Origin of the sequence: Ochrobactrum sp. AP1BH01-1 (assembly GCF_018066705.1) — a bacterium.
Lineage (GTDB): Bacteria > Pseudomonadota > Alphaproteobacteria > Rhizobiales > Rhizobiaceae > Brucella.
This window is the reverse complement of record NZ_JAGPOU010000004.1, coordinates 345,778-461,120: the sequence shown is the minus strand read 5'-3', so window position 1 is coordinate 461,120 and position 115,343 is coordinate 345,778. Positions and strand designations below refer to the sequence as shown.

Genomic DNA, 115,343 nt, shown 5'->3' with positions numbered 1-115,343 from the left:
TGTCATCGACATCCGCGATTTCACGAAGGACGGATATGAGGCGCGCCGCGTCTTCATTGAAAACCTCGCCGCAAGTTTCAACCAGCTCCATGGCGAAGGCACGGTCCGCGTGGACTACAAGGCCGTATACCGCAACGCAGCCGAGAGCCTGCAAGGCGAAAATCGTTATCCGGTCGCACTTGCGCTTGAGGCCATGAAGGCAATAGGCGTGGAACCGGCACCGCTGCCGATGCGCGGCGGTTATGACGGCGCGGTGCTGTCCGAAAAGGGACTACCGTGCCCCAACCTGTTCTGCGGCGCGCACAACTTCCACTCGATCTACGAGTTCCTGCCGGTCGGTTCGCTCAACAAGGCATCCAAAATGGTCATCGAAATACTGAAAAGGGCACGGATCAACGGCAAAAGCTGATCCGGCACAGCCTCAAATCCTGAGGAGACGTGAAATATCTCGTCTCCTCGTTCGAGCGATCAGGCGCCGGAGCGGTCCACGCTCTAATAGCCGATGGCGGCACCAGCGACGGCGCGGCTGTCGATAGCGCCGTAATAGCGGTTGTCGCCGCCCTTTTCGATTGCCGCCATGTTCTTGCCGCCGACAAGAATGCCTGCGGCCTCGCCCCAGACCGGCCAGTTATGGTCCTCGCCGACCGTGTAGCCCATGCCGGTCAGGAGCCGGATCGTATCGGGCGAGAGCGCGTTTGCTTCCATATAGACCCGATCGGGCAGCCACTGGTGATGGATGCGCGGAGCGTCGATCGCCTCCTGAATATCCATGCCATGGTCGATGATATTCATGATCGCCTCCAGCGTGATCGTGATGATGCGCGAACCGCCGGGGCTGCCAATGACCATGAACGGCTTGCCGTCCTTCGACACGATGGTCGGGCTCATCGAGGAAAGCGGCGACTTGCGCGGCTCGATCGCATTGGCTTCACCCTGTATGAGGCCATAGAGATTGGCCACGCCCGGCTTGATGGTAAAGTCATCCATCTCGTTGTTGAGCAGAATGCCAGTGCCTTCGGCCACCTTGGCCGTGCCGAACGAGCCATTCAGCGTATAGGTCACCGCAACCGCATTGCCGTCCTTGTCCACGATGGAATAATGCGTGGTTTCATTGGACTCCTTGAATTCGGCGGGCTTCAGCGCCTCGCTGACGCCAGCGCGATAAGGGTCGATGCGGGCGCGGATTTCCGCGGCATAGTCCTTGCTGGTGAGCTTCTCGACCGGATTATCGACGAAATCCGGGTCGCCCAGCGCCGTGTTGCGGTCCACATAGGCATGGCGCATCGCTTCCACCATCAAACGCGTGGTCTCTGCCGAGCCGTAGCCCAGATAGGAAATCGGATAGCCCTCAAGCACGTTGAGGATTTCGCAGATGATCAGTCCGCCCGAAGAAGGCGGCGGCGAGGACACGATATCATAGCCGCGATAGCTGCACTTGACCGGTTCCAGCTCACGGACCTTGTATTGCTCGAAATCCTCCTTGGCGAGAATGCCGCCGTTTTCCTTGCTCGACCTGACGATCAGATCGGCGATGTCGCCCTGATAGAAAGCCGAAGGCCCCTTTTCCGAAATGGCCGAAAGCGACTTTGCAAGATCAGGTTGGACAAGCTTCTCCCCCAGACCGAGCGGCTTTCCGTCCTTCAGGAAGATTTTTGCAGCTGCGGGGTCCTTCGCCAGTCTTTCGTTGCCATCCGCGAAGGAAAGAATGTCGCCCAGCTCCAGCGTAAAGCCGTCCTTGGCGAGCTTCAGCGCGGGGTCGATCAGCTCCTCACGCTTGCGGGTGCCGTATTTCTCGCGTGCTTCCTCTAGGCCGGCGACCGTGCCCGGCACACCGATGGCGAGATAGGTTTCAGTGCTGGCGCCATCGACCGGCTTGCCGTCCTTGTCGAGATACATCGTCTTTGTGGCGGCAAGCGGCGCGCGCTCGCGAAAATCAAGAAAGGTGCTCTTGCCGTCCTTGAAGCGGATCGTCATGAAACCACCCCCGCCCAGATTCCCAGCCGTCGGATAAACCACCGCCAGCGCATAGCCAACCGCGACAGCCGCATCGACGGCATTGCCGCCATTCTTGAGCACATCGACCCCGACCTGCGAGGCCAGATGCTGTGCTGTTACCACCATGCCGTTCTGTCCTTCAGCCGGGGCTGGCGATGCCGCGTCAGCCGACGGCGGATGGCACGCAAAGGCAATGACGGCGGCAAGGGAAAGCAATTTCAGTCTGTAATGCTGCATGTCTTTCCTCCCAATGTTCTCCCGGATGGGAGTTAAGACACAGCCTCCGCAAAATCTTTCCCAAAAGCAAGTATAAGAAATTATCCCCCGACCCAGCTTGCAGTCGGGGCGCAGAGCGATGATAATTAGCAGTATTCGGTAGGGATGCTGCCAGATTTGCAGCCAAAACCGAAGCCCTCGCCAGCCCTCGTTCCAAACCACTCTGGCCGTTCGGGCTGTATTCCCATTCCATTTCAGACGATGCGGTCTCGCCTTGCCGGAGAAATCCATGACCTATGCTCAATGTGCTTGCGGTAATCTCAAAGTAACGCCTCACGAACCTCCGCTACTGACGGCCCTGTGTCACTGCTTGGCCTGCCAGCGAAGGACGGGCTCGCCGTTCAGTGCAAACGCTTTCTATTCGATAGACTGTATTGAAATTTCAGGCGCATCGACGGAATTCATCCGGACAGCCGAGAGTGGCCGCAAGGTCCGGATGCATTTCTGCCCAAGTTGCGGCTCAACCGTCTATTGGCGGCCCGAAGGCGCCCCATCCATGATCGGGGTGGCGGTGGGTTCTTTTGCCGACCCGACGTTTCCGCCACCTGCCCTATCCATATTCGAGCAATCGAAGCACGCATGGGTGCCGCTCGACAGGAAAATGAGACATTTTTTGCATATGCCTGATAGAGAGTGACCGGCGCGCACCGCTGTCTTTGGACAGACATCGGCTCTTATCACAACAGCCTGCGACGGAAGCGCTCGTTCGCTTGCGCTGTCACGTATCGAACATGGCCAGTGTTCGCAAAAGATTAGAGAAAGTGATGGAGCCGTTCAGATCGGTCTGGCTGTCGCCGACGCCATCGTTTCGCGACAGCGACTTGCGACATTGCTCGGGCTGTAGCCGAAATGCTGCGTGAATGCCCGCGTGAAATTGGCAGCGGTCTCGAAGCCCAGCAACTGAGCAATATCCGACACCTTGCGGTTCTCCGATGCATCGGCAAGCATTTCATGGGCGGCGAGCAAACGCTTCTGGCGGATATAGCTGAGCACCCCGCCCGAGCCTTCGAACAGCTGATAGAGGTGCGTGCGCGAGATCGCCAGTTCCCTGCTGAGCGCATCGGGCGTGAGATCGCGTGACATGAGGTTCTTCTGGATAAAACGTCTGGCCCGGGTCATCAGCCCGAGCGAAGCGTTGTACTCGTTCGCATCGTTCTCATTGACCAGGGGCACGATCGTGTCGAAGACGAGCTGGCGCAACGCGTTGCGCAATTCCGGCAGATCTTCGGCGGTTATGCGGTCGAGTCCCGTCTGGATGGTCGATAAGAAATCGATCAGCAGCTTGGCGCGATAGCCCCCGAGCGTCGCATTGTTGCAGGCTTCCGGCATGCCGCCGAGACCCGCGAACTGGTCCACCGGAATGATGAGCAGCACGGCTTCCGTCGCCAGCGCTCGGCCGCGAAACGGATAGCCAAACGAACGGATATTGACCATGCCGGGCTCGTTTTCCGCCACATGGCCATCAACGGAGGTCCATGTGTGGCCACTACGCAGAAAGCTTATCTGCCAGTGGTCGATCGGGCTGAAACGAACTTTTTCAGAGGTGCGCTCATAGCTGAACGGCGGAACGGTCTGCTCTATGAGCAGCATTCCACGCAGGTTCCAGACTTTCTGGGTAACCGCAAAGCCATCTGCGGCACTCCCGCCATCGGGCAAACGCACATCATAGAGCGGAGCTACATGCTGTTGCCATGCAGCGAACTGCGCGGATGGCTCAAGCTGTTCGGTTGTGAATAGCAGCGGAGCCAGAATATTGGCGCTGCGGGCTTCTTCACCAAGCCTTGCAAGCGGCACCCGCGCTGACTGGCGGCGCTCCACAAATTCCGGCTTCAGATCATTCCTGGCCCTGTCCTTCGGGGATGTCACGGCAACTCCCAAAACCAAACCGGGGACCAAGGTGCGGAGCCCGCATCCGAAGTCCCTGAAATAATATTAGCATTTGCCCGTATAAAATCAAAATAAGCCGGAACATTGTCTGTCAGCTATCCGTTCGGACCGGCAGCCGCTATTTTCTTGCAAGGCGAAAGCGCCGCTTCGGCACGGCCTGCAGACGAAGTTAATTGCATCCCATTTGATGAAAATTTTCAGGAAAATCCGGCCAGAATATTAAAACGCATCCGATAGAAAGCACGGTAATAACAACCGGAGGCAATCGCATGAACAATGTATTTGCATATACTGCGCGCCGCGAAAGCTTGAAATGGGCTGTCGCAATCGTCGTGGGACTGTCCGCGTCACTGTGCCTGACGGCAGGTGCCGAAGCCAAGGATGCCCGCAAGCAGAAAGGCGAGACGGTTTCCGTTTATCTTGCCAAGGTCCGGACTGACGGCCAGGTTCGCTACAACAAGCCGGGATCGGCAAAGGTCATCAGGGTTTCCGCCTCGCAATATGCGAGCGGCACCTCCCTTGTGTGCACGCCGAGCGGCTTCGGGCAGAAATCCCGCTGCTTCAACCGCAACTAGGGTGAAGCGCGAAAAGCGCCAGTCACACCGGCTCGCCGCAACTCCATACAGATCGGCGAGCCGGCATGCTTGCCCCGCGATCAGCTCGCGTTGGCTTTCATGCGCGCCAGTCCCTTGCTTATCAGGTCGCCGCGCAGGAGCTTGGCGGCCTCGTCGGTCGGGCGCGGCGGATTGCTGCGGAACACGTACCATGTGCCGCCCAGCGAACGTTTCTGGTAGATGACGCCGTTCTTCTGGCGATGGAGGAAGCAGGTCGTGTCGCTGCCGCCGCCCGTCTTGCTGGTCCAATAGGCCTGCAGGCAGAGCTTGCCGCTATCTGTGGCATACCAGCGCCCCTGTCCATAAGACCACGCCCTGCCCTTCTGCGACCAGGCGATGAAACGATGCCTGTCGGCGGAAAAATAGCCGCCGCCATCCTTCCATTTCCACGTCCTGCCGGAATAAAGCGCTTCAAGCGCGCCGGCTGACAAGGGCGATGCCGCCGCGGCCTTGAGGGCGACTGCATCGTCGGCCTTCTGCTTCGGCGCCGCTTCCGCAGCGCCTGCCAGAAGAAGTACGGCCAGCGCCGCGCTGACGGTTCTCAAACGGATCGAAAACATTGTCGTAATCCTGTTCAGATGTTGGAGCGCAAATTGACCCGCCTTTGAGATCAATCGAGCGGATGGTTTGCAACCCGCCAATCGGGCCGTCCTACGCCGCGTGGCCACGGATAGACTTCGCGGTCATTGAAGTAGACGGTCGCCGTCAGCGCCGGAAATTCGGGTTGCGGCTTGTTGGTCTCCTGCGCCCAGGCGCGGACATAGGCGTCGCTTCCTTCGTAACCGAGTTCGGCAATGACAATCGGCTTCCCGAAACCCACCACCCGGTCATAGCCCGGCTTTGCGCGTTCCACGAAGGAAGAGGCATGTCCCAGTTCAAGCATATCGTAGGGCTCGTAACCGAACACCGACAGGCCGATCACGTCGACAAAGCCATCGCCCGGATAATAGGCCTCAAGCCCCTCTTCTCCCTTGGGCGACCACATATATTTGGCGTGCGGCAGCGATTTGCGGCAGACGTTGACGACATGCTGATAAGCGCGGATATAGCCCTGCGCGGGCCAGTAGGACCAGGTGAACTGCCCGGTCTTGTCGTCCATTTCCTGCGCCCAGCGAATGGTGACCGGGCTCTTCAGCTTGGAAGCGGCGGAACAGACGGCAGCCATGTTTGAATCATAACGGCCACTGACGATGCCGCTCAGGAGATTGTCCGGCGCAACGCGCCAGTCGCGGGCCCATGACCACGGTTCCACGGTGATCAGCAGCTCCCGGCCCCGTTCCTGCGCATAGGCATCCGCCGCCGAAAGGCTCGTCAGGTCCACATCCTCCCACGGAAGGAACAGATGCTCGATGCGCGAATTGGGATCGTTGGTGAAATCCCCATGCGGATCGTAGGCTCCGAATGTGATGGATTGCGGGGTTATGACCGGGCGCTTGTCGTGGAACATGTTGCGGGTATCGACATTGGCGCCAGAAACACCGCTCGCCGCATAAACGACCGTTGAAAGCAGCCCTCCGCATAGAACGGCCATTGCTATTTTGTAAGAGGTTTTCATCGCCGCCTCCTTATTGCGTCGGTGATTGGGCGACGGGCAGCGCCAGATTCAGCGCTTCCGTGTCTGATGTTGTTGTTTCGTTGGAAACGAGCTTGCGCGCCTCGTCATCCTTGTTTCCGCCAGCATGGCGAAAGACATACCAGACGCCATCGGGCTCGCGTTTCTGATAGATGGTCCCATCGGCGATGCGGTGGGAGAAACAGGTCTTGTTGGGGAAAACGCCCTCATCCATATGCCACTTCGCATCGAAGCACATCTGCCCGGACCATGTGATGCGCCAGCGACCCTCGGCCCAGACCTTGCCCTTCTCGCCATCGACCCGCGCGGTGAACCGGCGGTTCTGGCTTTCCATGCGCCCGGAACCGTCGGCCCATTGCCAGCTCTTGTCATGATAGAGCATGTAAAGCTCGGCAGGTGTCATCGCGCGGGCACCGTCAGGCAAGACATCCTTGGCGGACGGTGCTGCACTGGCTGGCGCGCTCAGTCCGGCAAGCACGGCGAAGAATGGCAGAACGCCTCTTCCCCGCAACGATAGGGTCTGTCGGCCCTCAAACATCGAATGTTTCATTTGAACCTCCCACGACCTTGAGGTTGCGCGCACCCGCCAAAGGTTCTTGCGATTGACGGATGCGCGCCTGCGGCAGAACGTTTGTTGCTCTTCTTTCCTGCCGCTGTTGAACAGGATGGCCGATTGTCGAAATCCGGAAGTCCAGATTCCCGGCAATCGCCGGTGAAAAGACATTGCGCAGGTCGATGATTACGGCGTCCCGCATGATCTGCTTCACCCGGACGAGATCGAGCTTGCGAATACTGTCCCATTCGGTCACGACGACGGCGGCGTCGGCCATGTGCAGGCAGTCATAAGGATCGTCATGGAACTCGACGTCGCTGAGCAGGCGGCGGGCGTTATCCATTCCGGCCGGATCATAGGCGCGAATGCTGGCGCCGAAGCGCTGCAGGGTTTCGATGAGCGGAATCGACGGTGCGTCCCGCATATCGTCCGTATCGGGTTTGAAGGTAAGGCCGAGAATGGCGATCGCCCGTCCCTCGACGCTGCCGCCAAGCGCATCCAGCACCTTCAGCGCCATGCGGCGCTTGCGCGCTTCATTGACCGTGACCGTTTCCTCGACCAGCCGCAGGGCAACCCCGTGATCCTGGGCGGTGCGCAGCAGCGCAATCGTATCCTTCGGGAAGCAGGAGCCGCCATAACCCGGCCCTGCATTGAGAAATCCCGTCCCGATACGCTTGTCGAGGCCCATGCCAAGCGCCAGTTCGTTGACATCGCTCCCCACCTCCTCACACAGATCCGCCAGCTCGTTGATGAAGGTGATCTTGGTGGCGAGAAAGGCATTGGCGGCATATTTGATGAGTTCCGCCGTCCGCCGCCGCGTGATCAGGATCGGCGTCTTCCGGGTTTCGAGCGGCTGGGCGTAAAGGGCGACCAGCATGGAACGCGCGCGTTCATCCTCGACGCCGATGACCACGCGGTCCGGCTCCAGAAAGTCGCTGATGGCGACGCCCTCGCGCAGAAACTCCGGGTTGGATGCGACGGAAAAGCTTCCCGGCCGTCTGACCGAGCCGATGATCTTCTGCACCACATCGCCGGTGCCAACGGGAACGGTGGACTTGATCACCACGACACTGTGATCGTCGATCAGCGGCGCCAGTTCGCGGGCGGCCATATAGACGAAGGACAGGTCTGCATCGCCATGGCCAGCGCGCGCCGGCGTTCCCACAGCGATGAAAACGAGCGCCGCTCCCTTGACGGCTTCCGCCAGATCGGTGGTGAAGCCAAGCCGTCCGAAAGCGAAATTGCGTTCCACCAGCTCGTCCAGTCCCGGCTCATAAATCGGGACGATGCCGCGCTCCAGCCGGGCGATCTTCTGGGCATCCTTGTCGACGCAGACGACCTCGTGTCCCCAACCTGCGAAACACGCGCCGCTGACCAGTCCGACATATCCTGTACCGATGACAGCGATCTTCATAATCGTCGCGCCTTTCGCCTAGTTTGCTGTGCCGGCAGCGCTCGCGCGCCAGCGTGGATTGAAGATTGTCCTGTGGACGTCCCGCCCGCCTCTGCCGGCCCCGGCTACCGAGAAGCGGTCATCGAAGATCGTGAAGCTTTTCGTGCCCCAGCTGAGAGCCTCAATGCCGTCGCGTCCGCGTTCCGCGGTCGTGAAGCCGGTCAGCGCCACGAGCGCCGTAAAACTGCATGCCATGGCGGGCCGATAGAGACGGCTCGTCATCCGCACCTGATTTTCACGCGTGTGCTGGATGACGATCATCGCCATCAGGAACAGGTAGAAACACGCGTTGATGATGGCGAAGATGAAGAAGCCGCGCGTCTGGTCGGCATCGTTGACGAAGAGGACCGGCAGGATGGACAGGCCAGAGATCAGCGCATAGGGAGCGATCACCCGCAGCGGCACCGGATCGACCTCGGATGAACCTTTCGGCGTGACGCGAAAATCGACAAAGGAACCGGTCAGCCAGTCGCGGAAAGCGGCGAAGGTTCCAGCCAGGACCCACGGCCAGCGCGCCAGCAGGAACAGCATCGCCTCCCAGCTGAAAATCCTGCCGTCCACCGGGCGGAACGTTTTGCTCGACCGCCACCAGAATGCCAGCACCAGAATTACGAGCGATTGCGGCATGAAGTGCATCAGGAAGGCCGGGTAGGTGACGCTCACGAAATTATCGCCATAGATCAGGATGGCTATCGGCAGAACGAATGTCAGCGCCAGAAAGAATGCGTAGAGCGGATACCAGAGTTGCGAGAACAGGAACTGGATCTTGAGGCGCAGCGGCAACCGCCCGATCAGCTTTGGCGTATATTGCAGCAGGATCATCACAAGGCTGCGCGACCACTGGAATTCCTGCGTCACAAGATCGGCGAAGGTGCGCGGACCGTCGCCGTGAGCGATGGCGTCCAGCGCATGAATGCCCCGCCAGCCATGCGCATTCATGAACAGGGTCGTGGAATGATCCTCGGCCAGTTCCGGTCCGAGTCCGCCGATTTCCTTCAGCGCTGCCGTGCGCACCGCATAATGGGAACCGATGCAGACTGGGGCGAACCCGCCATTGTAACCGGCCTGCAGCGAGCCATGCATGCTGGCTTCCACATAAAGGCGTCCGCGCGCCGACCAGCTTTCACGCGCATTGCGATCACAAATGCTCGGTGCCGAAACATAACCGACCGCAGGATCGGCGAAGGGCCGCAATATGTTGAAGAGATAGCCCGGCTCCGGCACATGATCGGCATCGAGCTGCGAGACGAAATCATAGCGCTCATAGCCATAATGGTCGTAGAAGAAGGCCAGATTGCCTTCCTTGCACCGGGTGCGGCGGGGCCAGCTCTGCCGATGATAGTCGGCACGCCCCTTGCGCGTAGACACGAACACGCCATGCTCGCGGCACCAGGCGAGCGTTGCAGGCGAAGGGTCCTCATCGGCAAGCCATGTATCGTGCGGCACATCCTGCGCCAGCATGGCGCGCAATGTTTCAGCCACCACTTCGAACGGCTCCGACGGTGCCTTGGTGACGACCATGGCGACGCGGCTTCCGGCGGGGATGCGAAGCGGCCCGGTCGGTCGCGCCGCGTGGAAGAAAATCGTGATGAAGTAAAGCGGAAGGATCGTGATCCATGCCAGAAGTGCCGTCACCAGAATGGAACCCAGCAGGTGATTGTGCTTGGCGCTGATGAACCACCATTGCCAGAAATAGGCGATGGCAACAGCCCAGAGGATGATGCCCACCACATATTCCACCCGCTTGCGTCCCGTAAAGATCGGCGCCAGCAAGGGTTCCGGTTCGTCCGTATCAATGGCCGGATGAAGATAGCGCCGTGTCATGGCCGCATCTCCAGCCCAAAGAAGGGCGCAGCCGTGCGGATGATCGTGTCGAGGTCGGAATGGAGCGTGCGGAAGCCGAGCTTTGCCGCAGCCTCCGACGGATCAGCATAAAGCACCGGCGGGTCGCCCGCCCGGCGCGGGCGCATTTCGACAGGCACCGTGCGTCCGGTAAGCCGGTCTATCGCATCCACGATTTCCCGGATCGACGTTCCGCGCCCGGTTCCCAGATTAAGGACTAGGTTTCCGCCGCCATTCAGGAGATGCTCGACCGCAAGCACATGCGCCCGCGCCAGATCGACTACATGAATATAGTCGCGGATGCAGGTGCCATCCGGCGTTTCGTAATCGTCGCCATAAACTTCGAGGCAATCCGCCTTTCCCGCCGCTGCCAGCATGGCGCGCGGTATCAGATGCGTTTCGGGTTCGTGCTTTTCGCCAAGCTCGCCATCCAGATCGGCCCCGCAGGCATTGAAATAGCGCAGCGCCGCATAGGGCATGCCATAGGCTGCGGAATAGTCGGCCAGCATATGTTCCGCGATCAGCTTCGTGCGGCCATATGGATTGATCGGGCGCTGCGTTTCGCCTTCGCGGATGGGCAGGACATCCGGGATGCCATAGGTGGCGCAACTGGACGAGAAAATGATGGGGCGTCCGCCCGTCAGGCGGCTCGCCTCCAGAACGGACTGGATGCCGCCGACATTGTTGCGATAATATTTCGCCGGGTCCGTGACGGATTCCCCCACATAGGCCGAGGCCGCAAAGTGGATGATGGCTGCTGGCTCGAAGCTCCTGATTGCGGCGACAAGCTGATCTTGAGAAAGCGTGTCGCCCTCGACAAACTCGCCCCAGCGCACGGAGGACCGGTGACCCGTCGACAGATTGTCGTAAACGACCGGCGAAAATCCGCTCTCGTGCAGAAGCTTTGCCGTATGGCTGCCGATGAAACCAGCGCCGCCGGTGACGAGGATAGTCCGCCGTGTCATCTCGCCACCTCGAAAAGCTCGCCCGTTGGCCTGACAAGCTGGCGTTCGAAATAGGCGATCGTCTGCTTCAGGCCTTCGGCAAGCGCAATCTGCGGCTCCCAGCCAAGCTCGCGCTTGGCGAGCATGATGTCGGGGCGGCGCTGGCGCGGATCGTCGGTCGGCAGCGGACGATAGACGATGCGCGAGGACGAACCTGTCAGCGCAATGATCTGCTCGGCCAGTTCACGCACGGTGAACTCCCCCGGATTGCCAAGATTGACGGGCTTCTGGATCTGGCTGTTCATCAGCCGGCTGAAGCCTTCGATCAGGTCGTCGACATAGCAGAAGGAACGGGTCTGCGAGCCATCGCCATAGATGGTGATGTCTTCGCGCTTGAGCGCCTGGACGATGAAGTTCGACACGACGCGCCCATCATCGGGCCGCATGCGCGGGCCATAGGTGTTGAAGATGCGCACGATGCGGATATCGACGCCATACTGCTTGTGAAAATCGTAGAACAGCGTTTCGGCCGAGCGCTTGCCTTCGTCATAGCAGGACCGGGGACCGAAGGAATTGACATTGCCCCAATAGGCTTCCGGCTGCGGATGCGTCTGCGGGTCGCCATAGACTTCCGAAGTCGATGCCTGGAAAATCCGGGCCTGGTAATGCGCTGCCAGCTCAAGCAGGTTGAGCGATCCGATAACGTTTGTCTTCATCGTATGCACCGGATCGGCCTGATAATGCGGCGGCGAAGCCGGGCATGCCAGATTGTAGATCTCGTCCACCGGCAGATCGATCGGGTTGACGATATCGTGGCGCACGAAGCTGAACGTGTCGTAACGCAGGAGATTGCGCAGGTTCTCAAGCCGTCCCGTCGAAAAATTATCGACGCAGATGACGAAGTTTCCTTCGTTCAGAAGACGCTCGCAAAGATGGGAACCGAGAAATCCTGCTCCGCCTGCGACAAGAATGCGCCGTGTCGACATGCGCGCAGCAGATATACCCGACGATCTGAAGTTTATATTCACGAGAACCTCCAACGCCAATTCTTCAATTGCGCCATCCAGTAAAACGCAAAGCAGCTCCATCAACGCGCTTGAATAGAAGCGTGCTGTTCGGTGGTTTATGCTTGCTCTATCGGATGATTGAAGATAGCGGCGCTGGAGACCGGAGTCGTTAGCATAGAATCCGGAAACTTATCCTTGCGTCCATTTTTTAAGCGGACAGTTTATTGATAGGCATATTTTAGCGCAGAATATCGGAAAGGCGTTTCTGCTCTTTTTCGACACGCTCCAGATTGAGCCCTGCCAGCAGATCGAGGATATGGGTTTTCATCAACGCCGCGGCCTCCTCGCTTCTGTGCTTTTCAATCGCGTCGACCAGCGCGTGATGCGCATCGCTCTGGCAGGTCGTTTCGCGCCGTTCCCAATAGAGCGAGATGATGAGCGACGAACGCGGCAACAGATCGCCCACAAAACCCGCCAGGATCGAATGGCCCGAAATCGCAGCCAGATGCGTGTGAAAGAGCGCCGACAGCATGATCGCCTCGCTGTCGCGTCCGGCATGAAGCGCCTCATGCTCGTCGTGGAGATGCTGGCGCAGCTGCTTGACCTGCCGGGGCTTGACGACCTTTGCCGCCAGCGCAGCCACCTCCGGCTCGATCAGAAGGCGTGCCTCGAACACCTCGCGCGCTTCCTCGCGTGACGGCTCGGCCACGAAGGCACCGCGATTGGGTTCCAGACGCACGAGCCTGTCATGCGCCAGCGCCTGCAAGGCAGAACGCACGAAGGCGCGGCTGACGGAATATATCGTCGCCAGTTCGTCCTCCGGCAGCTTGGTGCCGGGAAGCAGACGATGGCTCACAACCGCTTCGCGCAGGCCGTTATAGACCGGAAGCCAGCGCGCATTTCCGCTGCCGTTTAGGTCTGTCATGTTCGTCTCAGCCAGATTCATTGTCTTCCAGTAGAAGCTGCCCCCCGGTCGATGCGGTCAGGCGCTACAGCTTATATATGCCCAAATATTTGCCCTCGCTTACATATCGGACAGAGGTCCCGCGAGTGTCAACAATCCCGCTAATTTTGATCCACAAACCCCGGTAAAATCATTCAGAAAAACGGCATATCGGTTCCATCCCGCCGCCATGCCTCAATGTCGCGGCGAAAAGGGTTCAAAAATGCCCTGAAAACCCTTCAATCGCGGCAGCTGATAGCCGCCCAGCTTCGATGTTTTAAGACCGAGGCCCACGAGGCTTTCGCACAGTTTCACCGCACAGGTCACCCCGTCGATGACCGGCAGTCCATGCTCCCTCGAAAGGGACGCCGCAAGGTCGGCCATGCCTGCGCAACCAAGCACGATCGCTTCGGCATGATCTTCCCGAACAGCCCTGGCGATCTCGCTGGAAACCTTGTTGCGTGCATCCGATCCCGGAATTTCGAGATCGAGCACAGCCACGTCGCTGGCCCGAACCCGGGCGCAACGCGAGATAAGGCCATAGCGCGCAAGATTATGCTCGATGGCGGGTACCGAACGCGACAATGTGGTGACGACGCTGAACTTTCCGGCAATCAGGCTCGCCATATGGAATGCGGCCTCACCGATACCGATCACCGGCATGGTTCCGGCGCAGCGCGCCGCATCGAGGCCGGTATCGTCGAAGCAGGCAATCACGCAGGCATCCGCGGTCGGATGTTTCTGCATTTCCCCGATCATGCCGGGAATGGCGAAGACCTCGTCGAAATATCCTTCGATGCTGGGCGGGCCATCGGCCGGGTTGATCGCCATGATTGTCGTGCCGGCACCAGCCACGCTGCGCGCCGCCTCGCCGATCTTGTGCGTCATCGATGCAGTCGTATTGGGGTTGATGACAAGTATTTCCATTTTCCTCGAACCATCGAAATATTTGTTGTCGTTGTGGATGGTCCAGAGCGCCGGGAACGGCGCTCTGCCTAGTCGCAGCCCAGGCGGTCAGATTTCGCCGCCGAGATAGAGTTTCTTGACCCGGTCGTCCGTCGCCAGTTCTTCCGAATTGCCGGAAAGCACGATCTTGCCGGTCGTCAGGGCATAGGCGCGTTGCGAGATGCGCAGCGCCATGCGCGAATTCTGCTCGACCAGAAGAACGCTCACCTTCTCGTCGCGGTTGATGGCGACGATGGAGCGGGCAATGTCCTGCACCAGCTTCGGCGCGACCCCAAGCGAGGGCTCGTCCAGCAGCAGAAGCTTCGGCTTGGCCATGAGCGCGCGCCTGCTGCTCGCCGCCGCTCATCGTGCCTGCGGCTTGCGAATAGCGCTCCTTCAGGCGCGGAAACCGCCCCAGAACCATCTCCAGCGTGTTGGCGATATCCGCCTTGCTGGAGCGGGTGAACGCACCCATCATGAGGTTGTCGCGCACGCTCATATAGGGAAAGACGCGACGGCCTTCCGGCACCATCGCAATCCCCATCCTGACAATCTCGTCAGACCGCGTGCCGTCGATCCGGCGTCCCTCATAATGGATTTCGCCCTTGCGGATCTTCTTCAGCCCCGTGATCGCCCGCAGGATGGAGGATTTGCCCGCGCCATTGGCGCCAATCAGCGCGACAGTCTCTCCTTCCTGAACGCTCAGCGAAACGCCCTTCAGCGCATAGACATGATCGTAATAGAGTTCGGCATCGGATACTTTGAGAAGCTCTGCCATGATCAATATCCAATCGTTTCGTCTTCTGCGCCGAGATAGGCTTCAATCACCTTCTCGTTTTCCTGAATCTGCTTCGGCGTTCCTTCCGCGATCTTCTGCCCGAAATTGATGACCACGATCCGGTCGGAAATATTCATCACGGCCGGCATGTCATGTTCCACCAGCAGCACCGTGACGCCCCGGTCGCGGACCGCGCGCACCATTTCCACCGCCTTGACGGTTTCGTCGTGGTTCATCCCGGCAAAAGGTTCGTCCAGAAGCAGGATCTTCGGATCAGTGGCGAGACCGATGGCAATGCCAAGCGCCCGCAAATGGCCGTGCGGCAGGTTCTGCGCCACCTCGTCCCGCTGCTTCCAAAGGCCGAGGAATTGCAGGATTTCATCCGCCGAGCGTCCGAACTCCTCCTGATCGCGACGCGCGAGGCTCGACCCTATATAACAACCGAGGAAACTCGCCTTGGCGCGCAGGTGGTGGCCGACGATCACATTGTCGCGCACCGTCATGCCCTTGAAGATCGTCGTTTCCTGAAAGGTGCGCACCACGCCCTTGCGCGCCACGATATGCGGCGCCAGACCCGATATGCGTTCGCCATTGAAGCGAACCTCGCCAGTCGTGGGATTGAGGAACGACGCAATCAGCTTGAACAGCGTGGACTTGCCCGCGCCATTCGGCCCGATGACCGACAGGATTTCCTTTTCCCGCACTGAAAAGGAGACATCATTGACCGCCACCAGTCCGCCGAAGCGTTTCGTGAGGTTCCTGACTTCCAGAAGATCGCTCATGACCCCGCTCCCTTTTTGCCGGACAGTCTGAGGCTGAGAAGCCCGTTAGGCAGGAACAGCATCAGGATGATGAGAACGCTGGAGAAGATGAGAAGCTGGAACTTGCCGGTCTGAAACAGGAAATCCCAGCCGAAGTAGAGAACGAAAGTCCCGATGATCGGCCCGAACACATAGCCAAGCCCGCCCAGGAAGCAGTTGAGCATGAAATTGACCGAATCCGTGACGGTGAAGCTCGACGGGTAGATCGACTGCGAAATCGCGACGAACATCGCGCCGCCAAGCCCGCCGAGGAAAGACGAGATCGCATAGGCCAGCACGCGCAGATTGGTGATATTGACGCCGATCGACGAGGCAAGTTCCTCATTCTGCTGCAATGACTGGCATAAACCGCCAATGCGCGAATTGACGAGGCGGTATAGCCCGGCAAAACAAAGCACCATCAGCACGATGGACACGAAATAGAAGGCCGCACGCGGGTTCTGCAAGGTTGCGAAATCCGGCAGGATCGTCAGGCCGAACAGCGATATGCCGCCCGGCATGGGAATGCTGACCATTCCCTTGGCGCCGTTGGTGATCGGCAGCGCCATGGCGAGCAGGCGGGCGACTTCCGTCAGTACCAGCGTGACCATGGCGAAATAGACCCCGCGCAACCGCAGGATCGGCAGCCCGATCAGGATGCTGGCCAACGCGCAGAACAGCCCCGCAATGGGCAGCGTCAGCCAGAAGGAGACGCCATATTTCACCATCAGGATCGCCGACACATAGCCGCCCATGAGAGCATAGGCGCCCTGGCCGATATTGATGCGGCCGATATAGAAGGTAAGCCACACCCCGCCGCTGACGATGGAGAGAAGCGCGACCGAAGTCAGTGTATAATAAAGGTCGTGCCGTCCCGTTACTTCGATCAGCACCGGAATGCCGATGAAGATCAGGGCAAGAAAGGCAGCAATGCCGATAAGCTTTGTCGTCCTGGTCATGATTGCCTCCTCAACCCCACGGCTTGCCCATGAGCCCGTTCGGACGGATGCTCAGGAACACCATCAATGCGGCGAAGATGACCAGATAGGTGATGTCGCCATAGGAACGCAGCACCGTCAGTCCGACGGATTCCATCATGCCGAGGATGAAGCCGCCGGCAATCGCCCCGCTGACCACGCCGGCGCCGCCGATCATCACCATCATGAAGGCCTTGATGGATACGGCGCCGCCAATGCCGGAATTGACACCGGTAATGGCGACCAGCAGTCCACCGACAAGCCCCGCAAGCATGGCCCCCAGCGCGAAACCGATCATGGAATAGCGGTCGACGTTCACGCCCATCAACTGTGCAGCCACGCGGTCCTGTGCAAGCGCGCGCATGGCGCGGCCGGGTTTTGTGTACTGCATGAAAAGAACGAAGGCTGCGATGAAAACCACGGCAAGCACACCGATCAGAATGCGGTCATATGGCATTATCAGCCAGTCGGACACGAAGACGCCGTTGACGATCTTCGGTACGCCGCGCTGTTTTTCGCCGAACAGAAGCAGGATCACCGCATCAAGGAAAAAAGCGACGGCAGCGGCGAGCAGCATCGTGCTTTCCTCGCGCAGACTGCGTTTGATGACCGGTCGGAAGAGAAGCTTTTCGATCAGCGCGCCCACGATCATCAAGGTGACGGCAGAGGCCACGAGAGCAACGACAAACGGCAGACCGAGCTGCCCATAAACCGTGTAGGTGACGAAACCGCCCAGCACATACATCTGGCCGTGCGCGAAATTGAGGACGTTCATGAGCGCGAAGATCAGCGTCAGACCCAACGCGATCAGTGCATATTGCGCACCCAGATATAGCCCGTTGGCTATCACTTGTTCCATGAAGGCAAACTCCCTCGGCGGAGCTCCGGACAGGCCAAAGCTCCCTGACAGTTCCTGACGATTGGGAGGCCCGAAGCGGAAGTACCCCCTCCTCCGCTTCGGGCTTTTCAGGCCGATCGGTTAATCGACCTGACCGACGAACAGCGTTTCGAACTTGCCGTCCTTGTATTCGGTGACGACCATCGGAATGCCAATCTGCCGCTTCTGGCTGAAAGACGAGGTGCCGACATAGGTCAGCTTGGAACCGTCGCCATCGCCCTTGACGAAAGGATTGGGCGCGGAGAACGTGTCCATGGTCTTCTTGAATTCCTCGACATTGTCGACTGCCGCCGGATTGGCCTTCAGTGTCCCCACGATGTATTCCAGCGCATAGACCTTGGTGTTGGACTCGTCATTATATTCGCCATAGGCCTTGGTATAGCGATCGACGAATTCCTTCATCACATCCGATGCTATTTCCGGCGTGGAGGCGCCGCCTACTGAGATAAAGCCGTTTGCCAGCTCGCCCGCGCCTTCTTCAAGGACCTTGGCGTCCTGCGCGGTTTCGGTGGAAATGAAGCCCTGATAGCCCAGCTCGCGCGCGGCGCGGATCAAGAGCGGCGCATTGCCCGGGGCAACACCCGACAGAACCAGCAGGTCCGGCTTCTGCATCACGATCGGCGTCAGGACGGGCGTGAAATCGCGCGTGTCGTTCTGATAGGCATCGTTGGCCGACACCACTTCCAGACCGAGCGCCTTGGCCGCCTCGATACCGCTGTCGCGCTGGCTGAGCGGATCGGATTCATTGGCGGCCACGAAGGCAACCGTCTTGATGCCATTGTTTTCCTTCAGATATTTGTAAATCGCCGGACCGGACTGATAGTTGGCGATCATGCCGAGAACGGCGTTTGACGCCGGTGGCGTATAAAGTTCCTTCGGGAAGGAATAAGGGAAATAGATGATGCCCTTGGCTTCCGCCACCGGGCGGACTGCGGCGGCACCGTCATCCACGTTCGGACCAACCACGTAATGGACGCCTTCCTGCGCCATCTTTTCCATGCCGGCGATGGCGCGCTTCGGGTCCTTCTGGTCGTCGAAGGTGACGATCCTGATCTTGTAATTATCGTCGCCGATCTTCACGCCGCCCTGCTCATTGAGCCAATCGGCGCGAACCTGCATCGAGCGAACATTGGATGTGCCCCAGGCCGCCGCCGGGCCACTGGTAACACCGACGAAACCGATTTTGAGCTCCTTGTCCGCCGCCTGGGAGGTCGACGCGGACATGAGCGCAAATATAGAAACGGCGCCAAGCGCCGCAGTCTTAACAACTGCGCGTCTAGTAATCATTTTAGTTCCCCTTGCTTAGCTTACCTTTCTCTCATTTGGCGGAGAAAGGATTTCTTAAGCTAAACACGCAACCGAAATATTGTCAACAATCCGGATATTTTTAATAAACGATCTGGAAATGATGCGTCATCAATTTTGGATTGGCCACTGAATGAAAAAAGGCGCGCCGGCAGGCCGGCGCACCTTTTGAAACGGCAATCTGAAATGAGGCGGGCGAGGTCAGTTCCGCGCCTGCAGCTGCGCGAAATGGGCAAGCATCCGGTCCGGATCGGCTTTCATGCCGCTGAAGAGTTCGAACGCGCCAACCGCCTGAAACACGGCCATGCCGCCGCCGTCGAGCACGCGGCATCCGCGCTCTTTCGCAAGCCGGACCAGCGGCGTCTGCAAGGGGAAATAGACGATATCCGAAACCCAGAGGTGAGGCTGCACCAGCGCGGGCGCAAGCGGCAGTCCGGGATGCGCATCCATGCCTGTCGGCGTGGCGTGGACCAGACCGGACGCGCCCGCCAGCGTTCCCTCCAGATCGGAACCCGCGATGAAACTGCATTCCGGCTGCACCGCAACAAGCTTGCTGATGACCGCATCGACCTTCGCGGCATCGAGGTCGAAGATGTGCACTTCCCGCGTACCCATTTCGGCGAGCGCATAGGCGACGGCAACGCCTGCCCCGCCCGCGCCGAGCAGCACGACACGCGCCAGCGACGCGTCCGGCAGGCCGCGGCGAAACCCTTCCGCATAGCCCCACCAGTCCGTGTTGTGACCGATGCGCCTGCCATCGGAAAACACCACCGTATTGATCGATTGCAAGGCGGACGCATGCGGCGAAAGCTCGTCGACCAGCGCCACCGCAGCCTGCTTGCAGGGATGGGTGATGTTGAGCCCGGAAAAACCCGCAGCCTCGGCCTCCGCGACAAGGGCCGGCAGATCGTGCGCCGAACGCCCGTTGCCGGCAATATCGATGATATCGTAGCGATAGTCGAGACCGGCTGCCTCGCCTTCCCGCATATGCATCGCCGGCGAAAGCGAGCGCTGGATATTCGCGCCGATCAGACCCACATGCACACGGCGTTTCGTCACTTCACTTCTCAATTCCATTCTCCACAGGATCGGACGGCGCGCCGACCCCCGTTATTCCGGGCTTTTCAAAAGGGCGATGATCGTGTCGCTGATCAGGCGGCGATGCCGCGCCTTCACGTCGGACGCCATCAGGTCGGTGCCGAAGATCGCGCCGAACGTATGCCTGTTGGACACGCGGAAAAAGCACTGCGCGCTGATCAGCATGTGAAGGTCGAGCGCGGAAATGCGGCGCTGGAAGACGCCCTGCTCGCGCCCGCGCTCCAGGATTTTCTCGATCGTCTCCAGAATGGTGACATTCTGGCGCGACAGGACGTCGGAACGTTCCATATGTTCGGCGCGGTGAATATTTTCCACCGCGACCAGGCGCACGAAATCAGGATTGGCATCGTCATGGTCGAAAGTGCTTTCCACCAGGCTGCGCATGGCGGATTCCGGGTCCTGATCGTCGAGCGACAGCGAGCTTTCGAGCGCGCGTATCTTTCCGTAGGCGCGTTCCAGCACGGCGAGATAAAGCCCCTCCTTGCTGCCGAAATAATAATAGATCATGCGCTTGGACGTGCGGGTCTGCGCTGCAATTTCATCGACGCGCGCGCCGGAAAACCCCGATGCCACGAACTCGCGCGCCGCAATGTCGAGAATATTCTCGCGCGTTGCGTCGGGGTCGTTCTTGCGCGGCTGCGCCTTGGCGAGCGCCTTTGCCATAGTCTTCTCCTCAGCGTTCAAAGTGCCGCTGCACTTTTCGGCATGCCCGCCGGGCGCATGTAGCGCCGCAGCGCCGCAATGCGGAAGATCGCATTGGCCGCGCCGTAACCCTTGTAGCCTTGCCTTTGCACGACTTCGAAAAAGAAGCCTTGATCGTCGGTCGGGCTATAGAGCTGGAAATACTCTCCGCTCTCGTCCCTGTCATAAAGCACGTTCGCGGCCTTGAGCCGGTCGGTGAATTCCGGGTCGAGACCGAGGCGCGCTTCCAGATCGTCGTAATAATTCGGCGAGATTTCCAGCGTGTGGAAGCCATTGTCGCGCAAGGCCGCAGCGGTGGCAAAGATATCGTCCGTTGCAAAGGCCAGATGCTGGATGCCCGAGCCGAAGGTTTCGGCGATGAAGCGACCGGCCAGCGTGCGGCGGTTTTCCGCGCCGTTCAGCGTGATGCGCAGCGTTCCCTCGTCGTTTTCCACCACCTGACTGCGCACGACACCGCCCGGATCGACAATATCGACCATGGGCGACTTCCGCGATTCCGTGAGCGAGGTATAGAAAAGCAGCCAGGTCAGAAGTTCGTCGAACTTCATCGTCTGGGCAACGTGATCGATATGGGTGAGGCCGACACCTGCCGCCGTCTCATCTGTTGCGACGGTCTCGAACTCGATGTCGAAAATGCGGGCCAGATCGGTCTTCTCGTCAAGGAAATAGACCAGCCCGCCGCCCACGCCGCGGATGGCGGGCATGGCGATTTCGCCCGGATCGAGGGGCTGTTCAAAATTCTCCGCCCCCATCGCAACGGCGCGCGCATGAGCTTCCGCCGCATCGTCCACCACAAGCCCCATTGCATAGGCTGCGGTGCCATGGACGGCATAGGCCGAGCTTGCAAAGCCGCGCGTATCCGTGTTGATGACAAGGTTGATGCCGCCTTGCCGGTAGAGCGCGACGTCCTTGGTGCGATGCTTGCCGGCGAGCCTGAAACCCAGCGCACCGACAGCCGAAACCAGCCGTTCGGCATCGTCGGCATGGGTAGCAAACTCGACAAAGCCGACACGGTGCACCTTTGCGCGGGGCGGCATGGCCGCAACCGTCAGCCTGTTGTCGGGCTCGACCCGGCGAACCTGATCGCCCAGATAGATGAGCGAGCGGCGCCCGTCGGCGGCGATGGTGGCGGGCGATCCGCCACGGAACTGATCGTTGAAGATTTCGAGCGAGAAATAGCCGTCATAGCCGGTCGCAGCCACCGCCCGCATGAAATCCAGCACCGGCAGGTCGCCCTCGCCCGGCATATTGCGATAATGGCGGCTCCAGTAGAGCAGATCCATGTCGATCAGCGGCGCATCGGCCATCTGGATGATGAAAAGCTTGTCCTTCGGAATGGAGCGGATCGAATTCACGTCGATCTTGCGCGCCAGCGTGTGAAAACTGTCGAGGATCAGCCCGACATTGGGATGATCGGCACGGCGCACGATCTCCCAGGCATCGCGGTGGTCGCTGATATGGCGCCCCCAGGCAAGTGCCTCATATCCGACGCGCAGATTGCGCCGCGCCGCCCGCTCGCCAAGCTCGCGGAAATCATCCGCAGCGCGGTCAATGCCGCCAATGGCGGCGGGCGACACGTTGGAGCAGACCAGAACGAGGTCCGTGCCCAGCTCCTGCATCAGATCGAACTTGCGCTCCGCCCGGTCGAAAGTACGGCTGCGCAGGGGTTCGGGCATGCCTTCAAAATCGCGGAAAGGCTGGAAAAGCGTGATCTCAAGCCCCAGGTCGCGCGCCATCTGGCCCACCTGACGCGGGCTTTCGTCAAAGGTGAGAAAATCATTCTCGAAAATTTCCACCCCGTCGAAACCGGCCTTGGCGATGGCTCCCAGTTTCTGCTGGAGATCGCCGCTAATGGAGACGGTTGCTATCGAAGTCTTCATGTCACGCTCCTGTCTCCGGCCGGACCGGAGTTTTCCGCCAGTCCCGGGCAAACCCGCCCGGAACCGTCTTGTTTGTTATCACCTGGATACAGAGCCGTACTGGTTTAGTTACCGCCGCGCACTTTCTTCAATTCGGCAAAGAGCTCATCGACCGTTTCCGCGCCGATTTCGGCGGTGAACTTGTCGATGACCGGCTTCACCGCTTCGCGCAGGCGCGCGGTTTCCTCGGGCGTCAGTTCGGTCACCTGCATGCCGGTCTTCTTGATTTCATCGAGCGCCGTCGCATCCTGCTCGCGTGAAACCTTGCGCTGATAATCCCGCGCCTCGACCGCCGCCTGCTGGATCACCGTCTTTTCCTCATCGTTGAGGCGATCCCAGAACTTCTTGCTGATCATCACGATCTGCGGATTATACTGGTGGCGGGTCAGCGTCAGATATTTCTGCACTTCATAGAACTTGGCATTGATGATGTTGGCATTGGGATTTTCCTGCCCATCGACCGTGCCGGTTTCAAGCGCCGTGTAAAGCTCGGTATAGGGCAGCGGCACCGCATTGGCGCCAAGCGTATTGAACAGGGCAACCGGCACCGGCGATTGCAGGGTGCGGATCTTCAACCCGGCAATATCCTCCAGTTTTGCGACGGCGTGGCGATTATTGGTCAGGTTGCGGAAACCGAGTTCCCAATAGGCAAGCCCGACCAGCCCCGTATCGGGAAGGCGTTTCATCAGGTTGGTGCCGAACGGCCCATCCATCACCTTGTCGGCTTCCTCGCCGCTGTTGAACAGGAATGGCAGATCGACAGCCTCGAATGCCTTGACGGTGCTGGACAGGATGCCCGCATTCATCACCGTCATTTCCACGACGCCGCCCTGCAAGCCGGAAAGCGTCTGCGGATCGCTGCCCAGCACGCCGCCCGGAAACAGTTTCACATTGATCTGCCCGCCGCTCTTTTCCTTCACCAGCTCGGCAAACTTCTCCATGCCCGTGACCTGCGGGTGGCCCTTGCTGTTGGCGGCAGCAAACTTGATCGTCTGCGAACGGATTTCGGCCATGGCCGTTGTCGTCATCAGGGCCAGTGGCAGCACCATGCCCAGTGCCATTGTCTTCAGTATTTTCTTCATGTTTTCCTCCCACTCAAAAATTCTGTCTTTGTTTTCACGCAAAACCGCTTCGTACTTTTCGGGATGCGCTCTAGTGGAACCAGCCCATCGGCACCGTCACCAGTTGCGGGAACAGCACCATCAGGAAAAGCACCACCAGCTGCGCGATCAGGAACGGCAGAACGCCCGTCATCACCTTTTCAAACGGCAGGCGCGCGACGCCGCACACCACATTCAGCACCGTGCCGACCGGCGGTGTGATGAGGCCGATGGAATTGTTGATGATGAACAGCACGCCGAAATAGACCGGATCGATACCCGCTTCCTTGATGATAGGCATCAGCACCGGCGTCAGGATCAGGATCGTCGGCGTCATGTCCATCGCCATGCCGATGAGAACAACCAGCAGCATGATGGCAAGCAGCAGCAGCGTCTGATTGTCCATCAAGGGCCGTACCAGTTCGGCCAGCTCGCCCGGCACATCGGCGACCGTAATCATCCAGGCCGAAACGCTGGCGCTGGCAACGAGGAACATCACCACGGCGGTTGTCTTCGCCGCGTCCACCATCGCCGGATAGAGCCTTGAAAGCGGCAGTTCCCGATAGACCACGGTGGCGACGAACAGCGAATAGACAGCGGCGACCACACCCGCTTCCGTCGGCGTGAACACACCGAAGCGAAGGCCGACAATGATGATAACCGGCAGCATCAGCGCCCATATGCTGTCGAGGAAAGCCCGCATCCGCGCGCCGGGTTCGGCCTTCTTCGGCAGTTCGAACTGTTCGCGGCGTGCAAGAATGAACCATGTCAGGCACAGCGCGACGGCGATCATCAGGCCGGGGACAATACCCGCCAGGAAAAGCTTGGTGATCGAAACGCCGCCGACCACGCCAAACAGGATGAAACCGATGGATGGCGGAATGACAGGCGCGATGATCGAGGCCGAGGCGATCAGTCCGGCAGCGCGGCCCGGTTCGTGTCCGGCGTTGCGCATCATCGGAAACAGCAGCGCGCCGAGCGCTGCCGCATCCGCAACCGCCGACCCCGAAAGACTGGCAATGATACAAGCTGCGAAGATGGCGACGAAGCCGAGACCGCCGCGCACATGGCCCACCATGACCAGCGCCAGATTGACGATGCGGCGCGACAGGCCGCCCGCATTCATGATTTCTCCGGCAAGCAGGAAAAAGGGAACCGCCATCAGCGGAAAACTGTCGGCGCCGTTCAGCACGTTCTGCGCCACGATCTGGGCGTCGAACATATCCATATACATCATCAGCGCCGCGCCGCTGATGATGAGTGCAAAGGCAACCGGGACGCCGAGCGCCATCGGAACCAGAAGCGCGGCAAGAAAGATAAGCAAGGTCATGATCGGCGCGCCCTATTTGCGATCTTCATCGGTCGAGACGGGCGTGACATGCTCCTCGCTATCCGTCACGAAATGCGTTTTGGCGACGTCGATCCGCCCGGCTGCGATGCCGAAACCGTTCCACGCAATGATGAGGAGCGCGGGCACGGCAAAGGCCAGCCCTGCACCATAAAACCAGCCCATGGACATGCCCGTCGCCGGGGCCAGCGTCGGGATATTGATGAGCGTCTGCGTCCAGCTTCCCGCAAGAACGAGCCATGTCGCGCCGAACATCAAGATATGACCTGCGACCAGCGCAATGCGTGCGCCTGCCGGCGACAGGCGGCGCACCAGCGAATCCACGCCCAGATGCGCATGGTCGCGCATGGCGACAACCGCGCCCAAAAAGGTTAGCCAGACGAAGAAGATGCGCGACAGTTCTTCCGAAACCGTGATGCCCTGATTGAAGGCGTAGCGCAGCACCACATTGCCGAACACAAGCACGACCATGCAGCCCAGAAGGCAGGCAATGGCGAACCGCGCCGCGGTAAAATAGAAATCGACTAAAGCTTTCACGTTCCTCCTCCGGCCTCCTCCTGGCCTCCTCCGGCGTATTGCTTGCAGACTGCGGCCCCTTTTCGGGTTTCAGGTGAAAGCGACGCGACATCACCGGCAAGATGCCTCATGCATCCGAAGTGAAACTTCGCTTTCCCCACAGTCCTTGACCGTTCCCGGGCCAGCCAGCGCCACGAAAGTCCCGTCAGAATGCCCTTCCGGCTTCCGGCAGCGCCCTATCGCGAGTGCAATCCAATCCTCAGTCGCTCCCACTGAGGAACGGAATCGCATCGGTCAGCTCCATCCCTTCCTTAAAATGTACTAACTGGTTAGGAAGTCAATGCATTCTGTTTGAACAAATGCGCAAGGCCCGACATTCCATAAAAATATGGAATGTTCCGTCTGGTTCAAAATAGCGGATTTCGATGCGGATCGCGGGCTGTTGGAGAAAGTTCAGCCGCCGTTCACCAGCGCCAGAATGAGCTGGTGGACATTGCCGCCATTGCCCATCTCCACGCGGTCGAAGGCGCGGCCCTGAGCGCGCTGCATGTCGACCATATCGGTGATTTCCTTGATCAGCACCTTGCGGATCTTCTGGCATTTCGGATCGTCTGGAACGGACAGGCCCACGGTCCGGCGCACGATCTCGCGCGTCATGTCCTTGGCGTGGTCGCCATGCACAAGCTCATGCTTGCGAATGCCTTCATAGAAGGTTTCCCAATGTTCCTTCACCGGTGAGGCCAGCTTCTGCGCGGGCTTGGGGAGCGTATAGGTGATCTTCAGCTTCGGCGTGGCCGACAGGATCGTGCAGGCATTGTTGGAGCGGTCGAACTGCCGGTCCCAGGTCAGCACATAGCTGGTATGGGCGATGACGCGGGTTTTGCCGCCGCCGATCTTCGGGCCGCGCTCGCCGATCGATTCATAAAGTTCCGGGCCGGTCTTTCCCGCGATGGCGTAGAACTTGATTTCCTCGACGGGCTTCCAGTTGTCTTCGGCAAGCGCAGGGGCCGTCACCAGAATTCCAGATAATGCGAATGCTGCCGCTTTTCTCAACGCTTGCCCCGATCCATCGATTTGCCGGATGATTTGCGCGCAAGCTACAATATCGGCAGGCAATGCGTAAGCGGCTGCACAACAAAAAGCCCGCCCCGGTTTCCCGAAGCGGGCTTTCTCCGATCATGGTGCTGATCTTACTTTTCGATGGTGCGGTTCCAACGGCTGTTGAGCTGCTGGCGTCCTTCATTGACGGCATCCCAATCGAGCGTCTTGGCCGTTTTCATATAGCCGTTGAAGGCGTCGAGCTTGGCCTGTGCTTCCGGCGAACCGGCCTTGGCCTTCTGGTTCGACGGGATGACGTTGCCATGGTCGAGCGCCTTGCTCTGCGCATCGGCGGAAAGCAGGTAATGCGCGAGCTTCTGGCTCAGTTCGGGCTCGCTGTTGCCTGCCAGCACGCATTCGGTCACGGCGAGGACGACGGAGCCTTCCTTCGGCTGCGCATATTCAACCGGAATGCCCTTGTCCTTGAGGTTGTTGACGCCCGTCGGCGTCAGCGGGAAGATCGCCGCTTCGCCGGTCTGCACCATTTCCGAAATCTTGGCCGAAGACGGAATGAATTCCAGAACGTTCTTGCCGATCATGTCGGGGAACTTCTCGAAGCCCGGCTCGAGGTTCTTGTCGTCGCCACCCTGAATACGGTTGAACATCAGGAAGGCATGCAGGCCGAAAGTCGAGGCGGAAGCCGACTGGAAGACAACGGCATTCGCATATTTTTCGTCGGCGAAATCCAACCACGAAGTCGGGGCGGCCCAGCCCTTTTCGTCGAAAAGCTTCTTATTATAGGCAATGCCGGTCATGCCCATATCGACACCGATTGCCATGTCGTCCTTGAGGCGCGCGGCAGGCTGAATGTCGGCCAGAACCGGATCGTCGGAGATTTTCTGGCACAGGCCCGCATTGATCGCGCGCACCATGACGCCGTCGTCGAGCAGCATGACATGCATCTGCGGCTTGTCTTTCTGCGCGGTTGCCTTGGCGAGAATATCCGCCGAGGTGCCCGGCACGACAACGACCTTGACGTCATTGGCCTTTTCAAATTCCGGCAGGACGTGCTCGGTATAGGCCTTCTCCATATTGCCGCCATTCATGCCGATATAGAGCGTCTTGGTTTCAGCCGATGCGGCGGAAGCAAAAGCTGCCGACAGGCCGAGCGCCAACAGGGCGGTTTTGGTGATGTACTTCATGCTACTCCCCTTTGTGGTTTGAGTTCATATCGAACCGGTCGATGCGGAAGGCATCGATCGGCGTTTCCGTCTCGCCGCGCACGGCGAGATCGCAAAGAATGGCGCCGACAGCCGGGCCGGTCTGGAAACCGGCGCCGCAAAAGCCGAAGGCGTGAAAGAGATTGTTGACCCGGCTGCTTGGCCCGATGACCGGATTGTCGTCCGGCATTTCCGATTCAGTGCCAGACCAGAAGCGGATAACCTGGGCATTTTTCAGATGCGGGAAAAGTTCGATGGCGCGCAGCATCACGGATGAGGCGGCATTGACCGAAGGCCGCGAAAAATCCGGGTTTTCAAGCGGCGCGCCGCGCCCGCCGCCCATGACATAATTGCCGCGCGTGACCTGACGGCCATAGAAACCGCCGCCCTCTTCGCCAAGGCTCATCGGCAGGCGAAACGGCATCGGCTCGGTCACGACCATCGACGGATAGATGCGCTGGAGCGGCACCGGCTCGCCGAACGAGGCCGCGAACCGGTCCGACCAGGCACCGGCGCAGTTGAACAGGAGGCGCGAGCGGATTTCGATACCCTCGCCTGCCAGAATGGCAAAACCGTCGCCGGTCTCCCGCGCTTCGATGACCGGCGTATTTTCCAGCACCGTTGCGCCCGCAGCCAGCGCCGCACGGGCAAAGGCAGGCGCGACCAGCCGCGGATTGGCATGGCCATCTTCCGCGCAGAGCGAACCGCCCGCCACATCGCCCGGCAGCCATGGGAAACGCTCGCGGATCGCATTGCCGCCGATCAGCTCCACATCGAGCCCGAGAGGCTGCACTGTCGCCGCATAGGCTTCAAGCTTCGCAAAATGCGCTTCCGTGCGGGCAAGCTTCAAATGGCCGCTGCGGACATATTCGCCGTCGATGCCGATGAGTTCCGGCAGACGCGCCCACAACGCATGTGAACGCTGTGCAAGCGGCAACTGTTCCGGCGCGCGGCCCTGCCTGCGGACGCCGCCATAATTGACGCCGCTCGCCTGCGCGCCGCAAAAGCCCTTGTCGAGCAGGATGACCGACAGGCCGGCCCGGCGCATGAAAAGCGCTGCCGAACCGCCGACGATCCCGCCACCAATAATCACCGCATCAGCCTGAAGACGCCTTGTCATGACGAAGCGCCCTCCCTGGCCGGAGCGCCAAACCCGAGCGGGATCGGCTTGACCGGCGCCTGAGCGCGGATGCGGCCTGCTTCGGCAGGAGTCTTGTCCTGCATCGACGCCAGGAGTTCGGCCGCCGCCGCCGTGCACATGCGGCCCTGACAGCGCCCCATGCCGACGCGGGTAAGCGCCTTGAGCCGGTTGATCTCCCGCACGTCACCGTTACTGATGGCCGCCAGCGCATCGCGCACCGCGATTTCCTCGCAGCGGCAAAGCGTGACATCGCCAGCAATCGTGTCGAACCAGTCGCGCGGGAACGGAAAGGCTTTTTCGACGATCAGGCGCTCGCGATAGATATGATCGAGCTTCGCGAGAAGACCTCGTTCCGCGCCCTCGTCAAACGGCAGGCCCCTGTCGCGCAGCAAGGCAATCGCGGCCAATGCCCCACGAATTTCGGCGGCATCCGCACCGGCAATGCCCGCGCCGTCGCCTGCCACATAGACACCGATACGGCTGGTGCGACCAAGCCTGTCGGCAGCGGGAAGCCATGCGCGGTCGCGTTCTTCAAAGCGGAAATCGCAACCGGCGAGATCGGCAAGCTGGGTTTCGGGACGCAGCGCAAAACCATAAGCCAGCGCATCGCATTCAACCTCACGCTCGCGCTTGCCGACGCGATAGCGAATGGCTTCGACATGGCCCTCGCCCAGAACCTCGTCGGGACGCACATTATAATGGATCGGCACGCCGCCAAGCTTCAGGCGCAGGCCGTAATAAGCGCCGAGCGCCACGATGCGCGGGGCATGAAGCGCCAGATGCGCCAGATGGAATTTTGAAGCGAAGGGCGCCGTGTCCAGAACGGCTGCAACCTTGGCACCGGCATGATGATATTGCCAGGCCACCAGATAGAGCAGCGGCCCCGAACCCATGAACACCACGCGTTCGCCGATCGTGCAGCCTTGTGCTTTCAGCGCCGTCTGCGATGCGCCGAGTGTGTAAACGCCGGGCTTGGTCCAGCCCTTGAACGGCAGAACCCGGTCGGTCGCGCCCGTCGCCAGAATGAGATGGCTGTAGGGCAACTGGCCGTGAACGCCACCGGTCAAAAGGTCGAGCCGGTCGGTTTCCCCGCGCGAAATGTTCCACACCAGCGTTTCCGGGCGATAGTCGATCGCGCCGCGCAAGGCGTCGAAGCTCTTGTGCAGCGCTTCGGCCTTGTGCGCTTCCGAACCATAGCGGCTGCGATAGCTGCGCCCGTCATCGAGCGGCGGGCGGCGATAGATCTGCCCACCGGAACGGAACCCCTCGTCGAGCACGACGGGCCGGAGACCCGCCCTGACCAGCGTTTCGGCGGCGCGAACACCCGCCGGACCAGCGCCAACGATAACCGGATTGAGCACCGCACTCATTTCGCAGGCTCCGTCACAAAGGCCATGCCCTCTTCCAGAAGCGTGGTGCAGGCGCGAAGCCTGTAACCTTCGTCCGTCATGACGTGGCAGTCCTGACATGCTCCGATCAGGCAGAAGCCCGCGCGCGGCTCGCCGGTAAACTCGGTATGACGCAACTTGCCCTGCACCGACAGAATGGCGGTCAGCACGGTATCGCCGCGACGACCTTCGAAGCGCACGCCGTCGAGCGAGAAGCTGACCGGCTGTTCGGCCAGCCGATACCGTCTGCGGAACTGAGCCGCCGAAGAAGAAACCGGGATCGTCATGATCTGCCTGCTCAGCCCTTGCCCACCAGCAGCCGGTCGAGACCGAACATGCGATCGATGATAATCATGGTCACGGTGGCGACGAGGATCATCAGGGCTGAAACCGCCGCCATCATCGGATCGATGGATTCGCTCGCATACATATACATGCGCACAGGCAGCGTGACCGTGGACGGCGAGGTGACGAAGATGGACATGGTGAGTTCGTCGAACGAATTGATGAAGGCAAGCAGCCATCCGCCCGATAGACCCGGCAGCAGCAATGGCAGGGTGATGCGGCGGAAAACGGTCCATTCACCAGCGCCAAGCGTGCGGGCCGCGTTTTCCGCATTGCGGTCCATGCTGCCGAGCGAAGCGAGGATGAGGCGCAGCGCATAGGGCGTGACGACAATCGAATGCGCCGCGACCAGCCAGACGAAGGAGCCGGTAAAGCCCATCAGCGAGAACAGGCGTAGAAACGCCACGCCCAGCACCAGATGCGGGATGATGAGCGGCGACAGGAAAAGCGCGTTCAGCGCATCGCGGCCACGGAAATTATACTGCGCAATCGCCAGTCCCGAGGGCACGGCGAGAAGCGTGGAAATCGTTGCCGAGAAGAATGCCAGTTGCACGCTGTTATAGAACGACGCCATGAAATCATTATGCGCGAACACGGCCTCGAACCAGCGCAGCGACAGGCCCGCATTCGGGCCGCTCCACGGCATGGTCAGCGTGTTTTCCGGCGTGAAGGCCACAAGGCACACCACGACCATCGGCGCCAGCATGAAGATGACGATCAGCGTGTGGAAGAAAAGGGCGAAGGGACCGTTCTTGACCATGGCTTATCCCAGCTTCTTCTTGGCCTGCCCTTCGAGCAGACGGTTATAGGCAATCATGATCACGAGATTGGCGACCAGAACGATGATGGCGATGGCAGCGCCCAGCGGCCAGTTCAGCTCGATCAGGAACTCGTCATAGACGACGGTTGCCGCCATCTTGAGACGACGCCCGCCAAGCAGGCCCGGAATGGCAAAGGAGCTCGCCGAAAGCGCAAACACGATGAGGCTGCCCGACAGGATGCCAAGCACCGCCTGCGGAAACACCACGCGGCGCAATGCCGTCAGGCGCGATGCGCCGAGCGTCAGCGCCGCGGCTTCCACCGACGGGTCGAGCTTTTGCAGTACGGTCCAGACGGGGATCACCATGAATGGCAGCATGATATGCACCAGGCCGATGACAATCGCCGTTTCGCTGTAGAGGATTTGCGTCGTCGGCAGACCCACCATGTCGAGCGCGCTGTTCACGAGGCCGTTGCGGCCCAGCAGCATGCTCCAGCCGAATGTGCGCACCACGACCGAAACCAGAAGCGGGCCGATGATGACCAGCAGGAAGATCGAGCGCCATGGCTTGCGCATGTTGGAGAGAATATAGGCTTCCGGCACGCCGACGAGCACCGTGATGACGGTGGTGATCAGCGCCAGCTTCAGCGTGCGCCAGAAGATCGAGAGATAGTAGGGGTCTTTGAGGACCTGCACATAATTGGCAAGCGTGTAGACGTTTTCGATGCCCTTGTCATAGCTGTAGCTGTTGAAGGACAGAAGCACGGTAAGGCCGAGCGGCAGCAGCACCAGCGCGAAGAACAGAAGCGTTGAAGGCCCTACCAGAAAGAGCGGCGTCAGATCGCGCCTTTGCTTTGGCGTGAGGGTTGTGTCCTGTGGGGTGACGGCCGACATGCTCAGTTCACCCCTGCGGTGAGGATGCGGCAATCCTCATGGTTCCAGCTGAGGCCGACCGATGTGCCTTCGGATGGCGGCGGGTTGCCGAGATTGGGAAGCGCCACCGAAAGCTGGCCCGCAGGCGTCGTCACGCCGAGCAGCCACTGCGCGCCCATGAAGTAGCGCGTCGTCACTTCACCGGCGATATGCCCCTCGCCCGCTGCCATGAGCTGCACTTTTTCTGGGCGGATGAAGACGGAAAGCTCGCCCGAGACCTGCTTGCCATTGGCGGGGAAGCGGATCGCGGTTTCGGCCAGCGCGATCATGTCGCCCTCGGCGCGCGCCTTGAGGAAGTTCGACTTGCCGACGAAATTGGAAATGAAGTGGTTATGCGGGTGCTCATAGAGCTTGTAGGGCGCATCGACCTGCGTGATGACGCCCTTTTCCATGACCACGATGCGGTCGCTGATCGACAGCGCTTCGGCCTGGTCATGCGTCACCATGATGGTGGTGATACCGACCGTGCGCTGGATGCGGCGCAGCTCAAACTGCATTTCCTCGCGCAGCTGCGCATCGAGATTGGAAAGCGGCTCGTCGAGCAGCAGGACCGGCGGGTTGATGACCAGCGCGCGCGCAATCGCCACGCGCTGGCGCTGACCGCCCGACATTTCACGCGGATAACGGTCGGCAAGTGCGCCCAGATGCACCAGTTCCAGCACGTCGCGCACGCGCTTTTCGCGCTCCGCCTTCGGCACATTGCGCATTTCAAGGCCGAAACTCACATTCTGCGCCACCGTCATATGCGGAAACAGCGCATAGCTCTGGAAGACGACGCCCAGCTCGCGCTTGGCCGGCGCAAGCCGCGTGATCTCGCGCCCGTCGAGCGTGATCGTGCCCGCCGTCGGCGTCACCAGACCGGCGATCATCTGCAAGGTCGTGGTCTTGCCGCAGCCGGATGGGCCCAGAAGCGAAATGAACTCGCCCTTTTCAATCGCCAAGTTGAAATTGTCGACAGCCGCGAACTTGCCGTAGTGGCGCGAAATTCCGGACAGGGTCAAAAAGCTCATTGCATCTCCCTCTCGGCTTGACTTCCGCGGAATAGAGCGGGGGAGCGGAAGCGCCGTGATGTTGTCTCACGTCGCCTCTTCGTCGGGCTGGCTGGCGGGAGCGGCTTGACCGCGCTTGAAGCGCCGATCCGACTTGTCCGTTTGAACGCATGACTGTCCAGCCGCTTACGCAGCCGCAGCGTTCCCCTTGATTACAAGTAAAACCGCCGATCCGCTTGCGGGCACTTCTCCAATGCCGTGCCGGACCTTCCCATTGGCGACGGTTTTAGATGGCGGAAAAATCTGCTGGAATGCAAATTATAATTTTCAAATCCGGAAGAAATTATATATTTCTTTCAAAATGCAGAATTTGGAAGCAATTTTATGGATGATATATCTGAGAATCCGAAATCCGGCGCCGCGCTTAACTCAAGTCTGGTGAAGGCAATCCATATCTTGAAGGGTCTGGCCGCCAGCACGGATGACGGCGTGCGGCTGATCGATCTGGCGCGCGATCTCGAACTCAGCCAGCCATCAGCGCATCGCCTGCTGAAGACGCTGATTGCCGAAAACCTTGTCGAGCAGCTTCCCGACAAGAAGGCCTATCGCCTGTCGCTGGAGTTTTTTGCGATGGCGGCGCAGGCGCGCCAGCGCGACGGCATATTGAGCATCGCCCGCCCCTCGCTGCTGCGCCTTTCGACCACGTTCAACGATACGGTCTTCCTGCTGGTGCGCAGCAATTTCGATGCGGTCTGCCTCGACCGCGTGGAGGGGCCGTTTCCGATCCGCTCATTTACCGGCGATATTGGCGGCAAGGTGCCGCTCGGCATCGGCCAGGGCAGCCTTGCCATCCTCGCCTTCCTGCCGGAAGAAGAGCGCGAGGCGATCATCCGCTTCAACATGCCCCGCATCCTCGATAAATCCGCGGTGGACGAAGTGGACCTGCGCATCATGATCGCGGAAGTGCGCAACACAGGTGCTGCGACCTTCAATTTCAACATGATCGACGGCATGGCGGGCCTCGGCGTTCCCATCCTCAACCGCGACGGTGAAGCTGTGGCAGCACTCAGCATCGGCACGCTTGCCGCGCGCCTTACCGAAAAGCGCCAGCAGACGGTGACCGAACTTCTGCGCAAGGAAGCGGCGATCATCTCGCAGCGGCTCAACCCGTTCGACCCGACGCTGCGGCACCCAAATCAGGCTTTGTTGAAATAAACGAAAGCTTTATGAGCATTTCCAGCAAAAGTGTGAAACGGTTTTGCGTTGGATAATGCGATGAAACAAATAGTTGTGCGCAACAGACCGGCTTTGTCCACAGCGGGCAAAAAGTTTGGCGATTGACTCGCACCCGCCGTCAGCGTTTGATCGCTGGCAGGTGTGGAGGTTCTGTGGGCGGAGGGCAAATTATCCAAAGCAGAAAATCCATCTCCATAACGCTACAATATTGGAGTTCTGTTGTGATCAAATCCACCAGACGGGGAATAATCCACCTGGCCTTCGCCCTTGCCGCATCGACGGCGATGGGCACCTTCGCCACCACGGCGGCCGAGGCTCAGGACAAGATCCTGCTCATCATCAATGGCGCGCTCGGCGACAAGTCGTTCTTCGACAGCGCCGCCAAGGGCATGAAGATGATCAAGGACAAGTATGGCGACGACGTCGAGACCAAGATTCTCGAAATCGGCGACGATCCGACCAAGTGGGAACCGGTGTTCCTCGATGCCTCCGAACAGGACTGGGACCTCATCATCGGCGGCACCTACCAGATGTCGGAAACCGTCGGTTCGGTCGCCCAGCAATATCCGGACAAGAAATACATCCTCTACGATGCAAGCGTGCCTTATGAAGAAGGCGGCTACGACAATGTCTATTCCATCCAGTACAAGCAGAATGAAGGTTCCTATCTCGGCGGCATGCTGGCGGCTTCGCTCCTGAAGGAAGGCAAGCTCGGCGACGCGGGCAAGAACCTCGGCTTCCTCGGCGGGATGGACATTCCGGTCATCAACGACTTCCTCGTGGGCTACATCGCCGGTGCGCAGGCAGTCATGCCCGACGCCAAGATCGCCATTTCCTATGCCGGTTCCTTCATGGATGCCGCCAAGGGGAAGGAACTTGGGCTCGCGCAGTATCGCTCCGATGTCGCGCTCGGCTTCGTCGTCGCCTCGCAGACCGGCCTCGGCCAGCTTTCGGCAGCGAAGGAAACCGGCAAATATGTTCTGGGCGTCGATTCCGATCAGGAAGCGATCTTCAAGGACAGCGACCCGGCCATTGCCAAGCAGGTTGTCAGCTCCGTTCTGAAGAATGTCGATGTCAGCCTCCTGCAAGCCTACGAGCGCTTCAAGGCAGGCGACCTGCCGTTCGGCAAGGCCGAAGCGCTCGGCCTCAAGGAAGGCGCTGTCGGCATCGTGCAGGACGGCAACATGGCTTCCATGGCCACGCAGGAAATGAAGGACGCCATCAAGAAGGCTTCCGACGAGATTTCCGAGGGCAAGATCACGGTTCCGACCGCATTCGGCATGAGCACCGAGGATCTCAACGCGACCCGCAACAAGGTTCGTCCCTGATCGTGGAAAATCCAGCTGAAAATATTGAAGGCGGCGATGCTATCGTCGCCTTCCGCCCAATCGTCGCCTTCCGAGATGTGAGCAAGGTCTATCCGAACGGCACGCAAGCGCTTCGCGACGTGTCGTTTTCGATCCGCCCCGGTTCGATCCACGCCATTTGCGGCGAGAACGGTGCCGGCAAATCCACGCTGATGAAAATCCTGTTCGGCATTGAAAACGCCACGGCGGGCGAAATCGTTGTCGATGGCAAGCATATCGCCGCATGGTCGCCCGAAGATGCCGCCGCCCAAGGCATCGGCATGGTGCACCAGCATTTCTCGCTCGTGCCGACCCTGACGGTCACCGAAAACATCATTCTGGGCCATGAGCCGGTGAAGGCCGGGCTGATCGACCGTGCGGGCGCGCGCAAGATGGTCGAAGCGCTGATGCAGCAATATGATCTGCACGCCGACCCGGATGCGATCACGGGCGCGCTTTCCGTCGCCGCCCAGCAGAAGGTCGAAATTCTGAAAGCGCTGGCGCGCCGCACGCGGCTCCTGATCCTCGACGAGCCGACCGCCGTTCTCTCTCCGCCGGAGATCGAGGAACTGATGCGCAAGCTGAAATCGCTACGCGATGAAGGCATTACCATCCTCTTCATTTCCCACAAGCTGAACGAAGTGCGCGAACTGGCCGAAAGCGTGACAGTACTGCGCGCCGGTACAGTCGCGGGCACGGAAAAACTGGCCGACGTGCCGGATGACGCCATCATGCAGATGGTGATGGGTCACGCGGTCGACATTCCGCAACGCGCCCATAAGCATGGCGCGATGAAAACCGTTCTGGACATGAGGGGCGTCACGACGACAGCCGCTGATCCGGCAGACCGCATCAAGGATGTGAATCTCACTGTCGGGGCGGGCGAAATCGTCGGCGTTGCCGGTGTGGATGGCAGCGGCCAGCGCGGCCTCGTATCCGTGCTTTCCGGCCTTGCTGATGCGGCAAGCGGGACGATCAGCCTCAATGGCGTGGACATGCTGCGCGCCGACACGGCTAGCTGGCGCAGGCAAGGGCTTGCTCATCTGCCAGCCGACCGCTTTTCGCAAGGCGGCGCGCCCGGCCTGTCTCTCGCCGAAAACGCGATAGCGGGGGCCGGCTCGATAACCGCCGACAGGCAGATATTCCGGGGGCCATTCCTGCGCTGGAACGCCATCAAGGCCCGCGTCAGCGGCATGATCAGGCAATATTCGGTGCGAGCAGGCGCAATCACCGAAAGGCTCGATTCCCTTTCCGGCGGCAATGCGCAAAAACTCATCGCCGCGCGCGAACTTGCCACCAACCCCAAATTCCTGATCGCCGACCAGCCGACCCGCGGCATTGACGTGTCGGCGGCAGCGTTCCTGCACCGCCGCATCGACGAAGTGGCGCAGGGTGGCTGCGCCGTGCTGCTGATCAGCGCCGATCTGGATGAATTGCTGCGCCTCAGCGACCGCATCGTCGTGCTCTTCAACGGGCGCATCGTCGCTGTTCTGGAAAACGGGCCAGACATCACACCGGCTGTCCTTGGACCTTACATGCTCGGAACGCGAGCATGATCCCAAAAAGTGTAAAACGGTTTTTGGATAAGATCATGCTCAAGCAGAGAGTTGTTGCCTGATGCGCAGATTTATCTCCTATCTCATTCCATTCTTCCTGACCGTGCTGGTGATCGGCGTCATCATGGCGGTTCTGCTGGTGCCGCTGGCATTGATGCAAGATAACCCGGCTGCGATCCTGAAAACCTTCTTCCTCGGACCGTTCGGCAGCATTCGCCATATGGGCAATGTGGTCGAAGCGGCAACGCCGATCATGCTGACCGGGCTTGCGATCACCATCATGTTCCGCTCCGGCCTGTTCAATCTGGGGGCGGAAAGCGGCTTCTTCCTCGGCGCGCTCGGCGCGGTGGCGGGTGCCGTGCTGCTCCCCTCGCTCGGCTGGTTCTCGCTGCCGGTCGCGATCCTTTGCGGCGCGGTGGCGGGCAGTTTCGCCTGCACCATTCCGGCGGCGCTGCGCCTTCGCTTCGGCGCGTCGGAAATGGTGACCTCGCTCGTCCTCAACTATGCCTTTCTCTTCCTCGGCCTGTTCGTGCTCAATTATGTCATCCGCGATCCGGCAGCGGGCGGGATGATGTCGCTCAAGATTCCGCCGGATGCCAAGCTTGATCGCCTGCTGGCGGGCACGCGCCTCAACAGCGGCTCGATCATAGCCATTCTGGCCTGCGTCGCTGGCGGCATCTGGCTCTACTGGACGCGCTCCGGCCTCAATATCCGTATTGCGGGCTCAAGCCCCGGTTTTGCCAATCACCTCGGCCTGCCGCTGAAAAGCATCATCATGCGCGCCCAGATTGTCGGCGGACTGGTGGCTGGCATGGCGGGCGCGCTGGAAGTGCTGGGCCTTCATGCCCGCTTTGCCTGGCTCGATCTGCCCGGCTATGGCTGGACCGGCCTCGTCGTCGCTATTCTGGCGCGCGAAAACCCGTTCCTGCTCATTCCCTCCGCGCTTTTCCTCGGCTTCGTGCAGGTGGGTGGCGATCTTCTCGCCCGCAACATGAACATTCCGACCGAAGTCGTGGGGCTGGTGACGGCGGCGATCATGGTGGGCGCGACGGCAAGCGTCATCCACAATCACCCGACCGTCTTGCGGCTGATCCGCAACCTTCGCAATCGCGATGGAGAACAGGCCGAAGCGCAGCCGGGAGTACAGGCATGAACACCGTTCTCGCACAAATCCTCGACCCGCATTTCATCGGCACGATCCTGCGCGTGGCAACGCCGCTTCTGCTGGCAGCACTCGGCGTCATGATTTCCGACCGGGCGGGCGTGCTCAATATCGGCATGGAAGGCATGATGTTGGTCGCGGCCCTCATCGCCGTTCTGGCGAGCGCCGCAACGGGAAGCCCCGCCATCGGCCTATTGGCGGCGCTTGTCGTGGGCGCGCTTCTGGGTTGGCTCATGTCGCTTTCTGTCAACCGGCTCGGCACCGATCTCATCATGACCGGCATCGCGCTCAACATTGCCGCTGCGGCGGCAACCACGCTCGGGCTTTATCTGGCGACGGGCGACAAGGGCATGTCGGGCGCGCTCAAAAGCGGCGCGCTGCCAAGCCTTGCCGTGCCTTTCATCGGCAATATCCATGTGCTCACCTTCGCGGCCCTTCTCGCTGTTCCTGCGGTCAGCCTCCTGATGATGCGCACGCGCTTCGGCCTGCATCTGCGCGCCACCGGCGTCGATCCGAAATCGGCGCGCGCCGCAGGCATCCAGACCGGTCGCGTGCAGATGATGGCGCTCGTCCTCTCCGGCCTCTTCGGCGGTGCGGGGGGTGCCTATCTTTCGCTCGGCTATGTCACATGGTTTGCCCAGAACATGACCGCCGGTCGCGGCTTCATCGCCATTGCGGCGGAAGTGATGGGACAGGGAACCGCATGGGGAACGCTCGTGGCGAGCCTTGTTCTTGCTGCGGCGGAAGGCTTCGCCATCACGCTGCAAAGCCTCGGCCTGCCTTTCGAGCTGATGCAGATGATCCCTTATCTCGTCCCGGTCGTCGTGCTGACGATCCACGCGGCGCGGCGCCAGCGGCGCGCCCGGCTTTTGAAGAAATCCTGATAATGAACACTGAAATGAGAATGAAATGAAAGCTTGGGAACTGACCCGGGACCTGCTGCGCGACACAAAACCTGTCGTACGCACGGCGGAGGAACAGACCTGGGACGCAAGCGCCGTCATGAAGGCGCAGGACGATCTCATGGCCATGTTCTGGAAAAGCAACGTGCCGGGATCGGCAGCGCCCGAATGCCTGATGGCCGGTGCGCTGCAATCGCTGGAAAACAAGGGCTTTGTCCTCGCGCCTTATGAAGAACTGCTTCGCGACGGGCTGACAGCCCTTGAGCGCGGCGATTTTGAAACGCTTTACCGCATCGACATGCGCCTGCGCGTCCTGATGCGAGCGGCTCGCCCCGACCCGGATCATCCGTCGCAAAAGACCGTGCGCTATGGCTCGTGGGACGAGTTCGACGCTGCCGTTCAATGGCCCGACGATGTGCTCTATGCCATCCAGTCCGATGATTTCCGCGACCGCACAGCCGCCGCATGGATGGCGCAGCTCGTGGGAGCCGCAGCTGGCACGGCGCTCGAAGGCTATACGGCTGAAAACATCATGGAGGTCTTCGGCCCGATCCGCGATTATGTGCGCGAGCCCAACACCTATAATGACGACATCACCTTCGAGATCGCCTTTCTGGAAGCCTTCGGCGACAAGGGATCTGCCGTGACCAGCGCCGACATTGCCGAGCGCTGGACCTCGCTGATCCCGCTTGGCTGGTCGGCGGAAGCAATCGCGCTTTCCAATATGCGGCGCGGCCTTACCGCGCCTGAAACCGGCACATCCGACAATCCCTTCGATGAATGGATCGGCGCGCAGATGCGCGGCACGATCTGCGGCATGGTGGTGCCGGGCCGCGCCCGCGAAGCGGCCCGCCTTGCATGGATGGATGCGGAAATCTCCCACGCCGGAAACGGCATATTGGGCGAGGTGTTCAATGCCGTCATGGCGGCGCGCGCCTTTGCGGTTCAAGATACGCGCGAACTGGTCGTCTCGACGGCAGCACTTTTCCCCGTCGAGACCGAATATGGCGCGGTTCTGGCTTTCGCGCTCGATGCCTGCCGCTCCGCCGGCAACTGGCAGGATGCATGGGCGAAATGCGATGCGGAATATGCCGAATATAACTGGATTCACGTCTATCCGAATGCAGCCGCACAGGTGATTGCGCTGTGGTTCGGCGAAGGCGACTTCGACCGCACGCTCGAAATCGTCTGCGGCATCGGCCACGACGTCGACTGCAATGCCGCGCAGATACTCAGCATGATCGCCATCCAGCGCGGTTCCGGCATCATCGCCGAACGGTGGTCGAAGCCGCTTCTGGCCGACGACATCGTCACCTATATGCGCCGCCCGGCGAAAATCTCCTTCGACGCGCTTGTCGACCAGACGGTCAGCGCGGCGCGAAACGCAGTTTAAATCTCTTTCACGCTTTTCCGAACGCAAAACCGCTTCACACCTTTGCTGGAAAAGCTCTAACGCAGGAAACCATCATGGCCCGTAAAATCATTATCGATACCGATCCCGGTCAGGACGATGCCGTCGCCATTCTTCTGGCTCTGGCAAGCCCGGAACTCGACATTCTCGGCATCACCGCCGTTGCCGGCAACGGCCCGCTTGCCCGCACCGAGATCAACGCCCGCACAATCTGCGAAGTGGCCAAAAAGCCGGAAACAAAGGTGTTCGCAGGCTCCATCCGTCCTCTGGTGCGCCCGCTCGTGACGGCTGAAAACGTCCATGGCAAGACCGGTCTCGACGGTTACGACCTCCCCGCCCCGACCATGCCGCTGCAAGCGCAGCATGGCGTTGATTTCATCATTGAAACGCTGATGAAGGAAGAGCCGGGCACCGTCACGCTCTGCCCGCTCGGCCCCTTGACCAACATCGCCTCCGCTCTGATCCGCGAGCCGAAGATTGCCGGACGCGTCAAGGAAATCGTGCTGATGGGCGGCGGCTATTTCGAGGGCGGCAACATCACCCCATCGGCGGAATTCAACATCTATGTCGATCCGCACGCGGCAGCGGTCGTGTTCAAATCCGGCATCAAGATCACCATGCTGCCGCTCGATGTGACCCACAAGGTACTGACCACAGAGAAGCGCATCGCCGCCATTCGCGGCCTCGGCACCCATGTCGGCGAAGTGGTCGCGGCATGGCTTGAGTTCTTCGAGCGCTATGACGAAGCCAAGTACGGCACCGATGGCGGCCCGCTGCATGACCCGAATGTCATTGCCTATCTCATCAAGCCGGAACTTTATTCCGGACGCGAATGCAATGTCGAAATCGAGATCAATTCGGAACTGACCATCGGCGAAACAGTCGTCGACTGGTGGGAAGTGACCGACCGTCCGAAGAATGCGCTCTTCATCAAGGATGTGGATGCAGACGGCTTCTTCAGCCTGCTGACCGAACGTCTCGCTACGCTTTGATTTTATCTGGGCATGATCTTATCCGAAAATCGGAAGTCCACTTTTCGGGATCATGCTCTAAATCACACTTTCGCCACAAAAAAGCCGCGAGCGCCTTATTCTCGCGGCTTCTTCGCCGTATTTGACCGGGCGTTTTTGAGCAGTTTTTCGCTCAAATCGCATGAAATCGGCGCAAACTGGCGCCAATCTTCACTTTGTCACAATTTGCGAAGGCCGGTTCAGCCCTGACTTTGCAGAAGCGCTGCCACTTCCGCCGCCGTCGGCGCAGCCGCGCCAGCACCCGCTCTCGTGACCGCAATCGCTCCCGCCGCCGAACCATAGCGCACGCAATCGTGCAGGGACTGGCCCTGCGAGAAGGCAACCGCGAAACCGCCATTGAAACTGTCGCCAGCGGCGACCGTATCCACCACATTGACCTTGAACGGCGCAAAGTGTTTCACCTCGTCCGCCGTCACCAGCAGCGCGCCGCGACTGCCAAGCTTGACGATGACCGTCTTCGGCCCGCGCTCCAGCAGGTTTCGGGCGGCAGCTTCCGCCGAAACGAGATCGGTCGGCTCGATACCGGTGATTTCGGCGGCTTCCGTTTCGTTCGGAGAAATAATGTCGCTCAAGGCGATGAGGTCCGCCATGCGGCTTGCATCGCCGACCGGGGCCGGATCGAGCAGAACGCTGCCGCCCGCCGCACGCGCTGCTTTCGCCACCGCCAGATTGGCCTCATGCGGAACTTCGCGCTGCAACAGCGTAATCTTCGCCCTGGCAATATCGGCGGCATAGGCATCGATATCGGCAACCGACCAGCGCGCATTGGCCCCGGCACAGACCGCAATCGTGTTCTGTCCCGCTTCCTCGACCTGAATGATCGCCATGCCGGTATCGACGCGATCGATCACGCGTACGCTTCCGGTATCAAGGCCAAATTCCTGCATCTGCTTCACGGCCAGCTCGCCAAAGGCATCATTGCCCACCGCGCCGACGAAGCGAATATCACCGCCAAGCTTGGCGACCGCAACGGCCTGATTGGCACCCTTGCCGCCGAGGCCAATGCCATAGCCGGTGGCGTTTACGGTCTGCCCCGGACGCGGCAAGGCGGGCATTCTGGCGCTGACGTCGACATTCACACTGCCGAAAACGAAAATCTTCAATGGTCTCTCCATCGCTTAACCGGCGCACCATAACCGCGCCGAAGCGAAACTTCCACGGTGGGCTTTCACCATGCACAGAGAGAACAGCCACATCGTCAATCCGGCTCCACCCTGAAGTGCAGCTCCCGCTTCAAAAGCTTTTCAAGCCAATCGGCAAAGACCTGAAGACGGCGGGAAAGATGCTGGCGGTGGGGATATAGAAACGTCATCCGCATCGGCTCGGCGCGCATATCGGCCATTACCTCAACCAGTTCGCCCGCATCCAGCTGGCGTTTGACATCATAGGCCGGAATCTGGATGAGGCCGAGGCCGGCGAGACAACAGGCGATATAGGCTTCGGCATTGTTGACGGTGACACGCCCGCGCACCGGTATGGAGCGCATTACGCCGCCTTCGACCCATTCCCAAGGCTCGACGCGCCCGCTCGACGGCGAGGCATAGTTGATGGCCCAATGGGCGGAAAGGTCATAAGGCGTTTCGGGAATACCGTACCGCTCCAGATAGGCCGGGCTCGCGACGTTGATCAGCGGAAGCTCTCCGAGCGGCCGGGCGATCAGCCCGGAATCCGTCAATGGCCCGACGCGCAGGACGCAATCGACACTTTCTTCGACAAGATTGACGGCGCGATCCGTCACCCCGAGATGTATGTCGATTTCCGGGTAGGCATCCAGAAATTCGGGCAAGGCAGGCGCGATGATCAGGCGCCCGATGCGACCGGGAACGTCGATCCGCAACGTGCCGGACGGCGTCGCGGTATTGCGGAACAGGTTTTCCGCTTCCTCCACATCGGCAATCAGGCTCAGGCATCGTTCATAGAAGGCAGCGCCGTCCTGCGTTGTCGACACGCTTCTGGTGGTCCGGTGAAGGAGCCGCGCGCCCAGACGCCCCTCCAGTTCGAGAACCGCCGCTGAAACCGAGGAGCGCGGCACGCCCAGCGTATCGGCGGCGCGGGTAAAGCTCGAACATTCGACAACGCGGGCAAAAACACGGAAAAGGTCGATGCGATCCAAGGTGTTCTGCCTCCATTGTCCATCATTTCTGACAGGTGTTGTCAGAATGACCGTCTTTATAAGGCTATTGTAGACGATACTCTCCCGGACTGAAAGCGGCTGCGTGGCGCGGCCGCATCGGAAAAGGAAGGTTGAAGCCATGACAGACCACAGCATCAAAGGCAAAACCGTTATCATCGCCGGTGGCGCCAAGAACCTCGGCGGATTGATCGCCCGCGATCTTGCGGAACACGGGGCAAAGGCGGTCGCAATCCATTACAACAGCGCATCGACCAAAGCGGATGCCGACGCCACTGTCGCCGCCGTGAAGGCTGCCGGCGCAGAAGCGGTTTCCTTTCAGGCCGATCTCACCACTGCGGGAGCGATGGAGAAACTGTTCGCGGACACGATTGCCGCCATCGGGCGGCCCGATATCGCCATCAATACTGTCGGCAAGGTTTTGAAGAAGCCGATCGTCGAAGTTTCGGAAGCCGAATATGACGAGATGACCGCCGTCAATTCCAAGTCGGCCTTCTTCTTCCTTAAGGAAGCCGGCAAACACGTCAACGACAATGGCAAGATCTGCACACTGGTAACATCGCTGCTCGGCGCCTACACGCCATTTTATGCAGCCTATGCAGGCACCAAGGCCCCGGTCGAGCATTTCACGCGCGCAGCTTCCAAGGAATTCGGAGAACGCGGCATATCGGTAACCGCAATCGGCCCCGGCCCGATGGATACGCCGTTCTTCTATCCGGCTGAAGGTGCGGACGCAGTCGCCTATCACATGGGCGCGGCGGCACTCTCAAAATTCTCCAAGACCGGCCTGACCGATATCGAGGACATCGTTCCCTATATCCGCTTCATGGTTTCGGACGGCTGGTGGATGACCGGGCAGACCATCCTCGTCAATGGCGGCTATACGACCAAGTAGAGCATTTCCAACGACTCAATCCAAACTGGAAATGCTCTAAGATCAATGGCGGGCCGCCGGTGCAAGGGCAGGCCGCCATACGGCTTCGGAAAATCGAGGAAAGCCTACTCGGCCTTCAGGAACTCGCCCACTTCCAGCAGGACGAACTCATTGTCATCCACCTTGTCGAGCGCGCGGCCTGCCGAGAACGGCAGATTGTTGTCATTGCCGACGATAATATGCGTGTCGTCCACCCGATCCACATTCTCGATGGTCAGGAACGGCATGTCGTAAATGCCCTCGCGCCCGCCCTGGCGGCGCTTGTTTTCCGGGTCCGCGATGGCGAGCAGGTCGATATAGCCGATCTTGCGCACGTCCTTGCCGACATTGCTGTCGTCAAACGCGATCTTGTAGATGCGCTTCACCTTCGACGGAACATCGAAGCAATCGGCCTGCGGCTTCTTCGGATCGGCACAGGCCTTGTCCGCCGTGCCGACGCCGTTGTCGCGTTCGATGACCAGCGCCGTGGTTTCATCCAGCATGTTGAAATCGCCGATGGCTTCGCCGCCTTCCGCCAGCGGATAGAGCCACGACCGGCCCGTCCACTTCTTGTCCGCAACATTGAACTCGATGACGCGCAGGCCGGTCTTGCCGCTCTCGGTCTTTTCCGGTGCGCCGTCGACAAACAACGGGCCTTCCAGAAGACCATAAAGCTTGGAACCGTCCTTGGACATGGCAAGCCCCTCGAAGCCGCCGGAGCGCTTCAGATTATATGCCGGGAGCTTGAGGCTCGGATTGGCGGGCAGAGCGAGCTTCGGATTATCCGGCGAGACAACTTTCGTCTCGCCGACGAAAGTCGGGAACACATCGGTCAGCTTGCCGTCCGTGTCGAATTTCAAAAGGAACGGCCCGAATTCTTCGCCGACCCAAAAACCGTCCGCCACCGGCTGGATGGATTCCACGTCGAAATCCGCGCCAGTCAGATAGCGCTTTTCAGCGCCTTCCATGACGATGGGGAATGGAGCCTTCTTGTCGGGATCGCTGAGGAACACAGTCTTCACGCGATCCACCGTTCCCTTGTCCCAGTCGAACTCGAGATTGTGCAGCATCAGCATGGCGTCGGGCGAATTGAGCTTCGAGCCGAAGCCATTGTCGGACAGGGACCAGAAGCTGCCGTCTTCCATGGTCTTGATGCCGGAAAAACCCTGCACCGGCTGGCCGTCGAACGGCACGGAAAGGCCGGTCTTGCGCACGCCGTCCTTGCCCTCGACAGTGCCGATGCCTTCAGCGCGCTTGCGGTCGGCGGTGGTGAACTTGCCCGACGTCTTCAGGTGTTCCGCCGCATCATCCGGCGCGGCGATGATCGTGTTCGCGGGCAGGATGGCATGGGCCTTGAGCGTTGCGGGAAAAGCTTTTTCTTCAGCGGAGGCCGGAAATGCCAAGGCGACAGCACCGGCAAGCATGGTAGAGGCGACAAGACGCGATATCATGATAAGTCCCCGTTGGTTAGGGCGCATCCCGAAAAGTGTGAAGCGGTTTCCGATAGGATGCGCGACAAAACGAATATTCTGAGCGCCGATCTGACTGGGCCGGATCGAAACGCTCTGGAAATACAGGGACGGAATTAGGCTGGCTTTGTATCGGTGGCTTGACGCTTCCATGAAGCTTTGGCGAAGTTCCGATTTTGCGGGAAATGCCGTGATTTTCAATTGCTCATGAGAATGATTTTGCGGGCGCACCGGCTTTCGGATAAAACCGTTCCGATTTTCCGGAGAGAAGGGTAAATGATGACCGACATGGCGGCCGCACGGCGCAATATTGTGGTGCTGACGATTGCACAGGCACTGGGCGCTTCAAGCCCGCCCATCGTGATTTCGCTCGGCGGTCTGGTTGGCCAGAAACTTTCATCCGACCCGGCACTCGTCACCCTTCCCGTCAGCCTGTTCAATCTCGGCCTTGCGCTCGGCACGCTGCCCGCAGCCTTCTTCATGCGCCAGTTCGGGCGGCGCAACGCCTATATGCTGGGCGCTCTTGTCGGCGTTTCGGCAGGCTTGATTGCCGCCGCAGGCATTTTTGCCGCCTCCTTCCTCGTCTTCTGTCTCGGGACGCTGGCCGCCGGTTTCTATGCCGCCTATGTGCAGAGCTACCGTTTTGCCGCAACCGACGCGGCAACGGGCGACATGAAGGCACGCGCCATCTCATGGGTCATGGTCGGCGGGCTTGTTGCGGCAATCGTCGGGCCGCAGCTTGTGATCTGGACGCGCGACACCATTCCCGACGCGATGTTTGCGGGCAGTTTTCTCAGCCAGGCCGTTCTGGGGCTTCTGGCCCTCCCCGTCCTGTTCATGCTGCGCGCACCGAAGGTCCGCAAAGACCCGAACGTCATCCATGATACAGGCCGTCCTCTCAGCGAAATTCTCCGTTCGCCGCGCTTCATGCTTTCCGTGGCAGCCGGTGTCTGTTCCTATGCGCTGATGACATTCGTGATGACGGCAGCGCCCATCGCCATGGTCGGCCACGGCCATTCCGTCGATCACGCGGCCCTTGGCATCCAATGGCACGTGCTGGCCATGTTCGCGCCGAGCTTCTTCACCGGAAAGCTCATCACCCGTTTCGGCAAGGAAAAGATCACCGCGCTCGGGCTGGTGCTGATTGCCTTTTCCGCCATCATTGCGCTCGGCGGCTTCGATGTCGGCCATTTCTGGGGGGCGCTGATCTTCCTCGGCATCGGCTGGAACTTCGGTTTCATCGGGGCGACCGCCATGGTGACGGACTGCCATACCCCCGCCGAACGCGGCAAGGCACAAGGCGCGAACGATTTCATCATGTTCGGCACCGTGGCCTGCGCTTCCTTCTTTGCGGGTTCGCTGCTGCATTCTTCGGGTTGGGAAACCATCAACTGGCTCGTTTTCCCGATCGTCGCCCTCGTTCTGGTGCCGCTCATCCTGCGCCTGAAGCCGAAAGGGGCAGCCGCAGAAGCCTGATCGTTCAGAAAACCTGCTCTTTCATCCAGAGCCTGCCGCCTTCGGATACAGCGTCATAAACAGCGCCACCGAGGGCGGCACCGATAGGCGTATGCAAGCCTGCATATAATGCCTTTTCGGCATCCTGCCCGCATGGCGCGGAGACGGCGATGCAGTCCGTTCCGGTGCCGGTTGCGGCTCTGCCGCCCACTTCGAGCCCAAGTTCCATAATGGCGGCGGTGCGGGCCTCGGCAGCTATCGACATCGCCTCTATATGGGCCGCGACAGACAGGGGCCTGTCGATATGAACCAGCAGGTTGATCGTCCCGGCGGGCATCTTCATCTGCGCAAGCTCCCCTACCCTGCCCGCATTCGACAGGCCGACAGTGGCAAGACATGCAGCGCGCGCATCGCCGGAGCGCCGCATGGCAATGTGATGCTTCTTCACGCTGCGCGAGGTCATCATCTGCACCGCTTCGCCAAAACCGGCCTCGGCCAATCTTTCCTGCAGCAAAAGCGCAGGGTCCACATCCAGCGTCAGATCGTCATTGCGCACTTCCAGCCAGGCGACGGACCGCGCACGGACGAAACCTGGACGCGTGAGCGACCAGCTCAAAATGTTTTGCGGGTCTTGAAACTCGGCCGCAAGCACCGGGCCGGAACAATGGATCGTGAAAGGCAGCATGAGCGATCTATCGCAGATCGGCACGGAAACCGCGACCAGCGCCTTCCCGCCATCCACAGAACAGCCGGGCTGGCGGCCTGGCGCGGCGATAAAGCACGCCTTCGTGACTTGGCCGCGGTTAAGCAAGGCGATATTGATCCTTGGAAATTGTTTCGCGCGTCACGGAAACGGACAAGCGGTTTGCTCTGGATGGCGTCATGATCAACGATCTCACCGATGAGATATTCTGGATATTCACCATCGGGTGCTGCATCCTTTTCATCATGCGCCTTCTTTCGCCTCCCCCGCGCCAGAAGACCGATCAGGCGCAGGACCTCAACACATTGCGCCCTCGCCGCCGTTCACGCCGCCGCCGCTTTCAGGCTCAGGATTGACGTTACAGCCGCTATTCATAGACAGCTTCACGATAGCTGACCGATCCCAGCTGTATCAGTTCCGGCAATCCTTGCCCGATTGAACCGACAACAATTCGCGTGGCATTTTTCAGTGTCATCCTTCATGAGGGTTCGTTACCAGCCGGTGTCGGCATCTTTTGAGGCAAGTTCTGCTTGTGTCGTGGAAACCATGGACGCTCGTTGAACATCAACAGCATTCCGGCAGGCTTCATTTGGTCCTTCTCGGTCGACAGCTTCCCGACAGGCCATCCAGATGAACAGCTTAAGTCGAAAGAAAGGAACTGTTTCGATCCCCGTTCGGGTGGCTTTATGCCGGTTGAGGCACAGACATATTCCAGGAGCAGAATGCTCAAAAACGCCTTCCCAAGCGATTTTTGGCGCCGAACAGGACCGCTTGGTCTCCTTAAGGTTTATGAACGACATGAAACCTATTCCGATATTTGGTTTAGTCGCTCTGACAAGGGTTTTCTGAAGGTCTGGGGTCCCGGCAAATCTCGCTAACAACGGTTCTGCGCGTTCAAGGCGGCCATAAGCATTGGTCTGATCGAGAAAGAGCCACCGGCGGCCTTTTCCGTCAGAATTCGCAGATATCCTCCAGCGGACTGAATCTGCTCATAACGCTGCAGAATATAGGCGATCACGATAGACGCATTGTGGGTTCCAAGAACCTTTTTTGCGAGATCATAAAGCTTTCCATCGATCCCGAGGAAGGAACGGACTTTCTCAGCCGTATTGGCCAGATCGTGCCAATGCCGAATGGATGAGACCGCATAGGCCGTGATCTCCGGACAGGATCGAAGCACCATGTCGAGCGAAACCATGGGTTCTGCCGGAGCGCTGGTGATTTCATTTACGCGCTGGTCGATAAATTCAGGCGTTGCTCTTTCAAGATGGGAATCTGGATTCGATTCAATTTGCTGCCGCTCATTTTGAGATTCATTGGCGCGCAAATTTTCAACATTCTCATGAATTTTCAATGCGTTATCGATTTCCGCACGGATATCCTGCAAGGAATTGACCAGAGCAGCCAGTTCTTCATGCTCTGCGCGGCGCGGAATGCTGTCGACAATCAGCCGGAAACGTTGACCGATGTTCTGCCAGTCACCGGCGAGTTTTTCCTCTGCTGCGAATTCAACAAGCTTGGTGATATCGCGGCGCAGCAATGTCAGGCGTTCGCGCATTTCACGCAATGCAGTCTTTTCCGCCCTCACCTGTTCGGCAGCGGTCTCCAGTTCGCAGGCGCGGGCCAGAAGCGGCGCCAGTGAAAAGCCGAACGCGATCTGAACATCCCCGCCTTTGGCACGGCGCGCGTAGCGTTTTCCGTTCGGGCTGTCCTGGCGGAGAATAAAACCGCCGTCGACCAGCGCAGCCAGATGACGGCGCAAGGTGGCATCAGCCATGCCATGGGCGCGCAATGCCAGTTGCTTGTTGGACGGAAACACGATCAGGCTGCTCTGTTCGTTCAGCTCCGTTTCCGGATAGAACGACAGCAGCGCCGAAAGTACCGCCAGAGAACGATCATTCAGGCCGAACAGGGTCTTTGCCTCACACAGCCAGCGATGCAGCTGCCACTTGTCGGCGACCGTTCCCGGCGCGATTTGCCGTGTGTTCTGCTGACTTGCCAGCAAGGCAAGCGTCATCCTTCGACTGCCAAACGGCGTCGAGGCCAGTTGAATCTCCATTTTCTTTCACCTTCCACAAGGCAAAAGAAATCCACCCGCCGAAATGACGCTAATTACACTTGACAGTGATTCGTGGATTTGCGATTCTCTAGCTGCTAAACCAATGAGAAGGGCTTCCACACGGCGACGTTTGGGGGCCTTTTTCTTTTGCTGTCTCGTTCCTCTTCCTGAACAGTTTCGACGCAAACACGCTTACGAGTTGAACTAAGCTTGTCGTGATCCCGAAACCGGCTCCGGTTTCCAGAAGACATGCTCTACACAATCAGACCGCGGCAACCGCTCTGGCCTGTACGCTACTTACTTTTCCTCGCTCCGGAACGACGCATAGAGCTCATCCAGATTGCGAGAAAGCCAATCGGCAAAACGCGGCCCGTTGGCTGCACTGAGCGCCAATGTAGCCGATTTGCCATTCTGTTTGATAACTGCGCTGACGGACTTGTCCGAAGCCGTCCAGCTGGTTCCGGGGCGCAGAGCCGCCTTGGTGACGGGCTTCTTCTGCTTCCCGCCTTTCAGATAGCCATAGAGCTGCTCGAAACGATCGACAGACGACGCTTTTTCAAAGGCCGGGGCCATCAGAATCTCTTCCGCAGCGTCCTTCTTGCCCGGAATTTCAATCAGCTTGCGCAATTCCAGCCAGCGATCACGACCGATGCCCTTTGCCGGGCCGATAGCCATAAGAATATGCTCCGGAACGGCTTTCGGAATGGTCAGCATCTTCGACAAGGTCTGATAATCGACTGTCAGTGCTGCCTGTATGGCTTCGCGTTCAAAGCCAAGCGCTTCCAGACGCGCTGCGAAGAAAACACGCTCGATGAAGCTCAGATTGGCACGGGCAGAGTTTTCCTGACCCTGGCTCAGAATATGTTCCAGATCGGCGAGGGGCTTGATGACCGCCTTGACCTTGATGCCAAGTTCCCGGGCAACCCGCGCGCGACGATGCCCGAAAACGATCATATAGCGGGCGCTGGTCTCTGGATGCGGCCGAACCAGAATAGGGCTGTCCTGCCCGCGCTCGCGAATGGCTTCCAGAAGCTCGCGATATTCTTCGTCATCCGTTTGGGGCAGGCGATCCGCGACGAAGGAGACATCCAGCTGCGCGGGATCCAGCTCGACAATGGTTTCACCATCGAGCTTCTGGGCAGCCTGCTTTGCCAGTTCGTCAATCGATGCGGAGAGCGATTTGGCGGCACCGAACCGGCGCGATACGTTTTCGACCGGCTGAGAGGCCTGTTCAGCCGCCGGTTCGTCCCGCATGACGCTTTCGAAGATGTTCTTTCGTGCCATTCCTAGATCCTCAAACCGGTCAGAGACCTGATTTTATTCAATATTCGCCGCTTTAGACGGCAGTCTAACGCCCCCATGCCTCATGAACGAGGCCGCGAATTTCCGAATTGACCGCTTCCATGGCTTCCATGGCGCGATCATAGGTGCCGCGATTCATCGATGAACGCTCAACCTCGTAAAGCGTCTGCTTGGTAAGACCGGCATCGGAGATCGCCGTCGATTTCAGCATCTGGTGCTTGAGCATATGCGAGGCGAGCATGCTTTGCATGAAGCCGACCATCTGCGCCTGCGGGACATCGGTCGGTTCATAACGCGTGATCAGATAGCGGAACCAGTCAAGCTGTACAGCGCCACCGGCTTGGCGAACCGTCTTCAGAATATCGCCGAGCATCAGCAGAAACTGCGACATGGACATCAGGTCAAGCATCTGCGGATGAACGGTGATAAGCACCGAGGTCGCAGCGGAAAGCGCCGTCAGCGTCAGATAACCGAGCTGGGGAGGGCAATCGATGACCACGACATCATAGTCGCTGTCGACATCGGCGAGGGCCTGTGCGATGCGATTCCAGAATGTCTTGCCCTCGCCGCCATTCTGCATGGCGAGCGGCGTGTCATATTCATATTCCTGCAGCTCGAGCATGGCCGGAATAATGTCGAGGCCGGGGAAGTTCGTCTGCCGGATAACCTCGCGAATAGACTTCCTTTCGGCGTCGTAACGAATGGCTTCGTAAAGCGACGGAAATTCGTCGAGCTCCGGCTGGATGCCATGCAGGGCCGAAAGCGAAGCCTGCGGATCGAGATCGATGGCGAGCACACGATGACCGGTCAGGGCCATATGTTGCGCCAGATGCGCGGCAGTGGTTGTTTTGCCGGAGCCGCCCTTGAAGTTGACGACACCGATAACCTGCAGCTTCTCATTTCCCCGGCGATGCGGAACGTAGCGTTTTACTTCGGCGCGGCCATTTTGATCGAGCCACTGGCGCAGTTCCTGAATCTGCTCGACAGAATAAGCACGGCGGCCGCCTGTCAGAATAGTCGGCTCGACACCCTTGCCTTCCAGATGTAGCTTCTTGAGATTGCTGGGGGAAACGCCAAGGAAATAGGCAGCCTCGGCCATCGAAAACTGGCGCAACATGTTCTTGCGCGCATCCGGCGGAAAGTTTTCGTGGCGCAGCAGATTGAGCTTGCGAGAAATCTCGCGCCCTTGCGATAATATCATGTCGTCAAACGACAAGGCTGCTGCCGGATTTGCGATATTCATTGCTTGGTGTCCCTAGTGACGGCATTGGAACTGATACCGCCTAAATACCGTCATTATGTCCGATTCTCATTCTATCGCAAGAGCCAGCCGAATTAACAAAGAGTTAGCGCCGGCATTAAAATTAAGCGAAATTTTATCGATTCGCCGCCAAGCATCCTATCTCTTTGTTTTTATAAGCTTTTAGGCATTTTAGACTGCGGTCTATAGTTCCGGGTTCCTAAACCTTGAGGGAATTCAATCGGAAAGAGTCCGTTTCCACACGGGAATGAGGTCGATTTTCGGTGGAAGGAGTGTCCATGACTGATTCTCTGGAAGGGCGGTCTTGTCGACTTCATTCCGAGCCGAAATGACGTAATTGGGTGTGTCGATCGGATGCCGCTCAAGATACCTGAACTTGATCGCAAGACCGAAGTCCTTCAGATATCTGCCTGGTGAAACGAACGCACCCATCGCACTCGTCTCTGCAGCCTTGTGCGAATTGCAGTGCCGGGGCCGGCTGTGCCGGATAGTGGGACGCGCTGCTTCGACAATAGGCCCCGAGAGGTGAGGGCTATACACTCAATGCCTGTAGCTCAACTCAAAACGCGGGTAACAAATCGCTTGGAGGAAAAAATGCAGCTGGTGTTCAAACCAGCATGGGTTGGGGGAAGGGTCAAAGCGGAGTTTCTCTTGTCAAAGAAGGGGTGGGGTCTCATCCGCTCATGTCTCATTTGACTGCGAAGCTCTGTCGATTTCTCAAACGATGGCTTCCTTTCATCACGGGGCAGATGCGCGGCCTCCCATTTATTGTTTATCCTCACTTCCTCGTTCCCAGGGGTGGATTTCTTAACCAAATCAGGGTAGCTTTGGAAACGTCGAAAGGGCGCCCTCTGTCATTTGTAGACCGGATTGAGTATTGCGCCAAATAGCTTCCCGAAAAGTGAAAAATCATAGTCCGACTGACGAAACTTAAAGTCTATTTGACTTTATTTAGCGTACAAAAAGATATGGTTTTCAATGTGATGTGAGGCTCGTTACGCCCATCCTCTAATGAAGGACGGCCTACGTCATGATTACGTTTAGACACGTTTTCTCCTCCTTTATACCCCCTCCACAGGGCGTTACAGGAAAAAGCTTATCGACTTGACGATTGATTGGAACGGCTGAATTATCTAAACGGGATGTTTGTGTCCAAAGCGCCTTTTTAGCTTCTCCGCCGTGCTCCGACATCGGTCCGGAGTGCTTCTCTAATCTGGTCTGAGGCGGATTCCAACCCGGTCCGAGGAGACTTTACGCCCGTCAGAGCATCGTGAATTTTTACCCCTAGTATCGCTTCTATTCTGGAGTATTGTGGCAGGTTCGGCTGCTGCGATCGTCTATGACGTCGATTTCCCCTGACGCTTCCGTTTGCCATGTCGGTCACAAGCGGTATGAATGCCATCGCACATGCGCTGGAGGGCGCTTTACGCTCGCGAGACGAATCCGGTAATTTCGCTGAGGGCGGAAGAGGGGATCGCCGCGATTGCAAGGGCGCTACCGGAACAGAAAAGCAACGCGACCGGTATTCGGGCGCGCAGCGATGCATTTTATGGCGCTTGGCTATGTGGCGTCTGCCTCAGGTCGGGCGGTATGTTCGACCTATCGCATGCGCAGTTGCACGCCGCTGTGCTGCCGCATGTCGTTGCCTACAACCAAGCGGCCGCGCCGCGGGCGACGACGAAAATCAATCAGGTGATCGGTTTTACCGACGCCCCATGGCCTCTTCGATCTGGCCAAGGGACTGGGCGCGACTACGGCGCTGCGCGATCTCGGGATGAACGAGGAGGGTGTCGTCCTCGCTCTGGATCAGGCGCTCTCCAACCCCTACTGGAACCCGCGGCCGCTAGGCTCCAGACTCGGTTGATCCACCACGTTACGATTGCGGCGATGTAGCAGGTCGCCGCGAAGGTAATCATGAGCTTGTCATATCGTGTCGCGACACGCCTCCAATCCGTGAGGCGGAAGAAGGTGCGTTCGATTATATTTTGCCGTCGGTAGGCGATTGGGTCGAACGGCCTGACCCGCTTCCGGGATGGATTATTGGGAATGACCGGTTGCGTGCCACGCATTGCAAGGAAGTCGCGCAAAGCGTCGCTGTCGTAAGCAGTGTCTGCTGCAAAGAGGCGTGTCCAAGGCAAAGGCTTGAGCAGTGGAATGGCAACGGGGGCGTCGCCGCGTTGCCCTGGCGTTATTTGCAACGCGACTGGACGGCCACAACCATCGACAACAGCATGGATTTTTGTCGATCTGTCGCCTCGCGAGCGACCGATTGCTTCGGCCTCGGCCCCCCTTTTCCGCCAGTGGCAGAGCGGTGTGCTTTTGCGGTGGTGCTGTCGATCATATGGATGTCCTGATCGGTCGATTGCACCAAAGCTTCAAACAGCCGCCGCCATATTCCTTTGGCTGACCAGCGATGGAAGCGATTGTAGATGGTTGTCGGAGGTCCGTAGCAGGCTGGACAATCCTGCCATCGGCAACCCGATCGCAGGACGTGGATGATCCGACTGATAACCCGGCGATCGTCGGTGCGATGAGCACCAGGCTGGTTGGTCGGAAGCAATGGCGCAATCACTGCCCGCTGCCGGTCATCAAGCCAGAATTCTCCTGCCATGGTCCAAAACTCCTGCTGCAGAAGGCAGTGAATCACGCAGTGCCAATATGATCAACAGTCTGATTGGGTTTTGACCCTAGCGCCAGCCGCTCGAGGCGCTGCTTCGCAAAAGCGGCGACTGAAAACGCAGATGGGACGTTCACACCGACCGACTGGCACGAACACCATGAAAGGACCGATGATATCTTGCTTGTAGACCGCCCGAGCGTGCCGCCTGTCCTTGTACGTTTGGATGGTGTGAAATGGGTAGCGTGACGGAGGCGCGTATCATCTTCTCCGTCGCATCCTTTTCTGCTCGAACGGTTGGCTGGGCTTAGGGCTGGCGTTGCAAGGAGGAGCACCCATGGATGTCTCACAGGATGTTATGATCGAGATAGACGTCTCCAAGGCCGATCTTGACATCGCGCTCGGCCATTATCCCTTCAAATCACGCAGGCTCAAATTGTAAGCCAGATACCATAGCGCACATAGAAGAATAACGCATGTATCGAAATGGCGGTCTTTGAACATCGGAAATTCTCTGCCCATGAAAAGCCGAAATGCTACATCCGCCAACCCTGACGAAAATTTTGCAAAACCCCCAATTTCAATCGATCCTCCCTGCGTGGGCCAAACACAAATACTGTGCCAGTAAACGGATACCTGCGCAAAACCAATGACACCAGTGCAGCCAGCCCGTCATGCCCCTTGCGGAAGTCTATGGGCTTCATCGCAACCATGATCTGCACCCGGTTGGAAGGGAACATCATGCAAGTAGCCAAAGCGTGTACGACACGACCGACGTGCTCCGATCAAGTGCCGGCTTCTGGCCGAATGGTCGCTGCACCTGCCGCGATTTCAGGACAGGTGTGACGCTCGACGCTTTCTCAGCGGGGTAGCCGTTCCTGTTGTGCAAGCGTCCGCCAGGACGACACATGGTTCGAAAGCAAACCAAGTTGGCAGGTAACTTGATCTACTGTCACGCCGGTATCAGCGTATCGGCCACGGTCCGCGCTTTCAATTCATCTGGCTACTTCCGGTTCTGGCGGCTTTGTCCTTCAACCGGAAGAACCTCCAATGTACACTCCATGGAGAAATTCCAAACTGATCATCATAACACTTCATTGAGATAATCAGCCCTCTTTCCGGAAGGTGTGTGCAAAATACGCCTACCCCATCAAGGCTTGTGGGCAGTCAATGTGCTGCGTCATAATAAGTCCGCGGGCTGACAGCTGCAGAACAGCCTCCTCCCCGCATGAATACGGGGAGGGTTCACAATTCAGCCTACGCGTTCGGGCACCCGTAAGTTGCAATAAGGTTACTCCCGATGTAAAGAGTTAATGTTTCATAATTATAAGCAGTTGGCCTGCCCGTTAAATACCTTATTGGGATAACTACCTTACCGTTACCATCGGTTTGATAATCTTTATATGTCGGCACCAGGTTACCTACATGATTTTCAAACCATATTTGAGGTATGTTTGCGACTATACAATTCGCTGTAAGATATGCATCGACCCATGCATAGGATGCCGGACCGTTTCTCCCATTGTCCATCACTCTAAAAGTAAGATCATATCCCCATGTAACATAACTTTTAGTTGGACTCGAAGTCGAGTACTTTTCTACAAATTCAATGGAGGTCGATACCGATACCGAAGGAACATCTTTCACATATGCTGTCGATCTTATCGTAGTCGCATAACTAGAGTAATAACTTGCGGATACCCTCCCAGTCGAAGTTGTTTTTTGAGTTACATTATACGGTGAACTGAATGTAACATCAACATCTCCAACAACTGTTCCATTATCTCTAACTTCCACTGTAGCAACCCCAGTGTTTCCAACTGTAAACTTTGCGGGTGTATTCACCTGAGTTATTGTATACTTGCGCCAATAGAGAACGACCTCTTTATACACTGAGGTGTTGTCCTCCACGGAAACTTTAAGAGTATCCTGGAACGAACCCAATCCTACCATGCTGATAATGGCTTCACCACTTGAGTTCGTTGTGACCTCGGATGTATACTGATGATTACTCGAAAAAACAGCTTTTTTGTTCAACATTGTGCAGTAAAGCTTCTTTCCGGCTACCAAATTATTGTTGTTTGTCAATAAAACTTTGACGCTATTTTCATCCTTCTCGTCACCGTTTGCGTTATTCTTTACCTGCAGCACCGTAAGCGCGTAAGCTCCAAACGCGCTATTCACGCTGGAGTATATTGTATTATGTCGGTTTAAAGCGACAACTACTGGATAGGTTTCCGAGGAATTTGAAACGATACCGACCGATGCAGTACCGTTGCTAGCTGTTGTTTTGTATGTCGTACGCGTTTTCGAATCAACGAAACTAGATTTCGACCGATCATCAATCTTGAATACCAGCTCTTCTGAGGGGACAAGCACACCATCGTTTTTTAAGGTAGCTGTAATGATATTTTGAGCAATGCCATCCGGAAGACTATTATTGGGGTTCACCACGAGCTGTATGTCGTATTTCTGCCATTCCAGATCCGCAGTTTTGGACTTACTTGGCTGTAGCACAACATATGCTTCCATAGTGACTTTTTCAACTTTTGTATCATTGATATCTACTTCCAGATATCCAGATTTATCCGTCTTTCCAGTATAGTGCTTCTCACCATTCTTGACAAAAGTAGCGCCACTCGCCGCCGGCAAGGTGCAGGCGATATCAAATCCTGACGCAACCTGATTGTTATTAAGTAACTTTATTCTTACAGTGTTGGGCGATGTACCAGGGGTGTTGAAATTGGATAGCACCTCTGTGGTAATGTCAAAATTATAAGCATCGGAAAATGGAACGACAGCGGTGGCCTGTAGCCACTGAGCCAGTTCGTAATAAGCAGTGAAATTTACATTTTCTTGTAAATTATTCCCGTCAATCAGGTAAAACCGGGCTGTACCTCTACTATCGGTCGTGGCTTGGGTCTCATTTTCATCGTCGGGAACGAATAAAGCCTTCCCATCAACCCGGGCATGGACTGTAGCATAAGCCAATGGCTGGCCGGAGTCCGTCAATGTGACCGCAACGATGTTCTGTTCGATACCGTCAGCCTTGGCCCCCGATTTTTCAATCGCGACTGCAATACCCAACGCAGGATCTCTAATAAACTCATACTCAGCGGTTTTTGACCCTGATAGCGGTTGACCTGTCTTGTCGACGATGGTTATCGTGACCGTTCCTTTGTCCAGGTCATTGGACATAACGTGAACAGTAACCGTTCCTGACGAATCGGTTGTGCCGATGATCTTCTGATTGGCGAGCTCTCGGAATCTGGCGTGGGAGCCGCCGAGGCTAAACAGTACGCTCTGGCCGCTGAGCAGCGCTCCCCCGTCACCTTTGACGATCACCTGTATTGTAATAAAGTCCTTGTAATTGGCCTTCGCCTGCGATTTATCCTGATACACTTCAAAGGTCTGGTTGGAAACTTCTACTATATCTTTCATTTCTTTGCCTTTAATGGATCAACGAAGTTAACGTTTAATCTAAGCGGATACGCTGAATTATCTATGTTTACAGTAATTGTATTTTGTTCTATAGAATTGTTATAAACAAAAAATTGAGCAGTATAATCGACGTGAACTATGTCTGTATCATTTGAGAAATGATTTATTTTTGCATTCTTGTCGACTGTTACGTGAATTGAATTTGAAACTACGTTTCTGTTTAATATAACCAAAACCTGGATCGGCGTTTCATCATCATTATAAGCCTTACTATTGTAAGAATACTGCCTGATCGGGCCGTCATGAGAAAGATAATTACCAAACGAAATGTTTTGGGTGATCATGTCATCACGGGCATCGACATAAGAAATGCCATACATCAGTATCGATTCCTCCTCGGTATCGATACTGCCTGGATGGAAAGGCGGTATTTCCTCATTGAGGAACAGCCTGAACATCTTTCTGCCGGTACTATCAAATTTAAAAGGCCATTCGTCGACACCATTATACACGTCGATCAACATGCCTTGGCTTGTTTCGATGATAGCATCCGTTCCGGGCTTGCCAACAACAGTAACGAAATTGTATGGTTGCAGGTGCGGATAATTCGGATTTGTTCTTGCGATTCCGGATGTATAGTAGGAATGCAGTCTTCCGTCGTTCCAATTCTCCTCAACGATATTTATTTTTGCCGTTGATGAAAATGCCGTTATAAGAGGGTCTTTAACCATGTAATAACATTGGCCAATGCCGATGTCCTTGGCAGGAGAGATATAAATGACAGGTATCGTGATCCCCTTATAACCGTTTTGGACGTCTGTGTCGTTGACGGTTATCTCCGGTGAAATGTATTCGGTTCCGGCTATGACGGTATTGGTACCAATATAAACTGCGTGCCAATAAAATTGTATTTTTTGTCCTGCCTCTATGTACTTGTAGTCGGTTATTGTGCGCAATCCACCGTTGGTCGATACGGTTACTATATCGATGACGTTTTCGCGTGCATCAGGAAATAGAGGCTCTCCAAGCTTAAACCGCTCATCAATATTAATGAAGTAGTAAACTTTACTTTCCGAGTGATTTATGTTATCACTCGAATCTGTTATAGTGTAATTTATATTGTAATCTTGCTTTCTTATTTTATCTTTGGGAATGTCTACAATCATATTCCCGACGAGCGAGTTAACAATGTATGTGTAGTAAAGTGAATCATCGAAATATATGTTTATTGTATCGTAAAGCGATCTATTGTTGTAATTAGGAATAGTTAGCAATACAATATTGGTTGTCTTTAGATCAACAGTATCGTTGGCGTTGGCAGCATTAACTATTATTGGTCTTAATGGATCCAAATCAATCATAACGCACCTATATCAATAAAATCTATATCAACGCTCAGTGGTGTGGTTAATGGAAGATTCTTAACGTGAAAGTAAACTTTCTTGGCACCTGGATAAATGCTGGTTATTGCAATCTCTACCTGGCCACTGGGTGGGATGGGGACTTCGCCCGTGGATTGGTCGTTACAATTCACGATGTTCGCGTTGTTCGTCACGGCGACCTGAACACGGTCGCTGTCTGCGGAATTCAGCTGGCTGGAAATATATAAGTATACCTTTGCGGTACTCTTGCCGTCACTCGGCACCCCGGTAGTGCTGCTGTATAGATCGATGTAATCGCTGCCTTGTTTCGGTTCGAGGAACACCGAAGTTGCGAGCGCATTGCGATTGCCGTCCAGCGGGCTATATGCGTAGACGACCTCCGGCCCGCTAACGACGCTGCTGATGTCGAGCGATTCATATCCAGATTTGCCAATCGTGATTTCCCGGGCGTTGCTCGAATAACCGACGAAGCTTCCTCCCGCCCCGACAGACACGATGACGCTCTCTCCCGGGTCTCCAAAAACATAAGCCGTATTGCAGGGGGTGAATCCACGATACTCATTTTTATTGGGGCAAGCCCCATCTGACGCGTAAATATTCAATGGCCTTTTTGCCATATTAACCTCTTGATGAAAAGTTAAAATCAATTACAATTGAGCACCTCGAAAAATACATACCGTATTATTTGTGCCGGTGCTCAATCTAAGGAAAGAAGTTTTTATTTTAATTATTAATTAGTGAGTTGGATTTATCGATTTTTTGACACGAATTTATTTTAGATAAATTACCACCGCCAACTCAGATAAAGGAATTGAAGCTATATTAACAATTACATCGCGTTCACTTGAGCAGTTTTTTTCCGTGGGGAGGGACTGTATCTATACGACAACTATCGAGGCGCGAGTATATTTTAGTACCATCCGGTTTAGAAACGAAATATTCGATCTGTGCGAGGCCGGTGTTGCCATTTCTATCAGAATCAAAGCCTTTGAGGCTTTTCTCGGCAATATTGATAATAAAATCTGCGGGGTCGTCGATTGAGGTTTGGTCTACGGTGTGCTCGCCAGAAAAAACGCCATGCTTTGGCGTATTTGTTCCATCCTCAAAGGCATTTACAAAAATTCTTGCTGTAATATTGTCGCCGGCCGCGGCTATTAATTGACCTTTTTCATCTTTCTTTGTAGCAAATATTAATAAACCACCTTGTATGAGATCAGCGTTTATAGTTCTACTGTGATTTATCAGAAATGGCGCAGGCAAGATCCTGTCTACATCCTCCGGTTCCGCAGGGCCAGGATTGCCGGTCGCCTTGAACCAAGTCTGCCGGGATGTTCGAACGGTGCCATGTTGGGCAACGGCATAGAACAATTTGTTTTCTCTTTTACTGTCGATCTCAGGGTAGGTGGTGCTTTTTAGATTATATCGGGAAATTGAATCAGAGATAGTGGCACCGCTGGAACCTACTGTGGTCACGGAGTTTAGAAAACCATTCAGATAAATGTAAACTGCATCTCCCATTGTGCTTCCATAGTCTACGAGTACTTGAAAGTTTCTCACATTTGTATCATTGAGATTTATCACCGGATTTGGCCAGTTTAAATCTGGAGCGGAAAGTTCGAGTGTTGCGTTTTCTGGATTTAAATCAATCGATGCAATACTGCCAAATTTCTTATTTTGAAGCCGGGTTGTATAACAAGAAATTATTTCACTTGCCATTTTTTTCGACGATACGATGTATAATTCCGCTATTCCGTTCGTATTAGTTGCTGTGCGGTAATAAATAGTTTGACCGAGCCGGTATGACGCAAGCGCCTCAGTTGCAGTGGCACTTCCATACACATTGAAACGATCACTAAAATCAGAATTAACTATCGTATTCCATTCAACGACGTAGTTTTTGTAAGGAAGTAAACTTCCGTCGTTGGCGGTATAATAAATTGCAACTTTGAAAATCTTCGTATACTTGCCGTCTGTATCCTCGGAGGGCGTCATATGTTCCCTCGGGGCGGTTTCCATCGTCGGGGTCAGTGGTGGTATGGGATCGTCTTGAATGTCATCTGAAGAACCGACTGGAACGTCAGTGGTGTTGAGGATGCCCTGAACGGTATCGGAATTCGCGGATCCGGTGAGAGTTATATTTGTAGCGTCCCCTGGAGCAGTGCCGAAGACCTCGCCAATCCACTGGCCTTCGTTATCTGGGTCTGGAACGAGTGGCACTGTGAAATGTTCGTATTGTTCCGGTTCCGGGACGTCCAGTTTGTTCAAATTCAGTGAGTCGATTTGCACATATGGATTTTCCGGGGTCGGATCTGTCGGATCGACGGATCCCGTGAAAAGGACACGGATGACTGTATTTCTATAAACTACAATATTATTTCCGATTAATGCGTTTACTGTGAAGGCCATTTGCATACCTCTTGAATGATGATTAATACACAAAGATATTACATCCTTTTTTTCTAAAAAGCCCCTGTTCGTCCATACAGCCACGTTGTCCGTCGTGTTGCGCAGTTTCCGAATAAAAGCGGGTTATCAGACGCGCTCTATGCAGCTGGCGGTGGACGAATGCGCGGTGTATTAAGTTTTACAAGAGGGCACCCGCATGACGGGGGCATTCCGTCGAGCGATACAGCATAGTCCAGAGGGCTTGAGGGTTCTGGCGCAACCTTGCGGTATCAACGTGCAAACGGTCGCGAAGTGGAAGCCACGTAAGCGGTGAAAGGCTTCTTGCCAACCAATCACCAGGACGTGCAGCCAGCTCCGGGCGCGCCACATAGCCAGGCGCAACGACGACATTCCGTTGATTCGTGTTGCATGATCGGCCACACTACGCGGCTTTTGACACCATGAGCTTGCTCATTGCCCCTCCTTGAGGGCCGGTTCAGTCGGTAGCATATCTGCTTTTCGCTAACGCCCACTTTTCGGCAGCGGTTCTCTCGGGCTCGCATCAAAAGCTTGAATTATAACAAGCAAACCCGATCTCCATTCTTTAATTATTTATAATATAATGCGCTATTACCCAATATTTATTGTTAATGATTAAGAGGGTGTGATGAGTACTTTAACTAATGCAAAGGTAAATTCTGGATTATCGATGCCGAAGATGATATGGAAAGTTCATACATGCAATTTGTGTTGCCAATTTAATATTAGTGTACTCTTATATAGGCTAGAAGAGCAATTATGGCTAAACTATATCACCCTAATCGTCCCCCCGCGCTGATCTGTTCTGTATCACTTCTGGCGATCATGAGCGTTGTGAGTTTTCCTGCTTTGAGCCAGACCTCCGGCGGCAATGGAGGTGTCACGACTCATACATCTCCAACAACGACGCCAGGTTCCGGCGGCGGCTTCGAGCAGAATGGTGGGGCGGCAACCCATGGCAATTTTATCGATCTCGGAGGTGCTGGAGGCGGAGGGGGAGGAGCAGGTGGCGGAATCGGCGGAAAAGGCGGCGATGCTACCGATAATAGTGGTGCGGAGGTTAAAAATGGTGGGGCTGCCGGAAAGGATGGTGGGAGGTCTACGAATTATGGCATTGGAGGCGGAGGCGGAGGCGGAGGCAACGGTGGAAATCATGGAAAAACCATAACAGAGGATTTTACCAATCAGAACGACCTGGTTGGTGAAAACGGCGGCAAGGGCGGCAACGGAGGCGACAACACCGGCGATAGACCACAGCCGGGCAATGTGGCCGGCGCCGGCGGCGGCGGCGGCGGCGGCGCGGGTGGTTATGGCATGGTGGCGACACAAATCGTTAGGCTGACAAATGTTTCCAACATCACTGGCGGCGATGGCGGCAACGGCGGTAATGGTGGAGTTTATCAACAGCCACCTTTTGGCTTGGACGGCCAGGGTGGCAGCGGCGGCGATGGCGGCCTCGCCGTTTATCTGGAAGCCGGAGGAAACATCGATAATTCGGGGACATTGCAAGGCGGCAAGGGGGGGGACGGTGGCACCAGCGGCGACAACAGTCACGGTAGTAGCACTGGCGGCAACGGCGGCCATGGGGTTGGCGCTTCGAATGCGACCATTAACAATACCGGCATTATTGCCGGCGGTGATGGCGGCGCTTCCGGCGGTGGCGGCAAACTGGCCGAGGGCGATGGTGGTAATGGCGGTAACGGTATCGTCGGCTCTGATCTGATTGTTGTGAACAGTGGCTCCATTCGCGGTGGAAAAGGCGGTGCGCCGGGAAACGGCGTCGCTGGTAAAGATGGATATGCCATAGAATTCACTGGTGGGACGAACAGGCTGGAGCTTCGCGCCGGCTCGGATATCACTGGCTTTGTTGTTGGAGAGAGCGGGACGACGAATACATTAATTCTTGGCGGCGATGACGATGCCACGTTTAATGGCAATATAACATTGCAATTAGGCCCCAAAAGCTCAGATTGGCAATATTACAATTTTGGGAACGACGAAAAAACAGGTGCGAGTACGTGGTCGCTGACCGGCAGTTCAGCAAACTGGACGATCAAGCAGGGCGTGCTACAAATCGGCGATGGCGGTACGGAGGGCACCATCAGGGGGACGGTGAGTACCGGACTTGATGCCGTCGCGAAGGGTACGTTGGCTTTCAACCGCTCCGATTTGATGACCCATGGTGGTGTCATTTCCGGCACCGGCGATGTTGTGCAAAAGGGAAGCGGCACGACCGTTCTGACCGGCACCAACACCTATTCGGGCGGCACCACTCTGGATGATGGTACATTGTCTGTGAGCAAGGATGCCAATCTCGGCGATGCATCGGGCGGGCTGCGTTTTGACGGCGGCACGCTGCAAATCACGGATACGATGAACTCTGCACGAGCGGTTGCATTGGCTTCCGGCGGCGGCACGATTTCCGTTGATTACCCGAAGGCGGCGACTTTCAGCGGGGTTTTCGCGGATGCAGGAAGCGGCAAGGGCAGTTTCACCAAAGCTGGCGGCGGTATGCTGATTTTGACCGGGAACAATAGCTATACGGGCGGAACGACGATCACGGCGGGTACGCTGCAGATCGGCAATGGTGGGGCCAGTGGCTGGATTGAGGGCGATGTGGCCAATGAGGGTGCCCTGATTTTCGATCGCAACGACGCGGTGGAGTTTTCCGGCGCGATCAGCGGCACGGGGAGTGTCGCGCAGAACGGGGTTGGCACGCTGGTGCTTTCGGGCCATAATTCCTATGGCGAAACCCATTTCAATGGTGGTGTGATTTCGGTCCGGCAGAAAGAGAACCTCGGCACGGGTGACCTGACCTTCTTAGGCGGCACGCTACGGGTGACGGGTACGGATTTCAAGGGCACCACCAATGCGATCAACTGGGGCTCCATTGGCGGCGGCTTCGATATTGCCGACGCCAATAATGTGTTCACGCTGTCGAATGTCTTCACCGGTGCGGGCGGCCTGACCAAGCGTGGCGACGGCACGCTGGCCTTGTCGGGCGACAGCAGCATCTTTACGGGCAACACCAATGTCAATGCCGGGACGCTGCGCCTTGATGGCGGCAATCTTGGCACCGGCACGGTCGATGTTGCGTCGGGCGCTTCGCTCGGCGGTCACGGCACGATCGGCGGCAACACCACGATTGCCGATAACGGCAAGCTGTTCGGCCAGACCGGCTCGCGGCTCGATTTCCTGAAGGATCTGACGCTCAATGCCACCAGCAATGTCGATGTGACGCTGAATGGCGCGTCCTCGACGAACGAACTCTTCCACGTTACCGGCAATCTGACCGTCGATGGCACACTGACGGTCAATCAGAACAGCCAGTTCGGTCCGGGCCTTTATCGCATCTTCCAGTCGGACAATCCGCTGACCGATAATGGCATGCATATGGCCCAGGGCAGCAACCCGAATTACGAGCTGCAGGTGGTCAAGACCGACGGCGAGGTCAACCTGATCAACAGCGGTGGCCTGACCCTCAATTTCTGGGACGGTGCAGGCCCGGGCAATGACGGGTCCATTGAGGGCGGCGATGGTGTGTGGAATGGCACCAACACCAACTGGACCGACAAGGACGGCCTTGTCAACGGCAACTGGGGCAACGATAATTTTGCCGTGTTCCAGGGCACGGGCGGCACGGTCACGGTTGAGAACGGCTTCACGCCGGTGGTCAGCGGCATGCAGTTCTTCGTCGACGGTTACCGGATCGAGGACGGCACGATCACGCTTGGCGGGACGGAGAACTGGATCATCGTCGGCAATGGCGATCCGACCGAGAGCCACGCCATGACGGCGACCATCGCCTCGGTGCTCGACGGCGAAGATGGGCTGATCAAGTCGGGCTATGGCACGCTCAACCTGACGGGTGAGAACACCTATAGCGGCACGACGACGGTCAAGGAGGGCACGCTGGAACTGAGCGGCAATGGCAGCATTGCCCATAGTGATGAGATCGTGCTGGCCGGCACGCAGTTCGACCATGGCGACCTCCTGATCAACAAGGACGACCCTTTCACGCTCACCAACAAGGTCAGCGGCGCGGGCGCGGTGGTCAAGGACGGCGCCGGCACGACGGTGTTTTCAGGCGACAACACATTCTCCGGCGGGCTGACGGTCAAGGCTGGCACCGCTCAGGCTGGCATTGCCGATCATGCCTTTGGTTCCGGCAATGTGACGGTCAATGGCGGCGCAACACTCGATCTGGCCAATTTCAACGAAACGGTCGGCAACCTGATCGGGGAGACGGCGGGCGATGGCAACATCGATCTCGGCTCCGGCACGCTGACGCTGAATCAGGACCAGCACGGCAACTTCTCCGGTGTGATCTCCGGCACCGGCGGCCTCACCAAGAACGGTGATCGCGATCTGGTGCTTTACGGCGCCAACGACTATTCCGGCCAAACAGCGGTCAATCAGGGCACTCTGGCGCAAGGGGCAGCCGGCGGCTTCTCGTCTGCTTCCAGCTATACGGTTGCCAATGGCGCTTCGATTGAGCTTGGCGGCTTCGATACGACGATGGCCGGGCTTGCCAATTCCGGCACGGTCAGTTTCGGTGGCACGGGTGGCACCACACTGAACGTTGACGGCGATTATGCCGGCAATGGCGGCATGCTGTCTATGTCGGCAGTGCTTGGGGGGGATGATTCAGTCGCCGACCGGATGATTGTCAGTGGCAATACCTCGGGCGACAGCCAGGTCGACATCACCAATCGCAAGGGCTTTGGCGAGAAGACGAACAACGGCATCGAGATCATCGCGGTCGGCGGCAATTCGGATGGCTTGTTCACGCTCAAGGGTGATTACAAGACCAGGGACGGCCAGCAGGCGATCATGACCGATTCTGCCTATGCCTATACGTTGCAGAAGGGCGGCAGCAACACGCCCGATGACGGCAACTGGTATCTGGTCAGCCAATATGAGAAGCCGGGTCCCAATCCGGATTGCCATGAGACCGACAGCTGCCCCCCTCGCTTCAGTGCGGCCGCGCCGGTCTATGAATCCTATACGGCGACGCTGCAGGCCTTGAACAAACTGCCGACGCTGCAGCAGCGCGTGGGCGAGCGTTATCTGGGCGGGCTGCCAGCTGACCAGAACATGGGCCACACCACGGGCCAGAACGGTGCACAGGCGGACGGGAGCGGCGGCAATACGGTCTGGGGCCGCATCGAAGGCGCGCATAACCGTCTGGAGAATGGCTCGACGGCAGGCGTCCTGCATAACGACATCGATACGTTCATCCTGCAGGCGGGTGTCGATGGCCAGCTCTATGAGAGCGACAGCGGCCGCCTGATTGCCGGGATCACCGGGCAATATGGCAATGCGCATTCCAGCATCGACAACCGCACCGGCGACGGTTCGGGTAGCATCGACACGCAGGGCTGGGGTCTTGGTGCAACGGCGACCTGGTATGGCAATTCGGGCTTCTATCTCGATGCGCAGGCGCAGGCCAACTGGTATGACAGCAATCTGGGGGTCGATGCGCTCAATCCGACGCTGACCGACAGCAACAAGGGCTTTGGCTATGCGCTCAGCCTTGAGGCTGGCCAGCGCTTTGCCCTCGACCAGAACTGGTCGCTGACCCCGCAGGCGCAGCTGATGTTCTCATCGGTCGACTTCGACACCTTCGCCGACACCTATGATGCCCGCATCTCCAACCGCAACGGCGACAGCCTGACGGGACGGCTTGGCCTTGCCGCCAACTATGCCAACAGCTGGAAGGGTGAAGACGGCCTGATGGTCAACACATCGGTCTATGGCATTGCCAATCTCTATCAGGAGATGCTGGGCAATGCGCGGATGAACTATGCGGGCACGCATATGGCAACCGACGCTGACGGCACCTGGGGCGGCATCGGCGCTGGCGGCACCTATGCCTGGGCCGACAACAAATATACCATCTATGGCGAAGGCTCGGTCAACACCTCACTCAACCACTTCGCCGACAGCTACACCATCAAGGGCAATCTTGGCTTCAAGGTAAAGTGGTAGGGAAGGGTATAGTAAGCCCCAACCTCCAACCAAAACATCAGGCCCCGGTTAAATGCCGGGGTCCGACTTTGGACCGATACCGAGTAAGCTGGCAGATGCTGCATTTGTTCCCAGACGAGACATTCCACAATCTCGTCTGGTCGCTTCCGTTGGCAGAACTGGCTGAACGGCTTCGGGTTCCAGCCTGAAGCATCAGCGATCTGTGCCGATGGCACGTCATCCCGATGCCCGGAGAACGCCACCAGGCAAGGCTTGCCACGGCACGCCGTTGGCTGCGATGACCTTCTTGAAAAACCTGGATGCGACTTCGAGATTCGATGTTCAGGCAACATGAATTTAAGGTCTCCAAGAGTTTGTCGACGAAGTCTATGGAGAGTAGGCAGAAGAATATAGCCAGCCCTTCGGTCCTCAGGCACAGGGGTCATCGACTGCCCCAAGCCCCTGCATCAGCCGGGCAGACTCCCTTTCCGGCCAGCCATAGGCATCCCGGGCATAGCGTTCCAGCTCGTGGCGATTGCGAATAAAGACGATTCCCCGCTCCGACTTGATCAGGCCCAATCCTTCAAGAATGTGAAGGGAAGTCGTGACACTGGGACGCCTAACGGCAAGCATGACCGACATGAATTCGTGGGTAAGAGCGATCTCGTGGCCTGATAATCGGTCATCGCACATCAGCAGCCAGCGTGCCAATCGTTGCGTGACGTCGTGAATGGCGTTCGAGACCGCTGTATAAGCAAGCTGAATGGAAAAGGCCTCGATGGATCGGATCATGATCCTGGAAAAATTGCGACTGCTTTCCATCCACCGCCGAAATTCCGCGTAAGGCATCGCATAGCCTTGGGCCGCAACCTGCACGAAGACATCATAGGAGCTGGTTTCGACGCCGGCGATGGCAGAAGTTGGAATATATCCATCGAAGCCGAAGATTCCCGCTTCTGCACGGTGTCCTTTCGTGGTGGTAACAACGATCGAACCGATACCTGCCGTAAGAAAATAGACCTTCTCGATCGGGTTTCCCATCTTTGCTAATAAGACGCCCCGCGGAAGTTCCACATAGGACGTTTCGCGAATGACGGCGTCGTAGTCAGTGGGAGGAAGCAAAGCCAAGAGTTTGTTGGCCCTGGCATCTCGCGGCAGCAATGACATCTGGTACACCTCGATCATTCGTCGTCAGGAGGAACCTGCGGAACAATGATTGGTTCCAGAACGCACTTCGCCGCAGTCTCGTTCCGAACTGTCAGCAGGGCTCGCCCACCCTGCTATTGTTCTGGAACGCTTTTTCCAGCCGGGGACAAGTTACTTTCGAGCCGTGCTCTCGCCCTGTTAAGCCTGCTCTTGATAGTCCCGACCGTGCAGCCGGTTGCCATGGCAGCATGTTCGTAACTTAGCCCGCTAAATATAACCAGATCGAGCACCTTTTGATGGGCGGGCGACAATTTACTGTATGCCTGCCCGACATCCTGCAATTCCAGCGCCAGATCCTGGGGCGGGCTGACGGTCGGCTCCTCCCACTCCTCCATTGCAGCTTCGCGGCGCGCTCTCTTGATCCTGGTGCAGAACGTGTTTTTCATGATGGTGAACAGCCACGACTTGAGCGAGCCGTAAGGGGCGAAACGATCACGATGGCGCAGGGCTTTCAGAAGCGTTTCCTGCACCAGATCATCCACGTCGGAACTCTGATGGCACATCGTTCTGGCGAACTGATGCAATGCAGGCACCAGCGCCAACACCTCTTTTTCGAAATCCGATTTTGACGGCATGACGTCTTCCTCCTTCACCGGTGAAGTAAGGCTGTGCCAGCCAGTTGGTTCCCTGCGGAGTGATCGTTCGTACGGTATCGTACATTTTTTTCACTTCGCCACCTCCTTCCTGGGTGCGAGTAACGTTAATCGGGAACGAAAGCCATCCTGATGAGTTCGGCAAGTCCAACAGGAGTTTGGCAGATGATGATGGCAACGCAGGTCGTTTCGGTGGAAGACGATGAAGCCTATTCGGTTCAGTTCTTTGACGATTGCGGTAACACCGTGTCCGTTTACTTTCAGAACCCTCAGAATTTTCAGCTGTCGCCGGCTGATGCGGTGAACGAAGCACTGGCGCGGATGCTGCATATGATCGAGGGAGCCGGCGGCCAGAGCGCCGTGGAAAGAATCGAAGGATAACATGCCTCTGAAGACCGGGCTTTTACGCGGCGACCTGCGGGGCGGCTGCATGCATCTTTGTATCGACATGCAGAATCTTTTCGGACCCGCGTCGCCCTGGCATGTGCCTTGGGTGCAGGTCATCTTGCCCAATATCGTAGATATTTGTTCGCGACACAGCGAGAATACAGTTTTCACCCGTTTCATACCCCCCAGGACACCTGACGCCGCGGTGGGAGCATGGCGAGGTTATTTTCGCAAATGGGAAGCCCTTACGCTTGATCGTGTCGATCCGTCGCTGATCGAGCTGGTCGCTCCGCTGCGGGCCTTTTCACCACCCGCCGCATTACTCGACAAGACTGTATATTCACCCTGGACCGAAGGCTTTCTCCAGCGATATCTGCACAAAAGGCGCGTTCATACTCTGATCGTCAGCGGAGCTGAAACAGACCTTTGCGTTCTTGCAACGCTATTGGGCGCTGTGGATCGTGGTTATCGGGTGATCGTAGTCACCGACGCGGTGTGCAGTGTTTCCGACCAGACGCACGACGCGATCATTTCCCTCTGCCACGAGCGGTTTAGCGAGCAGCTCGAACTGGTTTGCACAGAGGAGCTGATCGATAACTGGCGTTAAATTCCTTACACGGGACAAAATTTTGGAGCCGGTTTCCTGACCACGCGTGATCTGATTCTGAGCAGTCGCCGGGGAAAATGGCATGCGTCGGTCGTTACGTCCCATGTCGCGACAGAAATCTGTTCATTTCTCTCTGTTCCGGTGGCTGGCCTGTGAATGTCTCCACGTAATACGGGATGCGCGCGAAGCGCACATCGGTTTCTTCCCGCGTCCGCATGGAAAAGTAGCCAATTTGCACCAGATAGAGCGTGCGGGCGCGGACATCTGAAACGGGTGCGTCAAATCCGAAACGTTCAAACATCTGCGACAGGCTCTCGAGACGTATGGCGTCAGCGTTCCTCACTTCCTCTTCAACTTCGGTGGATTGAAGCGCCCAGCTGCGGACTGCAAATTCAAAAGCGGAATCAAACAGATTGTGGTCCAGCCAGCAGTCGAACACGTTCAGCACCGCTTCCTGTATGGTCTCCGCATAGGCCTCAGCCTGATGCAGGAGGGCGCCTGTGTTTTTGTCGCGCCAGCGCGCGATAAGGGCGTCGAGCAGTTCTTCGCGGTCCTTGAAAAACCAGTAAAAACTCGTGCGCGAAATATAGAGCCTCTTGGCAAGCGGCATGATGCGAACGGCGTCAACGCCGCTTTCGATCAGCGCGTCATAGGCTGCCTGAAGCCATAAATCGGGCGAGCCGCGCCATCCCGCATCGCTCGTGAGGTTTTGTTCCATGCCGGAATTTTATCCAGTCGCATAAGTTTGGCAAGGGCAATGTACACGTATGAATATTAAATTGACACTTATGTACATTTATAATTAGCTCATAACAAACAATCAACGGGAACTCTCGCCATGTCGGTCGATCCGCTGCTGCAGCCGCTTCAGATCAAGCATCTGACACTTCGCAACCGCATCATGCTTACCTCTCATGAACCTGCCTATGCTGAAGATGGCATGCCGAAGGAACGCTATCGCGCCTACCATGTCGAACGTGCCAAAGCCGGTATCGCCCTGACGATGACAGCGGGCTCGGCAGCGGTTTCGAGGGACAGCCCGCCGGCATTCAACAATGTGCTTGCCTATAAGGATGAAGTGGTTCCGTGGCTGCGCGACCTGACCGACGAGTGCCACGAACATGGTGCGGCAGTCATGATCCAGCTCACGCATCTCGGCCGTCGCACGCGCTGGGATAAAGGCGACTGGCTGCCGTCACTGTCCTCGACGGGCAAGCACGAGCCAGCCCATCGCGCCTATCCCAAGAAAGCAGAGGATTGGGACATTGAGCGCATTATCGTGGATTATGCGGATGCAGCGGAACGCATGCAGGCAGCCGGTCTCGACGGGCTGGAGCTGGAAGCCTACGGGCATTTGCTGGACCAGTTCTGGTCCCCGCTTACCAACGAACTCGACGGAGTTTACGGTGGCTCTCTCGATAATCGTATGCGGTTCTCGTTGCAGGTTCTGGCTGCAATTCGTGAGCGTGTTGGGTCTGACTTCCTGATCGGAATTCGCTACGTCGCCGATGAAGTTCTCAAGGGTGGTTTGACGAAAAGCGATGGGCTCGAGATTTCGCGCAAGCTCAAGGAAAGCGGTCTTGTCGATTTTCTCAACGTCATACGCGGTCACATCGAGACCGATGCCGGGCTCGTCGATGTCATCCCCATCCAGGGTATGCCGAGCGCGCCACATCTGGATTTTGCAGGTGAAATCCGTTCCAGCACAGGCATGGCCACCTTTCATGCCTCCAGAATTCAGGATGTCGCGACGGCGCGCCATGCGATAGCATCGGGCAAGCTCGATATGGTTGGCATGACGCGGGCGCATATGACCGATCCGCATATCGTGCGCAAAATCATCGAAAAGCGGGAAGAGGACATTCGCCCCTGCGTCGGCGCCAATTATTGCCTGGATCGCATCTATCAGGGAGGCGCGGCCTATTGCATCCACAATCCTTCGACGGGGCGCGAGCTGACCATGCCGCATCTGGTGCGCAAGGCCGAGAAAAGTCGAAGGGTTGTTGTTGTCGGGGCAGGGCCTGCCGGACTGGAAGCTGCCCGTGTGAGTGCCGAGCGCGGGCATGAGGTTACAGTTTTTGAAGCCGCAAACCATGCGGGCGGTCAGGTTCGGCTGACGGCGCAAAGTCCGCGTCGCCGGGAAATGATGGGCATTATCGAATGGCGCATGGCGCAATGCGAAAAACTTGGCGTCGATTTTCGCTTCAATACATGGGCGGAGGCTGACGCCGTACTTGTTGAAGCGCCCGATGTGGCGATTATCGCTACCGGTGGCCTTCCCGACATGCAAATCCTCCGCGAAGGCAACGACCTCGCGGTTTCGGCCTGGGACATAATATCGGGTGATGTACAGCCAGGTGCAAATGTACTTGTTTTCGACGAGGCGGGCGATCATGCCGGCCTTCAGGCTGCGGAATTCATTGCTGGCTCCGGCGGTAAGGTCGAAATCATGACAGCCGATCGTACTTTTGCGCCCGAGGTAATGGGGATGAATCTCGTGCCCTATATGCGCAGCCTGCAAAAGAGGGATGTGACCTTTACCGTGTCCTATCGGCTGGAAGCGATCCGCCGCGACAATAACCGTCTGATCGCGCAGATCGGCAGCGATTATGGCGGCATCGGTATCGAGCGCGACTATGACCAGATTGTCGTCAATGACGGGACTCGACCGATGGACGATCTCTATTTTGAATTGAAGCCCCTGTCTCGGAATCTCGGGGTCGTGGACTACGATGCGCTCATCGATGGCCGTCCCCAGAATCTGGTCAGAAATACAGGCAGTTCATTTGAACTTTACCGGATTGGCGATGCGGTTTCGGCGCGCAACACACATGCAGCGATTTATGATGGTTTGCGCCTCGGGCGACTGCTGTAACTTTGTCGCCGCTGTCATTACTTCAGGTTATGAAGGCGCGGATATTTTTTGCGTTTGTAATCTGTTGGCCGGGAACTATCGTGTTTAACCAAGGGAACACTGGCGGCATAAAATATCAACCAGCCGCCGAACAGGCGATCCAGCGTCTGTTGCAGGAAATCGAAATCTGCATGCCGCGGAGATGATGGGATAATCGTGATGAACGAGAAGAATGGGGAGTCCGCCCGTTGAACGCAATGCGACCGACACTGGTGTCCGACAAGGCCGATATTCCCGTTTCCACCCCCAAGATCATTCGGCTTGAAGGGCTCAGCAAACATTTTGGTGCGCATCGCGTTCTCGAGAATATCGATCTTGATGTAGCGCAGGGGGAGGTTCTGGCGATCATTGGTCCGAGCGGCTCCGGTAAAAGCACGCTGTTGCGTTGCATTAACTATCTGGAGAAACCCGATGGCGGGATGATTACGGTCGGCAAGCTCAAGCTTGATGCTACCCAGGAGCCGCGCAAAGCGCAGTTGAAAGAACTGCGTAATACGGTCGGCATGGTGTTCCAGTCGTTCAATCTGTTTCCGCATATGAGCGTTCTGCGCAATGTCAGCCTGCCGCAAGAGCGCGTTCTTGGCCGCAGCCGCGCGGAGGCCGAGGAAAGGGCGCTTCAACTGCTGGAGCGTGTCGGACTTGCTGATAAAGCCACCCAATTTCCGGGCCGGTGCTCCGGCGGCCAGCAACAGCGCATCGCGATTGCGCGCTCGCTGGCGCTCGACCCGCAGGTCATGCTTTTCGATGAACCAACCTCTGCGCTCGATCCCGAGTTGGGCCTCGAAGTTCTGGCGGTGATGCGGGAACTGGCGGAAAGCGGTATGACCATGCTGGTCGTCACGCATGAGATGGGGTTTGCGGAAAATGTCTCCGACACCGTGATGATCATGGCTGATGGCAGGATCATCGAGAAAGGCGGATCGAAAAAGGTTATGCGCAATCCGCAAGAGGAGCGCACGAAGCGGTTTCTTCGTGCGGTGCACGACAGATGACAGCGGACAATGTGTTTCTCATCCTCAGTGGTTTGCCGTGGACGATTGCCTTGACGCTGGGTTCATTCGTAATCGGCTGCATTCTTGGCGTCCCGCTTCTCGCCGCGCGTCAGGCGCGTCTAGCGCCGATACGGTGGATTGCCGCGGTGCTTATTCAGGTCGTGCGCGCGTTGCCGCCGATCCTGTGGCTGTTCATCATATTCTTCGGCATTGGTATGGGCATCATGCCTATCAATCCATTTGTCGCGGCACTGATCGGTCTCGGTTTGATAGCGTCTGCCAATATGGCCGAAATCTATCGCGGGGCGCTGGCGTCGCTGCATCATGGGCAATGGGAAGCGGCGACCGCTCTCAATTTCGGTACCGGATATACGCTGATCGATGTGGTTGCCCCACAGGCGTTTCGTGTCGCGCTTCCGTCGGCTGCGAGTTACCTCATCGGGCTCATGAAGGAAACTGCTGTCGCATCGACCATCGGCGTGGCCGATCTGGCATTTCGCGGCAATCAGGTGTCGCAGCTTACCTTCAAGGGTATCGAGGTCTTTGCGCTGGTCGGCCTGTTCTACATATTCCTTAGTCTGCCCGTCGCATGGCTGTCGCGCACTGCGGACAGTTATTTGAGAGCAAAGGTGGCGCGCTGATGTTTCCCACCATTGATGAATTCTACGAGTGGATGCCAGCACTTCTCGGCGGGCTTACAATCAGCCTGCAAGTCGCTGCCTTAAGCCTTGCGATCGGTATTCCGCTCGGGCTTCTCCTCGCGCTCGGGGTTGGTGCGAAGTCGCGTGCCCCACGTATCCTATGCCTGTTTCTGGTCGAAATCGGGCGTGGTGCTCCGGCCCTGGTTCTGTTGCAGTTCATGTATTTCGGCCTGCCGTCGACAGGTCTGACCATGACTTCATTCGCGGCGGCGGTCGTAGCGCTGGCCTGGAACACGGGTGCATATACAAGCGAAATCATTCGCGCCAGCCTGCAGTCGATCCATCATGGTCAACGCGAAGCGGCAGAAGCCCTGGGCTTCAGTGTTCTGGACGAATTACGCTTTGTGCTGCTGCCGCAGGCTCTGCGCGTTGCGCTGCCCGCGCTGCTAGGCTTCGCAATCCTTATCTTTCAGGGCACGTCGCTCTGCTTCACCATCGCGCTGCCGGAGTTGGTCAGCAATGCCTATGAAATAGGGTCCAACACCTTTCGTTACATGCCCGCGCTGCTGCTGGCTGGTCTGCTTTATGCAACCATCTGCATCCCGGCGGCATGGATCGTTTCCTACGTGGAGAAGCGGTCATCCGCTTACGCCACCCGATAACTCAAAATAACAAAGGGGAGTAGCACATGAATAACGGGATCATCCGCAAGAGCATTGTGGGCGTGGCCATTCTTATGGGCCTGTCTGCGACAGCATTGGCACAGGATTGCAAGCCGAAGCACGAATTCAAGACCATCACGCCCGGCACGCTGACAGTCGCCGTCACGACCTATGCGCCGCATTCCTTCATGGATGAAAGCGGTAAGATGAGCGGCCTTGATGGCGAGATCGCATCGGAATTCGCCAAACGCGAATGCCTGACCGTGAAGCCTGTTGCCGTCGATCCAGCGGCGGCCATTCAATATGTTCTTTCAGGCCAGGCCGATATCACCACCGGGGACTGGTATCGCACGGCGGAGCGCGCCAAGGTGATGAACCTTTCCTATCCGCTTTATAAGGACCAGATGGGCTTATATTCCAAGGAGGGAATAAAGACTGTTGAGGAACTCGTTGGCAAGAATGTCGGCACAGTGCAGGGGTATCTCTGGGTGACCGATGCCAAGAAGCTGCTGGGTGCCAATCTGCGTCTTTATCCGAACTCCGTGAACATGCATCAGGATCTTGCATCGGGCCGTATCGATGTTGGCATCGACGGTTATTCGACGGGTGCCTATGCGGCCAAGAACGGCACACTGAAGGACATCAAGGTCGAGATCGCGCAGCCTGACGACCGTATTCGCGCGACCAGGGAAGCCGCGCAGGCAAGTCTGCCTTATGCCAAAAGCGCGACGGATTTCGGCGCCGCGCTCGACGCGAATATTGAAGAAATGCACAAGGATGGCACCATTGCCAAGATCCTGAAATCCTATGGCCTTGATGAGAGCGCTGGAGACACAGGTGCGCCAAAGCTCATCGAATAGAACTATCGGTTGACGCGGCGCGAAGCGCCGCATTCCATTCAGCTGAATTTCAAATTGGAGACTGCAACGATGACTGTTTACGCGGTCAGCCGGAACAGCCAGTCGTGGTATGGGGAACAGATCGGCATTCTTATTCTGGATGCCGCTTATCCCTGTGTGCCCGGCAATGTCGGCAATGCGACGACTTATAAATATCCCGTTCGTTATCAGGAGGTGCGCGGCGCCTCCATCCACCGGCTTTTGAACCAGCGCGATCCGGCACTGCGGGAGGCGTTTGTCGAGGCGGCGCGCGAACTACAGGGGCGTGGCGTGAAAGCCATCACTGGGGCGTGCGGTTTCATGGCCTATTTTCAGGAAGAGGTTGCGGAAGCGGTCGATATTCCAGTCTTCCTGTCGAGCCTGATGCAAATACCGTTCATGCATGCAGTGGCGCGCGGCACCGTAGGCGTGATCACCGCCAATGCAGAGCGCCTGACGCCACGCCATTTTGCGGCAAGCGGCATACCGGACACCATCCCGATCGTATTGGGCGGAATGGAAGATCAGGTCGAGTTTCGCGAGGCGATACTTGAAGAGAAGGGCACGCTCGATTCCGCCGCTATTGAGCGCGAAGTTTGCGAGGTGGCCAAAAAGCTGGTGCGTGACCATCCTGACGTTCGTTCCATTCTACTCGAATGCAGCGACCTTCCACCCTATGCGCATGCGGTACAAAAAGCGACGGGACGGCCCGTTTTCGATTTCATCTCAATGATCAATTATGTCCAGCAGACGGTTGCATGCCGCCCGTATCAAGGCTTCATGTGACTTCAAGACCGGAGTTCCCTATGTCGCTCGATCACTATTTTCTCCTCGGACGCTCTGGTCTGCGTGTGAGCCGTCTCGCGCTTGGCACAATGACGTTTGGCAATGCGGGGATCAGAGGGATCGGCGGCTCGTGGGGCACGGACGAAGCCAATGCCCGCGCCATCTTCGGCCGCTATCTGGAGGCGGGCGGCAATTTCATCGACACGGCGGATTCCTACGGCGCTGGTTTGAGCGAAACGCTGGTCGGCAAGTTTGTCGGGGAAGCCGGCGCTCGTGATCGGGTCGTGATTGCGACTAAATATTCGAACAATCTTCAGCCGGGCAATCCCAATGCCGGTGGCAATGGCCGTAAGAATATGATGCGTGCGGTCGATCAGTCGCTGAAGCGTTTGAAGACCGATTATATTGACCTCTATATGGTACATACCTGGGATGGCATGACACCCGTGGAAGAGGTGATGCGGGCCTTCGATGATCTGATCCGCGCCGGTAAAATCCGCTATTGCGGCCTTTCCGATGTGCCTGCCTGGTATGCGGCCCGCGCGCAGACCTGGGCGGAAGCGCATGCATTGTCGCAACCGATCAGCCTGCAATTGCCCTATTCGCTGGTGGAACGCAGCATCGAGCAGGAATTTGTGCCGCTTGGGCAAAATCTGGGACTGGGCATCACCGCATGGAGCCCGCTTGCCATGGGACTCCTATCCGGGAAGTATCGCACGGGCGCCGAGGGGCGCCTCAACCGTGACAATGCCGATGGTCTTGGGCTTTTCACTGAACGCAACACGCGTATCGTTTCAGCGCTTGCGGAAGTTTCCGACGCTCTTGGCAAATCCATGGCACAAGTGGCGCTGAATTGGGTCGTGACACAGCCAGGCATCGGCGCAGCCATTATCGGCGCAAGCAAGCTTACCCAGCTCGACGACAATCTGGGAGCGCTCGATTTTGCGATTCCAGATGAGTTGCGTGCCAGGCTGGAGGCCGCAAGCGCCCTTCAGCCCACCTATCCATATTCGCTTTTCGCGCCGGATTATCAGGCGGGCATTCTCAATACCGGCACTTCGGTCGGCGACAAGCCTGTCGGCTACCAGCGCCCGCATTTCGTGCCGAAAGTTGGTGAATACGCTTTCGGAAAGCCCTCAAAGAACGTCTGATCAGCCTTAAGGAAATGCCATGAACGACATGCCAGCGAAGGTGCGGCCCGTCGCCACCGTCGAACCGCCCCTTTTTGTTCTCACACTCGATTGCGATGACAAGCCCGGCATCGTGGCCGCCATCACCACGGAACTGGCGGCAATGGGCGGCAACATCGTGGAAAGCAATCAGTTTCGCGACAGACTGACCAATCGCTTTTTCATGCGCATCGCTTTCAGTGCGCCGCCGGGTATGTCGCGGGATGCAGTGGAACATACCTTGAGACCGGCGGGCGAACGCTTCGGCATGAAATTCACTGTCGCCGATGCCAGCCGCAAGCCGAAGATCGTGCTCATGGTTTCCAAATTCGATCACCCCATGCTGCATCTTCTATATCAGATACGGGTCGGCTGGTTGAATGCCGAGGTTGCAGCCATCGTTTCCAACCATGAGGATAGCCGAGCAACGGCGGAAAACGCAGGAATTCCCTATCATTGCTGGAGCGTGAACAAAGAAAACAAGGCGGAGCAGGAAGCACGTCTGCTCGATCTGGTGCGCGAGACTCAAGCCGATCTGGTAGTTCTCGCACGCTATATGCAAGTGCTGTCAGATAACCTTTCAAATCGTCTGTTCGGCAAGATCATCAACATTCACCATTCTTTCCTGCCATCCTTCAAGGGCGCGAAACCCTATCATCAGGCCTTTGAGCGTGGGGTGAAACTGATTGGTGCGACCGCGCATTATGTGACGCCGGACCTCGATGAAGGCCCGATCATCGAGCAGGAAACCGAGCGCGTCACGCATTCCATGAGCGCGGAAGATTTTGTGGCGACGGGGCGCGATATCGAAAGCCGGGTTCTGGCGCGTGCGGTGAAGATGCACCTGGAAAATCGCGTCATGCTCAATGGACACAAGACCGTGGTTTTCGCCCAATAGGACGATGTTTTAAAGCTTCAGTTCCGCGTCTGCGCCCTGTTCTAACAGCCAGTCGCGGAACAGTTCTGCGCCTCGCTTCGGCGGACGCTGAGCGGGCATGACGAGATGGATCGTATCGCCGGACCGATGAAAAATACGCGCAGCGGGAACCAGACGTCCGGCCCCGACATGATCGTGGACGAGGTGTTTCCAGCCAAGCGCCACGCCTTGTCCCTGCACCGCGGCCTCAATGGAGCTGAGCGCATCCGTAAAGACGAAATCCTGTTCGATGCGCGGGTTCGGTACGCCGGAGCGTTCCAGCCATTCACGCCAGCCGAGCCGTGAGCGGTGACGCTCCTCGAAATGCAACAGCGTATGATCAAGCAGGTCGCCGGCTTCCGCGATCGGTCCATGCTCCTTCAGATAAGCAGGGCTGCATACCGGCCAGACTTCCTCCGTCACGAAAGGCCAGGCGAGGATGCCCGGCCATTCGCCTCTTCCCAGACGCGCTGAAACGTCGATATCCTCTTCGAGCAAGTCCTGATCATCGCGGCTGCTTTCTTCTATGCGCAGCGCCACATCCGGATATTTTTCCTTGAATTTCTTGAGGCGCGGCAAGAGCCATAATTGCACAAAGGATGCTGAGAACGACACGCGGATGATATCGCGGGAGTGTTTCTTGCGCATGGAGGAAATGACCATGTGCAGATGATCGAATGCTTCCTGCGTCTCGCGATAAAGCCTCTGGCCCTCCGCCGTCAGCTCCAGACGGCTGCGCTCGCGCCGGAAAAGCTTCAATCCGGTGGCTTCTTCCAGAAGCTTGATCGTCTTGCTCACCGCTGGCTGGCTGACATTCAGCTCTTCCGCTGCCGCCGTAAAGCTCAGGCGACGGGCGGCCGCCTCGAACACGAAGAGATAATTGGCCGAGGGGATGAGCGAGCGGAGCCTATGCATAATCTGAAGTTATATCTTCCCGGATTTTTTATCAAGCTCACAGCATCACGAACCCTCTGTAATGTAACGCACAAATTGGGACTATCCGGCCGTTTCTTTTGAGCGCTGGCCGTCTCCACAAAACATGACATGGAAGGGAACTTGGAATGCAGACGCATGCGCGCGCGGTTGTCATTGGTGGAGGATGCGTCGGCGCCTCCATTCTTTACGGTCTGGCGAAGAGAGGCTGGTCGGATGTCGTTTTGCTCGAACGTACGCAGCTCACTGCGGGTTCCACATGGCACGCCGCCGGTCTGATCCCTTCCTATGCGCGCAGCATCAATATTGGCCGCATGATCAACAAGTCCATCGAGATTTATGAAGGTTTGGAAGCCGAGACCGGCCAGCACGTCGGCTGGCATAAATGCGGCCAGTTGCGCATTGCCAACACCCGCGACCGACTGGACGAATATAAGAGCTATATGAGCGTCGCCGAAGTGCAGAACGTGCGCGCCGAACTGGTTTCTCCGGCCCGTGCCCGCGAATTGTGGCCGCTGCTCGAAAACAATCACAACATGCTGGGCGCGCTCTATCATCCCGATGACGGCCATATCGCGCCAGCCGATGTTACCATGGCGCTTGCGAAGGGCGCGCGTGACAAGGGCGCCAAGATCTATCTCAACACCCACGTCAACGGTTTTGAGCGCCTGCCCAGCGGCGAGTGGAAGGTGAAAACCAATAATGGCGATATCATCTGCGAGCACGTCATTTCGGCGACCGGCAATTATGCGCGCCAGACCGGCGCAATGCTGGGGCTTGATATTCCGGCAATCCCGATCGTTCATCAATATTGGATCACCGATGCCGTACCGGAAGTAATCGCACGCAAGCGTCAGGGGCTTCCGGAAATGCCGATCCTCCGCGACGAAGGTTTTGAAGGCTATCTGCGCGAGGAAGGCGACGGTCTGATGTTCGGCCCTTACGAGAAGACGGAACATCTCAAGCTTTTTGCCGAAAACGGCGTGCCGGAATGGTTCGGTGCCGATCTTCTGGAAGAGGATTTCGACTCTGTTTCATGGAATTGGGAACAGGCCATGGAGCTGGTTCCGGCGCTCGGCCGCGTCGGCATCAAGGCCAATGTGCGCGGGCCATTCCAGATGACTGCCGATGAATTGCCGCTGGTCGGTCCAGCCTGGGGGCTGGAAAATGTCTGGCTTGCCGAAGGCGTGCCGGGCGGCATCCTGTGGGGCGGAGCCATTGGGTATTATCTGTCCGAGCGTATTGTTGAGGGCGGCAACAGCATTGATACCTCCGAACTCGATCCGCGTCGTTTCGGCGATTACGCCAACAAGAACTGGACGCGTGAGAAGGTTCGCGAAGCATGGGGTACCCATGCCGAGCAACATTATCCGGGCCAGGATATGCCCGCAGCTCGCCCGCAGAAAACGGCACCGTCCTATGATCGGCTGACGGAACGCGGCGCTGTCTGGGGCTGTCTCAACGGTTGGGAAATGCCGAACTGGTTTGCGCCAAAGGGCGTAGAGGCCAAGGATCAATATAGCTGGTGCTGGACAGAAAAGGGCAAATATGTCGGCGAGGAAGTCGAAGCCGTGCGCAATGCGGTCGGTCTTGTCGAAATGACGCCGATGACCAAATTCGAGGTCAGCGGCCCCGGCGCGGAAGCCTGGCTCGACGGTATTCTGGCCAACCGTCTACCGAAAGTGGGGCGGGTCAATCTTGCCCATCATCTGACCAAAAAGGGCGGCGTGCAGGCGGAATATGTCGTGGGGCGCATGGATGATGACAATTTCTATATGATATCAACACCACGCGCCGAACGCTGGAATTTCGACGACCTGTCGAAGCTGTTGCCGAAGGATGGCAGCGTTACCCTGCGCAACGTGACCAATGATCGTGGCTGTTTCACCATCGTTGGTCCGAAAGCGCGTGAGGTGTTGCAGACGCTGACCGAAATCGATCTTTCGAACGAAGCGTTTCCGTGGTTTGGCATCAAGTCGGGCACGGTTGGCCTTGCAAGCGATGTGCGTCTGCTGCGCGTCAACTATGAAGGCGAACTGGGCTGGGAGCTTTACCATCCGCTGGCCTATCAGCGTCACCTGCTGGAAGCGTTGCTCGCGGCGGGCAAGGAGCATGGCTTACGCCTCATCGGCCTGCACGCGCTGGAATCGCTGCGTCTCGACAAGTCCTATCGCGCCATGTACCGCGACATGAACACCGAGCTTAGTGCTTGGGAAAGTGGCCTCGATCGCTTTATTCGTCTCGAAAAGGGTGACTTCATCGGCAAGCAGGCGCTGGTGGAGGAAAAGGAACGCGGCATCAAGCGCCGTTCCGTCACGCTTGCAGTGGAAACCGATGGCGCCAGCACATTGACCAGCGAAGGCGTCTATCGCGGTGGCAAGCTGGTGGGGCGCGTCACTTCGGGCAGCTATTCCTATACTTTCAAACACGATATTGCGCTGGCCTTGCTGCCGGTCGAGCTTGGTGTGCCCGGCACGGAACTGGAAATCCCGGTTCTTGGTGAAATGCGAAAAGCCCGCGTGATTGAAGAATCTCCCTATGATCCTGAAGCCAAGCGTGCCCGCGTTTAACAGGCAGATCATGCAAAGCCGCGTTTCTATTCGAATGAAAGGTTAACCTCATGAAGGCCGTTGTCGCAGTGAAACGGGTTGTCGATTACAACGTGAAGATCCGTGTGAAGGGTGATGGTTCGGGGGTTGAGCTTTCGAACGTGAAGATGTCGATGAACCCTTTTGACGAGATCGCGGTTGAAGAGGCGATCCGTTTGAAGGAAGCGGGCAAGGTGACGGAAATCGTCGCGGTTTCGGTTGGCCCGGCACAGGCGCAGGAAACCCTGCGCACCGCACTCGCCATGGGTGCGGACCGCGCCATTCTGGTCAAGACGGATGAAACGGTGGAGCCGCTTGGCGTCGCCAAGGTTTTGAAGGGTGTGGTCGAGGCGGAAAAGCCGGATCTCGTCTTCCTCGGCAAGCAGGCGATTGACGATGATGCCAATCAGACCGGCCAGATGCTGTCGGCGCTGCTTGGCTGGAGCCAGGCGACCTTTGCTTCCAAGGTGGAACTGGGTGACGGTTCGGCCAAGGTCACGCGTGAAGTCGATGGCGGTCTTCAGACCATCGATGTGAAGCTTCCGGCGATTGTCACGGTCGATCTTCGTTTGAACCAGCCGCGCTATGCATCGCTGCCCAATATCATGAAGGCCAAGAAGAAGCCGCTCGACGAGAAGTCGCCTGCCGATTTCGGCGCTGATATTGCGCCGCGTCTGAAAGTGCTGAAGACCGAGGAGCCGGGTGGCCGCAAGGCTGGCGTCAAGGTCGGCTCCGTCGCAGAGCTGGTTGAGAAGCTCAAGGCTGACGGCATCATCTAAGAAATCGGAAGGGACAAGACAAATGGCTATTCTTCTTATTGCCGAACATGACAATGCAACCCTTTCGGACCAGACGGCAAAGGCGCTGACGGCAGCGACCCAGATCGGCGGCGATGTCGATATTCTGGTGGCTGGCAAGGGTGCAAAGGCTGCAGCCGATGCTGCCGCCAAGCTGAAAGGCGTGCGCAAGGTTCTGCTTGCTGAAAGCGATGCGCTGGAAAACCGTCTGGCGGAGCCGACGGCAGCACTGATCGTGGAACTCGCCGCCAATTACGACACGATCATTGCACCAGCCACGACCTCGGCCAAGAACATCCTGCCGCGCGTGGCAGCGCTTCTCGATGTGATGCAGCTCTCCGAAATCATGGAAGTGGTGTCGGCTGATACGTTCAAGCGTCCGATCTATGCAGGCAATGCGATCCAGACGGTGCAGTCTACCGACGCCAAGAAGGTCATCACGGTGCGCACCGCCTCCTTCTCCGCAACGGGCGAAGGCGGTTCGGCTGCGGTTGAAAGCGTCAATGCGGCTGCCGATCCGGCCCTGTCGAGCTTTGTCGGCAATGCACTGTCGGCTTCGGACCGTCCGGAACTGACGTCGGCCAAGATCATCATCTCGGGCGGTCGCGCACTCGGTTCGGCTGAAAAGTTCCAGGAAGTGATCCTGCCGGTTGCCGACAAGCTGGGTGCAGCAGTCGGCGCCAGCCGTGCGGCGGTCGATGCCGGCTATGCGCCGAACGACTGGCAGGTTGGCCAGACGGGCAAGGTGGTTGCGCCGGAGCTTTACATCGCTGTCGGCATCTCGGGCGCGATCCAGCATCTGGCTGGCATGAAGGACTCACGCGTCATCGTCGCCATCAACAAGGATGAGGAAGCGCCGATCTTCCAGGTTGCCGATTATGGCCTCGTTGGCGATCTCTTTACTGTCCTGCCGGAACTGCAGAAAACCTTCTGACATTTTGAATTGCGTCGCGGCGGGCTGCATTATTTGCACCCTCAATGTTGGTGGAATGTCATCAGCGCATGGAAGAAAGCCAACCCGACGCTCTCCGACGGCATTCGCTGCCGAAGGTAAAGCAACAACGACGCCAGGACGAGCACTCGCAAGAACACCACCTGCATGGCGAACGGCGATGGGTGATAACACGCGAGGCTATCTGGGTGGTTGCGCCAGCCACCGATGACACCGTTGCGAGGCCGGTGGAATGTTCCCGAAAGCGGGAGCCAGCTTTCATGGAGTGATTATTTGCGGAGAAGCAGTATCGCGCCGCCGATGCTGATCCAACGAACAACAACCGTGTCACCAGTCAGTTCCGGGAAAAAATGCCCTGCCCTCCGGCAGGGCGCCGTCAGCATCGTGCCCGATGTCATTGGATGTGCACATTGCCTTCAACTCCGCGCGGGCAATCTTGTTTCACGTTATGCAAAAGGGTCGTATTCTGCGGTGTGAGCAGGAGCCCTAGGCGCAATGCCGTTACTGTTTGCGGCCTGATGCGGCTCGATATCATGGCGTTTGAGATACCGTTGATGAGCCAGACGAGCGGATAGTTCGCTGAGATACGCATGGTCTCTCAATCCGCTTTCGTAGAGCATGATGATGCAAGACGCCAGTTCGGATGCGGAGTAGTCCTGGTCGCTTTCTTCAAGCATAATTGCAGCGTTGCCAAAGCAGCTGCGCATGAAGTTGACTTCAAGCGGATTGTAAATGCGACTTGCTTCATTAAAAAACGGCATGTCGGCCTCCCTTCTCGGGCAAAATTTGCCTGAAACGAAGCCCCCAACAACCACGAAGAAAGAGGACAATGGGCGCAATTCACTGTAAAGACAAGTCACAAAGGACGGTTCGTCCAAATTAATACTCAGCCGGGCGGCTGGCGAAACGAGCGAGGCCGCGATTGCATTTACCAACCGACCAGGACGCACTTCTTGTCGCCGCTGCGGCGTTGCTCTTGAAAATCGGACCGTTAGCCTTCCCGCTATCCGCGATAATTCTACATCATAGGCTGTGGGCAGGCATCTAGACAGTCTCGGTGAGGCTATCCCGCATGGCCCGTAGAATGATGATTGCCGAAGCCGCTCCGGGATCGACATGTCCAAGCGAGCGCTCGCCCAAGCGGGCAGCACGGCCCCTTGCAGCCACCATCGAGCGGGTTGAATCCGCGCCCTTCTCCGCTGCTTCGAGAATTCCGTTCCACATTTCCAGACCGCTCAGACCGTGCGCTCGTGCGTCGACCGCCGTTTCCATCGCCGGTATCCATGCATCCAGCATGGTTTTATCGCCGCGTTGTCCTTTCCCACGGTCCTGAATGCCTCGTGTCATCGCCTCGACGATGGCGACTTGGCCCTCGGCGTCGAGGCTTTCGCGCGGTTTCAATGCTTTGGAGGCGTGACGGAATGCTGTTGCATAGAGAGGCCCCGTCGAAGCGCCTACGGCATCGAGAAAAGCGGAGGCGGCTGTAGCGAAAATCTCCGAAGGAAGTGTTTGCTCCAGATCAACTTTGGCAAGCGCGCTGTTGATCGCCGAAAAGCCCAACACCATGGTGATGCCGTGATCCGCATCGCCAATTGCTCCGTCGAGATCGGAAAGCCATTCTTTTTCCTCCTTTATCGAAAAGGCGATGAGCTGGAACATTCGACTTAGACGACGCGCTGCAGTTTCCTGCATTTGTACCTCCCAGATAATCTGGAATTCATGAAACCGCCGGAGGCGGCATTAATCAGTTGACCCGAAGAAAAGCCGTATCGCAAGGATGCGACAAGAGATCGGACAATTCCTGGTCGAGATGCATGACGGATATGGATGCCCCGTTCATGTCCAGCGATGTGCAGTAGTGCCCGACCCAATTGGCTTCGATTGTTATTTGCTTGGCGCTCAGGCGCTGTTCGACGCGTCTAAACAGGATGTAGAGTTCCATCAGGGGCGTTGAACCGAACGAGTTCACGAGCACCGCGACCCGGTCTCCGGGCGATGCGTTCATTTCACTGAAAATCCGGTCCATGATGTGATCGACGATCGCATCGGCTGGCATCATCTTCTCGCGAACGACTCCGCGTTCGCCATGAATACCCATGCCGATTTCCATTTCTTCCGCGCCGATTTCGAAATTGTGGCGCCGTGTCTGGGGCAGCGAACAGGGTTCCAGCGCGACGCCCATCGTAAAGGTCCGCCGATTGGCTTTGCGTGTCACCGCCTCGCATGCCTCAAGCGACATGCCGCGATCACAGGCTGCGCCGGCCGCCTTGAAAATGAAGAAGTTTCCCGCGACACCGCGCCGACCGTCGCGATCCTCTATGGGGGAAGACGATATGTCGTCCGTCGTCAGAACGGTACGTGTGGGGATGTCGGCTTCCTGTGCCATTTCCGCCGCCATTTCGAAATTCATGACATCGCCGACATAGTTGCCGTAAACGAAGAGGACTCCTTCGCCGCCGGAAACGGCTTTCGCACATTCGAGGATGGGAACAGGGGGAGGCGAGGAAAAGACATTGCCGATAGCCACGGCATCGGCAAGCCCCTTGCCAACATAGCCCAGAAAGCACGGTTCATGCCCCGATCCACCGCCAATCACCAGCCCCACTTTTCCCGGTCGAGGGCCGTTGCGCGCAACGAGCGCGCGCTTCGATCCGTTGATCGGGGCGAGATAGGATCGGTGTGCTCTGGTGGCACCATCAAGCATCTCCTCGACGACATCGTCGGGACTGTTCAGAAATTTCTTGATGTGGGTGCGATAATGGCTGGGCACGTTGGCTGCCGGTTCCGCACGAAGTTTCTGGGAAAGCTTGCTGTCGATCTCAGTCACGCCGTCCGCGTTGAGAATACCGCGCCCTGTCGCGGCATCGGTAATCAGGACGTTGATATAACCGCCGCGCAAAGCCGCAAGAATCGCCGGCACCTTGTCAAAACCACCCGCAACGGCGATACGCATGTCGATGTCTCGCAGCCTGTCGAGCGTGATGCCGATGGTCCTGTCGTCAAGCGGGCCGGACACGGGATGTCCATAAGAATCGATGAAGCGCCCGGCTACGACGCCGACGGCATTCTTGGCCAGATATTCCTGTATCGAGACGTTCTCAAAAAAGCCGCTGGTATGAATTGTGGAATTGGGTCGCAGCGAAGAAATGCCGAACAGCGCTTTATTCGCATTATCAAGAGCCTGGAACTGCTCTACGATAATCGGCTCCCCGATCAGCGCCGTTTTTACATCCGGGCTGGATACGATGGCTGGCGCGGTGATATTGACGAGGTGCGCATTCGTTGCCCGTGCCATGGCTGCCGCACACAGTTCGGGAGTGTAAGTGAAACTGGCGCGCGTTCCGCCTGTCGCCTGTACGACCGTGACATCCTGCAAATTGGATATGCGGGTATTTTCGGCAATGGCGAGGACTGTTCGTCCCCAGGCGACGGCGAGCGTGTCTCCAGATTTCAGGAGCTTGGCTACTGCCTGTGCCGCCGCCGTTCCGAGCCGATCGATAAGTGTCTGCGCGCCGTCATCATTGGGCACGACAAGACAGTCGCTCAATCCGAAATGACGTTTGAGTTCCTGTGCGATGGCAAGGGAACCGAGGCGGGCAGGTTCGATCGAGATGTTGACGATGCCGCGACTGCGGGCATCTGCGAGATAGCTGTTTACAGTAGCTCGCGAAATCCCCATGATTTCCGCGATCTCGCCCTGTGTGCGTCCGTCTTCATAGTACAGCCAACAAGCCCATACGTAAGGATCGTCGCCGTAGCGCAGCGGAATGCCGTCGGTCGGTTCCACCTGTCCAGTCTTGCTTGCGGTTGCTTTTCCGTTTGACGCCATCTTGTCTGCACTGACCCCTGTGTTTCCTTCTAGAGCATTTCCAGCAAAAGTGCGAAGCGGTTTTGCGTTGGATAATGCGTAAAAACAAAAAATAGAGCGGTTCTACTGGTTCCATTTTAACTGGAACCGCTCTATCTGCCGGTTGTCTTGCAATACAATGTTTTTGTTGGCGTTCTGTCACGAAGCTGGCAGACCCGGTTTCTGACGATGCGCCGGGGCTGCCTGTTTGTCGAGGATCCCTACTGTAACCGTGCCCGCGCGCCGTCGGAAAACTCCTTGAGAATAATGGCGCAGGATGTCGCCCCCGCATCCAGAACCCCCAGCGATCTTTCGCCAAGACGGCTGGCGCGACCGATCTTCGCCACCAGATCAATCGTGGAGTCACGGCCTTTCTCAGCGGCCGCGACCAGAGCTTCGAGAGCCTCGGCAAAGCTCTTTCCGGCAGCGGTGGCTTCATCGAATGCCTCGACGGCGGGCACGAGCGCGTCCAGCAAGGTTTTGTCACCGACTTTGGCAGAGCCGATTGACTGAATGCCTTCAAGCCCCGCGTGAAGCATGCGGCTGAACGCAGCCGCGTCTATATTGTCGATGCCGTCGATTTTTTCGGCGAATTCGGTGAACATCACGCCATAAAGCGGCCCCATCGAGCCGCCGATCTCGGTCATGAGTACGGTGCCGAGCGTGTCAAGTGAAGCGGCCAGAGACTCGTTCTTTCCCTTCAGGCGTTCGGCGGCCATATTGAAACCCTTGGCCATGTTGACGCCGTGGTCACCGTCACCGATTTTCCCGTCGATTTCGCTGAGATAGGCGCGGTTTTCGACAATCCTGTCGGCCATTGCCAGCACGATGTCTCCGGCTGTTGCGTTATTGAGTGTTTGCACAGGTCTCTTCCTTACAGAATGGCGGTGCACTGCACTTCGACGTCGAGCAGTTCTTTCAACTCGCTGTCCAGCGCCATGACCGTCAGCGTTGCACCGACCATTTCGAGCGAGGTGAAGTAATTGCCGATATAAGTGCGATGGATTGTCAACCCGCGTGCACGGATTTCGGATTCGATCGTGTCGTTGAGAATATAAAGCTCGTTAAGCGGCGTTGCGCCAAGACCCGAAATAAGGACGGCAACTTCGGTTCCTTCCGCCAGCCCATGATCGTCCAGCACGATCTGGCACATATCTTTTGCGACTTCGGCTGCGGGCTTGAGCGGTTCCACGCGCACGCCGGGCTCGCCGTGATGGCCGATGCCGACTTCCATCGTTCCCGGTGCGATTTCGAAATTCGGGTGGCCGACTGCGGGCAGGGTACATGGTCCAAGCCCAACGCCAATCGAGCGACAGTTATCGATCGCCCGCTGCGCCGTGGCGCGAACTTCCTCAAGCGTGGCTCCGGTTGCCGCTTTTGCGCCGCCAACTTTCCACATGAAAATCTCGCCGGCGACGCCGCGCCGTTTTTCGCGCTCATCGGCTGGAGCTGAGCAAACATCGTCATTTGCAACAACCGTCGCAACGTCGATTCCGTCCTTGGCGGCCAGCTTGGTCGCCATCTTCACATTCATGTTGTCGCCAGCGTAATTGCCATAGAGGACGACCACGCCCTTGCCGCCGTTCGCTTCACGTATGGCGTCGTGAAAGCTCTTGGCGGTTGGCGAGGAAAACAGTTCGCCAACGGCTACCGCGTCGAGCATGTTCTTGCCCGTATAGCCGATGAAGGCCGGTTCATGCCCTGAACCGCCACCCGTAACGACACCGACCTTGCCGGTGATGGGGGCGTTTTTCGCGACGATCACACGTGGATTGTCCGCAAGTCGAACGATGTCGGAATGAGCTTTGACAAAGCCCTTCACGGTGTCTTCGACGACCTCGTCCGGATTGTTGATGAAGCGCTGCATGGTATCTCCTGTAAGATGAATGAGCGCTGGGCTCAAAGAATAGTGTAGCCGCCATCGATCAGAAGATCGGCGCCTGTGATCATGTCGGCTCCGGCAGATGCGAGGAAGACGGCTGCTGCGGCGATCTCTTCGGGATAGGCAAAACGGCCTGCTGGAATGCGCTTCTTTGCGGCTTCGCCCTTTTCACCGGCCCAGGCCTTCTTGCCGAGCTCGGTGAGCACGATGGTCGGGGAAAGCGTGTTGACGCATATGCCATGTTTGCCCCACTCGGCTGCAAATGTCTTCGACATGCCGATGACGCCGAACTTGGACGCGCAATAGGCGACGTGTTCTTCAATAGCGACAGTTCCCGCCTGAGAGGCGAGATTGATGATCTTGCCACCTTTGCCGGCGGCGATCATGGCGCGGCCCACAGCCTGGGTGACGAGAAAGCTTCCCTTCAGATTGATGGCGATCGTCTTGTCCCAGTCATCAAGCGAAATATCTTCGGCAGGAGCCAGATAGACGACACCGGCGCTGTTGACCGCAATGTCGATCGCACCGAACTGGTCCTTGACCGCCGCGATTGCGTCATTGACCGACTGCTGGCTGGAGACGTCACAAACGAACGGTTTTGCGTTTTCGCCGAGTTCTTCGGCCTTGGCTTTGGCGATGTCGGCGCTGATGTCGAGCACTGCGACTTTGGCGCCTTTGGCGATGAAAGCTCTGGATATTGCCGCACCGATGCCGGAGGCACCTCCAGTCACGATGGCGACTTTTCCGGTGAGCGGGAAGTTCAGGTCAATTTGGGGAGCTTGTTCGGACATTTTTGCCTCGGGAGTCTGGATTGTGAGCCTGACGGCCCGCCACCCTTTATGATTTTCATCAAGGGTGGCGGGCCGCCAAGACAGCTTTACTTGCGGCTTTCCAGGAGCTTGTCGACGTTTTGAGCGGTCACCGGCGTCCATGGAACATTGTAGTTCTTGTCCTTGCCGTCATTGAACGGCATATCCGGATATTGGGCCCAGATATCGGACTGAGGCTTGTAGTCGCCCTTCTTGGCGTGGAAGATCGCAAGATCGAGCGCGCCTTGCGCCTGCGCATTGGCATCCTGCAGAATGGAGGTCATCGTACCTTCCTTGACGGCATGGAGCGCATCGGTAATGCCATCGATGCCAGCGATTGCGAAATCACCGACCTTGAGGTTGGCGGCCTTGATCGCTTCGATGGCTCCGAGCGCCATCTCATCGTTCTGGCCGATCACGCCATTGATCTGGCCGGGATGCGCCGTCAGCCAGTTCTCCATAAGGGTCTGGGCTTCCGCGCGGGACCAGTTCGCAGTCTGGTCTTCAAGAACCTTCACGTCGGGGCATTCGGCCAGCGCCTTCTTGTTGCCTTCCAGACGGGAAATCTGCGCGGACTGGCCGATTGGACCTTCAAGAATGACGACATTGCCCTTGCAGCCGATCTTGTCGAGCACGTCCTTGGCTTCCATATAACCCGAAACCGTATCGTCGGAGCCGACATAGGCCGCGAGCAGATCGGAGTTGACGCGGGTGTTCGATCCCACGACCGGAATGTCGGCGTCACTGGCAGCCTGAACGGCGGTCGCGCCCGCCTCGATATCGATCGGAACGAAGATGATCGCATCGAATTTCTGCGTAATCATCGTGTTGAACTGTTCCTGCTGAACCAGCGCATCATAACGGCCGTCGAATACGGTCAGTTCAACCTCGCCGTTCTTGACTGCCGGATGCTTCTTCAGGGCTTCCGACCAGACCTGCATGAACTCGGCGTTCAATCCGTAAGGGGCGGCCCCGATCTTCAGCTTCTTGTCCTGCGCGAGCGATGGGGTGGCGATCAGTGCAGACGCCGTAGCGAGCGCGATCAATAGTTTTTTCATTGCAATCTCCTCCGTGTTGATTTGGCTACCGATCGGTAAGCCGTTCCTATAAAAATTGAGGTCTGGGGCTCTCAGACGCTCTGGTTGCGTTTCTGGTCGAGCATGACCGCGCCTACGATGAGCGCTCCCTTCAAAACCTGCTGGTAGTAGGATTGGATGCCCATCAGATCGAGACCGTTGTTCATGACGCCGATGATAAGCGCGCCGATGAGCGTTCCGGTGATGCGGCCGACGCCGCCGGACAGGCTGGTGCCGCCAATGACGACCGCCGCGATGGCATCGAGTTCATAACTGATACCCGCTTGCGGAAGGGCAGAGCCGGTGCGGGCGGACAGGATCATGCCCGCGAGGCCAGCCAGTCCACCGGATATGACATAGACCGAGAAGCGCACCCGTGAGATGTTGATCCCAGAGGTATTTGCGGCGTGGGGGTTACCGCCAACGGCGTAAATATAGCGTCCGAACCGCGAGCGGTTCAGAATCCACCATGAGACTAGAAACACGATTGCGAGGAGAATGACCGGCACGGGAATGCCCAATATGTTGCCGGTTCCGATCCAGCGGAAATCCGGAACAAGAGCGGGCACGGGCTTGCCGCCGCCATAGATGAGCGTCAGGCCGCGCGCCGCGGAAAGCATACCCAGCGTTGCTACGAAGGCGGGAACCGCAAACCGCGAGACGATCGTGCCGACAAGCGCGCCGCAACCGATACCCACCAGCAGGCCGATGGGAATGGCTATGAACGGCGAATATGGAGCGCCAGCAATGCCAGCCGTCGCCGACGTGGTTGCTAGGCTGGCGCTGACAATACCGGCCAATGCGACCACAGAGCCAACGGACAGATCGATGCCGCGCGTCAGAATGACGAAGGTCATGCCGATGGCGAGAATGCCGTTGATGGAGGTCTGGAGCAGAACGTTGGAAATATTGCCCGCTGTCAGGAAATATTCGTTGGAGAACGAAAGGATCGTGGCCAGAAGCAGGAAGGCGATGAATATGCCGTATTCCTGAATGACCAGCCTGCGGCGTTCGGAGCCAAACCAGCTTGCTGATGAATTGTTCTTTGTGGTGGACACTGTTCTACCTCTCCAGAACCGGCCGCAACGGCTGTCGCAGGCGACGGTTCCCTCTCCTTGCTCTTAAACGAAACGCGGTGCTTTCCCGGTCAGTCTTCATGTCGAAAGATGCACCAGCGACTGCGCGTCCGTTTCCGCCCTGCGATAAATGCCGACCGATTGTCCGCCGCGCATGACCATGATGCGGTCGGACATGCCGAGAACTTCATCGATCTCGGAAGAGACCATCACGACGGTTCCACCTTCGGCGGCAAATTCGCAGATGACGCGGTAAATTTCCTGTTTTGCACCAACATCGACGCCGCGCGTTGGTTCATCGAGCAGCAGAACGCGCGGCTTTCGCAGGAACCATTTTCCCAGTACGACCTTCTGCTGGTTGCCGCCGGAAAGACCGGAAACGGCCATCGTGTCATGCGCGACCTTGATCCTGAAGCGCTCGATCATTTCCCTGCTGGCGGATGATTCCTCGCGTCGGTTCATTGCAAAATGCGGGCTCATCTCGGGCAGGCTGGCAAGGCAGATATTGTTGCGAACGCTGTCGCCAAGATTGAGACCGGTGAGCTTGCGGTCTTCCGTCACGAAGGCCAGCCCGACCGCCATGGCGTCCGAGGGGCGGCGAATGGTGATCGGCTCGCCTTCAAGCCGGATTGCGCCCTCAGAGGTGTTATCCAGCCCAAAAAGGCAGTTGAATATTTCCGAGCGGCCCGACCCCATCAATCCGTAGATGCCGAAAATCTCGCCCTTGTGCGCAGTAAAGGAGATATCGGTTATCTTGCCGGGCGCGGTTAGGCCGGAGACCTCGATGCCCGGAATTTCTGTCGGCGCGTTCGTTTTGATGTATTCGTCGCCCAATTCCCGTCCGACGATCAAACGGATCAATTCCGCGCGGGTGATGCCATCGAGGTTGCCGCTGTCGATATAGCTGCCGTCGCGAAACACGGTATAGGTATCGGCAATCTGAAAAATCTCCGACAAGCGATGCGAGACATAGACGATGCCTTTACCGCTCGCCTTCAGGCGTTCGATTGCGGCAAAGAGCTGCTGCGCTTCTTTTTCGCCAATGGCCGAGGTCGGTTCGTCCATGAAAATGACTTCGGCGTCGTGACTGAGCGCCTTGGCGATCTCCACCAACTGAATCTGGGCAACGGACAGATTCATCATGAACTGATTGGCGCGAATTTTGAATTCGAGCTGGTCGAGAAGCTTTTGAGCGTTCCGGTTCATCGTCCTGAAATCGATGCCGCCGAAACGGCGGAGCGGTTCTCTGCCAAGATAGATGTTTTCCGCCACGGTCATGTGCGGGACAGGGCTCAGTTCCTGCTCGATGATCGCTATGCCGGCCTGCAACGCTTCCGCAGGGCTGGAATAGGTGACCTCTTTCCCGCGCCGCCGGATATGTCCGTCATCGCGGGCGTGAATGCCCATCAGGATCTTTAGAAAGGTGGATTTGCCCGCGCCGTTGCCGCCGCAAAGTGCATGCACCGAGCCGGCGCGCAATTGCAGCCGTCCGTTCCGCAAGGCGGCAACGCCGCCAAAGGACTTTTTCAGTCCCTCCACATCAAGCAGAAGTTCCAATGCATTTCCTCCGCTGGCGCCAGTAGTCCTGTCGCCGGTTTCGACGGTCGAGCCGCCGTTTTGACAATATTCGATAAATGATCGACAAATGTCAACCTATCGTGTAAGGAGGATGAAAAAGAAAAGAGCAGTCTCGATCACGAGCGCGACCGAGCACGGGAAGGGGAGAAAATGCATTTTTTATTCAACGACTTAGTGCAGCCTTACATCTCGATCGGCTTCTAGCCGCCGCTCGCCCCGTGATCGTGTTGTTAGCAAAGCAACTCTGTTTTTGAGAAGATTTCGGCGTTTAAGGGAAATGTGTTGACAACAGACAGAACTGTCTGACAAATGTCAAAAAGAAGCGGCGACCTTCAAACTATCACCTGTCAGGAGGCGGCAGAGTTTGAAGAGCAACAGATGCTTCGATAGTGGGAGGATGGACGTGTCATCGAACAGCCTGGATCGACAGACGCTATTTCTGGCGTTGATCAACGTTGCAGTTCTGGCGGCGGGCGGCTTTCTGGCCGGTTCAAATTTTATGGACAGCTATAATCTGCAATCGATGGCGTCACAGGTTCCCGAATTGGGGCTTCTGGCCTTCGGTGTCATGCTGGCGATGATTTCGGGTAATGGTGGTATCGATCTCTCAGGCATTGCGCTGGCAAATCTATCCGGCATCGTCGCGTTCCTGCTGGCGCGCCATTATGTTTCGGCTGCCGATGCGCCTCTGCTTTTCTCATGGGTGTTCGCCGGCCTGGCGCTTGTCGTGGGGTCGATTGGCGGTGTCATCAACGGGATTGTGATTGCCTATGCGCGCCTGACGCCGTTGATCGCAACGCTCGGAACCCAGCTTCTCTTTACGGGAATCGCCGTCTTCTTGACCAACGGCTCCGCCATCAGCATGGGTTTTATCGAGCCGCTCGATAACTTCGGCAACATGCCCGTCCTTGGCGTTCCAATGTGTTTTGCGCTGTTTATCGCTATTGCTTTGGCGCTATCCTTCTTGCTGAAATACACACCTTTTGGCGTGAAACTGATGCTGCTCGGCAGCAATGCCAAGGCGGCTCGCTATGGCGGTATCAACGAGAAGCGCATGCTTCTCATTACCTATACGCTGTGCGGCCTTCTGGCGTCAGTCGCGGGGATCATCATTGCTGCGCGCAACTCTTCAGTGAAGTGGGATTATGGCGGGTCTTACGTTCTGATCGCGATCCTGATTGCCGTTTTGGGCGGTGTGAAGCCAGAGGGCGGCTACGGGAAGATACTCTGCGTGCTTCTGGCTGCTACGGCCCTGCAAATCCTCTCAAGCCTGTTCAATTTCATGAACATTTCGAATTTCTTCCGCGACCTTGCCTGGGGGCTTCTGCTGCTTGCGCTTCTCGCATCGGCACGCATGCACTTCAGCTATTGGCTGCGGCCAAGAAGGCAATAGCGACAACGCCGACGGCTCCGGGATGAAGCCGCCGGCCGAGAACCAAAAAAACAATCTGCTTATATTAATGGAGGAGTCATATGAGCATGTTTTCCAAACTGATAGCTGGCACGATGCTTGCCGGAACAGTCATGGCGGGCGCCGCATTCGCGGCGGACAAGCCAACCATTGTGACAGTGGTCAAGGTTACCGGTGAAAACTGGTTTACCCGCATGAACGAGGGGGTCGATGCTTATGGCAAGGACAATGCCAATGTGAGCACCAGCCAGGTTGGCCCGGCAAAGGCGGATGCTGCGCAGCAGACCCGCATCATCGAAGATCTTGTCGCCAAGAATGTATCGGCGATTGCCGTTGTGCCGATGGACCCTTCTGCGCTGGAAGGCGTACTGCGCCGCGCTTCACAGCGGGGCATAAAGGTCATCACTCATGAGGGCGATAGCCTGGTGAATACCGATGTCGATATCGAAGCCTTCGACAACAAGGCATTCGGCGCACGCATCAATGAAAAGCTTGCTGAATGTATGGGAAAATCTGGCAGGTGGACATCGTTCGTGGGATCGCTTGGAAGCCTCACGCATAACCAGTGGGTCGATGCGGGTGCAGAGAACGCCAAGAAGTATCCGGACATGGAACTGGTGGCAGAAAAGAACGAATCGTTCAACGACGCCAACCGCGCCTATGAAAAGGCCAAGGAAATTCTCCGCAAATATCCGGATATCAAGGGCTTCCAGGGATCGTCCGCAATCGACGTGATCGGCATCGGCCGTGCAGTCGAGGAAGCGGGGCTGCAGGACAAGACCTGTGTGTATGGTCTGGGGCTTCCGAAGGATACCGGGCCGTATCTCGAAAGCGGTGCTGTAGACCAGATATTTTTCTGGGATCCGAAGGATGCTGGCTATGTCATGAACAAGGTCTCCGATCTCGTCCTGAAGGGCGAGGAGATCAAGGACGGCATGGATTTGGGCGTGCCGGGCTACGAGAAGATGACCGTGATCAAGGGACCGGGCAAGGGCATCATTATCCAGGGGCAGGCCTGGGTTGATGCAGACAAGTCCAACTATAAGAACTTCCCGTTCTGACCGCAAAGTAACGCGCCAAGCTGACTTTCAGGGCCGCCCAGCACCACAGCGGCCCTGAAGGACCTTATCCGGGAGTTTCAGGAAATCGCCATGCTTGCCACCGAAAGTACGACACATTCTGCGCCACCGTTTCTCGAGGTCAGAAACGTCAGGAAATCATTTGGTGGCGTGAGGGCACTGAAAGACGTCAGCCTGACCATCGAAGCCGGACAAATCTACCACCTGATGGGAGAGAATGGTTGCGGCAAAAGCACTCTGATAAAAATCCTCTCAGGCGCGCAGCCAGCCGATGAGGGGCAGATACTGATCGACGGCGAAGTGGCCGGCGCACGGGCTGGCGATCTCGGTGCGATCGGAGCGCTTCGTGCGGGGATAGAAACCGTTTATCAGGATTTGTCGCTGCTTCCCAATCTATCCGTGGCAGAAAACGTGGCGTTTACCGAACAGCTCGTTGAAGCTTCAGGCCGCCTTGCCCGCCGATTGAATATTTCCCTGTTGAACGAAACAGCGCGGCGCGCCCTTTCCGAAGTGCATCTGCCGACGGACAATGCGTTTCTTTCGCGTCGGACCGACACGCTGCCGCTAGCGACCCGCCAGTTGATCGCCATTGCACGGGCAGTCGCTTCGGAAGCACGTCTTGTCATCATGGACGAACCGACGACATCGCTTACCCGGCAGGAAGTTGAAAATCTGCTGCATGTTGTTGAGCGCCTGCGCAGCAAGGGTGTCGCGGTCCTGTTCGTCACCCATAAGCTCGACGAATGCAAATCGCTTGGCGGGCGTGCCATCATCATGCGCGACGGGCTCAAGGTCGCCGAGCTTGATGTCGCCTCGCACAGCAAGGCGGAGTTCAGTCACTGGATGACCGGCCGCGAAATCAGCGAAACGCGCTATCGCATCGATCCAAAACTGGGCGACGTCATGCTCGAAGTCGAAAAATTGGGCGATGGCAAAGCATTCCGGAATGTTTCTTTCACACTCCGAAAAGGAGAAATCCTGGGTATTACGGGCCTGCTGGATTCCGGCCGCAACGAGCTTGCACTTGCTCTTGCTGGCGTCAAAACCGCATCGACCGGAAAGGTGCGCTTGAACGGACAGGAGATTGCACCGCAGTCGACCGCGCAGGCCATTGAATACGGGATCGGTTATGTGCCGGAGGACCGCCTGACCGAAGGTCTTTTCCTCGAGAAACCGATTCAGGACAACATCACCCTTCCGATCCTCGATCGGTTGCGCAATGCGCTCGGTGTGATAAGCGCCCGGCGTGCGCGTCGCGTTGCCGAGCAACGCGTCGCCGACCTGCAGATCGTCGCGCCGGATGTAACCATACCGGTTCAATCCCTTTCCGGTGGCAATCAGCAGCGCGTCCTGATCGGTCGATGGCTGACGATCAACCCCCAGCTTCTGATCCTGCATGGACCGACCGTGGGTGTCGATGTCGGTTCGAAAGACACGATTTTCCGTATCATCCAGCGTCTGGCCGATGACGGCATGGGCGTCATCATCATCAGCGATGATTTGCCGGAGCTTTTGCAGAACTGTGACCGCATTCTCGTCATGCGTCAGGGCCGTATCGTCGCTACGCATGCTGCCGAGGGCCTCAGCGAAGATGCCATCTACCAATCCATGGCCAGCACGTCGAAGGAGGTGGCACAATGACCGAGATCGCATCTGCCACTGTTGCTGATAAGAGCCAGCGCGGCATTGGGTCGCGTCTTTGGGATCTGTTGGGTCGTCGACCCGAAATCTTCACACTGCTTCTGATCATTGTGACCTGTCTGGTGGTTATCGGTGCCAATCCCGATTTCCTGCAGATGAGCAATATCGTGGATATTCTACGCGCTTCAGTCGTGCGTGGACTGTTCGCGATGGGCGTGCTGGTTGTGCTCGCTTCGGGCGGGATCGACGTTTCGTTCACGGCGATTGCAGCCTTCGTGATGTATGCGCTTACCATGCTGGTAACGAACTGGTTCCCTGAAATGCCGATGACGATCATTCTGATCCTCGCGGCATTGGGCGGGGCGGCATTTGGCGCGTTGAACGGCCTGCTTGTTCAGAAACTGCAAGCGCCTTCGCTGATCGTCACCATCGGAACCCAATATGTGATCCGCAGTTTTCTGCTGACCTTCGTCGGAACCGCTTTGTTCATGAATATTCCGGTAGCGATGGACGCGTTCGGCAAAGCGTCGCTTTTTACGCATCACGCATCGAACGGTGTCGTTTCGGTTCTACCAGCAACTGTTCTGGTTCTCGTTGCCGCCGCTCTCGTGACCTGGTTCATTCTTGAACGGACATTGATGGGGCGGGCAATCTTCGCTGTTGGCGGCAATCCAGGCATAGCCGAACGCCTTGGCATCAACCTTTTCCGCGTGCGTATTTTCGTCTTCGCCTATGCGGGTCTTCTGGCCGGTATTGCGGGTGTGGTTCACGTCTCAAGCAATCGCTTGGCCAACCCTTTTGATCTGGCCGGCATGGAACTTGAAATCATCGCCGCCGTCGTTCTGGGGGGCGCGAGGATTACGGGTGGCTCAGGTTCGGTGATCGGAACGCTGCTGGGCGTGCTTCTGATCACGATCGTCAGCAATGTGCTGATTTTCGTTGGGATTCCAAGCACCCTCCAGCTTGCCATTGTGGGTATTTTCATCCTGCTTGCCGGTACGATCTTCGCATTGCGCAATCGCAGCTGATATTAAATTGGCCACGCTTTTGCGTCATCGCACAGGCGCGGCCTCACGCATTCTCTGGGAGGTTTTCATGTCACACCATGTGTCGGTCGTCGGGCTCTATATTCTGGATGTGCTCGGCCGGCCGGTCGATGCAATTCCGTCGGGCGGAAATGTTGAATTTATCGATGAAATTCGGCTGACGGTTGCAGGAACCGCTGGCGGTACAGTTGTCGATCTGGCGAAGCTTGGCCTTAATTGCTTGGCCGTCGGTGCGGTCGGGGACGATGAGAAAGCCGATTTCGTTATTGCGACGCTACAAAAGTTTGGAGTCGATACGGCGCAGATGCAGCGCCTTGAGGGCGCGCCGACATCAGCGAGCATCCTGAATATCCGCCGCAATGGCGATCGACCGGCGTTGCACGCGCGCGGGGCGTCAGACCATTTCGAGATCGCCGACAGCGCGCTGGATGCGGTGTTGGCGCCCCCGATTATCCACCTTGGCGGAACCGGCCTTTTGGCCAAGCTGGATGGAGAGCCAAGCCGGAAGCTGCTTGCCGAAGCGAAGGCACGCGGAAGAACGACGACCTTTGACCTTCTTGGCGCAAATGATGGAACGCTCAATCTGATCGCTCCGCTTTTCCCGCATATCGATTATTTCATGCCTTCCATCGAGGAAGCGAAACAGATTTCGGGGGCTGAGAATGTCGAAGGTGCAGGAGCTTTCTTCCTCGAGCGCGGTGTGAAGCATTGCGTGTTCACGCTGGGCGGCGACGGCGTCTGTTTCATGGACGCATCGGGCGAGACCGTGCGTCAGCCCGCTTTCCAGATCGAGGTTGTGGATACAACCGGGTGTGGGGACGCTTTCGATGCCGGTTTCATTACGGCCTTGCATCACAAGATGGATTTGAAAACGGCTTTGAACTTCGCTCAGGCGTCCGCTGCACTGGTTGCAACGGGTCTCGGCTCGGATGCAGGTATTCGCTCCTTTGACGAGACGCTTGCATTTATGAACACGGTGCCTGTCCGGCAATAATGTGATGCAACGCGGGCGGGTGGAAATCCTGCCCGCACCCTTTTGTTTTAGCGCGCATCTTTTCCGAAAACTGTTTCACATTTTTCGGGATGCGCTTTCATCGGCAAGCAGCTTCTCGGCAGCGTCCATATCGGTCACCAGATGCGTGGCATAACCACCCCTCAGAACAGCGTGGATGGCTTCCACCTTCTGCGCGCCACCTGCGACGCAGAGCCTGTTTGGGACGCCTCGCAGTTCATCGAGCTCGATACCAATGACGCGCCGGTCAAGCTCGCGGACGATCTGATTTCCGTCACGATCAAGAAAGCGGCAGATCAAAACTGCGGCTGCCCCTTCACGCGCATAAGCGTCGATTTCCTCATTGCTGGTGACATCGGCAATGCGCATCGTGCTTTCGGCAGCAAGGCCGCCGACGCCGAAGACGATCATGCTGGCCTGGTTGATTAGCTCGAATTGGCGCCGGAGTACGGGTTCACCCATCAGAGCATCTCGCAGTTCAGCCGTGCTAAGCACGGCAGGGGCCAGCATGTTGACGCTGGTTGCGCCCATGTTGCGCGCCATGATCGACGTGCAAAGCTCGGCGGAAAATTCTCTCTTACCGATGGAGGATCCGGTGACCTGCACCACGGTCAGACCTTCCATGGGCTGCGGCAGCGAAACTGCATCGGCGATGGCGAGTACCGTGCGTCCCCATGAAACGCAGATGGTATCGCCTGGCTTCACCATGCGTTCCATCAACCTTGCACCGCCAGCACCCAGCGCTTTCAGGCGCGCTTCGGTGGTGATTGATTTTTCCGATGGAATGACGAGCGCTTCCGACAGTCCAAACCGCGCGGCCAATTTACGGGCGATAAGTGTGCGAGTGGCGATTTCGGAGTTCATCAGGATGCGAACGACGCCTCTTTGTCTCGCCTCCTGCAGATAGTTGACGATGGTTGCGCGCGAAACACCGATCATCTGCGCGATTTCGTTCTGGGTTAGCTGGTTTTCGTAATAAAGCCATGCCGCCCAGACAACGGCATCATCGAACTCGGCCGGGATGGCATGCGTAGACGATGTTTGAGGGCCCGATGTCATGCTCGTTTCCTGTTGCCTGTGTTGTTCCTGAGTTGCACAGAAAAGTCTTTCGATCAACACGACAATCAATCGAGTTGACTAATGTCAGTTAATGGTGTCAATTGTATATGGAGGGAAGAGGAATCTCCACAAGTCTTTGTAGTACCATGGGAAATGCCAAGTTTTCCGTGAGGGCGTCTTTGTGTCTGCGCTTCAATGCACAGGCCCGCAGCTAAGGGAACGGCAGATGAAATCGAATTGGTCACAACCGGATTTTGACAGAATTGTCGGCGCATATGAGAAGGCAGGCGTGAATCGCGATGTCGCGATCCGCACGTATACAACGCGCCTCTTGGGCTCCGAGCCGAAACTGGTTTTGCACGGTGGCGGTAATACTTCTGTGAAGACTACGCTGATCGATCACGATGGCAGCGAAGTGTCTGTCCTCTGCGTCAAGGGCAGTGGCTGGGATATGGGCAAGATCGAGCCTGCTGGGCTTCCTGCCCTGCATCTGGAACCGTTGAAGGCTATGGTGAATTACGAGACCTTGTCGGACGACGATATGGTCATGTTGCAGCGTCGCCTGTTGCTCGATCCGGCGTCACCGAATCCATCCGTGGAGGCTATTCTCCATGCTATCTTACCGTTCAAACATGTGGATCACACTCACGCGAATGCAATCGTGGCGCTCACTAATCAGCCGCGGGGTGAAGAAATCATCAGCGAACTTTTCCCGGAGATGATTGTCGTGCCTTATGTAATGCCCGGCTTCGATCTTTCGAAGGCGTGCCTGAAGGCGTTCTCCGCAAGATCGGATGCACCCGGAATGATCTTGCTGAAGCATGGTATTTTCACGTGGTCGGAGGACCCGCGCGAAGCCTACGAAAACATGATTGCTGCAATTGATCGTGCTGAAAAACGCATTGCCGAAGGCAGGCCGCATCCTTTCGGCAAGGCGAGCGCTGCACAATCTGATAAAGCCCTGGCCTCGGTTGCGGATATCGCGCCGATATTGCGTGGAGCGATTGCACTTCCTGGAAAAGAAGAGGGAAGGCCGCGCCGTTTCATTCTCGAGCACCGCGTTAATGACGATATTCTGGATTTCTGCGGTGCGCCGAACGTCGCGGATCTGGCGCGGCGCGGGAATGCGACACCGGAACATGTCATTCATATCAAGCGGTATGGCGTGGCGCTACCAAAGCCGGAAGCAGATAACCTTGAAGCATGGACAGTCGGCGTAAAAGAGGCGGTGGCCGCCTATGCGGCCGACTATAAGGCCTATTTCGAACGCAACAATGCGCGTGCGGGTGGCGGCAAGAAGATGCTCGATCCGATGCCGCGCGTTTTCTATGTCGAGGGTGTGGGACTTTTTGCAGCTGGAAACACCCAGAAATCCGCTCGTATCTGCGCAGATGTTGCCGAAGCGACGATTGAGGTCATTCGCGGCGCTGAGGGGATCGACCGGTTCGAAGCTCTATCAGAGGAAGACCTTTTCGATATCGAGTACTGGTCACTGGAACAGGCAAAGCTGACCAAGCTGACAGAAAAGCCGCTGACCCGGCAAGTGGCGGTCGTGACAGGTGCAGCCGGTGGTCTTGGACTGGCTATTGCGGAGCAACTGAAAAGCCAGGGCGCGGAACTGGCGCTGATCGATATTGATGGGAAGCGGGTTGCCGCTGAAGCGAAGCGGCTGGGTGGATTTGCGGTTTCATGCGACCTGACCGATCCTGCTGCCGCAGATAATGCGCTCGCGCAGATTGCGGAGGAGTTCGGTGGGGTCGATATACTGGTTTCCAATGCGGGGGCAGCTTTCCAGGGCGCGTTGACGTCAGTTGATGACGATTTATTCAAGGCTGCGTTCGACCTTAATTTCTGGAGCCATCATTATATTGCGCGTGCTGCGGTCAAGATCATGCAGAAGCAGGAAACTGGTGGCGCGATCGTGTTCAATGTAAGTAAGCAGGCTGTAAACCCGGGACCCGATTTTGGACCCTATGGCACGTCCAAAGCGGCGTTGATGGCATTGATGCGCCAATACTCTCTGGAACACGCCGCCGATGGCATCACGGTGAATGCGGTTAATCCAGACCGAATACGCACGGGCCTGATGACCGACGAAATGGTTGAGGATCGAGCGCGCGCCCGGGGGGTAACACCTGACGTCTATATGCGGGGCAATCTTCTGAAGCGGGAAGTTTCGGGTGAGGATGTTGCCGAGGCGGTTCTGCACCTTGTGCAAGCGCGCGCATCTACCGGGGCCGTCATTACCGTGGATGGAGGCAATGTAGCGGCAATGCTGAGATAATACCCCAAGCGTACAGTATCTGCTCGGTTTACTTTGCTTGACTGTGTTGGAGCGGCTCGTCTGGGCCGCTCCACGCTCGACCGTGCTGCGGATCAGAATAGAGCCGATTTGACTCATCATGATATTCTGGAACGTTACTGTTTACGGTTTCAAAACTGTAGAAGGATCAGCTGTCCGGATTCTCAAGCCTCATCAAGCGTTCTCCACGAGACCTTGGGCGATTTTTACTCGCCGGCATCAGCATCTCCATTATGTTTGATATAGCCGATAAATTTTAGGACAACCTAATATATAGAATTGTAATATAGATAAAATATTGATTGTCTTGTTTTACGATTAACCAAAATCTGGGTTCTATCTTGTTGTTGTAATACTTGCGGCGTATAAGCGCGATGGTTTGTTCCATTTCGTTGAAGGGGCGAGCATTACATTTGGTTGTGCGCACCTCTCTCCACGAAATCATTTATTATTTAAGGCACCGCTGGTGCGAGGAGAAAGCATGTCTGACAGTTTTTCAATCTGGAAATCTTCCTGTCGAATGTTGGCGCGCGGCGTTGCTGTGGCGCTTGTAACTGCAGGCCTTATCCTACCCCAGGCCGCTTACGCATGCACCAGCTTCATTCTGCCATCGACGGACGGTGGCTTCGTTTATGGACGCACGATGGAATTCGGATTCAAGATCGATTCCAAAATGATCATGATTCCACGCAACTTCGAGATGACCTCGCAGCTTTCGGCCGACACAGCTGGCAAAAAGTGGAAGGCTAAATATGCCGCCATCGGCATGAACGCTTTTGGTCTTCCTGCGTTAGTCGACGGCATGAATGAAAAGGGACTCGCAGGCGGCATACTTTATTTTCCGGATTTTGCGCAGTATCCGGATCCTGCTTCGGTGAAACCGGAAAATAGCCTTACCCCTTGGGATTTCCTGAGCTGGGCCCTCGGCAATTTTTCGACGGTAGCAGAAGTGAAAGCCGCGCTCGAAACAGTCACTGTCGTTGGCGTCAAACAGGCCGATATGGGCTTTACGCCAGGCGTGCATTATACCTTGCACGATGCGACAGGCGCATCGATCGTGATTGAGCCGATCGAAGGCAAACTTAAAGTCTACGATAATCCGCTCAGTGTACTGACCAACGCACCCTCCTTCGATTGGCACATGACCAATCTGCGCAATTATGTGAACTTGCGTCCGGCGAATGTGGAGCCGCTGAAAATCAATGATGCTACCATCCAAGCACTAGGTGAGGGATCCGGCATGCTGGGCATACCGGGCGATGCAACCCCGCCTTCACGCTTTGTGCGCGTGAGTGCCAATATTCTATCAGCCCGCAAAGTGCCGAGCGGCATCGAAAGCGTGCGTCTGGCCGAACACATTCTCAACGGTTTCGATATTCCTGTCGGTGTTGTCCAGAATGCGGCCAATGAACAGCAAGAAGCCGTCGACTACACACAGTGGTCGACTGTGGCCGACATGAAAAATGACGTCTACTATGTCAAAACTTATGAGGAACAGATTCTGCGCGGCGTCGCCTTCAAGGATCTCGACCTTGATGCAAAGGAATTGCTGACGATCGGGATACCAACGGCAGTGACGACATTGCCGGTTTTGAATCAGAAATAAGAACAAGAGAGCGGCGAGAGCCGCTCTCTTCTTTCCTTTGGGCTAACTCGTTGCGATCACATCGCACGATTTCATCGCCGGAACGGTGATATCAAGACCAAGCCCATTCACGAAGCTTCAGTGCAGCAAAGCCCGGATAAGATCAGGCGCCGGGTCTGTCCCTTTGAATCTTGTGCACGGATGCCGGTGGCACGTTGCGGAAGGACCGGCCGATCTCCTCCGACCTGAGTTCAAGTTCAGTGAGCAACTCCGTATTGACCGGACAACGCATCGCATAGGTGAACTGATAGAATGAACCGAACGGGGCCAGATAATGAAAACTTCCCCGCAAGACGGCTTCCACCTGCATGTTATTCATCGCCAGGAGGCCAAGGCCACTGATGATGTTCCTGCAGGACCCAGGTGGTGAAATATCAAGATCGGCAAGCTGGGTTGCGTCTGCCTGAATGACCGTCGAATGCGGAAAGCGCTTGCGCAAGATACTCACAAAATCCGGATTGAATTCGATCAGTATCAGATCGCGCGGATCGACGCCTCGTTTAAGCAGAGCATAAGTGAATACGCCCGTTCCGGGACCCAGTTCGATGACAGGACCGGTGCCGGGACTGATTTCGCGCGTAATCAACCGAGCGAGGGACGGCCCGGAAGGTACGATTGCGGCAGTTCGCAACGGATTGCGCAACCAGGCAGCAAAGAAAGGAACGAAATCTGCAATCGGCATTCGGCGGCCCCTCGTGGAAACTGTCTTCCGGCTTGTCCGGCAGAACTGCTGAAACTTGGAAGCTCCACCTGTCAAAAGCCTGTCGTCCGCTTGGATGTCATCGTAAAATAGGGTTCACCAGTTTACGAACGGTCGGCCAATGCCAGTCTCATGCCAGCCACAAATGTTACACTGAGCCAATGTGAGCAAGGAAAGGCACCTCAGATGCGAATTCTGGTGGTTGAGGACGAACGCGAATTGGCATCAATGTTGGAACAGGTTCTGATTTCGCAAAACATGGTGGCGGACACCGTCGGCACCTGCGGCGAAGCTGAGCATATGCTTGCGGAGGATTGCTACGATGCTGTCATCCTCGACCGTCGTCTGCCCGATGGGGATGGGCTGTCCGTGCTACGGAAGGTGCGTGGACGCGGCAGTTCGGTTCCGGTCCTCGTCCTGACAGCCAACGATGATTTGCCCGACCGTGTCCACGGCCTCGATAGTGGCGCAGACGATTATCTGGGGAAGCCCTTCGCTTTCGATGAACTCATGGCACGGCTACGGGCCATTTTGCGTCGCAATGGGGATGTTCGTCCAGATAGTGTCCGGCTTGGCCGCGTATCCTTCGATTTCAACGCCCGTGAGGCGTTCGTGGGGGATATCCCGCTTTCCATGCCACGCCGGGAGTTGCTCGTGCTTGAGGCATTGATGCGACGAAAAGGGCGTATGGTGCAAAGGCCGGTTCTGATGGAGGCGGTTTTCGGTATGAACGACGAAGTGGAGCCAAACGCACTCGACACGCATGTTTCGCGTGTGCGCCGCAAGCTTGCAGCCGCTGATGCGGGCGTCACGCTGAATGGTGTGCGCGGCGTGGGTTATCTTTTGCGTGAGACCGTCAATTGAAAAACGCACCTTCCTCCCTGAAGTGGCAGCTTATTACTCGCATTGTCCTCGCACAGGCACTCGTCGTTCTATCTGCGCTTGCGCTTTTCATTGCATTTCTCTGGCTGTCGGGTTTCGTTCACGAACGTTATGACCGAGGCGTAATAGACGTAGTCAAGGAGGCAGTGACCCGTGATCCCGAGGGGCATCTCACCATGACAAATACGCCGGAACTGACGGCGTTGCGTCGAGATGAAAAATCTCTCTGGTTTATCGTTCGCGATGCTTCCGGAAACCAGTTCATGGAAGGCACGATACCCGGCGCCTACCGGACGATTGGTACCGCCTTGCCGAACGTACTTGAAGCCCGTCTTGGTCAGGATAACGCCGGGTCCCTCCGGCCCGAGGCCATCATAAGATGGGAAGACGCGGCGGTTGGGCGCATCCAGATTATGGCAGGCACGGGAGGTCGCCTCACCTTCGGGCGGCTGGCCGAAACGGTCAGGGAAGGGTTCAAGATGCTCGTTCTTCCTGGCCTTCTGCTCGCCGCGTTGGGGGCCTTGCTCGTCATACCGCTGATTGTGCGCATGACATTGAGGGGAGCCTCGGAAATCGCTGATAAAGCCTCGCAGATCGAACCCGAGCGACGTGGAATTCGTCTGTCCACTAAGGATGTCCCCGCTGAGCTTTCGCCGTTAGTGGAGGCGTTCAATGGAGCATTGGAGCGACTGGATCAGGGATATTCACGTCAGCAGCGCTTTTTGGCTCAGGCGGCGCACGAACTGAGAACCCCCATCGCAATTCTCTCCGCCCGACTGCATGCTCTGCCGGCGAGTGAGCTGAAATCCGGCCTCACGCGCGATGCGGCCCGGCTGGGGATTTTGGCGGGCCAGCTTCTCGATCTCCAGCGGCTGGAAGGACAGTCAAAGAAATTTGATGCTGTAGATATCGTCTCTGCTGCCCGCGAGGTGATTTCTGATCTGGCTCCGCTTGCTTTCGCTGCTGGATACGACGTGGTTTTCGATACTGATGCCGAAGTCATAAACGTCATGGGCGATCGCCAGGCGATAGAGCGGGCCATTACCAATCTGTTTCAAAACGCGATTGATCACGGGAATAAGAGAGGAACAATTGCGATAAGCATTCTGAGGCCAGCCGTGATTGAAGTTGCCGACGAAGGCAAAGGCATTCCTTCGGATAGGAGAAAGAGCATATTCGAGCCTTTTAACCGCCTTGACGATCAAGGTCCGGGGGCTGGCCTGGGCCTTAATCTTGTCCAGCAGATCATGGCACTTCACGAAGGAAGCATTGATGTAGGCGAAAGTAGTTCGGGCGGAGCACGCATGAGGCTGGTCTTTCCTCACACCACGTCACATTCAAACCATTAGATGATCTTCAGGAGAGTTGGTCCTTATTGCTTTTGCGAGTGATCAGGTTCGCTCCAATTTTCCAGAAAGCGATCTTCATATTGCTGCGCCGGCTGCCGCATCCGTCATTGATTGCAGGATCGGCCGGAATCCGAAAGCCGAAGGGAGAAAAAGGAATCCCGCCGCGATCAAGCCAATAGGCATCCAGATCCGGCAGCTTTCTTTTACGGCGTTTCGAGGCGCGGTGATTGATCACATGGTTGGAGTTGCTGACGGCAATCAGATAGGCTGTGGCGCCGTGCGCTATCAATCCCTTTAACACCAGCATGATTGCATCTTTCGGCCGCAAACCGCCGAGATCACGGGTCGCGGAAATTACCGCGCGTTTGGCGTCGGCATGGGCCGCTCCTTGCAGCCCGCCGACAAAGAGGCTGTATGAATCGCCGGGACGCCGCACAAACACGAAGCTCGCCATGCACAGAAGTGCGTTATCTGCCGCATTTACCAGACGAACGGTAAACACGCCTTCATGCCGACTGCCGCAACGATCGGATAGCAGCAATTGGAGGCGGTACACATTTTCCTTGCCGTAAATCGTCCCAAGCTCGATCCTTTCGCCGCGCCAAAGCGCCTGCAATACATGTGGACATAATAACTGACGTGCCAGTTCGAAATGCTGGATAAGAATGTTGAGCCGGGTCTTCCGGGCCATGCGGTGCACGAGGAAGGACGACAAGGATTTACGGATGAGGTCGTCATGAGGCGGAGCGAAAGTGTGCTGCTCCGTGAATTCCCCAAGAAATCTGAGCCAGCGAACAGTCAGCCATGGCGACAGACTGCTTCTAAACAGAAAAGCCAGGGTTCTGCGAAACTTCAGCCGCCAAACAATGCTGCTTGTCTGCCGCAACATCGAATGGGACGCAGCCAGATGCTTCAGGGGTACATTCTGATTGCTTGACTCCACACTGTAGGGTTGGCTTGGCTCAGGCCTTCTGGCGGCGGAAGTGGAACGCGAAACGTGTTCTGCCAGCATGATCATTGTCCGTTACGGCGGGGAGGATGGGCGCCGGACTTTTCGTTAGCTTTGTCAAGTTCCCATGAAGAATTGTCGTATGCCTGGCGAGCGTAAAATCTCTCTCCGAATTGCCTTACGCTGTTGTCGATAGCCGCCGCCTGGCTGGAAATTCGTCGCCATAGCCACATCATCAGGCACAGAACCAGACCCCAGGCAACTATGACGTCGGACAGGAAATGAGCGCCGAAGAGCACCCTGTTGAAAGAAACGAAGAACAGGATTGGAACTGCGACAACGGTTGCGGCTAAGCGCCATTTCAAAGGTGCCAAGACGATCAGCGACAAGGTTGCAGCGGCGACAGCGGCTTCGCCTGAGGGGAAGGAGCAACTGTGCCTGCAAGCTGCCGCATATTGCCATACGGGAGTAAAATTCGCTGTCCCGCCGAATTCGACGATTTCGCGCGGGCGGGCTCTTCCGATTGTATTCTTCAGAAACTGTACTGCGATCAATGGACCGAGCAGAAAACTCAAGAGTACGAACAGGGCTTTATGCGGTGGGCAAAGCGCGAATTTGCGCGGCAGGAAAGCATATAGGCCGATTGCCAGCACCATAAGCAGCAGAAGATAGATCAAGCCCTGCCGACTTACGTCTCTCACCGCCTTCAAAAAAGGATTTTCGGACAGCGGGAAGCCATGGCCGTTTGCAAAAATGCGCGAAATGCTCAGATCGACCGAAGGAAACACCACGAGGATGAAACTCGCAGCCAGGATACCACGGACCAAAAACAGTGTTGACCACGAGGCGGATCTGTAACGTCCGGCAACGCCAACTGTTGAATGAGAATCGCTCGAGCCAAGTACAGTTTCCTGCATGTCGACACCTCGAAAGAGTTGAACGACTGCGATTTGACGGTCGATTATCAAGACTTTGCGAAGATCGAACCGGCAAAGTGTCTAAAACCGGTCACTGGATGGCGCGCATCTTGTTTGGAAATTGCACGTCGAGGGATTGCGGGTCATAGTCCGCGCAGATTTTACCTACTTTATTATCAACTACCTTTGTCTGGAGCCGCTCGTGGATAACAGTCTCGTTCTTATCGTAGAGGATGAGCCGGAAATTGCGCAGATCCTGGATGCATACCTCATACGTGAAGGCTTTCGTACGGTACGGGCCACCGATGGCGAAACGGCGCTGCAACATCACGCGCTGCTCTCGCCGGATATCGTTCTGCTCGATGTTCGCATTCCGAAGCTCGACGGTTTCGCCGTGCTCGCGCGCTTGCGGCAAACCAGAAATACGCCGGTCATCATGGTGACGGCGCTGGCCGAAGACATCGACCGGCTCAGCGGCCTTCGTCTTGGCGCCGACGATTATGTTGTCAAACCATTCAATCCGCAGGAAGTGGTGGCCCGCGTCAAGGCGGTGCTGCGCCGTACAAAGGGGGATCAGCAGGAGGCCCTTCGCCGGTTCGGCGCGATTGAAGTGGACTTCAATGCCTACTCGGCCTTTGTCAATCATGACGGGCAGCGGATTGCTCTCCAGCTCACGCTCAGCGAATTCAGAATTCTTGCTTATATGGTTCGCCGCCCGACGCACGCCTTCGACCGCGCCGATATTCTTGACGCTTGCTTGCCGGAGAGTGATGCGCTGGTCCGCACAGTGGATACGCATATATCCAATCTGAGAAAGAAGCTTGAAGCACTGGGACAGATGGATTTTTTCCCTGCGGTCCGTGGCATCGGTTATCGTCTGGCGGCCCCTAAATGAAGCTACCTACGCTCCCGCTTGCCACTTTGACCGCCATCATTATTGCTGCCATGCTGCTTCTCAGTGTTGGTCTGGCCTATCTGGGGGTAACCTCTTATGCTGCTTATCTGGAAGAGGGGGTAATAAGAAGCCTGCCTGCCAATGCTGCCAAGGCCTATCGGGATATGAATTCCGGTATCGTGCCGGAACCGGCAGCGATAAGGGAACTGTTCGATCACCTCAATGGTCTTTCTGACCCGGTCGACTTTCAGCTTTACTTGTCTGTGCTCGTCTGCGGTCTTGTTTCGGCGCTGATCTGCAGCATCATCGGGATATATTTGGCGAGAAGGATCGCACGGCCGCTGGAGCAGTTGACGCTGGTAGCGGAAGGGCTGAAATCGGGAGATTTTTCCGTCCGGCTGACGGAGCCCTATACGAGCACGGTGGAGATCAAGAGCCTCGTAGAGAGCGTCAATGCGTTGGCAACGAGCCTTGAGACAATGGAACAAAGGCTGCGTTTCAACAATATGGCAGTAGCGCATGAGTTGCGCACACCGCTCACCATTTTGCGAGGCTCGATGCAGGGCATGGTGGACGGGGTATTCCCGATGGACACGAAAACAATGGCAAGCCTCTTGATGCAGGTTGAAGGTCTCTCCCGACTTGTTGAAGACTTGCGGACGCTGTCGCTCGCAATAGGACAAAAACTCGTCATTGACCGCGAGCGTTTCGATGTGGCCGAATTGGTGGAGGCCGTGCTCGACGCCGCCAAGCCTATGCTTGAAGCAAGCAAGCTTCCCGTCGAAAAGGAATTGACGCCAGCGGTAACTGTAGCCGATGACCAGCGAATCCGGCAGGCCATCCTCGCGCTTCTGGAAAATGCCTGCCGCTATGCTGCTGCTGGCGGAGTGCTGCGATGCCAGACCGAACTCACCGCACACGGTTTCATAGCCATACGCATCCTTGATCGCGGCCCCGGCTTTCCAGAAAATATGGATGACATAAGTGTCAATCCTTTCTGGCGCGGGGATGCGTCACGGTCGAGGGCGACCGGAGGGACAGGGCTCGGCCTATCGGTTGTGCAGGCAATAGCAGCCGCCCATGGTGGAAAGCTTGAACTCCGTAATCGACCGGGTGGCGGCGCTATCGTATCCATTCTCATCCCAGAGGATACTGCGGAACGCTCTTCCTGATTGCCCGTTGCTGTTATTGTTTCCTATCGGTGGTTGTTCATCTTTTTCATGGAGGGAGAGCCCTCTGACGACAGATTGCCGATATCGAGAAACAGATCGGTCATGATTTGCATGCCTTGCTGGGCGATGGAAAGCAGGGCGTGCTCGTCTGGTCCGTGTTGTCCGCATTCAGCATAGCTGTGTGGCACCCATATAGTCGGCAAACCAAGAATGTCCGTGAACATGTCATTTGGCAGGGAGCCAGCGAGATTGGGCAAAATATGCGGCGCTTGTTCTGTGCTTTTGGTGATCGAGTCACACACGAATGCTACCCACGGGTGATCCAGGGAAAAACGCGTCGCCTTGAATGCTTCGCCGTGGAGAGCGACGTCCACCATGCTGAAGCCATGTGCATCTAAATGACGCCGAAGGGCCGGCACAATGTCGTCCATGTCCGTTCCGACGACAAAACGCAACTGGCCGACCGCGCGCGCCTCAGATGAGATGGCCGACTGCGGTGCACCGATGTTGCCCGAAGACAGCGCAAGAACCGCAAAAGAATTCCAACCAAAAACCCGCTCGGTTGGCGTCAGGCTCTTTTCGCCCCATTCCGGGTCGTGCTGACGATAAGGCAGTTTGGCGAGAAGGGCCCGGATATCGTCTGAAAGACTGTCCGGTCGCCACTCGGGGATTTGGATCTGGCCGCGCTTATCGGTGATGCTTGCCAGCGCATGCGCAAGAATGATCGACGGATCAGCCAGCAGTCCGCCGAAATTTCCTGAGTGATAATCCTGATTGCGCAACCGTACGGTAAAGTCTATATCGACTGCGCCCCGCGACCCCATAAAAACAGTCGGAACGGTTGGTGAAAGACGTGGGCCGTCGGAAGCGATCAGCACGTCTGCGGAAAGCTCATCGCGCCTAATTTCAAGAAATTCCCTTAGACCGGGGGAACCGG

100 protein-coding genes and 3 pseudogenes (2 of these 103 only partly in view) are annotated in these 115,343 nt (G+C 57.2%); 39 read left to right on the top strand and 64 right to left on the bottom strand.

What is annotated here, in order from left to right:
- Positions 1–409, top strand: the 3' end of a protein-coding gene (gene pepT / locus J9800_RS16980) for a peptidase T (protein WP_114216611.1). It extends 830 nt beyond the left edge of the window; only the last 409 of its 1,239 coding nucleotides appear in the window; its start codon lies beyond the left edge, outside the window; its stop codon occupies positions 407–409.
- 83 nt (positions 410–492) lie between these two features.
- Here the strand turns inward: pepT and ggt are convergent, their stop codons facing one another.
- On the bottom strand, positions 493–2,232 hold the full coding sequence (ggt, locus tag J9800_RS16975) for a gamma-glutamyltransferase (protein ID WP_114216502.1): 1,740 nt from the start codon (positions 2,230–2,232) through the stop codon (positions 493–495).
- A 268-nt stretch (positions 2,233–2,500) separates the two neighbouring features.
- Between ggt and J9800_RS16970 the strand changes: the two genes are divergently transcribed.
- Positions 2,501–2,908, top strand: coding sequence for a GFA family protein (locus J9800_RS16970; protein ID WP_114216503.1), 408 nt, complete (start codon positions 2,501–2,503; stop codon positions 2,906–2,908).
- 137 nt (positions 2,909–3,045) lie between these two features.
- Here J9800_RS16970 and J9800_RS22245 read toward each other — a convergent pair whose 3' ends face one another.
- Entirely contained in the window at positions 3,046–4,137 is a 1,092-nt protein-coding gene (locus tag J9800_RS22245) for a helix-turn-helix transcriptional regulator (RefSeq protein ID WP_353618742.1), read from the bottom strand.
- Between the two features lie 290 nt (positions 4,138–4,427).
- Between J9800_RS22245 and J9800_RS16960 the strand changes: the two genes are divergently transcribed.
- The gene (locus J9800_RS16960) at positions 4,428–4,733 is read left to right on the top strand and encodes a hypothetical protein (RefSeq protein WP_114216504.1); all 306 of its coding nucleotides are present in this window, start codon (positions 4,428–4,430) and stop codon (positions 4,731–4,733) included.
- A gap of 80 nt (positions 4,734–4,813) precedes the next feature.
- Here the strand turns inward: J9800_RS16960 and J9800_RS16955 are convergent, their stop codons facing one another.
- The 28 genes and pseudogenes from J9800_RS16955 to J9800_RS16820 form a co-directional block, all read right to left on the bottom strand.
- A complete protein-coding gene (locus tag J9800_RS16955; RefSeq protein ID WP_114216505.1) occupies positions 4,814–5,332 on the bottom strand; it encodes a DUF995 domain-containing protein in 519 nt (172 codons plus the stop codon).
- Between the two features lie 50 nt (positions 5,333–5,382).
- Positions 5,383–6,327 (bottom strand): glycoside hydrolase family 26 protein, encoded by a 945-nt coding sequence (locus J9800_RS16950; protein WP_112584831.1) that lies wholly within the window; start codon positions 6,325–6,327, stop codon positions 5,383–5,385.
- 10 nt (positions 6,328–6,337) lie between these two features.
- On the bottom strand, positions 6,338–6,895 hold the full coding sequence (locus J9800_RS16945; protein ID WP_114216506.1) for a DUF995 domain-containing protein: 558 nt from the start codon (positions 6,893–6,895) through the stop codon (positions 6,338–6,340).
- Complete coding sequence (locus J9800_RS16940) at positions 6,876–8,312, bottom strand: UDP-glucose dehydrogenase family protein (RefSeq protein WP_114216507.1); 1,437 nt, start codon at positions 8,310–8,312, stop codon at positions 6,876–6,878. Before J9800_RS16940 ends, J9800_RS16945 begins: the two co-directional genes overlap by 20 nt.
- An 18-nt stretch (positions 8,313–8,330) precedes the next feature.
- Positions 8,331–10,175, bottom strand: a complete 1,845-nt coding sequence (locus J9800_RS16935) for a glycosyltransferase family 2 protein (protein ID WP_114216508.1) — start codon at positions 10,173–10,175, stop codon at positions 8,331–8,333.
- Complete coding sequence (galE, locus tag J9800_RS16930) at positions 10,172–11,158, bottom strand: UDP-glucose 4-epimerase GalE (protein ID WP_114216509.1); 987 nt, start codon at positions 11,156–11,158, stop codon at positions 10,172–10,174. Before galE ends, J9800_RS16935 begins: the two co-directional genes overlap by 4 nt.
- Positions 11,155–12,123, bottom strand: a complete 969-nt coding sequence (locus J9800_RS16925) for a UDP-glucuronic acid decarboxylase family protein (RefSeq protein ID WP_114216612.1) — start codon at positions 12,121–12,123, stop codon at positions 11,155–11,157. Before J9800_RS16925 ends, galE begins: the two co-directional genes overlap by 4 nt.
- Before the next feature lie 259 nt (positions 12,124–12,382).
- Positions 12,383–13,090 carry a GntR family transcriptional regulator gene (locus J9800_RS16920; RefSeq protein WP_112584841.1) on the bottom strand — a complete coding sequence of 236 codons (708 nt, stop codon included), beginning with the start codon at positions 13,088–13,090 and terminating at the stop codon, positions 12,383–12,385.
- A 192-nt stretch (positions 13,091–13,282) separates the two neighbouring features.
- On the bottom strand, positions 13,283–14,014 hold the full coding sequence (locus tag J9800_RS16915) for an aspartate/glutamate racemase family protein (protein ID WP_112584843.1): 732 nt from the start codon (positions 14,012–14,014) through the stop codon (positions 13,283–13,285).
- A gap of 87 nt (positions 14,015–14,101) precedes the next feature.
- Positions 14,102–14,810, bottom strand: a pseudogene (locus tag J9800_RS16910) (ABC transporter ATP-binding protein).
- A 2-nt stretch (positions 14,811–14,812) separates the two neighbouring features.
- Positions 14,813–15,592 (bottom strand): ABC transporter ATP-binding protein, encoded by a 780-nt coding sequence (locus J9800_RS16905; protein ID WP_114216510.1) that lies wholly within the window; start codon positions 15,590–15,592, stop codon positions 14,813–14,815.
- Positions 15,589–16,569, bottom strand: a complete 981-nt coding sequence (locus J9800_RS16900; protein WP_114216511.1) for a branched-chain amino acid ABC transporter permease — start codon at positions 16,567–16,569, stop codon at positions 15,589–15,591. The genes J9800_RS16905 and J9800_RS16900 overlap by 4 nt, the downstream gene beginning before the upstream one ends.
- A 10-nt stretch (positions 16,570–16,579) precedes the next feature.
- A complete protein-coding gene (locus J9800_RS16895; protein WP_112584851.1) occupies positions 16,580–17,446 on the bottom strand; it encodes a branched-chain amino acid ABC transporter permease in 867 nt (288 codons plus the stop codon).
- 120 nt (positions 17,447–17,566) lie between these two features.
- Entirely contained in the window at positions 17,567–18,772 is a 1,206-nt protein-coding gene (locus tag J9800_RS16890; RefSeq protein ID WP_210845892.1) for an ABC transporter substrate-binding protein, read from the bottom strand.
- Positions 18,773–18,991: 219 nt separating this feature from the next.
- On the bottom strand, positions 18,992–19,867 hold the full coding sequence (locus J9800_RS16885; protein ID WP_205315963.1) for a shikimate dehydrogenase: 876 nt from the start codon (positions 19,865–19,867) through the stop codon (positions 18,992–18,994).
- 33 nt (positions 19,868–19,900) lie between these two features.
- The gene (locus tag J9800_RS16880) at positions 19,901–20,551 is read right to left on the bottom strand and encodes a TetR/AcrR family transcriptional regulator (protein WP_114216513.1); all 651 of its coding nucleotides are present in this window, start codon (positions 20,549–20,551) and stop codon (positions 19,901–19,903) included.
- A 17-nt stretch (positions 20,552–20,568) separates the two neighbouring features.
- Positions 20,569–22,470 (bottom strand): bifunctional sugar phosphate isomerase/epimerase/4-hydroxyphenylpyruvate dioxygenase family protein, encoded by a 1,902-nt coding sequence (locus tag J9800_RS16875; protein WP_210845891.1) that lies wholly within the window; start codon positions 22,468–22,470, stop codon positions 20,569–20,571.
- A 104-nt stretch (positions 22,471–22,574) separates the two neighbouring features.
- Positions 22,575–23,591 (bottom strand): TRAP transporter substrate-binding protein, encoded by a 1,017-nt coding sequence (locus J9800_RS16870; protein WP_114216515.1) that lies wholly within the window; start codon positions 23,589–23,591, stop codon positions 22,575–22,577.
- A 70-nt stretch (positions 23,592–23,661) separates the two neighbouring features.
- On the bottom strand, positions 23,662–24,939 hold the full coding sequence (locus J9800_RS16865) for a TRAP transporter large permease subunit (protein WP_114216516.1): 1,278 nt from the start codon (positions 24,937–24,939) through the stop codon (positions 23,662–23,664).
- A 12-nt stretch (positions 24,940–24,951) separates the two neighbouring features.
- Entirely contained in the window at positions 24,952–25,494 is a 543-nt protein-coding gene (locus J9800_RS16860) for a TRAP transporter small permease (protein WP_114216517.1), read from the bottom strand.
- A gap of 432 nt (positions 25,495–25,926) precedes the next feature.
- Complete coding sequence (locus tag J9800_RS16855) at positions 25,927–26,526, bottom strand: DUF922 domain-containing Zn-dependent protease (RefSeq protein ID WP_114216518.1); 600 nt, start codon at positions 26,524–26,526, stop codon at positions 25,927–25,929.
- 137 nt (positions 26,527–26,663) lie between these two features.
- Complete coding sequence (locus tag J9800_RS16850; RefSeq protein WP_114216519.1) at positions 26,664–27,713, bottom strand: ABC transporter substrate-binding protein; 1,050 nt, start codon at positions 27,711–27,713, stop codon at positions 26,664–26,666.
- Position 27,714: 1 nt separating this feature from the next.
- A complete protein-coding gene (locus J9800_RS16845; protein WP_114216520.1) occupies positions 27,715–28,851 on the bottom strand; it encodes an NAD(P)/FAD-dependent oxidoreductase in 1,137 nt (378 codons plus the stop codon).
- Complete coding sequence (locus J9800_RS16840) at positions 28,848–30,242, bottom strand: FAD/NAD(P)-dependent oxidoreductase (RefSeq protein ID WP_114216521.1); 1,395 nt, start codon at positions 30,240–30,242, stop codon at positions 28,848–28,850. The genes J9800_RS16845 and J9800_RS16840 overlap by 4 nt, the downstream gene beginning before the upstream one ends.
- Complete coding sequence (locus tag J9800_RS16835; protein ID WP_114216522.1) at positions 30,239–30,547, bottom strand: (2Fe-2S)-binding protein; 309 nt, start codon at positions 30,545–30,547, stop codon at positions 30,239–30,241. Before J9800_RS16835 ends, J9800_RS16840 begins: the two co-directional genes overlap by 4 nt.
- Before the next feature lie 11 nt (positions 30,548–30,558).
- The gene (locus J9800_RS16830; RefSeq protein WP_112584873.1) at positions 30,559–31,365 is read right to left on the bottom strand and encodes an ABC transporter permease; all 807 of its coding nucleotides are present in this window, start codon (positions 31,363–31,365) and stop codon (positions 30,559–30,561) included.
- A gap of 3 nt (positions 31,366–31,368) precedes the next feature.
- Positions 31,369–32,259 carry an ABC transporter permease gene (locus J9800_RS16825; protein WP_114216523.1) on the bottom strand — a complete coding sequence of 297 codons (891 nt, stop codon included), beginning with the start codon at positions 32,257–32,259 and terminating at the stop codon, positions 31,369–31,371.
- Positions 32,260–32,261: 2 nt separating this feature from the next.
- Entirely contained in the window at positions 32,262–33,308 is a 1,047-nt protein-coding gene (locus J9800_RS16820; RefSeq protein WP_114216524.1) for an ABC transporter ATP-binding protein, read from the bottom strand.
- Positions 33,309–33,671: 363 nt separating this feature from the next.
- Here J9800_RS16820 and J9800_RS16815 point away from each other — a divergent pair, with 363 nt between their 5' ends.
- The 7 genes from J9800_RS16815 to J9800_RS16785 all read left to right on the top strand — a co-directional run bounded on the left by J9800_RS16815 (position 33,672) and on the right by J9800_RS16785 (position 41,892).
- A complete protein-coding gene (locus J9800_RS16815; RefSeq protein WP_114216525.1) occupies positions 33,672–34,502 on the top strand; it encodes an IclR family transcriptional regulator in 831 nt (276 codons plus the stop codon).
- Between the two features lie 242 nt (positions 34,503–34,744).
- Entirely contained in the window at positions 34,745–35,851 is a 1,107-nt protein-coding gene (locus J9800_RS16810) for a BMP family ABC transporter substrate-binding protein (protein ID WP_114216526.1), read from the top strand.
- A gap of 2 nt (positions 35,852–35,853) precedes the next feature.
- On the top strand, positions 35,854–37,425 hold the full coding sequence (locus J9800_RS16805; RefSeq protein ID WP_114216527.1) for an ABC transporter ATP-binding protein: 1,572 nt from the start codon (positions 35,854–35,856) through the stop codon (positions 37,423–37,425).
- Between the two features lie 61 nt (positions 37,426–37,486).
- Positions 37,487–38,578, top strand: a complete 1,092-nt coding sequence (locus tag J9800_RS16800) for an ABC transporter permease (protein WP_114216528.1) — start codon at positions 37,487–37,489, stop codon at positions 38,576–38,578.
- Positions 38,575–39,471 (top strand): ABC transporter permease, encoded by an 897-nt coding sequence (locus J9800_RS16795; protein WP_114216529.1) that lies wholly within the window; start codon positions 38,575–38,577, stop codon positions 39,469–39,471. The genes J9800_RS16800 and J9800_RS16795 overlap by 4 nt, the downstream gene beginning before the upstream one ends.
- Before the next feature lie 25 nt (positions 39,472–39,496).
- On the top strand, positions 39,497–40,882 hold the full coding sequence (locus J9800_RS16790) for an ADP-ribosylglycohydrolase family protein (protein ID WP_114216530.1): 1,386 nt from the start codon (positions 39,497–39,499) through the stop codon (positions 40,880–40,882).
- A gap of 74 nt (positions 40,883–40,956) precedes the next feature.
- Positions 40,957–41,892 (top strand): nucleoside hydrolase, encoded by a 936-nt coding sequence (locus J9800_RS16785; protein WP_114216531.1) that lies wholly within the window; start codon positions 40,957–40,959, stop codon positions 41,890–41,892.
- 218 nt (positions 41,893–42,110) lie between these two features.
- Here the strand turns inward: J9800_RS16785 and rbsK are convergent, their stop codons facing one another.
- Both rbsK and J9800_RS16775 read right to left on the bottom strand, forming a co-directional pair.
- Complete coding sequence (gene rbsK / locus J9800_RS16780) at positions 42,111–43,046, bottom strand: ribokinase (RefSeq protein ID WP_114216532.1); 936 nt, start codon at positions 43,044–43,046, stop codon at positions 42,111–42,113.
- Between the two features lie 83 nt (positions 43,047–43,129).
- Complete coding sequence (locus tag J9800_RS16775; RefSeq protein WP_114216614.1) at positions 43,130–44,044, bottom strand: LysR family transcriptional regulator; 915 nt, start codon at positions 44,042–44,044, stop codon at positions 43,130–43,132.
- 139 nt (positions 44,045–44,183) lie between these two features.
- Here J9800_RS16775 and J9800_RS16770 point away from each other — a divergent pair, with 139 nt between their 5' ends.
- On the top strand, positions 44,184–44,957 hold the full coding sequence (locus J9800_RS16770; protein WP_114216533.1) for an SDR family oxidoreductase: 774 nt from the start codon (positions 44,184–44,186) through the stop codon (positions 44,955–44,957).
- A 104-nt stretch (positions 44,958–45,061) separates the two neighbouring features.
- Here the strand turns inward: J9800_RS16770 and J9800_RS16765 are convergent, their stop codons facing one another.
- Complete coding sequence (locus J9800_RS16765; RefSeq protein WP_502696729.1) at positions 45,062–46,399, bottom strand: esterase-like activity of phytase family protein; 1,338 nt, start codon at positions 46,397–46,399, stop codon at positions 45,062–45,064.
- Positions 46,400–46,723: 324 nt separating this feature from the next.
- On the opposite strand from J9800_RS16765, the gene J9800_RS16760 reads away from it, so the two are divergent.
- Positions 46,724–47,920: an MFS transporter gene (locus J9800_RS16760; RefSeq protein ID WP_114216616.1), complete on the top strand. Its 1,197-nt coding sequence runs from the start codon at positions 46,724–46,726 to the stop codon at positions 47,918–47,920.
- A 4-nt stretch (positions 47,921–47,924) separates the two neighbouring features.
- On the opposite strand, the gene J9800_RS16755 is transcribed toward J9800_RS16760, so the two are convergent.
- Positions 47,925–48,710 (bottom strand): adenosylcobinamide amidohydrolase, encoded by a 786-nt coding sequence (locus J9800_RS16755; protein ID WP_286167615.1) that lies wholly within the window; start codon positions 48,708–48,710, stop codon positions 47,925–47,927.
- A 14-nt stretch (positions 48,711–48,724) separates the two neighbouring features.
- Here J9800_RS16755 and J9800_RS16750 point away from each other — a divergent pair, with 14 nt between their 5' ends.
- Positions 48,725–48,958: a hypothetical protein gene (locus tag J9800_RS16750; protein WP_112584897.1), complete on the top strand. Its 234-nt coding sequence runs from the start codon at positions 48,725–48,727 to the stop codon at positions 48,956–48,958.
- 135 nt (positions 48,959–49,093) lie between these two features.
- Here J9800_RS16750 and J9800_RS16745 read toward each other — a convergent pair whose 3' ends face one another.
- The 4 genes from J9800_RS16745 to repA form a co-directional block, all read right to left on the bottom strand.
- Positions 49,094–49,402 carry a hypothetical protein gene (locus J9800_RS16745; protein ID WP_210845890.1) on the bottom strand — a complete coding sequence of 103 codons (309 nt, stop codon included), beginning with the start codon at positions 49,400–49,402 and terminating at the stop codon, positions 49,094–49,096.
- A 74-nt stretch (positions 49,403–49,476) separates the two neighbouring features.
- A complete protein-coding gene (repC, locus tag J9800_RS16740; RefSeq protein WP_114216535.1) occupies positions 49,477–50,661 on the bottom strand; it encodes a plasmid replication protein RepC in 1,185 nt (394 codons plus the stop codon).
- Between the two features lie 297 nt (positions 50,662–50,958).
- Entirely contained in the window at positions 50,959–51,945 is a 987-nt protein-coding gene (gene repB, locus J9800_RS16735) for a plasmid partitioning protein RepB (RefSeq protein WP_114216536.1), read from the bottom strand.
- Between the two features lie 64 nt (positions 51,946–52,009).
- Positions 52,010–53,206 carry a plasmid partitioning protein RepA gene (repA, locus tag J9800_RS16730; RefSeq protein WP_114216537.1) on the bottom strand — a complete coding sequence of 399 codons (1,197 nt, stop codon included), beginning with the start codon at positions 53,204–53,206 and terminating at the stop codon, positions 52,010–52,012.
- Positions 53,207–54,619: 1,413 nt separating this feature from the next.
- Here repA and J9800_RS16725 point away from each other — a divergent pair.
- Positions 54,620–55,117: a dehydroquinate synthase/iron-containing alcohol dehydrogenase family protein gene (locus tag J9800_RS16725; RefSeq protein ID WP_353618741.1), complete on the top strand. Its 498-nt coding sequence runs from the start codon at positions 54,620–54,622 to the stop codon at positions 55,115–55,117.
- On the opposite strand, the pseudogene J9800_RS16720 reads toward J9800_RS16725, so the two are convergent.
- The 8 genes and pseudogenes from J9800_RS16720 to J9800_RS16680 all read right to left on the bottom strand — a co-directional run.
- A pseudogene (locus tag J9800_RS16720) lies at positions 55,087–55,835 on the bottom strand (IS5 family transposase); the annotation flags it as partial. The gene J9800_RS16725 and the pseudogene J9800_RS16720 sit on opposite strands and share 31 nt — an antisense overlap.
- A gap of 391 nt (positions 55,836–56,226) precedes the next feature.
- Positions 56,227–56,345, bottom strand: a pseudogene (locus tag J9800_RS16715) (IS6 family transposase); the annotation flags it as partial.
- A gap of 32 nt (positions 56,346–56,377) precedes the next feature.
- Positions 56,378–56,554 carry an IS66 family insertion sequence element accessory protein TnpB gene (gene tnpB, locus J9800_RS22240; RefSeq protein WP_353618744.1) on the bottom strand — a complete coding sequence of 59 codons (177 nt, stop codon included), beginning with the start codon at positions 56,552–56,554 and terminating at the stop codon, positions 56,378–56,380.
- Between the two features lie 544 nt (positions 56,555–57,098).
- The gene (locus tag J9800_RS16705; protein ID WP_114216540.1) at positions 57,099–59,282 is read right to left on the bottom strand and encodes an Ig-like domain-containing protein; all 2,184 of its coding nucleotides are present in this window, start codon (positions 59,280–59,282) and stop codon (positions 57,099–57,101) included.
- A complete protein-coding gene (locus J9800_RS16700) occupies positions 59,279–60,643 on the bottom strand; it encodes a hypothetical protein (protein ID WP_210845889.1) in 1,365 nt (454 codons plus the stop codon). Before J9800_RS16700 ends, J9800_RS16705 begins: the two co-directional genes overlap by 4 nt.
- Complete coding sequence (locus J9800_RS16695; protein WP_162792680.1) at positions 60,640–61,281, bottom strand: hypothetical protein; 642 nt, start codon at positions 61,279–61,281, stop codon at positions 60,640–60,642. The genes J9800_RS16700 and J9800_RS16695 overlap by 4 nt, the downstream gene beginning before the upstream one ends.
- A gap of 223 nt (positions 61,282–61,504) precedes the next feature.
- Positions 61,505–63,070 carry a hypothetical protein gene (locus J9800_RS16690; protein WP_210845888.1) on the bottom strand — a complete coding sequence of 522 codons (1,566 nt, stop codon included), beginning with the start codon at positions 63,068–63,070 and terminating at the stop codon, positions 61,505–61,507.
- Positions 63,071–63,898: 828 nt separating this feature from the next.
- Positions 63,899–64,492 (bottom strand): hypothetical protein, encoded by a 594-nt coding sequence (locus J9800_RS16680; protein WP_162792682.1) that lies wholly within the window; start codon positions 64,490–64,492, stop codon positions 63,899–63,901.
- Between the two features lie 15 nt (positions 64,493–64,507).
- On the opposite strand from J9800_RS16680, the gene J9800_RS16675 reads away from it, so the two are divergent.
- On the top strand, positions 64,508–69,079 hold the full coding sequence (locus J9800_RS16675) for an autotransporter outer membrane beta-barrel domain-containing protein (RefSeq protein WP_210845887.1): 4,572 nt from the start codon (positions 64,508–64,510) through the stop codon (positions 69,077–69,079).
- A 408-nt stretch (positions 69,080–69,487) separates the two neighbouring features.
- On the opposite strand, the gene J9800_RS16670 is transcribed toward J9800_RS16675, so the two are convergent.
- Both J9800_RS16670 and J9800_RS16665 read right to left on the bottom strand, forming a co-directional pair.
- Entirely contained in the window at positions 69,488–70,225 is a 738-nt protein-coding gene (locus J9800_RS16670) for a Crp/Fnr family transcriptional regulator (protein WP_114217452.1), read from the bottom strand.
- Positions 70,226–70,338: 113 nt separating this feature from the next.
- On the bottom strand, positions 70,339–70,839 hold the full coding sequence (locus J9800_RS16665) for an RNA polymerase sigma factor (RefSeq protein WP_114217450.1): 501 nt from the start codon (positions 70,837–70,839) through the stop codon (positions 70,339–70,341).
- A 183-nt stretch (positions 70,840–71,022) separates the two neighbouring features.
- Here J9800_RS16665 and J9800_RS16660 point away from each other — a divergent pair, with 183 nt between their 5' ends.
- Both J9800_RS16660 and J9800_RS16655 read left to right on the top strand, forming a co-directional pair.
- Positions 71,023–71,238, top strand: a complete 216-nt coding sequence (locus tag J9800_RS16660; RefSeq protein ID WP_114217449.1) for an SH3 domain-containing protein — start codon at positions 71,023–71,025, stop codon at positions 71,236–71,238.
- 1 nt (position 71,239) lies between these two features.
- Positions 71,240–71,851 carry a cysteine hydrolase family protein gene (locus J9800_RS16655; protein ID WP_114217448.1) on the top strand — a complete coding sequence of 204 codons (612 nt, stop codon included), beginning with the start codon at positions 71,240–71,242 and terminating at the stop codon, positions 71,849–71,851.
- 94 nt (positions 71,852–71,945) lie between these two features.
- On the opposite strand, the gene J9800_RS16650 is transcribed toward J9800_RS16655, so the two are convergent.
- A complete protein-coding gene (locus tag J9800_RS16650) occupies positions 71,946–72,569 on the bottom strand; it encodes a TetR/AcrR family transcriptional regulator (protein ID WP_114217447.1) in 624 nt (207 codons plus the stop codon).
- 120 nt (positions 72,570–72,689) lie between these two features.
- On the opposite strand from J9800_RS16650, the gene J9800_RS16645 reads away from it, so the two are divergent.
- The 8 genes from J9800_RS16645 (at position 72,690) to purU (ending at position 80,791) form a co-directional block, all read left to right on the top strand.
- Entirely contained in the window at positions 72,690–74,726 is a 2,037-nt protein-coding gene (locus J9800_RS16645) for an NADH:flavin oxidoreductase (protein WP_114217446.1), read from the top strand.
- A gap of 236 nt (positions 74,727–74,962) precedes the next feature.
- Positions 74,963–75,757 (top strand): amino acid ABC transporter ATP-binding protein, encoded by a 795-nt coding sequence (locus tag J9800_RS16640; RefSeq protein WP_114217444.1) that lies wholly within the window; start codon positions 74,963–74,965, stop codon positions 75,755–75,757.
- Entirely contained in the window at positions 75,754–76,398 is a 645-nt protein-coding gene (locus J9800_RS16635) for an amino acid ABC transporter permease (protein WP_114217443.1), read from the top strand. Before J9800_RS16640 ends, J9800_RS16635 begins: the two co-directional genes overlap by 4 nt.
- Complete coding sequence (locus J9800_RS16630; protein ID WP_112592860.1) at positions 76,398–77,060, top strand: amino acid ABC transporter permease; 663 nt, start codon at positions 76,398–76,400, stop codon at positions 77,058–77,060. The genes J9800_RS16635 and J9800_RS16630 overlap by 1 nt, the downstream gene beginning before the upstream one ends.
- Before the next feature lie 26 nt (positions 77,061–77,086).
- The gene (locus J9800_RS16625; RefSeq protein ID WP_114217442.1) at positions 77,087–77,920 is read left to right on the top strand and encodes a substrate-binding periplasmic protein; all 834 of its coding nucleotides are present in this window, start codon (positions 77,087–77,089) and stop codon (positions 77,918–77,920) included.
- Between the two features lie 69 nt (positions 77,921–77,989).
- Positions 77,990–78,724: an aspartate/glutamate racemase family protein gene (locus J9800_RS16620; protein WP_114217451.1), complete on the top strand. Its 735-nt coding sequence runs from the start codon at positions 77,990–77,992 to the stop codon at positions 78,722–78,724.
- 20 nt (positions 78,725–78,744) lie between these two features.
- Positions 78,745–79,875 (top strand): aldo/keto reductase, encoded by a 1,131-nt coding sequence (locus J9800_RS16615; protein ID WP_114217441.1) that lies wholly within the window; start codon positions 78,745–78,747, stop codon positions 79,873–79,875.
- A gap of 19 nt (positions 79,876–79,894) precedes the next feature.
- A complete protein-coding gene (purU, locus tag J9800_RS16610) occupies positions 79,895–80,791 on the top strand; it encodes a formyltetrahydrofolate deformylase (protein WP_114217440.1) in 897 nt (298 codons plus the stop codon).
- 9 nt (positions 80,792–80,800) lie between these two features.
- Here purU and J9800_RS16605 read toward each other — a convergent pair whose 3' ends face one another.
- Positions 80,801–81,724, bottom strand: a complete 924-nt coding sequence (locus tag J9800_RS16605) for a LysR substrate-binding domain-containing protein (protein ID WP_114217439.1) — start codon at positions 81,722–81,724, stop codon at positions 80,801–80,803.
- Between the two features lie 146 nt (positions 81,725–81,870).
- Here J9800_RS16605 and J9800_RS16600 point away from each other — a divergent pair, with 146 nt between their 5' ends.
- From J9800_RS16600 to J9800_RS16590, 3 genes are read left to right on the top strand one after another with little or no spacing between them, the layout of a single operon-like run.
- Positions 81,871–84,312, top strand: coding sequence for a GcvT family protein (locus J9800_RS16600; RefSeq protein WP_210845886.1), 2,442 nt, complete (start codon positions 81,871–81,873; stop codon positions 84,310–84,312).
- A gap of 50 nt (positions 84,313–84,362) precedes the next feature.
- The gene (locus J9800_RS16595) at positions 84,363–85,109 is read left to right on the top strand and encodes an electron transfer flavoprotein subunit beta/FixA family protein (protein WP_112592851.1); all 747 of its coding nucleotides are present in this window, start codon (positions 84,363–84,365) and stop codon (positions 85,107–85,109) included.
- A gap of 22 nt (positions 85,110–85,131) precedes the next feature.
- Positions 85,132–86,061, top strand: coding sequence for an electron transfer flavoprotein subunit alpha/FixB family protein (locus J9800_RS16590; protein WP_210845885.1), 930 nt, complete (start codon positions 85,132–85,134; stop codon positions 86,059–86,061).
- A 464-nt stretch (positions 86,062–86,525) separates the two neighbouring features.
- Here the strand turns inward: J9800_RS16590 and J9800_RS16585 are convergent, their stop codons facing one another.
- From J9800_RS16585 to J9800_RS16545, 9 genes are all read right to left on the bottom strand, one after another.
- The gene (locus J9800_RS16585; RefSeq protein ID WP_114216090.1) at positions 86,526–86,840 is read right to left on the bottom strand and encodes a hypothetical protein; all 315 of its coding nucleotides are present in this window, start codon (positions 86,838–86,840) and stop codon (positions 86,526–86,528) included.
- Positions 86,841–87,123: 283 nt separating this feature from the next.
- A complete protein-coding gene (gene dhaL, locus J9800_RS16580; RefSeq protein WP_114216089.1) occupies positions 87,124–87,771 on the bottom strand; it encodes a dihydroxyacetone kinase subunit DhaL in 648 nt (215 codons plus the stop codon).
- Positions 87,772–87,823: 52 nt separating this feature from the next.
- Positions 87,824–89,908, bottom strand: a complete 2,085-nt coding sequence (locus J9800_RS16575; protein WP_114216088.1) for a bifunctional sugar-binding transcriptional regulator/dihydroxyacetone kinase subunit DhaK — start codon at positions 89,906–89,908, stop codon at positions 87,824–87,826.
- Between the two features lie 239 nt (positions 89,909–90,147).
- Positions 90,148–90,789 carry a dihydroxyacetone kinase subunit DhaL gene (gene dhaL, locus J9800_RS16570; RefSeq protein ID WP_114216087.1) on the bottom strand — a complete coding sequence of 214 codons (642 nt, stop codon included), beginning with the start codon at positions 90,787–90,789 and terminating at the stop codon, positions 90,148–90,150.
- A gap of 11 nt (positions 90,790–90,800) precedes the next feature.
- Positions 90,801–91,793 (bottom strand): dihydroxyacetone kinase subunit DhaK, encoded by a 993-nt coding sequence (locus J9800_RS16565; RefSeq protein WP_114216086.1) that lies wholly within the window; start codon positions 91,791–91,793, stop codon positions 90,801–90,803.
- A gap of 32 nt (positions 91,794–91,825) precedes the next feature.
- On the bottom strand, positions 91,826–92,599 hold the full coding sequence (locus tag J9800_RS16560) for an SDR family oxidoreductase (RefSeq protein WP_114216085.1): 774 nt from the start codon (positions 92,597–92,599) through the stop codon (positions 91,826–91,828).
- 86 nt (positions 92,600–92,685) lie between these two features.
- Positions 92,686–93,675 (bottom strand): substrate-binding domain-containing protein, encoded by a 990-nt coding sequence (locus J9800_RS16555; RefSeq protein WP_114216084.1) that lies wholly within the window; start codon positions 93,673–93,675, stop codon positions 92,686–92,688.
- A 71-nt stretch (positions 93,676–93,746) separates the two neighbouring features.
- Entirely contained in the window at positions 93,747–94,751 is a 1,005-nt protein-coding gene (locus J9800_RS16550) for an ABC transporter permease (RefSeq protein WP_114216083.1), read from the bottom strand.
- Positions 94,752–94,847: 96 nt separating this feature from the next.
- Positions 94,848–96,326 carry a sugar ABC transporter ATP-binding protein gene (locus J9800_RS16545; RefSeq protein ID WP_114216082.1) on the bottom strand — a complete coding sequence of 493 codons (1,479 nt, stop codon included), beginning with the start codon at positions 96,324–96,326 and terminating at the stop codon, positions 94,848–94,850.
- Between the two features lie 424 nt (positions 96,327–96,750).
- Between J9800_RS16545 and J9800_RS16540 the strand changes: the two genes are divergently transcribed.
- The 5 genes from J9800_RS16540 to J9800_RS16520 all read left to right on the top strand — a co-directional run bounded on the left by J9800_RS16540 (position 96,751) and on the right by J9800_RS16520 (position 102,518).
- Positions 96,751–97,740, top strand: a complete 990-nt coding sequence (locus J9800_RS16540; protein WP_114216134.1) for an ABC transporter permease — start codon at positions 96,751–96,753, stop codon at positions 97,738–97,740.
- Between the two features lie 80 nt (positions 97,741–97,820).
- Positions 97,821–98,819, top strand: a complete 999-nt coding sequence (locus tag J9800_RS16535) for an autoinducer 2 ABC transporter substrate-binding protein (protein ID WP_114216081.1) — start codon at positions 97,821–97,823, stop codon at positions 98,817–98,819.
- A 90-nt stretch (positions 98,820–98,909) separates the two neighbouring features.
- Positions 98,910–100,478, top strand: coding sequence for a sugar ABC transporter ATP-binding protein (locus J9800_RS16530; RefSeq protein WP_114216080.1), 1,569 nt, complete (start codon positions 98,910–98,912; stop codon positions 100,476–100,478).
- Positions 100,475–101,506, top strand: coding sequence for an ABC transporter permease (locus tag J9800_RS16525; protein WP_112586529.1), 1,032 nt, complete (start codon positions 100,475–100,477; stop codon positions 101,504–101,506). The genes J9800_RS16530 and J9800_RS16525 overlap by 4 nt, the downstream gene beginning before the upstream one ends.
- Before the next feature lie 67 nt (positions 101,507–101,573).
- Positions 101,574–102,518, top strand: coding sequence for a carbohydrate kinase family protein (locus J9800_RS16520; RefSeq protein WP_114216133.1), 945 nt, complete (start codon positions 101,574–101,576; stop codon positions 102,516–102,518).
- Positions 102,519–102,593: 75 nt separating this feature from the next.
- Here J9800_RS16520 and J9800_RS16515 read toward each other — a convergent pair whose 3' ends face one another.
- On the bottom strand, positions 102,594–103,595 hold the full coding sequence (locus tag J9800_RS16515; RefSeq protein ID WP_114216079.1) for a sugar-binding transcriptional regulator: 1,002 nt from the start codon (positions 103,593–103,595) through the stop codon (positions 102,594–102,596).
- A gap of 226 nt (positions 103,596–103,821) precedes the next feature.
- Here J9800_RS16515 and J9800_RS16510 point away from each other — a divergent pair, with 226 nt between their 5' ends.
- Both J9800_RS16510 and J9800_RS16505 read left to right on the top strand, forming a co-directional pair.
- Positions 103,822–105,879 (top strand): bifunctional aldolase/short-chain dehydrogenase, encoded by a 2,058-nt coding sequence (locus J9800_RS16510; RefSeq protein ID WP_114216078.1) that lies wholly within the window; start codon positions 103,822–103,824, stop codon positions 105,877–105,879.
- Positions 105,880–106,378: 499 nt separating this feature from the next.
- Complete coding sequence (locus J9800_RS16505) at positions 106,379–107,503, top strand: linear amide C-N hydrolase (RefSeq protein WP_114216077.1); 1,125 nt, start codon at positions 106,379–106,381, stop codon at positions 107,501–107,503.
- Positions 107,504–107,645: 142 nt separating this feature from the next.
- Here the strand turns inward: J9800_RS16505 and J9800_RS16500 are convergent, their stop codons facing one another.
- Entirely contained in the window at positions 107,646–108,224 is a 579-nt protein-coding gene (locus J9800_RS16500) for a class I SAM-dependent methyltransferase (protein ID WP_114216076.1), read from the bottom strand.
- A 204-nt stretch (positions 108,225–108,428) separates the two neighbouring features.
- Between J9800_RS16500 and J9800_RS16495 the strand changes: the two genes are divergently transcribed.
- The gene (locus tag J9800_RS16495; RefSeq protein ID WP_114216075.1) at positions 108,429–109,106 is read left to right on the top strand and encodes a response regulator transcription factor; all 678 of its coding nucleotides are present in this window, start codon (positions 108,429–108,431) and stop codon (positions 109,104–109,106) included.
- Positions 109,103–110,473, top strand: a complete 1,371-nt coding sequence (locus tag J9800_RS16490; protein WP_114216074.1) for a sensor histidine kinase — start codon at positions 109,103–109,105, stop codon at positions 110,471–110,473. Before J9800_RS16495 ends, J9800_RS16490 begins: the two co-directional genes overlap by 4 nt.
- 7 nt (positions 110,474–110,480) lie before the next feature.
- Here J9800_RS16490 and J9800_RS16485 read toward each other — a convergent pair whose 3' ends face one another.
- Both J9800_RS16485 and J9800_RS16480 read right to left on the bottom strand, forming a co-directional pair.
- A complete protein-coding gene (locus J9800_RS16485; protein WP_286167561.1) occupies positions 110,481–111,485 on the bottom strand; it encodes a DUF535 family protein in 1,005 nt (334 codons plus the stop codon).
- A 2-nt stretch (positions 111,486–111,487) separates the two neighbouring features.
- The gene (locus tag J9800_RS16480) at positions 111,488–112,339 is read right to left on the bottom strand and encodes a phosphatase PAP2 family protein (RefSeq protein ID WP_114216072.1); all 852 of its coding nucleotides are present in this window, start codon (positions 112,337–112,339) and stop codon (positions 111,488–111,490) included.
- 202 nt (positions 112,340–112,541) lie between these two features.
- Here J9800_RS16480 and J9800_RS16475 point away from each other — a divergent pair, with 202 nt between their 5' ends.
- Positions 112,542–113,234, top strand: a complete 693-nt coding sequence (locus J9800_RS16475) for a response regulator (protein ID WP_112586509.1) — start codon at positions 112,542–112,544, stop codon at positions 113,232–113,234.
- A complete protein-coding gene (locus tag J9800_RS16470; protein WP_114216071.1) occupies positions 113,231–114,406 on the top strand; it encodes an ATP-binding protein in 1,176 nt (391 codons plus the stop codon). The genes J9800_RS16475 and J9800_RS16470 overlap by 4 nt, the downstream gene beginning before the upstream one ends.
- 23 nt (positions 114,407–114,429) lie before the next feature.
- Here J9800_RS16470 and J9800_RS16465 read toward each other — a convergent pair whose 3' ends face one another.
- Positions 114,430–115,343, bottom strand: partial view of a M20 family metallopeptidase gene (locus J9800_RS16465; RefSeq protein WP_114216132.1) — the 3' portion only. Its footprint extends 487 nt past the window's final position; only the last 914 of its 1,401 coding nucleotides appear in the window; its start codon lies beyond the right edge, outside the window; its stop codon occupies positions 114,430–114,432.

Coding starts and splice junctions, on each gene's coding strand:
- J9800_RS16645 (WP_114217446.1), top strand. CDS start 72,690: ATGTCGGTCGATCCGCTGCTGCAGCCGCTTCAGATCAAGCATCTGACA.
- J9800_RS16670 (WP_114217452.1), bottom strand. CDS start 70,225: ATGTCATTGCTGCCGCGAGATGCCAGGGCCAACAAACTCTTGGCTTTG.
- J9800_RS16495 (WP_114216075.1), top strand. CDS start 108,429: ATGCGAATTCTGGTGGTTGAGGACGAACGCGAATTGGCATCAATGTTG.
- J9800_RS16825 (WP_114216523.1), bottom strand. CDS start 32,259: ATGTCGGCCGTCACCCCACAGGACACAACCCTCACGCCAAAGCAAAGG.
- J9800_RS16655 (WP_114217448.1), top strand. CDS start 71,240: ATGCCTCTGAAGACCGGGCTTTTACGCGGCGACCTGCGGGGCGGCTGC.
- repC (WP_114216535.1), bottom strand. CDS start 50,661: ATGGAGATTCAACTGGCCTCGACGCCGTTTGGCAGTCGAAGGATGACG.
- J9800_RS16815 (WP_114216525.1), top strand. CDS start 33,672: ATGGATGATATATCTGAGAATCCGAAATCCGGCGCCGCGCTTAACTCA.
- J9800_RS16595 (WP_112592851.1), top strand. CDS start 84,363: ATGAAGGCCGTTGTCGCAGTGAAACGGGTTGTCGATTACAACGTGAAG.
- J9800_RS16660 (WP_114217449.1), top strand. CDS start 71,023: ATGATGATGGCAACGCAGGTCGTTTCGGTGGAAGACGATGAAGCCTAT.
- J9800_RS16700 (WP_210845889.1), bottom strand. CDS start 60,643: ATGATTGATTTGGATCCATTAAGACCAATAATAGTTAATGCTGCCAAC.
- J9800_RS16500 (WP_114216076.1), bottom strand. CDS start 108,224: ATGCCGATTGCAGATTTCGTTCCTTTCTTTGCTGCCTGGTTGCGCAAT.
- J9800_RS16515 (WP_114216079.1), bottom strand. CDS start 103,595: ATGACATCGGGCCCTCAAACATCGTCTACGCATGCCATCCCGGCCGAG.
- J9800_RS16565 (WP_114216086.1), bottom strand. CDS start 91,793: ATGCAGCGCTTCATCAACAATCCGGACGAGGTCGTCGAAGACACCGTG.
- J9800_RS16695 (WP_162792680.1), bottom strand. CDS start 61,281: ATGGCAAAAAGGCCATTGAATATTTACGCGTCAGATGGGGCTTGCCCC.
- J9800_RS16625 (WP_114217442.1), top strand. CDS start 77,087: ATGAATAACGGGATCATCCGCAAGAGCATTGTGGGCGTGGCCATTCTT.
- J9800_RS16590 (WP_210845885.1), top strand. CDS start 85,132: ATGGCTATTCTTCTTATTGCCGAACATGACAATGCAACCCTTTCGGAC.
- ggt (WP_114216502.1), bottom strand. CDS start 2,232: ATGCAGCATTACAGACTGAAATTGCTTTCCCTTGCCGCCGTCATTGCC.
- J9800_RS16870 (WP_114216515.1), bottom strand. CDS start 23,591: ATGAAGAAAATACTGAAGACAATGGCACTGGGCATGGTGCTGCCACTG.
- J9800_RS16960 (WP_114216504.1), top strand. CDS start 4,428: ATGAACAATGTATTTGCATATACTGCGCGCCGCGAAAGCTTGAAATGG.
- J9800_RS16895 (WP_112584851.1), bottom strand. CDS start 17,446: ATGGAACAAGTGATAGCCAACGGGCTATATCTGGGTGCGCAATATGCA.
- tnpB (WP_353618744.1), bottom strand. CDS start 56,554: ATGGTTGCGATGAAGCCCATAGACTTCCGCAAGGGGCATGACGGGCTG.
- J9800_RS16765 (WP_502696729.1), bottom strand. CDS start 46,399: ATGCTTGCCGGTGCTGTCGCCTTGGCATTTCCGGCCTCCGCTGAAGAA.
- J9800_RS16585 (WP_114216090.1), bottom strand. CDS start 86,840: ATGCCGTTTTTTAATGAAGCAAGTCGCATTTACAATCCGCTTGAAGTC.
- J9800_RS16915 (WP_112584843.1), bottom strand. CDS start 14,014: ATGGAAATACTTGTCATCAACCCCAATACGACTGCATCGATGACGCAC.
- J9800_RS16470 (WP_114216071.1), top strand. CDS start 113,231: ATGAAGCTACCTACGCTCCCGCTTGCCACTTTGACCGCCATCATTATT.
- J9800_RS16920 (WP_112584841.1), bottom strand. CDS start 13,090: ATGAATCTGGCTGAGACGAACATGACAGACCTAAACGGCAGCGGAAAT.
- J9800_RS16885 (WP_205315963.1), bottom strand. CDS start 19,867: ATGGAATTGAGAAGTGAAGTGACGAAACGCCGTGTGCATGTGGGTCTG.
- J9800_RS16785 (WP_114216531.1), top strand. CDS start 40,957: ATGGCCCGTAAAATCATTATCGATACCGATCCCGGTCAGGACGATGCC.
- J9800_RS16705 (WP_114216540.1), bottom strand. CDS start 59,282: ATGAAAGATATAGTAGAAGTTTCCAACCAGACCTTTGAAGTGTATCAG.
- J9800_RS16845 (WP_114216520.1), bottom strand. CDS start 28,851: ATGACAAGGCGTCTTCAGGCTGATGCGGTGATTATTGGTGGCGGGATC.
- J9800_RS16925 (WP_114216612.1), bottom strand. CDS start 12,123: ATGTCGACACGGCGCATTCTTGTCGCAGGCGGAGCAGGATTTCTCGGT.
- J9800_RS16650 (WP_114217447.1), bottom strand. CDS start 72,569: ATGGAACAAAACCTCACGAGCGATGCGGGATGGCGCGGCTCGCCCGAT.
- J9800_RS16640 (WP_114217444.1), top strand. CDS start 74,963: ATGCGACCGACACTGGTGTCCGACAAGGCCGATATTCCCGTTTCCACC.
- J9800_RS16485 (WP_286167561.1), bottom strand. CDS start 111,485: ATGCTGGCAGAACACGTTTCGCGTTCCACTTCCGCCGCCAGAAGGCCT.
- J9800_RS16945 (WP_114216506.1), bottom strand. CDS start 6,895: ATGAAACATTCGATGTTTGAGGGCCGACAGACCCTATCGTTGCGGGGA.
- J9800_RS16480 (WP_114216072.1), bottom strand. CDS start 112,339: ATGCAGGAAACTGTACTTGGCTCGAGCGATTCTCATTCAACAGTTGGC.
- J9800_RS16760 (WP_114216616.1), top strand. CDS start 46,724: ATGACCGACATGGCGGCCGCACGGCGCAATATTGTGGTGCTGACGATT.
- J9800_RS16790 (WP_114216530.1), top strand. CDS start 39,497: ATGAAAGCTTGGGAACTGACCCGGGACCTGCTGCGCGACACAAAACCT.
- J9800_RS16850 (WP_114216519.1), bottom strand. CDS start 27,713: ATGAAGTACATCACCAAAACCGCCCTGTTGGCGCTCGGCCTGTCGGCA.
- J9800_RS16950 (WP_112584831.1), bottom strand. CDS start 6,327: ATGAAAACCTCTTACAAAATAGCAATGGCCGTTCTATGCGGAGGGCTG.
- J9800_RS16865 (WP_114216516.1), bottom strand. CDS start 24,939: ATGACCTTGCTTATCTTTCTTGCCGCGCTTCTGGTTCCGATGGCGCTC.
- J9800_RS16800 (WP_114216528.1), top strand. CDS start 37,487: ATGCGCAGATTTATCTCCTATCTCATTCCATTCTTCCTGACCGTGCTG.
- J9800_RS16555 (WP_114216084.1), bottom strand. CDS start 93,675: ATGAAAAAACTATTGATCGCGCTCGCTACGGCGTCTGCACTGATCGCC.
- rbsK (WP_114216532.1), bottom strand. CDS start 43,046: ATGGAGAGACCATTGAAGATTTTCGTTTTCGGCAGTGTGAATGTCGAC.
- J9800_RS16620 (WP_114217451.1), top strand. CDS start 77,990: ATGACTGTTTACGCGGTCAGCCGGAACAGCCAGTCGTGGTATGGGGAA.
- purU (WP_114217440.1), top strand. CDS start 79,895: ATGAACGACATGCCAGCGAAGGTGCGGCCCGTCGCCACCGTCGAACCG.
- J9800_RS16820 (WP_114216524.1), bottom strand. CDS start 33,308: ATGAGCTTTTTGACCCTGTCCGGAATTTCGCGCCACTACGGCAAGTTC.
- J9800_RS16905 (WP_114216510.1), bottom strand. CDS start 15,592: ATGAGCGATCTTCTGGAAGTCAGGAACCTCACGAAACGCTTCGGCGGA.
- J9800_RS16615 (WP_114217441.1), top strand. CDS start 78,745: ATGTCGCTCGATCACTATTTTCTCCTCGGACGCTCTGGTCTGCGTGTG.
- J9800_RS16770 (WP_114216533.1), top strand. CDS start 44,184: ATGACAGACCACAGCATCAAAGGCAAAACCGTTATCATCGCCGGTGGC.
- J9800_RS16970 (WP_114216503.1), top strand. CDS start 2,501: ATGACCTATGCTCAATGTGCTTGCGGTAATCTCAAAGTAACGCCTCAC.
- J9800_RS16535 (WP_114216081.1), top strand. CDS start 97,821: ATGAGCATGTTTTCCAAACTGATAGCTGGCACGATGCTTGCCGGAACA.
- J9800_RS16890 (WP_210845892.1), bottom strand. CDS start 18,772: ATGATTACTAGACGCGCAGTTGTTAAGACTGCGGCGCTTGGCGCCGTT.
- J9800_RS16665 (WP_114217450.1), bottom strand. CDS start 70,839: ATGCCGTCAAAATCGGATTTCGAAAAAGAGGTGTTGGCGCTGGTGCCT.
- J9800_RS16505 (WP_114216077.1), top strand. CDS start 106,379: ATGTCTGACAGTTTTTCAATCTGGAAATCTTCCTGTCGAATGTTGGCG.
- J9800_RS16630 (WP_112592860.1), top strand. CDS start 76,398: ATGTTTCCCACCATTGATGAATTCTACGAGTGGATGCCAGCACTTCTC.
- J9800_RS16745 (WP_210845890.1), bottom strand. CDS start 49,402: ATGTCGTTCATAAACCTTAAGGAGACCAAGCGGTCCTGTTCGGCGCCA.
- J9800_RS16880 (WP_114216513.1), bottom strand. CDS start 20,551: ATGGCAAAGGCGCTCGCCAAGGCGCAGCCGCGCAAGAACGACCCCGAC.
- J9800_RS16840 (WP_114216521.1), bottom strand. CDS start 30,242: ATGAGTGCGGTGCTCAATCCGGTTATCGTTGGCGCTGGTCCGGCGGGT.
- J9800_RS16725 (WP_353618741.1), top strand. CDS start 54,620: ATGCCATCGCACATGCGCTGGAGGGCGCTTTACGCTCGCGAGACGAAT.
- dhaL (WP_114216089.1), bottom strand. CDS start 87,771: ATGCAGGAAACTGCAGCGCGTCGTCTAAGTCGAATGTTCCAGCTCATC.
- J9800_RS16795 (WP_114216529.1), top strand. CDS start 38,575: ATGAACACCGTTCTCGCACAAATCCTCGACCCGCATTTCATCGGCACG.
- J9800_RS16605 (WP_114217439.1), bottom strand. CDS start 81,724: ATGCATAGGCTCCGCTCGCTCATCCCCTCGGCCAATTATCTCTTCGTG.
- J9800_RS16575 (WP_114216088.1), bottom strand. CDS start 89,908: ATGGCGTCAAACGGAAAAGCAACCGCAAGCAAGACTGGACAGGTGGAA.
- J9800_RS16955 (WP_114216505.1), bottom strand. CDS start 5,332: ATGTTTTCGATCCGTTTGAGAACCGTCAGCGCGGCGCTGGCCGTACTT.
- J9800_RS16830 (WP_112584873.1), bottom strand. CDS start 31,365: ATGGTCAAGAACGGTCCCTTCGCCCTTTTCTTCCACACGCTGATCGTC.
- J9800_RS16875 (WP_210845891.1), bottom strand. CDS start 22,470: ATGAAGACTTCGATAGCAACCGTCTCCATTAGCGGCGATCTCCAGCAG.
- J9800_RS16525 (WP_112586529.1), top strand. CDS start 100,475: ATGACCGAGATCGCATCTGCCACTGTTGCTGATAAGAGCCAGCGCGGC.
- J9800_RS16835 (WP_114216522.1), bottom strand. CDS start 30,547: ATGACGATCCCGGTTTCTTCTTCGGCGGCTCAGTTCCGCAGACGGTAT.
- repA (WP_114216537.1), bottom strand. CDS start 53,206: ATGAATATCGCAAATCCGGCAGCAGCCTTGTCGTTTGACGACATGATA.
- J9800_RS16900 (WP_114216511.1), bottom strand. CDS start 16,569: ATGACCAGGACGACAAAGCTTATCGGCATTGCTGCCTTTCTTGCCCTG.
- J9800_RS16690 (WP_210845888.1), bottom strand. CDS start 63,070: ATGGCCTTCACAGTAAACGCATTAATCGGAAATAATATTGTAGTTTAT.
- J9800_RS16560 (WP_114216085.1), bottom strand. CDS start 92,599: ATGTCCGAACAAGCTCCCCAAATTGACCTGAACTTCCCGCTCACCGGA.
- J9800_RS16600 (WP_210845886.1), top strand. CDS start 81,871: ATGCAGACGCATGCGCGCGCGGTTGTCATTGGTGGAGGATGCGTCGGC.
- J9800_RS16940 (WP_114216507.1), bottom strand. CDS start 8,312: ATGAAGATCGCTGTCATCGGTACAGGATATGTCGGACTGGTCAGCGGC.
- J9800_RS16520 (WP_114216133.1), top strand. CDS start 101,574: ATGTCACACCATGTGTCGGTCGTCGGGCTCTATATTCTGGATGTGCTC.
- J9800_RS16510 (WP_114216078.1), top strand. CDS start 103,822: ATGAAATCGAATTGGTCACAACCGGATTTTGACAGAATTGTCGGCGCA.
- J9800_RS16635 (WP_114217443.1), top strand. CDS start 75,754: ATGACAGCGGACAATGTGTTTCTCATCCTCAGTGGTTTGCCGTGGACG.
- repB (WP_114216536.1), bottom strand. CDS start 51,945: ATGGCACGAAAGAACATCTTCGAAAGCGTCATGCGGGACGAACCGGCG.
- J9800_RS16935 (WP_114216508.1), bottom strand. CDS start 10,175: ATGACACGGCGCTATCTTCATCCGGCCATTGATACGGACGAACCGGAA.
- J9800_RS16530 (WP_114216080.1), top strand. CDS start 98,910: ATGCTTGCCACCGAAAGTACGACACATTCTGCGCCACCGTTTCTCGAG.
- galE (WP_114216509.1), bottom strand. CDS start 11,158: ATGACACGGCGGACTATCCTCGTCACCGGCGGCGCTGGTTTCATCGGC.